Source organism: Desulfomicrobium macestii (assembly GCF_014873765.1).
Classification (GTDB): Bacteria; Desulfobacterota; Desulfovibrionia; order Desulfovibrionales; family Desulfomicrobiaceae; genus Desulfomicrobium; species Desulfomicrobium macestii.
In genome coordinates this window covers 1-105,403 of the sequence record NZ_JADBGG010000013.1, presented here as the reverse complement: position 1 = coordinate 105,403, position 105,403 = coordinate 1, and the positions used below count along the sequence as shown (strand labels likewise).

The window sequence follows — 105,403 nt, the reverse complement described above, 5'->3', positions numbered from 1 at the left end:
AAAAGTCGGTTCTCAGAGCTTGCGAAGCGACAATTGTCCTTCAGTTGAAAATTTTTAGGTCGAAAGTCGCCTGGATTTTCGAAAAATATGGTTGAAATTTCGAGCCAACAACGTTGGCAACACTTATTCACGGATTCAGGTGATACCTTCTATCTGTTTTCATTGCGAATGCTCCCCTGCCATTCTCAACCCTTAACAAAATCCCCATACGTCAACCCAATCCCCTCAGGCAAAGCAACACCCGGTCGCCAACCCATGCCGCTAATCCTCGACACATCGAGCAGCTTCTGCGGCGTCCCATCCGGCTTACTCTCGTCAAACACAATCTCACCCTCAAAACCCACAACCTCCGCCACCATGCCCGCAAGCTCAGCAATGGTCACGTCCTCTCCGCACCCGATATTGACCAAAGGTGGTTCATGATCACTGAATAGGGTTTCGATTTTCTCAGCCTCGCCCATCAGAAACACGCACGCACCTGCGAGATCGTCGCTGTAGAGAAATTCACGACGCGGCGTACCCGTGCCCCAGACCGTGAAACTTCTGTCACCCCTCACCTTGGCTTCATGAGCCTTGCGGATCAGGGCGGGCAGGACGTGGCTGGTTTGCAGGTCGTAGTTGTCGCCCGGGCCGTAGAGATTGGTGGGCATGACGGCCAGATATCTGGTGCCGAACTGGCGGTTGTAGGCCCAGCACATCTCGATGCCTGCGATCTTGGCCACGGCGTAGGGACGGTTCGTGGGCTCCAGAGGGCCGCTCAAAAGATAGGATTCACGGATGGGCTGCGGGCATTCCCGAGGGTAGATGCAACTCGAGCCCAGAAAAAGGAGTCGTTGCACGCCGACTTGATAAGCGCTGTGAATGACGTTGGTCTGGATGACCAAGTTTGCGTAGATGAAATCCGCCGGGTAGGTGTTGTTGGCATGAATGCCGCCGACCTTGGCGGCGGCCAGAAAGACGTGGCTTGGCCGTTCCTTTTCGAAAAATGCACGCACTGCGGCCTGATCCATGAGATCAAGCGACTCCAGACGCACGCGGCCTGAGGCAGTGGGGCCGAAATCCGGTGCCTTGCGATGGATGGTACCAAGGATATTATCGTAGCCTTGGGCCAGCAGGGCACGCACCAAGGCGCTGCCAACCATTCCGGCCGCTCCGGCCACGAGGATTTTGTCTGTTTTGTTCATATGTTTGTCATCGTTACGCGCTGTCCATTTTTCACTATCATACTGGCCTGATTCGATATTTTTGCAAGCGACTCTTGGGCTTCTCGGGAATGGTGAGCTCTATCATTCCAGATTCGAGCAAAGCACGCACCACTTTGTTGAGCTGCCCCGATACTCTCTTCTGCCCAAGCCGAGCTGAAATCGCGGCCTTGCCTGTGGGCCTTTCCGTCAGAATTCGCAGCACACCGTTTTCCAACGACTCTGGCTGTAACTCTGGCTGCGACTCTGGCTGTGACTTGCCTGGGTGGCCGAAGACTCTCGGAATTTAAGGCATGGATTCCCGCCTTCGCGGGAATGACACACTGCCCGTGCGCCACGCCAGGGCCATTTCTGAACCTGCTCATCCGCAGCTTTCTTAATGTTATCCCCGTTATATCATTCGCCACTGAGGCTGTTCAAAAAGGTTCGAGGGCAAGGCGCAAGGTGAAAAGGGGTGCCGAAGTGTAGCTGCCTACATGAGGATTCCATTTTCGCCGCAGCAACGCAGCAAACGGGCCTTTTTCAACAGCCGCTTCACTCCTGCGGCGTATTGACGCAAAACCCCGCCCGCACGCACAGCTCTTCCTTCTTCGCCTCTTCCAGGTCCGCGCGCACCATTTCAGCGACCAGCTCCCGGAAGCTGATCTTCGGCTTCCAGCCGAGCTTCTCCTTCCCCTTGGACGGATCACCAAGCAGGGTCTCCACCTCGGTGGGTCTGAAATAGCGCGAATCCACGGCCACAATGGTCTTGCCATTGGCCGGATTCACGCCCTTCTCGTCCACGCCTTCACCGGAAAATTCGATGGTCATGCCAAGTTCCCTGGCCGCCGCCTGCACGAAGTCGCGCACGGAGTGCTGCTCGCCCGTGGCGATGACGTAATCATCCGGAGTCTCCTGCTGCAACATGAGCCACTGCATCTCCACGTAGTCCTTGGCATGTCCCCAGTCGCGCAGGGCGTTCAGGTTACCAAGATACAGGCAGTCCTGCAGGCCAAGGTAAATCCTGGCCATGGCCCGGGTGATCTTGCGGGTGACGAAGGTCTCGCCGCGCAGGGGCGACTCGTGGTTGAAGAGGATGCCGTTGCAAGCATACATGCCGTACGCCTCGCGGTAATTGACAGTAATCCAGTAGGCATAGAGCTTGGCGCAGGCGTAGGGCGAACGCGGATAAAAGGGCGTCTTCTCGGTCTGGGGGACTTCCTGCACCAGACCGTACAGCTCCGATGTGGAGGCCTGATAAAAACGCGTCTTCTTCTCCAGCCCCAGAATGCGGATGGCCTCCAGCATGCGAAGTGCTCCCAGAGCGTCGACATTGGCCGTGTATTCCGGGGTTTCAAAGGAAACCTGCACATGAGACTGGGCAGCCAGATTGTAAATCTCGTCAGGCTGGACCTGCTGGATTATCCGGATCAGATTCGAGGCATCGGCCAGGTCGCCATAATGCAGAAAAAACCTGCGGCCCTGCTCGTGCGGATCCTGGTAGAGGTGGTCCACGCGATCCGTATTGAAAAGCGAAGCCCGGCGCTTGATGCCATGAACCTCATAGCCCTTGGCCAGCAGAAACTCAGCCAGATAGGCCCCGTCCTGGCCAGTGATTCCCGTTATCAAAGCTTTTTTTATCATAAAACCATCTGAAAATTTATATGGTTGAAAACCGTCTTCATAAAACCGCGACTCTGACCGATCAAAAACAACTGTGCCAAGACGCAAACCGGTCTTGATGGGCGAAATCTAGCCGTTTACACGAGTATTTCAAAATCGAGAAGCAACACTGTCAAGACCGGTTTGTAAGCGGTCTCGAAGCGACCAATCCGCCTCAACCTTGCGCAAAGCCGTTAACCACGGGAAAGCCGTTGCGTCAAACTCTTCTTGGAACGTATGACAAGCCTCGCCACTCCAACGCATTGCCTTAGTATGTAATACGGAAAATTTCATGAAATAACCACGTTCGATTAAGCGGGACATGGAGGCAACGCGGAAGAAAGGGGCAAGTCTTACTTTGCCGATCCTTCCGATTTCATTCGCAATCTTGCCCATTTAGATGCCCTGGATCTGCAACCTCTCGTCATCCTCGTTCGCGAACCTTGCCTGCGAAAAGCGGCCTCACTTTTCCCAGCCCACCGCGCCTGCCCAGCCATCCCTCAACTTCGCGCATATACTCCGCGAAAGCTACCACATGTCGTTCAGCAACATCATGAACAATCTGCCAATTCACGGCGACATAATCATGCGCAAATTTGTTGCGAATTTCCCGAAGCTCTGGCGATGCGTAAAATTTCAGGACGACTCTTGCGATCCGGGTAATCCACTAGCACGTCTATTTTTTGTTCCCCAAGGGCCAGCTTGACCTTGGCCAAAAAACGAATCTGAGCTTCCAAAATTGCAGCTTGCCCTGTCTTGTCGGTCTCCACCAGCAGGTCGATATCACCACCCCGCCGAGAATCATCTATGCGAAATCCGAAAAGAAAAACCGTGGAGTCTGCTCCGAAAGCCTCTCGCGCCGCGTCGCAAAGAACCCGACGCTCTGTTTCTGTAATATGCATACTCCCTCCTCACATCAGAACCACTGCCTGGCCACCCGAAGGGCCACCATAATCATCTAACGTCTTCCATGGAACATACTTATACTCGTCAAATATTCAAAATATTCCTGGGAATACTACACAATTTCTTCTCCATGCAGTCTGATCTCTTCCACAAGCGTGCCCCCAGCGGCAAAATCCTCGGGGCTGAATGGAATTGGCTCAATATTATTATTAATCTTTCTGCGAAGCGGAACAATTTTACGTCGGTCCATGAATCGATCGCCTGTAAAAAATGGCGAAACCAAAGCCACATCCACGTCGCTTTCTTCTCTTGCCGTGCCTCGGGCCCAAGATCCGAAAAGAAACGCCTTATCCACGGAAATTCCGTTTTCACGAAGAACGGCGATATACTTCCTGACATCCTGAATCACGAAAGCTTTTTGAGAATCCATGCTTTCATCTCCCCGAGACAACCGATCCTCACACCACCTTCCAATGCGGCCGTTGCAAAAAAGTCTTCTTCGAATTCTCGAATTCATCCACGCCGATGACCATGACCCTCAGCTTGCGCCGGATTTTTTCTTCCGTGAGGCGCACATACTCGCCCAGCCTGTCCGCCTTGACCTCGCCGACGATCAAAAGGTCGATGAGCCCGGAGTCCTTGCCCAGGGCGTAGTCGTCCAGGATGTAGACCGCGTGCACGTCGCCAAGGTCCCGGCGGACGTCTTCGACCACCCGGTCGATGCCAAGGCTCTTTTTGACGATGGAGTGCAGTTCAGGAAAAATGGGGTGCTTGGTGTTGGCGCGAAAAAAAAGGGAGCGGCCCTGTTTGTTTTTTTCCAGATAGCCGGCTTCGGTCAGGCTATCGAGTTCTTCCTTGACGGCGTTGGGAGAGACTGCGAATTCCGTTGCCAACTCCCTGAGATAGCAGGACACGTCAGGGTTGAGAAAAAGCTTGAGCAGCAATTGAATGCGTGTTTTCGAGGAAAATAGTTCAGAAAGCATGGGCTTTTCGTACAGCCATTTTGAACGATATGCAAGAAAGCAGGTGACAAAAAAGCGACTCCCCGCAACTTGAGGGGAGCCGCTTCAGCGAGGATGAAAACCAGCCGAACTACTCTTTTACCTCCTTCTTTTGGCCTACGGTGACACGATCCTTGATGGTCTCGTACTTGGCCGGACCAATGCCCTTCACTTCCTGAATCTCCTCCACCGTGGCGAACGGATGGGCTTCCCGGTACTCAACGATCTTGGCGGCGGTCACCGGCCCGATCCCGGGCAGGCTCGTGAGCTCCTGCACGGTCGCTGTGTTGATGTTGACCAGGTCCTGCGCAAAGCCCGGGGCGGCAAAAAAGCCCAGCAGCAAAACGCAGATCATCACGTGCAACAATTTCTTCATCAAATAACCTCCTTATGAATTTCGGAGGATCAATGCATAAATTCACGCCAATCCACAATATTGATTTATCAATGTACGAAACAAGTGAGCATCATGGATATAAACACATACATGATTCCACTATGTATACGAAAAACAAAGAACGCTCTTGCCAAATACATAGCATTTATTACGACATGCAACTACGTAAAAGCATAAAAAAAGCAGGCCTGACAAATCAGACCTGCTCCGTATCGGACATGCAAAAATGACTACAGCATTTTCAAATCCCAGTTCCAGAGCCCTTGGCGCTCCTTGATCGAGACCTTCTCAGGCACCGGCTCGTGCAAACGCGCCAAAAGCGTGTATCCGGCCTTTTCCAACTCCGTCCATTTTTCACTCAGATCGATTTCCCAGTTGGGGAAGGTCCAGACCAGTCCGCCGTAGGTTCTTGACCAAAACTGCTCGCCCTTGGGACTCTGGAACGGTTCGCGCTCACGCAGGTTTTCCGAACGGATACGCGAGACGCACAACGGATGGATGCCCTTGACCAGAATGCCGAGCGGCAAGGGCGACAGGGCCGGCAATTCCAAAAATCCCTGGCGATCCAGTTCCGGGCTCACAAAGGCCCCGGCAAAGCCCATGCGGGCAAGCTCCGCCAAGGCCAGCGGGTTGGCCGTGTTGCACATGGGCCCGGCCCAGAAAGTCTGGCGTTCGGGCTTGCCGAAAAGCCCCATCTGCCAGGGCGCGTTCAGTACGAACTGCCGGGCTCCGAGGCGGGTCATGTTGTCCAGGCACTCGGTCCAGGCCTTTTCCTCCCCGGGCCAGATCACGGGCGGCAGCCACCACCAGATGCGACCGAAAATATTGCGGGAGATATTCCGCTCCACGCCAGGGGTGAGCCATACGGCCTGCTCGCTCTGATTGCCGAGCCTGGCCGGAAGGCTGCGCCAGACGTCCATCTCGCGCGGCTTGCCCTTGCGCCGAACGGATCTGGGCAGGGTCGGCGAAAAGGTTGACTCCTTGGTCGGGCGGTCGAAAGCCAGATCTTTTTTCAGGTCCGCGATCAGGACTTGCAACTCCCGCTCCCGGCGGTCCACCAGAAAGACCGGAGCGCCCTGGGGAGCGGGGCGTCCCTGGCCCTTGGCCAGCTCCAGACGGCCGCCCTTGGGGATGTCGCGCCGAATTTTCACGGTCTGATGCCCGGCCTGATCCTCGTAGCCGATGCGCAGCAGATCGCCGCTTTTGAGCGGCTCGCGCGGGGAGACGTAGGCGGCCTTGAACCCGCCCTGAACCTTGCCGACCATGTGCCCGGAAGCCGTTTGCTCCCGGTCGGCGATGGGGTTGCTGGGCCGATGCCCAAGAAAATTGTAGTGCGAGGACGGCCGCCCCAGCGCCATGTCCAAAAGCCCCAGAGCCGCCTTGCGCTGGGCCGGATCATCGCCGGCGTCACGCAGCATGCGATAGGCCGTGACCGTGTAATACACGTAATGCGGCCCCTTCTTGCGCCCCTCGATCTTCCAGGAACAGGCCTTGTCCACCCCGCTCAAAGGGCGCACCAGCACGTCCAGGGACAGGTCGTCGCAGGAAAAGAACGAGGTCTTCTGGCTCTTCTGCTGATACTGACGGCGGCAAGGCTGCACGCAACGGCCGCGAAGACCGCTTTTGCCGCCCAGATAACTCGACCAGTAGCACCTGCCCGAGACGGCATAGCACAGCGCGCCATGCACAAACACCTCAAGGCCCAGCTCGTCGGGGCAACGGGCGGCGACGGCCTTGATCTCGTCAATGGACAGCTCCCGGGGCAGCACCAGCCGGTCCACGCCCAGCGCCAGGATCTGCGGCAGTCCGGCGATGGTTCCGCCGTTGGCCAGAGTGGAGAGATGCAGCTCGCCCTTGAACCCGGCCTGCCGGGCCAGCGCGGGCAGTCCGAGATCCTGCACGATCAGCGCGTCCGGCCCGACTTGGGTTTGCAGCCGGTGAATGAGACGGCCGGCCTGGTCCAGCTCGGGAGTCTTGAGCAGGTTGTTCATGGCCACATGCACGCGAATGCCCTTGGCATGGGCAAGCTCGGTCAGGGCCGCGAGCTCGGTCAGGGAAAAATTCTCCGCCTCCATGCGCGCGGAAAAATTTTTAAGCCCACAATAAATGGCGTCGGCGCCGGCGGCGATGGCGGCCAAAAAGCTGTCAATATCACCGGCCGGGGCGAGAATTTCGATTTTTTTCTTGATTTCCATGGGAAGACCAACGGCCCTGGGCCGAAAGTTGATGTCCGCGGGCGGGAGGCCAGCGGCGCTGCTGCGTATGAAAATTGATCAAAAGGCAGGCGAACTTATTCCGGGTAGCGTAACGGGCAGGGGGGATGTCAAGGACCAATACGCGGCGGGAGCAGCCGAATGCTTGTGAACTACGCACTAAACGCGTAAGACAATTGCCCAGCACCACCTAAGAACACGTAGGAAAACAGGACATCTAAGCACATGGGAATGACGGATCTCGTTTTCGTGGCCACAAGCCAAGACTCCCTTTTCCAGGAAACCAGGGATCACCTTGCCAAGCTCGGATACAGCAACTGCGCGCGATTTTCCTCGGGCAAGGCGGCGGTGGAATTCATCAAGTTCAATCCGGCCCGGATCATCATCGTCGACACGGAAGTCGAGGACCTGACCATCGCCGAGTTCGTCAGCGCCCTGCGCGAAGTCCGGCAGGCGGAATATCTCCACATTCTGGTCATTTCGGCGGAGCGGGCCGAGGAGTTCGTGCTTGGCGTCATCTCGGCCGGATGTTCGGGACTGGTTTTGCGCCCCTACAACCTGTCGGCCCTGGAAAAGCATATGGCCCAGTCCAGAAAGATGGTGCAAACCCAGGACAGCGATCGCGAAACCGTGGAGCAGGCCGAGACGCTCATCGTCCAGGGCCGATACGAGGACGCCATCGGCGACCTGACCCTCGTCGTCAACCAGGAGGACGAACAGGCCAGTCGCCTCTTCTTCCGAGGCTGCCAGTTTCTGGTGGACAAGAAGTGGTCCGACGCCATCCAGGCCTTCAACCAGTCGCTGGCCCGCAACCAGACCTTCATCAAGGCTTACGAAGGACTGGCCCAAGCCTATCTGGGCAAGAACGACACCGACCGCTATCGTCATTACCTGCAAAAAGCGGCCGAAGAATATGCAAAGCTCAACAACTTTGCCAAGGTCAAAAAAATATTCGTCGAAATCGTCAAATACGACATCAACGCGCCCAATCCATACAATACGCTGGGCATCAGACTGCGTCAGGAAAAACAGTACAAGGAAGCCATCCAGGCTTATTTTCAGGCCGTCCAGCTTAGCCCCAAGGATGAGAACATTCACTACAACATGGCCAAAGCCTATTTCTGCGATGCCCAGCCGGCAAACGCGCTGGAATGCATCAAACTCGCCCTGGGTCTGTCTCCGGAACATATCGAAGCGCTCAAGATGTACCGTCTGCTGACCGGCATATCCTGGGAAGACAATTCAAACGCCCCCTTTCAGCCGCCCAAGGGGATGTGATCCATGGCCAAATTCAGCACCTGCGCCATTTGCGGAAAACTGGTCGATATCGATCAGGAGTCGCACACCCTGTTTCATTGCCGCAACTTTCTGCTGCGCTCCTACTATGGTGAAAAGAACGAACACCGCCGCGCACGCCTGCAGGAACGCATCGACGCCCTGAACGCCCGCATGCGCGTCAAGGGCAACAACCTGCTCGATACCTGACCGCGTCTCCAGCAAACACAAAAGCTACATCCTCGAAAAACTTCCCGCGCTCCTTGGCCACGCAAGGGCGTCCAGCGGCCCCAGGGCCTCAAGGGCGCTCCTGGTCGCATCCTCCAGAAACATGACTCCGCTTTTGGGCGGGCAGGCGTAGGCAAAATCCTTTCCGTCCAGGGAAAAACGCAGGGTGTGGGCGTGCAGATACATGCGATCCGGCCACTCCGGGACAATGGGATGATAGAGGACATCGCCCAGGACAGGCGCGCCCAGACTCTTCATGGCCACGCGCAGCTGATGCGTGCGCCCGGTCATGGGTTTCAGGACGAAGAGGCGCAGGCCCGGCCGCACGGACCAGCTCAGAAACCGCGTCCTTGCCGGACGCTCCATGGTCCGGGCCAGCATCCAGCTACCCCGGCGCGAACGGATCATGTCGCCCTGAATGAGCCCCTGCTTTTTGTGCGGGGCCATGTCCGAAAGGGCGACGTAGTATTTGCTCACGGCGCGTTCCCGAAACAGCCCGGCCAGGACCCCGGCCCACTCCCGGCTTTCGGCCAGAAGCAGCAACCCGGAGGTGGCCTTGTCCAGACGATGCACCGGAAAAACTCTCCGGCCCAACCGATCCCGGACCAGAGTGCACAGCCCGGGACGGCCGTCGCAATCATGAAAATCAAGCCCCGGGTCTTTGTGCACGACAAAAAATCCGGGCTCCTGTGCGATCACTTCAAAATCCGGCGAGATGATCACCACCGCTTGTTCTTCTTTTTGCTTGGCGGATACGTGGACCTGTGCTCGTCATAACGGTGATACGGTTTGTCAAGATCGAGCTCCATGCTCACCGGACTGCCCAACCGAACCCGCAGCGCCCGCGGCAGGACCACCGCGCTGCGCCATCCCCGGTCCAGGTAGAAATAGATCTTGCGGTCCAGATCAAAATACACCCCGACATCCGGATAATAAGAGTAGCGGTACGTAGTGCGGTAGCCGTAGGCCGGGGCGTGATCCGGCGGCCCATGCCGCTGCGGCGGCGCGGCGGGCGCGATGACGCAGCCCTGAATGACGAAAACCGTGAGCATGAGCAGCAGCCAGTTTTTCAGTCCCATGGATACCTCCCGGTGTTATTGTTTGCGCCCTTCACACCTTGAACCAAATTCCCGACGCATTCTCCATCCTCGTCCAGGGTGGAGTTATTCGGCGTCTTTGCCCTGATTCTGGATGTATTTCCTGATCACATCAAGCGGAGCTCCGCCCGCGGAGAGGACGCAGTACGCTCGCGACCACAGGACTGGCTTCCAATAGTGTCTCGCCAACTCCACTGCGAATTCCTTGCGCAGCTCTCGGGAGCTGATGGTCTTGAGCGTATTCACGAGCCGCGACGGCTGGACGTTCGGGCTCGCATCCACAAGCAGGTGGACGTGGTCCGCCTCGCCGTCCATTTCGACCAGAATGCACTTGGCGTTGTCGCAGATGCGACCGAATAACTCTTTCAGGCGATCGCGCATGGCGTCGGTCAGTGCCGGCCTCCGGTATTTTGTCACAAAAACTATGTGATAAAATATCCTGAAAGAGCAGTGAGAATATGTGTTTAGTATTGACTTTTCCATAGATAACTGTATATAGTTTTATCATGTCGAAGGCAATAAGAAATTGCACACTGAGGCTGTATCCAACAGCCAAGCAAGCCAGGCAGCTTGAGTCCTGGCTTGAGTTGCATCGACTGCTCTACAACCAGAGCCTCGCCGAGCGCCGGGACGCCTGGTGCGAGGGGAAGCGTTCCGTCTCCTACAACGAGCAGCAGAACGCGCTGCCCGCCATGAAGGAGGAGAAGCCATGGTACTTGCCGCTTGGTTCTCACGCCCTTCAGGAGACCGTCAGGCGCGTGGACCGAGGGTTCAAAGCTTTCTTCCGCCGCCTGAAAAGCGGCCAGAAGCCCGGGTATCCACGCTTCAAGGCAAAGGATCGTTTCGACAGCTTTACCTATCCCTGCGTTGCGGGCTGGAAGCTGACGGAACTCAGCAGCGGCCGCGGCGTTCTTGCCGTGACCAACTTGGGCCACATCAAGCTTAGAGGGACGTGTCGAGTGAATCTCCTAGGGCTGGATCGAAAGCAGATGACCTGCTGCACGATCCGTAGAAACTGGGGTAAATGGTACACGACCATCACCTATCACACGACGCTGTCCGCGCTTGCCAGGCCCGTAGCCGAGGATCCAGAGTCCATGACCGGCCTTGACGCTGGGCTTAAATCGCTTGGTGTCTTGGCCGATGGCACCGAGATCCTGCGCAAACGCCATCTCAATGAGGACGTGGCCATGATCAAGGCCGCCAGCCGTAGCATCTCGCGGAAGATGAAAGGCTCCGCGAATCGCAGAAAAGCTGTGCGCGAACTGTCGCGCATCCACGGGCGCGTCGCGAACCGGCGCAAGGACTATTTAGACAAGACCGCGGCCAAGATCGTGTCCACCACGTCATTCCTGGCCGTGGAAGACCTTGCGGTCAAAAACATGATGGCAAAAGGTGGAATGTGGAAGCGTGGACTAAACAAGTCCATGGCTGACGCTGCCCTCGGACGTTTCCTGATAATACTCGGCTACAAAGCGGAAGAAGCTGGTTGCCAGTTTGTAAGAGTGAACCCCAGGGGCACGACACAGGACTGCAGTCGATGCGGAGAAACGGTTCTAAAGACCCTTTCCGATCGCATTCATAACTGCCCCCATTGTGGACTGGTCATGGATCGTGATCAGAACGCCGCCATCAATATACTTTTCCGGGGCCTCGCCCTGGCCGGGCGGGAACCGTCCGCGGTGTGGAGGGATGTCAGACTCGGCCCTAAAGCCGAGCAATCCCGTCGAAGCACGAAACCCCATCAATGCGTAATGCATAGTTGTGGGTAGTTCATGTTTGCCATTATGTGCTCTACTCAGTAAACACTCGACTTCCCAAACCCGACGATACCATATTGTCCTGTACCATCACAAACACGAGGAGCGCTCCATATGGACTGTTTTAGCGGAAAACTCTGGCATCACCTGCCTTCCAAGGATGTTCTCGAAACTTTTCAGGTTGACCCGGGCAAGGGCCTTGATACCTTGCAGATCAAGTGGCGGACCGACGAATTCGGCCCCAATGCCCTGACCACGCGCCGGGGCAAAACCAAGCTCGAACGCTTTCTGCTCCAGTTCCACCAGCCCCTAGTCTACATCCTCATCGCGGCCGGAATAATAACCGCGGCCCTCGGGGAAGTGGTGGATTCAGGAGTCATCATAGGCGTGGTCCTGGTCAACGCCATCGTCGGCTACATCCAGGAAGCCAAGGCGGCCGGGGCGCTCGAAGCCCTTGCCAATTCCATGATCACCGAGGCGGTGGTCATTCGTTCGGGCGCCACTAGGCGCGTGGCGGCTTCCGAGCTCGTGCCCGGAGACATCGTGATTCTGCGGTCGGGCGACAAGGTTCCGGCCGACCTGCGCCTCGTGGCCATCAAGGATCTGCGCGTGGACGAATCGGCCCTGACCGGCGAATCCGTGCCCGTGGGCAAATCCACGGACCTCCTGCCCCAGGATGCCGTCCTTGGCGACCGCCGCAACATGGCCTACGCCTCCACCCTGATCACCTACGGCCAGGCCACTGGCGTGGTCGTGAGCACCGGCGACTGCACTGAAATCGGCCGCATCTCGACCATGGTCTCCGAGGCCGACGAACTGGCCACGCCCCTGACCCGCAAGATCACAAGCTTCAGCCACATCCTGCTCTGGGCCATCCTGGCCCTGGCCGCCCTGACCTTCGCGGCGGGCGTCCTGCGCGGCGAAAAAGCCGCCGACATGTTCATGGCCGCCGTGGCCCTGGCCGTTGGCGCCATCCCCGAAGGCCTGCCCGCCGCCGTGACCGTCATCCTGGCCATGGGCGTCTCGCGCATGGCCTCGCGCGGGGCCATCATCCGCAAGCTCCCCGCCGTGGAAACCCTTGGCGGAGCCTCGGTCATCTGCTCGGACAAGACCGGCACCCTGACCGAAAACCAGATGACGGTCACCGCCATCTTCGCGGGCCGCGCCAGCCACGAGGTCAGCGGGACAGGCTATCGCCCCGAGGGTTCCATCGAAGGATTCACCGACACGGATCAGGCCCTGCGTACGACCCTGCTGGCCGGACTTCTGTGCAACGACACCCGCATCGAATATCTGGAAGGCGGTGAAAAGGTCATCGGCGATCCCACCGAGGCGGCGCTCATCGTGGCCGCCGGCAAGGGCGGTCTCGACCTTGAAGCTGAATCCAAAGGCCTGCCCCGGCTCGACACCCTGCCCTTCGAATCCGAACACCAATACATGGGCACCCTGCACGACCAGGGCGCGGACACCCCCCGTCTGGCTTTCTTCAAGGGCTCGGTCGAAGCCATGCTCGATCGCGCGACCATGGAACTCCTGCCCGACGGCAGCCTTGCCCCGCTAGATCACACCGCAATCCGCGCCGAGGTCGAACGCCTCGGTCTCGGCGGCATGCGCGTCCTGGCCATGGGCTGCAGGGAACTGCCCAAGGACGCCTCCTCGCTTGATCATGGCGATGTGACCTCCGACCTGATCTTCCTTGGCCTCACGGCCATGATCGACCCGCCGCGTCCCGAGGCCATCAAGGCCGTGCAGGCCTTCCACCGCGCCGGAGTCAACGTGAAGATGATCACCGGAGATCACGCGGTCACGGCAGCGGCCATCGGCCTACAGCTAGGCCTTGGCATAGAGACGTGCCCCGGCCACCCGACCTGCCAGGTCATGAGCGGCTCTGAGATGGCCCTCATGTCCGATGAAGAACTGATCGCCAAGGCCGCGGACACATCCGTCTTCGCCCGTGTCGCCCCGGATCAGAAGCTGCGTCTGGTCATGGCGCTGCAGAATCGCGGCGAAGTCGTGGCCATGACCGGCGACGGCGTCAACGACGCACCGGCCCTGAAACAGGCCGACATCGGCGTGGCCATGGGCAGAGGCGGCACCGAGGCGGCCAAGGAAGCCTCGGACATGATCCTGACCGACGACAACTTCGCCACCATCGAGGCGGCCGTGGAAGAAGGCCGGGGCGTGTATGACAACCTGCTCAAATTCATCGTCTGGACCCTGCCGACCAACGTTGGCGAAGGCCTGGTCATTCTCGCCGCCGTCCTGCTGGGAGTGGCCCTGCCCATCCTGCCGGTGCAGATCCTGTGGATCAACATGACCACGGCAGGATGCCTCGGCCTCATGCTCGCCTTCGAGCCCAAGGAGCCGGGCATCATGGACCGCGACCCGCGCGATCCGCGCATGCCCATCCTGGACTCGGAGCTGTACATCCGCATCATGCTTGTGGGCGGCTTGCTCCTCATTGCCGCCTTCGGCCTCTACGAGTGGGAACTGCAGACCACCGGCGTGCAGGAACAGGCCCGCACCGTGGCCGTCAATGTCTTCGTCATGGTCGAAGCCTTCTACCTCTTCAACAGCCGCTCCTTCACCCGCTCCCCCTTTGCTCTGGGCCTGTGGACAAACCCGTGGGTGGTCGCCGGATTCGGGATCATGATGCTCCTGCAGCTCGCCTTCACCTACGTCCCGTTCATGAACGTCCTGTTCGGCAGCGCGCCCATCGGCCTCCTGCCCTGGCTCAAGATCATCGGAGTCTCGATCCTGGCCTTCATCATCATCGAACTCGAAAAATGGCTCCGCAACCGTCCGGCAAAGGCCGTCAGAGCATAGACCGGGGAGGCCCGCCTCCCCTTTTTTCCCTGATGCCCGATCCGCGAAAAACGGATCGGGCATCATTCATAACGATTGACCACGGCGCGACCATGGGCCACAAGTCCGCCTTTCACCACCATCACGGGAACAAGAGATGAGCACTACCTACGCAATCGTCGGGGCCGGACTGGCCGGATGCGAAGCCGCATGGCAGCTGGCCCAGGCCGGATGCGACGTTGTCCTTTACGAGATGAAGCCCCAGCGCTTCTCCCCCGCCCATCAGAGCGAGGGCCTGGCCGAACTGGTCTGCTCCAACTCCTTTCGCTCGTCGGAGCCTGAAACCGGCATCGGCCTTTTGAAACTTGAAATGGCGGAGCTTGGCAGCCTGGTCATGGATGTGGCCAAAGGGGTTGAAGTGCCCGCCGGAAAGGCGCTGGCCGTGGACAGGGAGCTCTTCTCCCGTGAAATGACCAGACGCATCGAAGCGCACCCGCGCATCACCCTTATGCGCCGCGAAATCACCAGCCTGGCCGAACTTGACGGACAGGGGTACGCCGCCCTGATCGTCACCGCCGGTCCCCTGGCCAGCGACGCCCTGTCCTCGGACCTGGCACGCATCGTCGGACAGGATTCACTGGCCTTTTACGACGCCATCGCGCCCATAGTGCTCACGGAGTCGGTGGACATGAACGTGGCCTTCTGGGCCTCACGCTACGCCCCCGAGGACAAGGATTACCTGAACTGCCCCATGAACGAGGAAGAGTACCTGGCCTTCGTGCGTGCGCTGGTGGCCGGAGAAAAGGTCGCCCCGAGGGAGTTCGAAAAGGAGATTCACTTCGAGGGCTGCTTGCCCATCGAGGTCATGGCCGAACGCGGGGAAATGACCCTGGCTTTTGGCCCCTTAAAACCCGTGGGCCTCATAGATCCGCGCACCGGCGGGCAGCCCCATGCAGTGGTGCAGCTGCGCGCCGAGAACCGGGAAAAGACGGCCATGAACATGGTCGGATTCCAGACCAAGCTCAAATACGGCGAACAAAAACGCATCTTCGCCACGATTCCCGGCCTCGCGCACGCCGAATTCCTGCGCATGGGCAGCATCCACCGCAACACCTACGTGCTGGCCCCGGAAGTCCTGACCCCCACCCTTGAACTGCGGGCCCGGCCGGGCACATATCTGGCCGGTCAGATCAGCGGCGTAGAGGGATATCTGGAGTCGGCCGCAACAGGCCTGTGGCTGGGACTTTTTCTGGCGGGCAAGCGGGATCTCCCCCCGGTGGAGACGGCCATGGGCGCGCTCCTTACCCACCTGCGCACCCCGGCCAAACACTTCCAGCCCTCCAACGTCCACTTCGGCCTCATGCCCGCCCTGAACATGAAGGCGCCCAAAAAGAAACGCAAAGCTCTCTACGCAGAGCGAGCGCGGAAAGTCTGGAAAAGGTGGATGGAAGGGGAATAGGGAAAGATGCCTCCGGCAGACAGGGGACTCGTCCCCTGCACCCCTTATTCAGGCATGATCGACCCCTCCGTCGGGCCTTAGTGGTTAGGCGTGGTCAGGAGATCCGGCACCTCTATTGTTAACCTGTTTTTTCAGTTACAGTTAAGGCCCATCCCATCCCTGGGCCTGCTCGGCCTGCTGTTCGACCTCGGCCTGCTGTTTGGCCTCGGCATCGAGGCGCTGCTGCACCTGGTCACAAGCTCGCTGCACCATGGCCTCGACGGCCGTACCGGCTACGGCGGCCCGGATGTCGACCAGGTCGTGCCCACGGTCCACCCAGGCCTCCACCTGGTCCAACGGGTCGGCCTCGGCAAGCGTGGGGTGCCCGGCAAGAGCGAGACGCGCGAACGCGTCCAGCGCCACGGAGCGCAGATCCACGGCTTGTTGGACCTCGGCCTCGCGCACCGCCACGGATTGCTCCCGCTTCCGGACTGCCGCTATTTCGCCCTGTAGGGCGGCTTCGCGAGCTTGCAAGGACTTTTCCTTGACAAGGACTTCTCTGGCTGCCTCGAAGGCCACTGTGCGGCCGTAGGCGTCCAGCTCATCGGACGTGTACAGCTGCGCTTGCTCGGTACGCATGCCTATGCCGAGGGGACCGCGGCCGGTTACGACCTCGAAGGTCTGGCCCGGGTGCTGGCGCTCGGCCACGGCCTTGGCTTGGGCCAGTGTCTTCGACAGGACCGTGCGCAGCCGGTCCACCTGTGCTTGGGCTCCCTCCAGGCCAAGCTGGGTGCGCTCGTACTCGGCGGCCAGCGCCTCGGCCTGGGCCTGGCTACCCTGCAGCCTGGTCTGGGCTTGTGTCACGGCTGCCTCGGCCTGAGTCTGCGCGGCCCGCGCGGCCTCGACAGAGGCTTGGTCGGCCTGGAGCTGCGTCCGGATCTGCGCCACGGCGGCAGTGGTTGCCACTAGCTCGGCCTGGGCGGCGGCCATTGCTGCTTGGTCGGCCTGGAGCTGCGCTTGGACCTGCTCGACGGAGCCCTCGGCCGCAGCTAGGGCGGCTTTCGCGGCGGCGAGCTGGCGGGGCAGTTCCCGCTGGAGTTGCTTGACGCTCTTATGCTTGGTCGTTGCGGTAGTTTCGCCTCGCGCTTCGCGCTCCTCTTTCCGCGTGCCTCGGTGGAAGCCGAGGTGCGCAAAGGGCGCGGCGGCGATGTCCTGCAGGCGGCTGCAATCGTCGGGCTTGTAGCGGACCTTGGCGCCAGACGTGGCCACGGCCATAAACATGACCTGCACGTGAGGGGTGTATTCGTCGCGGTGGACCACCGCGCTGATCAGCTTCGCACCCATGTCCTGGCGCACGGCCTCGATAGCCTCTTGGAACAAGCGGTCTTGCTCGGCGGGGTCAAGGGCTTCGAAGATGGGCTGAGCCTCGGCACCGAAACCTATGAAGACGCTAATGGCGACGATTTCGTCTCGCTTGTACCTCTGCCGGCAAGCCTGTTTGGCCTTCCACGCCGCCTCGATGGCGGCCTCATCTCCAGAGGCCTTGGCCTTAGCGTAGCGTTTGGCGGTGCGCTTTTTGGCGGCGACCTTCATCTTCTCATTGAGGGCGTGGAGGCCCTCGTGGTCTGGCACCTTCTCGGCGCTGATGAAAACCGTGTGGAGGGTTGATCTCGTGGTGTCCACGTAGTCGGGGACCAGGTGGCGGCGAGGCTCCGACAGGGGCTCCTCGCCAGCCAGATCCTCCCCGATGTCCTCGGCCTCGACGCGCAGGTCGTGAGCCCTTTGGCCCACGTACTGACGCGCTGAGAGGCCTTTGATGCGGGTGATGACGGTCATGCTCATGGCCGTCCTTATATCGGGCTTTCGGGGCCGAGTCCAGGACTTGGTTAAATTACTATCCAAGTTGCTATAAGAGGCCGACTGAGCAAGCTCTGCGAGTTTCAAAACCCTCACGCGTGCGGGAGGGCGGAGTCCATGGCCCTCCTGGAGATTGTGCGGGAGGTCAGCACCAGGTGAGCAACGCAGTCCAGAATGGTTTTTGGACGGCCGCCTAGGAGAGCCCCAGCAGCATGCACAGCTCCACGTGCACGCCCCTGTTCGGCACGGCCATGACCTTGTTCTGGACCTCCCACCAATAAATGGACAGCCCCAGATGGCGTGAGCGGGTGATCAACTCCACCAGCGCGTGGGCCTGACCCGGCAGGGACAGGGCCATCTCGGTGCCACGCTCCTCGATCAGGCGTTCCAGCAGTTTGCGGATACCCGTGTTGACCGCGAACCATGACGCAAGAGAATCCTGCATGCCACGCGGCAACTCCACTCCTTCAAAAAGCCAGTTCCAGACCAGCCCTGGAATCTGCATGGCCAAAAGCTCCTGGGACACGCTTTGCCCATCGGCGAAACCGGACAACAGTGGCGCCATTTCACGGGCGAGCAGGCAGGATTGCCGCAAAAGTTCCCGTTCATGCTCCCTGGCCAGACGAAAGCCCACCTCGGCCTTGTGCCGGGAGTGCGCCGAAAATTCTTCCGGCCCTGACAGCACGGCCGTTTCCTCCTCCAGGGTCCGGGTCCAGAAGCAGCGCAGCCTGTGTCCCTGTCCCAAGGGTTCAAGCTCAAGCCGAACGCCCGGCCAGGCCATCTCGGGCCGGTCGCCTGCCGCCGGAAAACGGCGCGGATACGCGGCAAACTCCTTTAAAGACGGTCTCCTGGGCGTGACCATTTTTTCCCACAGGACCGCTCCGTCCCATTCGTCACGCATGTTCGACTGGGCTTCGGCCAGCACGCGCACAAACCCGGCTTCCACATCCGGGCCGCCCGTGGCCGCGAGCAGGTCCAGGGCGCGTCTGGCGGAGGTCAGGCCATTGAGCGGTTCGATTCGGGCAATGTCATCAAAAAACCAGGCACAGCTGGAAAAAGCGGCCAGGGCCAGCCGCTGCATGAGCAGCAACCGGCAGGCGTCGGTGCGCTGCGCCTGCTCAAGGCCGGGCAGGCATTGCCTTTCAAGAAACGATTCCAAGTCTTCGCTCCCGGCCAGAACCAGCCCGTACTCCCGCAGGGCCAGGCCGCTGTCGCGAAAAAATGCGCCACCCCGTTTGAAAAAATGCTCGTCAGCATAGTATTTCAAATAATTGAGACAACGCCGCAACGGCCTGCGCCAATCCTGCACCCAATCCGGGTGGCTGCCGTCAGAGCACCCGCAGTGCGTTTTCCAGCGCTCCACTCCGTGCACGCAACTCCAGGAGGTGTTTTCATGGATCTGCACCTCGTCCATGGCCGGATGCGCCGCAAGGTAGGCGCCGTAGTTGGTCAGCCCGACTTCGTCGCGCCCCTCTCTGGCCTGCTGAATGACATAGGCCAGCGCCATTTCGCCGAATTTGAAATGATGCCCGTAGGACTCTCCATCCGTGGCGATGTTGCCGAGCCCCACGGAAAAGAAGCCGGACAGCCTGGTCCAGAAATTTTCTCCGCTGCCAAGCAGGCGCTCGAAGGCCACGGCCCTGGAGACGGCCCCGTCATAAAAAAACACGCTTATTGACTTGCCTTGTGGGAGCCTGACCAGATAGGGCCGCGTGGTGTCGAGGCTGTCTTCGGTCACGGGATGAAATGCCCCGTCTGTCCCGAGAATGGCCCGAGCCTGACGAGGAGCCAGGATGGTGAAGCGGATGCCGGCCTTGGCCAGGGCGTCGAGGGTCGGAAGATCCACGGCGGTCTCGGCCAGCCACATGCCCTCGGGCTCCCGACCGAAGCGAGTCCGGAAATCCTGGACGGCCCAGGCTATCTCCAGGTCCTTGTCCAATTCCGTCGCCAAGGGCATGATGGAGTGATGGTACACTTGAGCCAGGGCATTGCCGTGTCCCAGACGCTCAAGGCTCTGCCTGTCCCCCTCCAGAATGCGCGTGTAGGTCTCGGGAGCATGAAGCTCCATCCAGCGCAGCAGGGTGGGGCCGAAATTGAAGCTCATCCATGCATAGCAATTGACAAGCTCGGTGATCATGCCCGTGCCGTCGAGACGCCGCGCCCAGGCCAGGGGAGCATAGCTTTCCTTGGTGATCCGTGCGTTCCAGTCGTGTTCCGGGGCGGCGCCTTCTTCCGGCAGCACGTCTTCAAGCCAGGGGTCGAAACGGGGCGGCTGGTAAAAATGACCGTGTATGCAGATCGCTTTGGACATGGGAACTCCGTAAAATTCGAGTGATGAATATAGACCTTTAAACAAAACCAAGATGCCGTCAAAGCACAAAGACGAAGACGGCGGGGAGGACGCCTTGGGATTCATGTCAGCAAGCGTGGGAATCACGCGCTACCGCATTGTGGAGGATGATATCCCTTCGAGCCTCTGGCACGAAGTGGACGAGCGGCTCAAACGCAACGCCTTCCGCGACATCGACGCCAGTGCCGAGGAGCGCAGCTTCGGCTGGGTCTCCTTCGACAACATGCTCGATCCGGAGTTTGCCCTGTGCCCGCCAGAAAAAGGCCCATACCTGACCTTCACCCTGCGTCTGGACACGCGCCGTGTGCCGCCCGCGGTCATGAAAAAGCATTTCGCCGTGGCCGTGAACGAGGCCATGCGATCCATGCGCGATCAGGGCAAGAAATTTCTGACCAAAGAGCAGAAGACCGAGATCCGCGAGCAGGTCGAGCTGCGCCTGCGCGCCCGGACCCTGCCCATCCCGGCCTGTTTCGACGTGGTCTGGGACACGACCAGGCAACTGGTCTACATCGCCTCAACCCAGTCCAAGCTGACCGAACTCTTCGAGGAACTTTTCACGCACACCTTCGGCCTCAATCTGGAGCCGCTGACCCCTTATTTCCTGGCTCTCAGCACCCTTGGGGCCGAGCGTCAGGCCGAACTCGACGATTTTGAACCGACCGTTTTCGCCCAGGGAGGTGCATGATGGATCTTGAACGCGCGGAAACAGTGAGCCTCCTTCTGGGACAGGAGTTTCTGACCTGGCTGTGGTTTGCCAGTGAAACCAGCAACGGACTTTTCCGGACCAAGGAAGGCGAGGCCTTCTCGGTCACGGTGGAGCAGAAGGTCTCGGTTCAGGGCGGCGAGGGAGAGGCCAGGGAAACGGCAGTGTGCAGCGGGCCCATGGCCGAACTGCGCGAGGCACGCATGGGGCTTCGCAACGGAAAGAAGGTCAACAAGGCCAAGGTCCGCGTCGAGCGGGACGAGGTCAGCTGGCAGGTACTCCTGGACGCGGCCAACTTCACCCTGCAGGGCCTCAAAACTCCCAAGGTCGAGATGAAGCTGGAGGAAGGCGAAGACCCCGACGGACGCATCCTCGAAAAGATCTATCTGCTGGAAAAATGCATGGATTATCTGGATCTGGTCTACGCACGCTTCCTCGACCTGCGCTTCAGCCCGCGCTGGAAAGATGAAACGGAACACCTGCGCAGATGGCTGGAAGTGTAAGCCCTCCGCCCATGCGGTCCAGCTTGTCCATACCGTCCACCCAGTCGCAAAACCGCCCCGGAACACCTGCGTGTCCCGGGGCGCGAAACCTCAACCATGGCCATAAAAATCAGTAGAGGTAGCTCTGCAGGGCCTGATAGCTGTCCAGATCGGTGTCGTCGAAGCTGGCACCGACCTGATAGCAGTCCGAAGTCTGGAAAACCCTCTTGCCCTGACACTGGATGGTGATGGGCCGGTCTTCCCGCGGCAAGGCGAAAACGACATCAAAAGAGTCCAGCTCCTGGTCGGCCAGGTTGCAGCCGTCGCCGTTCTTGGGCACGACGAGGTTGATCCCGCCCAGGGACAGATTGGTTATCTTGCTGGCATGGAAATATTTTTGCGAGCCGATCTGACCGCTGATGATGGCCGGGATGGCCTTGTGCTGACGCGGGAATCTGCGCCGATCCTCCAGCAGGATTTCCTGTCCCGCCTGGGACTGAAGAAAATCCTGCAAGACGGCGTCGATAAAACCCGAAAGCGTGACCTTGTTCTTCTTGGCAAATTTTTTCAGCGATTTGCTGAAATCTTCCGTGGTCCTGAAACTTATCATCGTGTCTTTGGACATGTTTACTCCCTTCTCTGAGGCTATCCTGCGGGGCGAATGTAAGACAGTATGACAGAACCGTGCCGGAGGCATCAATATATCTTGATTTCAACAGGTTAATACAGAATGGGAAAAAACCAAGTCCCGGCACGCCTTTAATTATTGTCTGTTTTTTCCGGACTTTTCGCGTTCTTGTCAATAACTGTCTGACATTTGTCCGGTTTACATGGATGAAAGCATGGCCACCTGCCTGTTGCCAGCTTAGAGGGTATTGGCTATGTGCCATGTGCTTGGAACTCTCCCCACGAATGGGCATCGTGCCCCGGGGCCACCCCTTGCAGCAACACATTACGGAGGACGGATGATGCGAAAATGTTTGCCCTTGTTCCTGCTGGCCTTTTTGGCCCTGGGATCAACCTGCTTCGCCGAAGACATGAAAGTTGGATTTGTCTATGTGTCCCCGGTGGGCGACGCCGGATATTCCTATGCCCATGACCAGGGCCGTCTGGCTGTCGAAGCCATGGACGGAGTGACCACGTCGTTTGTCGAATCCGTCGCCGAAGGCCAGGATTCCGAACGTGTCATCATGAACATGGCCCGCAAGGGGTATGACGTCATCTTCGCCACCAGCTACGGCTACATGGACCCCATGCTCAAGGTGGCCAAGGATTTTCCCAAGGTCAAGTTCCTGCACTGCTCCGGCTACAAGAACGCTGAAAACATGGCCAACTATTTCGGGCGCATCTATCAGGCCCGTTACCTGACCGGCATGGTCGCGGGCGCCATGACCAAGTCCAACGTCCTGGGCTACGTGGCGGCCTTCCCCATCCCCGAAGTCATCCGCGGCATCAACGCCTTCACTCTCGGCGCCCAGGCCGTCAATCCCGACGTGCAGGTCCGCGTGGTCTGGACCAAGACCTGGTACGACCCGGCGACGGAAAAAGAGGCCGGCAAGTCCCTGCTCGACGTCGGCTGCGACGTCATCGCCCAGCATCAGGATTCCCCCGGCCCGCAGGAAGCCGCCCAGGAACGCGGCGTTTACTCCGTGGGTTACAACACCGACATGTCCGCCTTTGCGCCCAAGTCGCACCTGACCGCGGCCATCTGGAACTGGGGCCCGTTCTACACGGAAATGGTCCAGCAGATCAAGGACGGCACCTGGAAGAGCGACTTCTACTGGCACGGACTGGACAAGGGCATCGTCGACATCGCGCCTTTTGGCGAAATGGTTCCGGCCGATGTGCAGAAAACCGTTCTCGACAAGAAGGCGGAGATCGCCTCCGGCGCCTATCAGGTCTTCACCGGCCCCATCAAGGATCAGGCCGGCGTCGAAAAAGTCGCCGCCGGTACGGTCATGGCCGATGGCGACCTGCTTGGATTCAACTGGTTCGTGCAGGGCGTTGTCGGCACCCTGGAATAAGGTCCCTCGATGCTTCAACTCAGCGCCGTACGACGACAGGAGCCCCTTGGGTGGGGCTCCTGTCTTGTTTTTCTGGCAGCCCTCGCCCTGGCTTTTGTCGTCAGCGGTCTGCTCCTGGCCATGCAGGGCAAGCCGCCCGCAATCGCCCTGTGGCTGCTTGTGCACAGCGCCTTCGGCTCCGGCTATGCCCTTGAGGACTGCCTGATCAAGGCCATTCCCATTTTTCTGTGTTCCCTTGGCGTGGGCCTGACTTTCCGCCTGCAGATCTGGAACATCGGAGCGGAAGGCCAGTTTGCCCTGGGAGCCGTGGGCGCGACCTGGGCCGCCCTGACCTTTCCCGGCTGGCCCTGGTACGCCCTGCTGCCGACCATGCTGATCTGCGCCTCGCTGACCGGCAGCCTGTGGGGGATCATTCCCGCCGTGCTGCGTCTCAAGCTTAAGACCAACGAGATCATCGTCACGTTGATGCTCAATTACGTCGGCATCCTGATTCTCGAATATCTCGTCTATGGCGCGTGGAAGGATCCGGGCAGTTTCGGCTTTCCCATGACCAGCGAATTCGTGCCTGCCGCCGTAGTCGCGCGCATCGGCGACACCCGCCTGAACTGGGGCCTGCTGCTCTGCCTGGCTGTCGGAGTGCTGATGACGGTTTTTCTGCGTTCCACCCGACTGGGCTTCGAGCTTCGGGCCTGCGGCGAAAACGTCCGCGCGGCCCGCTACGCCCGCATGCCCTACTCCCTACTGGTGATTCTGGTCATGGGAGTGAGCGGAGCTCTGGCCGGTTGGGCCGGTTTTCTGGAAGCCTCGGCCACCCTCGGACGCCTGCAACCGAGCATCATGTCCGGTTACGGCTACACGGCCATTGTCGTGGCCTGGCTCGCCAACCTCAATCCCCTGATCATCGCCGTATCCTCCTTCCTCCTGGCCGGACTGCGCGTGGGCATGGAAAGCCTGCAGCTCGACCTCCAGATTCCGGCGGCCTTCGGCGCCATCATGGAAGGCTTCATCCTCCTGGCCGTGCTGGCCGGAGGCTTCTTTTCGCGCTACCGTCTGCATCTGCGGAGGATCGGATGACCCCTGAAATTCTGCTCGCCCTGCTGGCGGCCACGGTTCAGGCCGGGACCCCGATCCTGTACGCCACCCTGGGCGAAATCCTCACCGAGAAAGGCGGCATCCTGAACCTCGGCGTGGAAGGCATGATGCTGGTCGGCGCCCTGGTCGGATTCCTCACGGCCCTGCACACGGGCTCGCCCGTGCTGGCCTTCGTGGCCGGAGGATTGGCAGGAGCCTGCATGGCCGCGCTGCACGGCGTCGTCTGCATCTGGTTCATGGGCAACCAGGTCGTCTCCGGACTGGCCCTGACCATTTTCGGCACGGGTCTGGCCGGATTTTTCGGCACGCCCTACATCGGCCGCACCGCCCCCGGCTTCGACAAGTTTTCCCTGCCCGTTCTTGGCGATCTGCCCGGCCTGGGCACGATCTTCTTCCAGCAGGACGCCCTGGTCTATCTCTCCTACATCATTCCGCCGCTGCTGTGGGCCTTCTTCCGCTACACCCGCTGGGGCATGGCCATCCGCGCCGCCGGGGAGAGTCCCGCCGCAACACGGGCCGCCGGCCTGAACGTTCTGGCGTATCGCTGGGCGGCGCTGCTGGGAGGCGGGATGCTGGTCGGTTTCGGCGGAAGCTACCTGAGCCTTGCCTACACCCACCTGTGGACCAACGGCCTGACTTCCGGCCGGGGCTGGATCGCCGTCGCCCTGGTCATCTTCGCCTTCTGGCGCCCGAGCCGCGCCATGATCGGCGCCTACCTCTTCGGCGGAGTCATGGCTTTTCAGCTCCGCCTGCAGGCCATGGGCACGGCGTTGCCCTCGTCCATCCTGCTCATGCTGCCCTATGTGTTGACCATCGCGGCCCTGGCCTTCTCGTCATGGCGCAGCGATCGCACCCAAGCCCCGGCCGCTCTGGGCGTGAACATGGAACCTTCTGAATAGGATACCTTTATGACCGAAAACAGATATCAGCGCACCTACCCCATTTCCTGGGACCAGCTGCACCGTGACGCCAAGGCCCTCTCCTGGCGTCTCCTGGACAAGGATTTCTTCAACGGCATCATCGCCGTGACCCGTGGCGGCCTCGTGCCCGCCGCGATCATCGCCCGCGAACTGGACATCCGCCTGGTGGATACGATCTGCGTGTCCAGCTACGACTGGAAAAACCAGAAGGGCGAGGTCAAGCTTTTGAAAGGCATCGAGGGCAACGGCGAAGGCTGGCTCATCATCGATGACCTGGTCGACACCGGCCGCACGGCCAAGCTCATCCGCGAACTGCTGCCCAAGGCTCACTTCGCCTCCGTCTACGCCAAACCCGCTGGACGCCCGCTGGTGGACACCTTCGTCACCGAGGTCAGCCAGGACACCTGGATCCTCTTTCCGTGGGACACGGAATCGCAGTTCGTGCAGCCCATCGCCGGGATGCGGCAGGGCTGAGGCGTGTCAGCTTCCACGGCCGCGGTCAGTCTGCGCGGTATCACCAAGGTCTTCGGCGCGGTCCGGGCCAACAACGACATCAGCCTGGACATCCACGCGGGTCGGATAAAAGCCCTGCTCGGCGAAAACGGGGCGGGCAAGAGCACGCTCATGTCCATCCTGGCCGGGCATTACCTGCCCGACAGCGGCCGGATCCTGATCGACGGTCACGAAAGCGCGCTGCGATCGACCAAGGACGCCATCAGGGCCGGGATCGGCATGGTTTATCAGCATTTCATGCTGGTGGAGGCCATGACCGTGGCCGAGAACGTCTTCCTGGGCCAGGAGCCGGGCTTCTTTCTCTCTCCCAGGGAAATGCGCGAGCAAGTCCGGACGTTGGCACAAGGTTTTGGCCTGGATATCGACCCGGCCGCACGCGTGGCGGACCTGTCCATGGGCGAGAAGCAACGGGTTGAAATCCTGAAGCTCCTGCAACGCAAAAGCCGCATCCTCATCTTCGACGAACCCACGGCGGTGCTCACGCCCCAGGAGGCGCAGCAGCTCTTCACGGCCCTGCGCAGCATGGCGGCCCAGGGCAAGGCCATCGTCTACATCTCCCACAAGCTGGGCGAAGTCATGGCCCTGGCCGACGAGATCGCCATCCTGCGCCGGGGCGAAGTGGTGGACGAGCTTCCGGCCGGCGACGTGCATTCACCGGCCGACCTGGCCCGGCGCATGGTCGGCCGGGAAGTGCTGCTGGAAGTGCACCGCGAACCCATGGAGCTGCGACAGAACGTGCTGCGCATGCAGGATGTCGGCACGGAAACCTTGTTGGACGTCTCCCTCAGCCTGAGACAGGGCGAAATCCTGGCCGTGGTCGGCGTGGCCGGCAATGGGCAGAAGGATCTGGTCGAAGTCGTGTGCGGCCTGAAAGAGCCCCGCAGTGGCGAGGTCAACGTGCTCGGCAAGAGCTGGCAGGCCTTCTTCTCCGAACCGGCCTGGCAGGGCGGCCTGAGCTACATCCCCGAAGATCGCATGGGCCTAGCCGTATGCCGGGGCATGGATCTGGTCGACAATTTCCTGCTGACCACACGCCAGGGCTACTGCTCTTCCGTCTGGTTGCAGCGCGACAAGGCCAAGGCGGTGGCCGAGGATCTGGTCCGTCAATTCAAGGTCTCCCCACCCGATGTGCACTGCCAGGCCAGGCAACTTTCGGGCGGCAACCTGCAGAAGATGGTCCTGGCGCGGGAATTTCATCGCAGACCACGCCTCATCGTCGCGGAGCAGCCCACCCAGGGCCTTGACGTCTCGGCCATCGAGGAAGTCTGGGCCACGCTGCTCGCGGCCCGCGAAGAGGCCGGGATACTGCTCGTCACCGGGGATCTGTCCGAGGCCCTGGCTCTGGCTGATCGCGTCGCGGTCATGTATGGAGGGGCCATCGTGGACACCTTCCCCGCGGACGACCGGCAGCGCGTTGACCGCATCGGACAGATGATGGCAGGCATGAAGCCCGACGACGATGACTGAAACCTCCGAGCCCAACGGACAGCTCAAGGTGACCGCCGCCGGCAGGACCTGGACCCTGGAGCGCCCGGCGGACCTTGAATCCCTCTGGCAATCCATGGACGAGGACGACCCTAAGGCCGAAGAGCACATCCCCTACTGGGTGGAACTCTGGCCCGCCACCCTGGCCCTCTGCGGCTGGCTGGCCCGGCAGGAGCTGGCCGGACACAGATGCCTGGATCTGGGCTGTGGCCTTGGCTTGTCCGCCCTTGTGGCCGCAAACCTCGGCGCACGCGTCGTCGGGATGGATTACGAGCACGGCGCCCTGCACTTCGCGGCCCGAAACGCCCGCATCAATTCCGTCCCTTCGCCACTTTGGGTGCGCATGGACTGGAACAAACCGGGCCTTGCGCCGGCAAGCTTCGACCGTATCTGGGGCGGCGACATTTTTTACGAGCAGCGGTTTTTCGAACCCTTGGAAAATCTTTTGCTGTGCAGCCTGGCTCCGGGCGGCAAGGTCTGGTTCGGCGATCCCGAACGGACCGTGTCGAGCACGGTGTGGTCCAGGTTTTCCCGCCGGGGCTGGCGGGTCAGGAATCAGAGCCGGGAAGTGGTCCCCTTTGACCAGGCTCGCATGACGGTCAACGTGTGGGAACTCTCCCGCCCTTTAGCGATTTAAGGAGGAAAAATGGGTCAGACTATTCGTTTTGGAGTCTCCCTGGACTCGGATCTTCTGGAAAAATTCGACGCGCTGTGCGAGGAACGCTGCTATCAGACGCGCTCCGAGGCCATACGCGACCTTATCAGAGGCACCCTGGTGCAGAAGGAATGGGAAGACCTGAACAAGGAGATGGTCGGCACCCTGACCCTGGTTTATGACCACCATCACTCCGATCTGGCGCAGAAGATGACCGAAATCCAGCATTCATCGCTGGACGTCATCGTCACGTCCCTGCATATCCATCTCGACCATCACAACTGCATGGAAGTGCTCATTCTGCGGGGCCCGGGGCAGGAGATCAAGGCCACCGCCGAACGGCTCATCTCCACCAAGGGCGTGAAGCACGGCAAACTCAATCTGGCCACCACCGGCCAGGACCTGACCTGATGCGCGACGTACAGAGCGGCCCGGCGGATGTGGCCCTGCGCATCGACCGTGTGGGGGTCAAAAACCTGTCCATCCCCCTGACCGTGCGCGACCGGGCCAAGGGACGCCTGCACACCGTGGCGCGGGTGGATTTGAGCGTGGACCTGCCTGCCGAATTCAAGGGCACGCACATGAGCAGGTTCCTGGAAGCCCTGCGTGACATGGACAAGACCCTGGACGCGGACAGCTGCAAGAATCTGCTCCTCGACCTGCGCGACCGGCTGCACGCCCAAAGCTCGCACCTGTGCTTTCTTTTCACCTACTTCATGGAACAGCGCGCTCCGGTCACGGGCAGCCCCGCGCTCATGGATTATTCATGCTTTCTGCGCGGTGTGCTTCGCGACGGCGAGGTCAGCCTGATGCTGGGCGTGGAGGTGCCGGTCATGACCGTGTGCCCGTGCTCCAAGGCGATCTCCCGCGAAGGCGCCCACAGCCAGCGGGCCATGGTCCGCATCGAGGCGCAGTGCCTGGGCATGCTCTGGCTTGAGGATCTCATCGCCATCGCGCAGGAATCCGGATCTTCCCCTGTCTACGCCCTTTTGAAGCGCGAGGACGAGAAATACGTGACCGAAACGGCCTTCGCCGCCCCGACCTTCGTGGAGGATGTGGTTCGCGGCGCGGCGGCGCGGCTGGCCGCACATCCCAAGGTAAACGGATTCAGGGTCGAGGTGGAATCGTTTGAATCCATCCACAACCACAGCGCCTACGCCTGCATCGACCAGATGGACGCCGACGCAGGCCACGCAGGCCTTGACGGAAGTCCCGCCCGCGTTAGATAAATTGATTGGAGGTGCGTCATGATGGAAAATGTTCAGGCCATGCAGGCCATCAGTTTTTCCCAGCAGGTCGCGGCCGACAACGTGGCCAACATGAACACGAACGGCTTTCGTTCCAGCCGGGTCGAATTCGAGACCGGCCCGAATGGCCAGGGCGTTCAGGTTCAGGATGTCTATGAAAACACCGCCGCCGGGCCACTGGTGCCGGGCGGGGAGTACGTCGAGACCGACGAGGGGCTGCGCTACGAAGAAATGCTGGTCGAAGGATCAAACACCGACCTGGCCACGGAAATGGTGCAGATGATCGAAAACGAACACGCCTTCGCCGCCAACGCGGCCGCCCTGCACACCCAGCTGGACATGACCGGCGTGATCATCAACATGATGGTCTGATTTTTTTTGGCATACAAGACAGCAAGGCCGCTTTCCGTAAAGGAGAGCGGCCTTTTTCATATCCCATTTTCACGTTTCTTGGCCCCACCACCCCAAAGACAGGATTCCCGCCTGCGCGGGAATGACTTCGGTACTGATCAGTTCGACTGCGCCCCAGGCCATGGATCCCCGCCTGCGCGGGGATGACCGGTGAACTTCGCCGGAAAGAGCGGCCGCGCATGGATCCATGCCTTTTCCAGCAGGATAGTCAGGCCCAACCGGGGTGCAAGGGGCGCGCTTCCTGCCCGCCGGAGGCATTTTGCTTCTAATGCCGCTCCTCGGCCAGACGGCGCAGGTCTTCCGAGGTGAATGCGTATGGTTCCCGGCAGAATTCACAGGTGATGACGGTGTCTTCGCCCTGCTCGGCGAGGCTTTTGATTTCTTCCACGCCAAGGGTGATGAGGGCCTGCTCGATGCGATCGCGGGAACAGCCGCAATGGAAGGCCACATCCTGATGCCCGAGAATTTCAAAGGGGATGTCCCCGAAAATTCTGTCCAGCACCTCTTTGGGAGTCGCGCCTTCCAGAAGCATCTTGGCCAGGGGCGGAAGGGCCTTTATCCGCCGCATCAGGGCATCAAGGGCTTCCTCGTTGGCCGGAGGCAGGGACTGAATCAGAAATCCCCCGGCCACGGCGATTCCGCCGCGATCGTCGGGGATTGTGGTCAGGCCCATGGCCGAGGGCGTCTGCTCCGAATCGGTCAGATAGTAGGCGATGTCCTCGGCGATTTCGCTCGACACGAGATTGACGACGCCCTGGTAGGGGGCCTTGAGCCGCAAGTCCTTGGTCACGGTCAAAAGGCCCGCCCGGCCCAGGGCTCCGGGGATGTCGAAGCGCCCGTCCTTGAGCGGCAGATCCACCGCCGGGTTGCCCACGTAGCCATGCACGAGGCACATGGGATCGGCCTCGACCACGATCTTGCCCAGCGGACCATTGCCCTCGAATTTGAGGGCCACGCGCTGCCGCCCCTTCAGAAGCGCGCCCAGGAGCACGGCCCCGGACATGGCGCGGCCCAGGGCCACGGAAGCGGTCGGAAGGGTGGCGTGCCGGGTGCAGGCCTCGCGCACGGTGGCGGTGGTCAGGCAGGCCATGGCGCGCACATTGGCTTCATCGGAGATGACGCGGACAAGCTGATCGTTCATGTGTGATTATCCAGATTGGGTTGAATTTCGGGAAACAAGCGACAAGCGGGCTCCAAGGGCGATTCCTTCGGGGCTTGCGTGCACGACGTGGGGCAGAAACTCCACGCCCTTGCCCACGGCCATCCAAAAAAGCTCGGCAAAGCGAGGATCTATGAAATCCGCCGGCCCGAAGCATCCGCCGTCGGGACGCTGCACCGCCAGAAAGACGCCCACCCGCACGCCGCTCTGGGCCAGGTTCATGAGTTCGAGCAGATGCTTCTGCCCGCGCTCCGTGACCGCGTCCGGAAAGCAGGCCACTCCGTCCTCGACCATGGTCACGTTCTTGGCCTCGATCCAGAATTCTCCCGCGGGCCCTGAAAGCCTGGCATCGAGGCGGGAGTCCCCGTGCACCGCCTCCGGAGTGAACTCCGAATATCCGCGAAGCTCCGGCATGGCGGCCGCCTCCCAGGCCTTTTTGAGCAGGCGGTTGGGAGTTGACGTGTTGACCCCGACCCAATCGCCGCCAGGCCGGACCAGCTCAAGGGTGTAAGGCAGCTTTCGCTTCGGGGATTCGGCAGGGGAGATGAACACCTCCATGCCGGGGCGCAGCAGCCCGAGCATGGATCCGGAATTGTTGGTGTGCACCGTCACCGGCCGACCGTCCAGGAGCACGTGGACCAGAAAACGTTTCTCGCGGGCGACAAAGAAGGCGCTACGGCTTCGGGGTGGAAATTTCAAGAGATGATGCATTTTTGGAGTTGCTTTTCCGTCATAATCTTGACAGTTAGGCAGTATCAGAACAGCGTTGAAGCTCATCAACGTTCCAGGAGAGGCCATGTCATTTGATACGTGTGGAATAATTGGAAAGAGTTCCGCCTTGCAAGAGGTATTTCGGATCCTCGCCAAAGTGGCCCCTTCGGACAGCACGGTCCTGGTCACGGGAGAATCCGGAACCGGCAAGGAACTCCTTGTCCGCGCCCTGCACCGCAACAGCGGCCGGGCGGACAAGCCTTTCGTGCCCATCAACTGCGGGGCCATCCCGCGCGAGTTGCTGGAATCGGAACTCTTCGGGCATGAAAAAGGCGCTTTCACGCATGCCATCCGGACCAAGATCGGCCGCTTCGAAATGGCCCACGGCGGCACGGTGTTCCTGGATGAAATCGGAGAGATGGATCTCTCCCTGCAGGTCAAGATCCTGCGCGTTCTGCAGGAGCGGGAGTTCGAGCGGGTCGGAGGCGGCAAGACCATCAAGACCGACGTGCGCGTGGTCGCGGCGACCAACCGTGACCTGGAAGAGGAAGTCCGCAAGGGCACCTTCCGCGAAGACCTCTTCTACCGCCTGAACGTCATCCCCATCACCCTGCCCCCCCTGCGCGAACGCGGGGGAGACGTGCTGGTCCTGGCGCACCATTTCCTGAAGCACTTCTGCGTGAACCGCCGTAGCTGCGTCCTCGAAATGGCCGAGGACGCACGAGAGATCCTGGCCCGCTATTCCTGGCCCGGCAACGTACGCGAGCTGGAAAATTTCATGGAGCGCATGTCCATCTTGTGTGATGCCGACCACATCGGCATCGTTGACCTGCCCGACAAAATCCTTCGTGAAACCGGTGTCGAGGTGCCAAAGCGCCCCATGCCGACGATGGATGCGAGCTTCCGCTGGCCCGAACTCCAGGACTTGCGGGACCAACACCTGGGCCTGAAGGAATTCCTGGACCAGGTCGAGGAGAGGCTCTTGAGCGAAGCCCTGGGGGAAGTTGACGGAGTCAAGAACAAGGCCGCCGAAGTTTTGGGCATCAAGCGAACCACGCTTATTGAGAAGCTCAAAAAAAAGAACATGTTATAGTAATGTGCCCAATTCTTGCTTACAGCAGCCCGTGCGCACACGCCCCCTTGCCAGCCTGATCTGGCTCCTCGTCCCGGCCATTCTGGGCCTGATACCATTGCACGCCGCCCATGGCGCGGTTCTGACGTGGAACAAGCTGCCAAACGGCGAAGAGCTCGTCTTCAGATTCGATACGGCCCTGCCCGTGGCCGAACCCAGGCAGCGGGGCCTGACGCAGATCCAGATTCCCATCGCCTGGAGCTTCTGGCAAAATGAGCGAAAACCGGCAATCCCCGACCTCTCTTCCTCAAAACTGGTCAAAGAGATCCTGATCAGCCCGGACGGCGTCTTCATTCGAACGCAATCGGGCGACTTCATTTTGTCATCTTCCTCGGATTCCAAACGCAAGGAACTCTCCATTGAGCTGTATCCTCCCGCGCCGCCCGAGTCCAAAAAGCCTGATCCAGTCTCGCCCGCGCCCACAGGCGGGGACAATGCCACCGACGCCAACGCCACTACGGAGACTTCCCCGCCTAAGGGGCAAGCTCAGGCCGAGGAGAACGTTGCCGGGAACGCAGCACCCCAAGCGCAGGCAACAACGAATTCGTCAGCGGAGACAAGCCTGGAAAATGCCACCGACGTCGATCAGAAAGATTTGCTCGCGGAAGATTCGTCGCTTTCAGGGCTTGCCTCCGTGCGCAGCAAAATCGTGCGGCCCGGACAGGATCAGCCGGACCCGATGGCGCAGGAGCCCCCGCAGTCCGTAGTCCGCCGCCCCATCGATCGCGCCGCGACGCCGCCCGACCAAACCCCACAAACGTCTCCCGTTGACGAGGCGAAGACGGACGCAGGTGCTCCGGAACAACTCCCCCCTGCGTCTCTGCCTTCCAACACAACGGCACCCCGGCAAAACGCGACGCAGCTCCTGACGAAGGTCCAGATCACGGAGGCAGTCACGCCGGAGGTCAATCAAACCGGCGAACTCCCGGACACGATCCAGGCCGACATCACGCCGCCGGAACCTGCCCCCCCCACGGCCACTCAAAATCCCGGCAACGAAAACGCCGACCTGGCGCCATCGCCAACGCCGTCCGCCATCATCGCGACCGAAACAATACTGTCCGAGCCGGAGCCCACGGACTCCCAGACAAACCGGACCGCGAACGCATCGGACATCTCCGGCAGCGCCGAGGACAACAGCACGGCCAAGCTTGAGGAATTGTACAAAACCGCTCAAACCGCCTTGATCGTAGGCGACCTGACCACGGCGCGCACGGCGGTGACAAACATGATCGAGCACCCCAAAATTCCCGAAACGCTGCACGAGGAATTGCTCTACACCCTGGCCGACATCACCATGAAGGAGGGGCTTGCGGACCTTGAGGGCAATTTCGCCTCGATCCTGGAAGCCTACGAGACCGCCAAAAACTCGAACCTTGATTCGCGCAATGTGCCCGAGGCCATCTCTCGAATTGGATACCTGCACCTCTTCGTGGGCAACGTACCCGAAGCCAAAGGCTATTTCGACTTCCTGCGCAGGAAATACCCGGACGATCGCCGGGTGGCCATGATCGACTATTATTGGGGCGAACACTACCTGCGGCGCAAGGAATACGGCCGGGCCGCCGAGCACTTCCAATACGCGATCCAGAACTTTCCCATGAGCCTGGCCGTGCAACCGAGCACGGTCGGACTGCTCAGGGCATTCACCGGGCTGGGATATTTCGACAAGGCCCTTGAAATCGTGGACAACATCGAAAAACGTTGGCCAAGCTATTACCTGAGCGACCCGTCCTTTCTGATGTCCGCCGGGTATGCCGCCATGCTCAGCGGCAAACCGGCCCGGGCCAAGGACTATTTCTGGGCCTATGCCAACATCGTCCCGGACGCCCCGGATGTGGACGTGGCCATGGCCCGTATCGGCGACATCCTCCTCAAGGAAAACAATCCCGACGCGGCCCGCGAGATATATCACCGCACTTCCGAGGCCTACCCGGCCAGGGAGGGCGGACTCATCGCCAAGATGCGCCTGGCCGAGGAAGGCGTTCTCGACCAGCCGAGCATCGCGGACATGAATCCCGTATTCAGCCGCCCGGAATCGAACCCCGAGCAGATCTACAACAGCATCCTGGAACACGCGGACAGCCCGCTGGCTCCCGTGGCACGGCTCAAGCTGGCCATGTGGCATCTCTGGAACAAGAAGTATGACGCGAGCCTGGAGGAAATCCGGCGGTTTCAGGACGAGTATCCGGAGCACGAACTGCTGCCCAAGGCTCGGGAAGTGGCGGACACGGCGCTTCGGGACTGGCTCACCAACGATCTTGAGCTTGAGGATTTCAATGCTGCGGTGTTGCACTGGGGCGCTCACGAAAACATGTATCAGGACCGCGACGTGGACCCTCGGATCAGGTTGATCGTGGCCACGGCCCTCATGCAGACCGGCCGCTCCCAGGAAGCCCTGGACATGGCCAGGCCGTTCGTTTTCGGCTCCGCCCCCCGGGGAGAATTTTCCGAGCCCGGCCTGGAGGTGACCCTGGCCATGCAGGTGGAGCTACAAAAGTGGCGGGACATCCTGGAGCTGTCCAAAGAGGTCGAGTCCTGGAATCTGGGAGAGGAACGGCAGCGGCAGGTGGATTACGCGACAGCCCTGGCCCATGAAACGCTGGAGCAGTCCGCCAGTGCCGGACCGCTGTGGACCAAACTGGCCACGGACATGGGCCTGACCGACACGCAGCGGGGTTACGCCCACTATTTCCTGGGACGGGACGCGCTGGGGGCAGGACGGCTTGAACAGGCCACCATCCTTGGACAGGAAGCCCTGACGCTGTTGCAGAAAGAGAAAAGCGACATTCCAAAGCTCAAGGAAACACTTGAGCTCCTCGTCCAGGCCGCCGAGAAAAGCGGCCGCGCCCAGGACGCCCTGGCCTGGACCCTGGAATACGACGGCTATGTTGACGAGAATGACGCGGACTGGCCCGCGCACACCTATCGCAAGGCCCTGCTCTTCAAGAAGAACTCGGAAACGGACAAATGGCGGGAAAACTTGAACCGCCTCAAGGAACTCTTCCCAAACTCCCTGCATGGTCGTATGGCTGCCGCAGAACTCGAAGGGACGCGGATCGAAAGGGAAGTACGAAAATTTCGCTAGGAGGCAGACATGAGTTTTGATCGCGAGCCCGTCGTCGCGGGCCAGTTTTATGCCGGACGTCAGGACCAGTGGCTGGCAACCGTGCAGTCGTGCATGCGCGGGGAAAAAGAGAATGAGAAAACCGCCAAACTGGCCATGGTCCCCCATGCCGGACACGTCTTTTCAGGCGGCGTGGCAGGTCAGACCCTGGCCCGGGCCAAATTGACGGATACAGTGCTCCTGCTCGGCCCCAACCACACTGGCATGGGCGCGCCCATGGCCGTATGGCCGGACGGCAAATGGCTGCTGCCCGGCGCGGCCATGGACGTTGACGCCGAACTGGCCGCCGCAATTCTGGCGGCGGAACCGGCGTTGACCGCCGACCGGGTCGCCCATCTGCAGGAACACTCCCTGGAAGTCATTCTGCCTTTCCTGTGGGCCAAGAACCCTGAAATGCGCATCGTCCCCATCGCAGTGGGCGACCCCAGGCCACACAAGCTCGGAGGCGCGGCGGCCAAGATCGCCGAAGTGCTCGCGAGGCTCGGCCGGGAAGTATCCGTCGTGGTCAGCTCGGACATGAACCACTTCGCATCCGACGAAAAAACCCGCGTCATCGATCGGCACGCGCTGGACCGCATCCTGGCCCTGGACCCCATGGGTTTTTACGGCAAGGTGCGGGAAGAGAACATCTCCATGTGCGGCGTGCTGCCCATGACCCTCGGCATGCACCTGGCCAACATCCAGGGCGCGAAAAAGGCGGAGCTGGTGGCCTATGCCACATCGGCGGACGTGAATGGGGACGTGTCCAGAGTGGTGGGCTACGCAGGAATCATCATCGAGTAGGATCGGCGGCGGGAAAAAGAAAATTCGGGGAAGGGGCCAAAACGGCCCCTTTGCTTTTTTACGGGGCCTTTAGCCCATATGTTCCACGTAGGCTTCGACCGTGTTGACCAGGAGCTGGGCGATGGTCATGGGGCCCACTCCGCCGGGCACCGGAGTCATGGCCGAGGCCACGTCCTGCAATCCTTCGAAATCGCAATCCCCGACCAGACCAAGCTCGGTCCTGTTGATGCCCACGTCGATGACCACGGCTCCAGGCTTGACCATGTCGCGCGTCACGAACTTGGGAATGCCCACGGCGGCCAGGACGATGTCGGCGCTGCACACCTCGGCGGCGATGTTCCGGGTCCGGGAATGGCAGACCGTGACCGTCGCGTTCTTCTGCAGCAGCATAAGCGCCAAAGGCTTGCCGACAATGTTGCTGCGACCGATGACCACAGCCTTCTTTCCGGACACGTCTATGCCGTGGCGCTCCATGAGGGTCATGATTCCCGCCGGGGTGCAGGAACGCAGGCAGGGCAGCCCCAGCGCCAGGCGGCCCATGTTCACGGGATGAAAGCCGTCCACGTCCTTGGAGGGGCTGATCAGGTCAAGGCAGCGCTGGCTGTCCAGCCCCTTGGGCAGGGGCAGCTGCAACAGCAGGCCGTCAATAGCGGGGTCGCTGTTCAGGAACATGATCGTGTCTTCAAGCTGCGCCTGCGGGATGTCCTCCGGCAGGCGAAAGCCCTTGGAGATAATGCCCACATCCTCGCAAGCCCGCTCCTTGTTGCGGACATAGACCTGCGAGGCAGGATCGCCGCCAACCAGGATCACCGCAAGGCCCGGCGCCCGTCCATGCCTTGCCGTCAGCACCGCGACCTGATCCTTGAGTTCCTGACGGATGATGGCGGCCGTCTTTTTTCCGTCGATGATTTGCATGTTGTCCTCGGCTGAAAATAAAAAAGGCGCACCGAAGTGCGCCATACGGGTTATTATTCTTCGTCAAACCAGTTGGCGGCCATGGCCGGTCCAAAATAGACACCCTGCGAATCCAGGTCTTCCTCGATGCGCAGCAGCTGGTTGTACTTGGCCATGCGGTCGGAGCGGCACAGGGAGCCGGTCTTGATCTGCCCGGCGTTCACGGCCACGGACAGGTCGGCGATGAAGCTGTCCTCGGTCTCGCCGGAGCGATGGGAGATGACCGTGGCGAAAGAAGCCTCCTTGGCCATTTCGATGCAGTCCATGGTCTCGGTCAGCGTGCCGATCTGGTTGAGCTTGATGAGGATGGCATTGCCCACGCCGCGCATGATGCCGTCGGCCAATAGGGCCGGATTGGTCACGAAAATGTCGTCGCCGACCAGCTGCAGGCGGTCGCCCAGCACGTCGGAGAGAACTTCCCATCCATCCCAGTCCGCTTCGGCCAGGCCGTCTTCGATGGACACCAGCGGAAACTTTCCGGCCAGATCGGCGTAGTAGTCGGTCAGTTCGCGCGCGGTCAGGATCTTGTTCTCACCGGCGAAATGGTACTTGCCGTCCTTGTAGAATTCCGAGGCGGCGGCGTCGATGGCCAGGGCAATCTGGCTGCCGGGCTCGTATCCGGCTTCCTCGATGGCCTTCATGATGTATGTGAAAGCCTGCTCGTGACTGGCGAAATTGGGTGCAAAGCCGCCCTCGTCGCCGACGGAGGTGGCCAAGCCGTCCTTGTGCAGGATCTTCTTCAGGGTATGAAAGGTCTCGGCGCCCATGCGCAGGGCTTCCTTGAAGCTGGCCGCGCCGAGCGGCAGGATCATGAATTCCTGGATGTCCAGGTTGTTGGCTGCGTGCGCTCCGCCGTTGATGATGTTCATCATGGGCGCGGGCAAGACCTTGGCGTTGATGCCGCCGATGTATTTGTAGAGCGGCAGGCCCAGAAATTCCGCAGCGGCCTTGGCCGTGGCCATGGATACTCCGAGCATGGCGTTGGCGCCCAGGCGGGACTTGTTCTCAGTGCCGTCCAGATCGATGAGGGCCTGATCCACTTCCACCTGACGGACGGCTTCAAGGCCGATGATCTCGGAGGCGATCTCTTCCATGACGTTGCGTACGGCCTGCTCAACACCCTTGCCGCCAAAGCGGTCGGCGTCGCCGTCGCGCAGTTCGAGGGCTTCACGCGTGCCTGTGGATGCGCCTGAAGGCACGGCGGCGCGCCCCGTGGCGCCCGATTCGAGGGTGACTTCCACTTCAACGGTGGGGTTGCCCCTGGAATCCAGAATCTCCCTGGCCCAAATACCTGTGATGGTGCTCATGATTGCTCCCTTGCGTTCCTTGGTGAATGTTTCTGAAAATATGCGGCCAAAAGGCCCTGCATGAGCAGGTCCGGGGCCAGATTGTCGATGCATGAGGTGATGGCCGCCAGATGCGGGGCAAAACCGCCCGTGGCGATGACGCGGGCGTCAGGAGCGGCCAGACGTTTTTTGAGCCGCGCGGTCAGCCCCTCCAGCATGGCCGCGAAGCCGAACAGCACGCCGTGATTGAGACTCTGCCGGGTGCTGGTGCCGATGTCCAGGTCCGCGCCGCCCGGTTCCAGGCTGATCTGGGGCAGCTTGGCGGTCTGGGTGCCCAGCGCCGTGACCGAACTGAGCACTCCCGGACAGATGAGTCCGCCCAGATAGGCCCCATTCTGCACGCAGTCGAACGTCGTGGCCGTGCCGAAGTCGACGACGATGAGCGTCTCGTCGTCAAAAAGGGTCCGCGCCGCGAAACCGCCCAGCAGGCGGTCCGCGCCGACCTCCTGCGGTCTGGCGTAGCGGTTTTCGAGCGGCAGCGCGATGTCGCCGGGCACGAACAGGGCCGGGCAGGAGAAAAAATCCGCGCAGGCGGCCTTCAGCAGGCTGTTCAGTGGCGGCACCACGGAAGACAGCACCCAGGCCCGCACCTCGCCCTCGGCCACGCCCTCGCGGGCGCAGATTCCTGCGATGCAAAGGCCCAGGGAATCGGAGGTCTCCCGGTTGGTGGAGGGCAGCGAATAGGTCCGGCCAAGGCCGTTTTCGTCCGCCAGACAAAGCTTCACGTTGGTGTTGCCCACGTCGAAGAGCAGCACCGGTCCCCCAGAGAATGTTTTATCACCATGCATCATAGGTGCGGTTGTATCGCATTGGTTTGAAAACTCAAGGACCGGGTGGCATCTGTCCGCTTGTAACGCGTTTTCGTTCAGGATAAGCCCCTCTTCAACATCTTACCATTCATCATGTGGAGGAAACATGGCCCTGAACAAGGAACTGCTGCAAATTCTGGCCTGCCCCAAATGCAAGGGCGACCTGGAACTCATCGGTCAGGAAGAAGGTCTCAAATGCGCGGCCTGCGACGTCGTCTACCCTGTGCGCGAGGAAATTCCGGTCATGCTCATCGACGAAGCCATCGCCGTTGAGAAATGGGACCAGGGCGTGCGCGAGAAATAACGATGAGCAAAAAGAAAGAGCGGCAGCTTCCTGAAACCCTGGGGCTCTCCCCGGTGGGAGCGGACAGCCATGCCCATCTTGACGGCCGGGACAATGACGTGGACGCGGTTCTGGCGCGGGCCCTTGCCTGCGGTGTGCGCACCGTGGGCAATGTCTTTCTGGGCCCTGCGGCCTACCGCGAGGGAAGGGCCCTTTTCGAGCGTCACGACGATGTTTTTTTCCTGCTCGGAGTGCACCCGCACGAAGCCGCGAAAATGACGGACGCCGACCTTGCGGACATGCGCCAGGCATTCTCGACCGATCCAAGACTGCGCGCGGTGGGCGAGATCGGCCTTGACTACTTCTACGACTTCTCCCCCCCCGAAACGCAGCAGCACTGGTTCCGGCGCCAGCTGGAGCTGGCCCTGGAACTGGATCAGCGGGTGGTCATCCACTGCCGCGACGCCGAGGACGACTGCCTGGAAATTCTGGATGACATGGGTTTTGGCGGGCGGCCCCTGCTCTGGCACTGCTTCGGCCTTGGACCGGAATGGGCTGAAAAACTGCTCCGGCGCGGCTGGCACCTCTCCGTGCCCGGCACGGTCACATACGCCAAATCCGAAGCCCTGCGGGAAGCTGTCCGGATCATCCCGGCGGACAGGTTGCTCCTTGAAACCGACGCCCCCTACCTCTCCCCTGAGCCCTACCGGGGCAAACGCAACGAACCCGCCCTGCTGGGCTTCACGGCCCTAGAAATCGCCCTGCTTCGCGGCGAGAATCCGCATGAATTGTGGGCGCGCTGCGGCGACAACGCGAGGGACTTTTTCGGCCTAGCCGACTGAGCATCCCGGAGGCTCGATGATTTTCGCGCCCTGGCCCTCAAGCACTTCCCGCAGGGTCCTCTCTGCGCCGGGCGTGAAGCGCAGCTTGATCACGGCCCGGTAGCGATCGACCACGCTCATGATGGCCAGGTTGTCGTAGCCTTCGAGCAGGAAGCGATAGAGGGCGATCCGGTTGCGGGGCACCTCGGCATAAAGAACCCTGCTGGCCAGGCACGCCGGCGCGGGGTTCTTCTCCCTGCGGGGCTTTCGGGGCCGAGACTTGCGCGGTTCCGGTGATGGCTGCTCAGAGCACTTCATGACCGTCCTCGGTGACCACGACCATATGTTCCCAGCGCACTCCGCCCCACTCAGGATAATACAGGCCAGGCTCCACGGTGATGACCATGCCGGGCCGAAGCACCGTCGGGCGCATAGGGCCGACTCCCGGAGCTTCGTGCGTTTCAAGGCCAATGCCGTGCCCAAGGGAATGCGTGAAATGCTCGGCCACCCCGTGCCGCGCAAAAAACTCCCTGGCCGTGGCGTGCAGCTCATCGGTGCCAACCCCCGGAGCGACCTTGGCGATGGCCAGGGCCTGCGCCTCCTGCACCAGGGCAAGGGTGCGCTTGAATTCGTCCGTAGGATTGTCCCCGATCCACCATGTCCGGGTCTGATCCGAACAATACCCGTTCAGTCGTCCGCCCATGTCGATCAGAACCGGAGTCTGTGCCGAAAGGCGGGCATCTGCAGGCGTGGCGTGCGGCAAGGCTCCGTTGGGACCGAATCCGACAATGGGCGCAAAACTGAGGCTCTCGGCTCCCCGTTCCCGGAATTCCTTCTCCAGCATCCAGGCCACTTCCCGCTCTGTAACGCCGGGCACCAGCTTCGGCCGAAGGGCTTCGTAAACCTGGTGGTTCAATGCGCAGGAGGCCCTGAGCCGGGCCAGTTCCTCACAATCCTTGACCGTGCGCAGCTCTTCCACCAGACGCGGGGCTTGGCGCAAGGCCAGCATCCCGGCCAGCTCCAGATACATTCCCGCACACATGGCATGGGTTTCAACCCACAGTTCGCTGACGCCAAGGCTCTTTACGAACTCGGCGATCTTTTCGACGCGCGGCGCCCCGTAAACGTGCACATGTTCGCCTGGCCAGTGCCGCCGGGCCTCCTCCGTGAAGCGGGCATCGGTCAGTAGCCAGTCCGGTCCGTTCAGGCGGATCAGCAAACAGCCCGAGCTTTCGTTGCATTGCCCGTCATGCAGCTCAAAGCCCGACAGATAAAAACGGTTGGCCGGATGGACCACGAGCAGGGCATCGATGTCCTGCTTCTGCATGAGATTTTTCAGGCCCTGAAGACGCTTGGCATGGTTCATGGTCGATACGGCCTGATTTGCTGTGAAGAAGAGATCCGCAAGCTCATTTCCTGTCCGGCACGATGGCGCCCGGACAGCAGGGCTCGGGCTTGGAATAGACCTCGACGGGCTTGAACAGATGCCGGTGGAAGAAGTCGTCCCCCAGCCATGCGACCACGCGCACCAGAAGCGCGATGACGACAAGGGTGAAGATGATCCGCGCCCAGAGCAGCCCGGAGACATGTCCTCCGATGACGACCATGAGCAGGGTGTCCTCGAACACCGAATGGGACAGGCCCATGAGGCTCAAGGACGAAAAGATGTCCTTGGAACCGACCTTGCCCGAATGCGCCTCGTGCATGATCATGCCCCCGCCGTAGGCCAGACCCATGATCATGCCGACGATGGTCAGGGTCCCGGCCTCGGAACCGATGCCGAGCAAGCGCAGGAGCGGAGCCAGCAGCCGCACGCACAGCCCCGTCAGTCCGATGGCCGTGAACACACGCATGATCGCGCTAAGGGCCACGATGATGACAAAGACCATGGCCAGATTCTGCACCTGCCCAAGTCCCCAGACCAGAAGGTCCCTGCTTTCCGGCTGGGGTTGCCAGAGCAGGACGTTGGTCTCCTGCAGCCATCCTCCCCAGGCGTAGATCCGGGACAGAAGCCAGCCCAGCATCAGGGCGCCGCCGATGCGCAGCAATGCCTGAAAGCCCATGCGCGGACCCGACTTGCGCACGATCTGCAACTCCACGGGGAGGCCGTGGGCGACCAGGATCATGACGCCAAGCACCGTGACCTGCGCCACGCTCAAAGGATGCTCTCCTGCCAGGGAAACGAAAACGATCATGCTTCCATAGATGTTGCTGACCAGCGCCGTGGCCCAGACGAGCCCCATCTCCCCGGGCAGCCCGACCATCTGCATGACCGGAGCCAGTGGCCGGGCGAGCCAGACCACAAGTCCCAGTTCTTGCAGGATTTTGACCACAATGATGATGGGGACCATGATCTTGTAGAGTTCGAGGCTGATCCGCCCCGAACGCCACAAGACGCTCTTTGTTTCTTGAAGGATGTTCATGGATTTCCGTACTGTGCATAAAAACGGGTTGACGGCTCTGCCTGTCCCCTCTCCCAAGCCGCAAGGGCGAGGCGCATCATCTTTTGCGGCCCCGTGCTGCAGGGCCGGTCACGAAGAGCGCGACATCAAACAAGAACCTCTAGAAGATCTGCTTGAGCAGGCTCTCCCCGCCGGCATTGGATGAACCCGGATCGGCGTCAAGCTCATCGAGACCCACACTTGGCAACGGCTCCGTGCCGTTCGCGAAAGGCAGCATGTAGGCCTCGGTCGCGCCCGGTCCTGCCAAACGGCCGGTGCGTGCGTCCACCCGGGCCATGACGATACCGGGAGGAGCCTGGAAGTCCTGAACCGGGTAGCCGGGTTCGACCTTGCTGCGATAGTCGATCCAGATGGGCAGGGCGGCCCGTGCGCCGGTCTCGTACTTGCCCATGGGCCTGACCTGATCGTAGCCCACCCAGACCCCGGTCAGCAGATAGGGGGAGAAACCCATGAACCAGGCATCCTGCTCGTCGTTGGTGGTGCCGGTCTTGCCCGCCACGGGGCGTCCCAGAACCTTGGCGCGCGCGCCCGTTCCGTACTGCACGACCTGCTGCAGCAGATGGGAAATGATATAGGCGGTTTCCGGGGAGATGGCCTCGGTCACTTCCTCCTTGGCCGAAAAGAGCTGTTCCCCCCAGGGCGAGACCACACTTTCGATCAGCCGCGGCTTGATGCTTGTACCGCCACGGGGAAACGCCGTGTAGGCCTGGCAAAGATTGAGCGGCGTGAACTGCCCGGACCCCAGGGCCAGGGAAAGATTGGGCTCCATGACTCCGGTCAGCCCCAGGGCCTTGCCGCGCTCGACGATCTTCTGGATGCCGACCTGCTGGGCCACTCGGATGGTGACCAGGTTGCGCGATTTGACCAGGGCCGTGCGCAGCAGCGTGGGGCCGTAGAAGATGCCTTCGAAATTTTCAGGCTTCCACATCTCCCCGCTTCCGTCCTGATAGACGATGGGGGCGTCCAGGACGATGCTGGCCGCGGTGAATCCGTTGTCCAGGGCCGCCGAATAGACGATGGGCTTGAAGGCCGAGCCGGGCTGGCGCAGCGCCTGGGTCGCCCGGTTGAACTGGCTGCGGAAGAAATCGTACCCGCCGCAGAGCGCAAGCACTTCCCCGCTACGGGGATCGATGGACACAAGCGCGCCTTCAACCTTGGGCTCCTGTTCGAGCTTGAGCTTCCAGGGCTTGTCCTGTGCAACCTCCTCCACCGAAACCCAGATCACGTCTCCGGGTTTGAGCACCTTGCGAGCGTCGCCAACCTTGCCCGCCTCTTCCGGAGCCAGCTTGGGATTGGGCACCCGGGCCCAGCTCATGGAAGCCACGGGAACGATGCCCGATTTGGTGCCGAAGCGCACCTTCGCCCCGGCCTTTTCCACGCCGGTGACCAGGACCTGCATCCAGTCCCCGGGCTTGGACTCGATGTCCTTGCGGGCGCCAAGAAATTCCTCGTACTCGCCCTCGTCAATATGCCTGACCGGCCCCTGCCAGCCATGACGCTTGGCGGTTTCGACCAAGCCAGCCTTAAGGGCCTGATCGGCAACGACCTGATGGTCCATGTCCATGGCGGTGCGTACCTGAAGACCACCGCCGTAAACCATGTCCTCGCCATAGCTCTCGACCAGCTGCCGCCGCACTTCCTCGAGATAGTAGGGGCCCACTTTCCAGGACGGATCTTCCTGCGCCCCGTAAACGAGGGGTTCGTTTACGGCGGCTTCGTATTCGCCGCGGTCGATCCAACCCAGATCCCTCAGCCGGGCGAGGACATAGAGCTGACGCTCCCTGGCCCGCTCGGGGTTGCCGTAGGGCGAATAGCGCGACGGAGCCTTGGGCAGGCCGGCCAGCAATGCGGCCTGGGCAAGGCTCAGCTGGGAGGCGTTCACGCCGAAATATTCCCGCGCGGCCGCCTCCACTCCGTAGGCCTTGGCACCAAGGTAGATCTGATTGAGATAGATTGTCAGGATCTCGTCCTTGCTCAGATATTTCTCCAGGCGATAGGCCAGGATGACTTCCTTGAGCTTGCGTTCGTAGCTGCGTTCGGGCGTGAGCAGCATGGACTTGATGACCTGCTGGGTGATGGTGCTGCCACCCTGGACGATGCCCCCGGCAATGAAGTTCTTCACAGCCGCCCGGAAAATTCCCGGCAGATCCACGCCTTCGTGCTGATAGAATCCGGAATCCTCGGCCGCCAGAAAGGCTTTGACCGTGATCGGGCTCATCATCGACAGGGGAATGAGAAATCTCTTTTCGCGGTAGAAATATCCGAGAATCCGGCCATCCCGGGCCCGGACCGTCGTGGCCAGGGCCGGAGAATAGTCGCTGAGCTTCGTGAATCCGGGCAAATCCTCCTGGGCCCAGTAATAGAGGCCAATTCCCGCGCCAGCGGCAAGAAACACGCCCAGCACAATCAGCACCAGGAATATCTTCAGAACTTTCATGACTTCACCTTTGCGTCCGGCTCAAGCCCGAGCTTCGAGCACATTTCGCCAAACAGGGCCCTGACCTCCGTGCTGCTTGTATTCATGGCCTCGATCATGGTCGCAAGGGAGGGGCATTCCTCATTGGCCAGGCATTCGGCGGCGGTGAACCAGGTCAGCTGCCCGTGAAATTGCCACAGCGGAAAAAGCCGGCAGTAGATCGGCCGCACGCTCCGATCCAGAACGCATCCGTCGCGCCCCAGAAAGGTGCATTCGCCTTGCGGGGTGGTGGCCAATCGCCAATGCGAGCCCTGCCTGGGAAATGCGGCCGCGATGTCGCGCTCCGGCATGAGAAAATCGAGCTGTTCGACAAAGCCGGGTGTGTTGGCGACCAGGACGAAGGAATCTTCCCCGCCCTGCCCGGCGCCACGGATGGCGTTCATTTCAGGGATGGAGATGGGAAAACAGAATTCCTCGTCCCCGCTTGCGACCGTGCAGCACGTCCGGCCTCTGGCAGCGCAGCGGCCGCAGACATCTGGATGTATAATGGATGTATCGTTCATATTTGTTTGGAAAAAATGTGTGTGAAAGGACGCGGCCCTCTTTTCAGGAACGCGAAAACTTGACCCGGCCCTGCCCCAGCACGTCATGCATGTGCACCATGCCGGCCAGGGTCTGGTCGGGGGCGACCACGGGCAACACGGTGATGGCCCGGGACTCCATGATATCGAGGACTTCGGCGGCTTTTTGTCCGCAGGTGGCATGCAGGGGCGACGCGGTCATGACCGAATCGATCACGGCGTCCAGAACCAGCCGGTTCGCGCAGACGAGGCGGCGCACATCGCCGTCGGTCAAAAGGCCCAGCAGATGCCCCCCTGCGTCCAGCACGCACACGCAGCCCAGGCGGCCCGCGTTGAGCACCTCAAGGGCCTGTCCCAGGGATGCCCCGCTGGGCACCACGGGCAGCTGGGAGGAACGCATCAGCTCTTCGACCTTTCGGGTCAGGCGCTGACCCAGGGCCCCCCCGGGATGAAAACGGCGAAAGTCGTCCAGGGCAAAGGACTTCCACTCGATGAGGCAGACCGCCAGGGCGTCTCCCACGGCCAGGGTGGCCGTGGTGCTGGCCGTGGGGGCAAGCCCGTGTGGGCAGGCTTCGCAAGGCACCGAGGTGTCGATGACCACGTCGGACAGCCGGGCCATGGTCGATTGCGTTCCCCCGGTCAGGGAGATGACATGCCCGGCCAGGCTCCTCAGGCTGGGCAGGATGTTGTTCAGCTCGTCGGTCTCACCGGAATTGGAGATGGCAACGATGACGTCTTCGTGACGGATCATGCCCAGATCCCCGTGCGCACCTTCCACCGGATGCAGAAAAAAGGACGGAGTGCCGGTGCTGCTCAGGGTCGCGGCGATCTTGCGCCCGACCAGGCCGGACTTGCCAAGCCCCGTGATCACCACCCGGCCCGAGCACCCGGCCATGATCCCGAGGGCGCGCACAAAGGAGTCGTCCAGACGGTCACGAACAGCGGCCAGGCCGCGAGTCTCGATGTCGAGCACCTCCCGGGCCTTGGCCAGCCAGTCTTTCTGCGTGCTTGCACTAGGCATCTAGCAACACTCCAAGGAGAGCTTGCCGATGCCTCCGTCGGGCAGAACCGGATAGGCTCCGTTGAAGCAGGCCAGACAAAAGTTTTCGGGCCCGCGCACCGCCTTGAGCAGTCCGCCGATGGTGATGTAGTGCAGGCTGTCGAGGCCCAGATAGCGCCCGATGTCGGCCACGGAATGATTGGCCGCGATGAGCTCGCCCTTGGAGGAAAAATCGATGCCGTAGTAGCAGGGATAGCGAATCGGCGGGCAGCTGACGCGCATGTGGATTTCCTTGGCGCCCAGTTCGCGGAGCTGCTTGACGCGGGTGCGGATGGTCGTGCCGCGCACGATGGAATCCTCGACAATAACCACGCGCTTGCCCTTGATCATGGACTTCACCGGATTGAGCTTCACTCGAACCGAAAAGTCACGCATGCCCTGGGTCGGCTGGATGAAAGTCCGGCCGACATAATGGTTTCTGATCATGCAGGCCTCGAACGGCAGGCCCGACTCCTGGGCGTAGCCCACGGCCGCATACACGCCCGAATCCGGAAAGGGCATGACGAAATCGCCTTCAACCGGGCATTCCTGAGCCAGAATCTTGCCCATGCTCTTGCGGGCGTTGTAGACTTCCTGGTCGAAAACCAGGGAATCCGGCCGCGCGAAATAGATGAGCTCGAAAATGCAGGAACTCTGCTTCTCGGCGGGCTCCATGTAGCGGTGCGACATCATCCGGCCGTCCTCGATGACCAGCATCTCGCCCGGGTCCAGACAGCGCAGGTACTCGGCCTCAAGCAGGTCAAAGGCGCAGGTCTCGGAGGCCAGTACGTAGGCATCTCCGACGCGGCCCAGGGACAGAGGCCGAAAACCCCACGGATCACGCACGGCGATGAGCTTCTGATCGACCATGAAGAGCAGGCTGTAGGAGCCCTGGATGCGGCTGCAGGCCTTGGCGATGGCCTCCTCGGGAGTGCCGCCGTTCATGTATTTGGCCACCAGATGCATGATCACTTCACTGTCCATGGTGGTCTGGAAGATCGTGCCCTGATTCTCCAGCTCTTCACGCAGCGAGATGGTGTTGACCAGATTTCCGTTGTGGGCCAGGGCCAGATTGATGCCCTTGTAGGTGACCTTGAAGGGCTGTGCGTTACGGATGAGCGAGGCCCCGGTGGTGGAATAGCGGATGTGGCCCATGGCCACGCTCCCTTTGAGCTGGTGCCCGAGGTGACGTTCCTCGAACACGTCGGCGACCAGTCCCATGCCGCGCTGCTCGCGGATGGTCTGCCCGTCCCAGGTGATGATGCCGGCACTTTCCTGACCGCGATGCTGCAAGGCATAAAGACCGAAATAGGTCATGCGCGCCGCTTCCGGATGGCCATAAATTCCAAATAATCCGCAGGCTTCCTTTTTCATATTGCTTCACGTTCCGTGTAGGTGTTCTTGAATGCGCAAAAGCCCAGGGCCACGATTGGCCCTGAGCTTTGCACCAAAATCCCTGATCTCCGGTGTCCGGAGGTTAGAAATCCCGGCCAGATTCCTTGTAATATTCCTGCAGGCATTTCACGTCGAGCCCGGAGGTGCTGCGCTCCTTGATGGCCATGGCCAGCGCCTTGGCCGCGGCCAGATTGGTCGTGTAGGGCAGGCCGTACATGACCGTGGTCCGGCGGAGCTCCGAGGAGTCCTCCTTGGTGCGCTTGCCGGAAGACGTGTTGATGACCAGCTGTATGTCTCCGTTCTTGATGTGATCGATGACGTTGGGCCGCCCCTCGTAGACCTTGTTCACAACCTGGCACTCGACCCCGTGCCCGGCCAGGAAGGCCGCCGTACCGCGAGTGGACATGATGGTGAAGCCGAGCTTCTGGAAAGTCTTGGCCGGTACGATGATCCCGCTCTTGTCATGATCGTTGACGGAAATGAACACGCACCCGGACGCAGGCAGAAACTGCCCGGCCGCGAGCTGGGCCTTCATGAAGGCCAGTCCGAGAGACGGGTCGATGCCCATGACTTCGCCGGTGGAGCGCATTTCCGGTCCGAGCAGGGCGTCCACGCCGGGAAAGCGGTTGAACGGCAGGACCGCCTCCTTGACCGCGTAATAGCCGCCCTTGCGCATGTCCCAGGGTTTCAGATCGGCAAGCTTTTCGCCCATCATGACCCGCGTGGCCAGCTTGGCCAGGGGCACGCCGGTGGCCTTGGAAACAAATGGGGAGGTACGCGAGGCGCGGGGATTCACTTCGAGAATGTAAACCTGTTCGTCCTTGAGGGCGAACTGGATGTTCATGAGTCCGACCACGCCCAGCTCCTTGGCCAGGGCCTTGGTCTGGCGCTCGATCTCCTGAATCCACATCTTGCCGACGGTGTGCGGGGGCAGCACGCAGGCCGAATCGCCGGAATGAATGCCCGCTTCCTCGATGTGTTCCATGATCCCTGCCACGTAGGTGTCCTCACCGTCACTGACGGCGTCGACGTCGATCTCGATGGCGTTCTCCAGGAACTTGTCGATCAGGATGGGATGATCCGGCACGACGGTGACGTGCTTGTCGAAATAGGTACGCAGGTCCTTTTCGTCATAGACGATGTCCATGGCCCGGCCGCCCAGCACATAGGAGGGGCGGACCACCACCGGATAGCCGATGCGGGCGGCCACGATCACGGCCTCCTCGATGCTCATGGCGGTGCCGTTGTTGGGCTGCAGAAGGTCGAGCTTCTTGAGCAAGGCCTGGAAACGCTCGCGGTCCTCGGCGCGGTCGATGGAATCCGGCGAGGTGCCCAGAATCGGCACGCCCTCGCGCAGAAGCGGAACGGCCAGATTGAGCGGAGTCTGCCCGCCGAACTGCACGATGACGCCCTCGGGCTTTTCCTGCTCGATGATGGCCAGCACGTCCTCGCGAGTCAGGGGCTCGAAATAGAGCCGGTCCGAGGTGTCGTAGTCGGTCGAGACGGTCTCGGGGTTGGAGTTGACCATGATGGATTCGATGCCCATTTCGCGCAGAGCGTAGGAAGCATGCACGCAGCAGTAGTCGAACTCGATGCCCTGACCGATGCGATTGGGGCCACCGCCGAGGATGACCACCTTGCGCTTGTCCGAGACGCGAGCCTCGTTTTCGGTTTCGTAGGTCGAATAATAGTAGGGGGTGTAGGCCTCGAATTCGGCGGCGCAGGTATCGACCAGCTTATAGGAGGGGATGATGCCCGCTTCCTTGCGCATGGACCGGATGTCGCGCTCGCCGCGTTTCCAGATCGTGGCCAGCTGCCGGTCCGAAAAACCCATGGCCTTGGCGTCGCGCAGCACCGTCACGAAATCGGGATTGTCCACGGACAGATTTCCCTGCAGGCCGACGTTCTTGAGTACGCCCTCGAAATCCACGATGTCCTTGAACTGGCGAATGAACCAGGGATCGATGGCCGAGGCCGCGAAGATCTCCTCCTCGGAGATGCCGGACAGCAACGCGTCGCGCAGCTGATAGAGGCGGCGGGAGTTGGGCTTGCGCAGCCCGGCCAGGGTGTCCTCGATGTCGGGCAGCTGTCCGTCGAAGGTCTTGCCCAGTCCGGGGTAGCCGGTCTCAAGGGAGCGCAGACCCTTTTGCAGGGCTTCCTTGAAGGTCCGGCCGATGGCCATGGTCTCGCCCACGCTCTTCATGGCCGTGGTCAGATAATCTTCGGCGCCGGGAAATTTCTCGAAGGTGAAACGGGGAATCTTGATGACCACGTAGTCGATGGTCGGCTCGAAGGCGGCCATGGTCTCGCGGGTGATGTCGTTCTGCAGTTCGTCCAGGGTGTAGCCGATGGCCAGCTTGGCCGCGATCTTGGCGATGGGGAACCCCGTGGCCTTTGACGCCAGGGCCGAGGAACGCGACACGCGCGGATTCATCTCGATGATCATCATGTCGCCGTTGGCCGGATTCAGCGCGAACTGCACGTTGGAACCGCCGGTCTCGACGCCGATCTCGCGCATGATGGCCAGGGAGGCGTCGCGCATTTTCTGGTATTCGTCGTCGGTCAGGGTCTGGGCCGGGGCCACGGTCACGGAATCGCCGGTGTGCACGCCCATGGGATCAAGGTTTTCGATGGAGCAGATGATGACGCAGTTGTCCTTCTTGTCGCGCACGACTTCGAGCTCGTACTCCTTCCAGCCCAGAAGCGACTCCTCCAGCATGACCTCGGAGGTCAGGCTGGCCGCCAGGCCCTGCTGGGCGATGCGCTCCAGGTCTTCCTTGTTGTAGGCAACGCCGCCGCCGGTGCCGCCGAGGGTGTACGCCGGGCGGACAATGATGGGAAATTTGAGCTTGTCGCCCCACTCGCGGACGTCGTCCAGGGTGCGGGCGATGCCGCTCTTTGGAACCTTGAGGCCGATATTCTCCATGGCCTTGCGGAAAAGCTGGCGGCTCTCGGCCTTCTTGATGCTCGGCAGGGATGCGCCGATCAGTTCCACTCCGTACTTCTCCAGGACCCCGTTCTCGGCCACGGCCACCGCCGTGTTCAGGCCGGTCTGGCCGCCAAGGGTCGGAAGAAGGGCGCAGGGGCGTTCCTTTTCAATGATGCGGGCCACGGTCTCGGGCTCGATGGGCTCGATGTAGGTCCGGTCGGCCAGGTTCGGATCGGTCATGATCGTCGCCGGGTTGGAGTTGACCAGGATGACCTCGTAGCCCTCTTCTTTGAGGGCCTTCAAGGCCTGGGTCCCGGAATAGTCGAACTCGCAGGCCTGTCCGATGACGATGGGGCCCGAGCCGATGAGCATTATCTTCTTGAGATCTGTTCTCTTGGGCATGGATGATTGGGTGGGTTATATGTTGGAAATCGCTCCAGAAGCGCAGGCGGCCTGACAGCCGTCGTGCCCACACTCATGAGGCCCGGGTACATTAAACACAGTACACTGGAAGGTCAAACACTGGTTATGCACACCCCGCAGACCCATCCATCACCGCCAAATCACGGAAAAATTCACTCCCGGACCAACCCCGCCCCCGGTTCCCGAACGCGCATGTCAAATACGTAATACTCATTTCGCCGCCAAAAATTTGCGATCCGGATCCTGAATTTATTGTTTTTGAGCTTTTATTCTTTTCTTCGATGTTCTTTGCGAATATTATTCGAGATTGATCGCTTACTCACATCCGGCCCGGCAGAGCCTGGAAAGCCCTTTGCAAAGAGACACACGCAATTCTCCAATTATGGCAATCTTCATTGACGAAGATCTTCTCAAGAATTATATTCCCAAACCAAGAGGCGAACAACAATGTTAGACAGCACAGATATCGAGATCCTGAATATCCTTCAAGAGAACGGAAAGATCACCAATGCCGAACTGGCCCGCCAGATCGGCATGGCTCCGTCCGGCGTGCTGGAACGGGTCAAGAAACTCGAACAGAAGGGCGTCATCGATAAATACGAAGTGCGCCTTAACCCCAAGGCCTTAGGGATTTCCCTTTCCACCTTCATCCAGATCAAGACCTCCGATTCGGTCGGCAGCTCGGAGATCGGCAGAAAGCTGGCCGAAATCGACGAGGTGCAGGAAGTGCACTGGACCGCCGGGGAGTACAACTATCTGGTCAAGGCCCGGGTCAGCAGCACGGAAACGCTGGCCCAGCTCATGAAGCAGTTCGGCGAAATACCCGGAGTTCGTGACAGCCGGACCACCCTGGTGCTCGACACCCTAAAAGAGACCCAGGCCCTGTCCCTGCAGTTCATCGCGTGCAAAAACCCCAGGAAAGCCCCAAAATAAACCAGTTCTAAAATCCAGGAGTCAAAAATGGACAGTATGGTGTTGGACAAAAAGATCAGCGACCGTGGCAAGGAATTTTTTGCCAGCATCTCCGGCGAAGCCCCTTCCATTTTCAACAAGGGCTGGTGGACCGGCAAGGTCATGGACTGGTCCATGAAGAACGAGAACTTCAAGGTGCAGCTGTTCCGCTTTGTGGACGTCCTGCCCTACCTGAACACCTCCGACTCCCTGACCCGGCACATCGACGAATATTTCGCCGGTGACGACCAGGACGTGCCCAAAGTCCTGAAATGGGGCGCGGGGGCGATGGGCTCCGGCCTTGGCGGCAAGCTGGCCGCCGGGCTCATGGCCAAGACCATCCGCTCCAACATCGAGGGCATGGCCAAGCAGTTCATCATCGGCGAGAATACCTCCGACGCCATGAAGAACCTCAAGAAAATCCGCAAGGACGGCTTCGCCTTCACGGTGGACATCCTTGGCGAAGCGTCGGTCAGCGAGATCGAATCCGAAGCCTATCTGAACGAATACATCGAACTCCTGGACGCCCTGAAAAAGGAGCACGCCTCCTGGGCGGCCCTCGGCGGCGGAGAGCTGGACTGGGGACATGCGCCCAAGGTCAACATTTCCGTAAAGCCCACGGCTCTCTTCTCCCAGGCGTCGCCCAAGGACTTCGAGGGCTCGGTCCGGGGCATCGAAAATCGCCTGGCCACGATCCTGCGCAAGGTTAAGGAAATGAACGGCTTCATGCGCATCGACATGGAGCAGTACAAATTCAAGGACATCACTCTTGAGGTGTACCGCCGTCTGCGCTCCAGCGAGGAATTCCGCGACTACCCGCATCTGGGCATCGTGTTGCAGGCCTACCTGAAGGACACGGACAAGGATCTGGCCGATCTTCTGGCCTGGTCCAGAGCCCAGGGCCTGCCCATCTCCATCCGCCTGGTCAAGGGCGCCTACTGGGATTCCGAGACCGTCATCGCCAAGCAAAACGGCTGGGACATCCCGGTCTGGACCATCAAGGCCGAGAGCGACGCCGCCTATGAACGCCAGGCAAAGGTCATCCTGGAAAACCACGACATCTGCCATTTCGGTTGCGCCTCGCACAATATCCGCACCATCGCCGCGGTCATGGAGACTGCCAAGGCCCTGAACGTGCCCGATGAGCGCTACGAGTTCCAGGTCCTCTACGGCATGGCCGAGCCCGTGCGCAAAGGGCTAATGAAAGTGGCCAAGCGCGTGCGCCTCTATGCCCCTTATGGCGATCTGTTGCCCGGCATGGCCTATCTGGTGCGCCGCCTGCTTGAAAACACGGCCAACGAATCCTTCCTGCGCCAATCCTTTGCCGAGGAGGCCGAGGTGGAGCGCCTGATGGAAAACCCGGTGGCTACCGTCGAACGGGAAAAAGCCCAGCGCCGCCCCGGGGCCGATCCGGAGATCAAGGGCCTCACCCGCTTCGAGAACGAGCCCTTCGCCGATTTCACCCAGGAGACCGTACGCCGGGCCTTCGTGGATGCGCTCGCCGTGGTGCGCACGCAGCTGGGCAAGGAATATCCGCTGGTCATCGGCGGCCAGGAGGTGCGCACGGCCGACACGTTGCAGTCGGTCAATCCGGCCAACCCGAACGAAGTCATCGGCACCATCTGCCAGGCTTCCACCAAGGAAATCGATCTGGCCATCGAAGCCGCCAAAAAGGCCGCTCCGGCCTGGAAAGCACTGTCTCCCGAGGAACGGGCCGGATATCTGCTCAAGGCTGCCGAAATCGCGCGCACGGAGATCTTCACCCTGTGCGCCTGGCAGACCCTCGAAGTGGGCAAACAGTATGATCAGGCCCAGGCCGATGTGGCCGAAGCCATTGATTTCATGGAATACTACGCCCGCGAGATGATCCGTTTCGGCAAACCCCAGCGCATGGGCCGGGCCCCGGGCGAGATGAGCCAACTCATGTACCAGCCCAAGGGCATCGCGGCCGTCATCGCCCCCTGGAACTTCCCGCTGGCCATCAGCTGCGGCATGAGCTCGGCCGCCATCGTCGCCGGCAATCCCGTACTGTACAAGCCGGCCGGACCGTCCTCCGTGGTCGGCTTCACCCTGTCCGAAATCTTCCGCAAGGCCGGCCTACCGGCCGGGGTGTTCAACTATGTGCCGGGCAGGGGCTCGGTCATGGGCGACTACCTTGTCGAACATCCCGACGTCGCGCTGATCGCCTTCACCGGATCCATGGAAGTAGGCCACCGCATCATCAACAAGGCGTCCGTGGTTCATCCCGGCCAGAAGCAGATCAAGAAGGTCATCGCCGAACTTGGCGGCAAGAACGCCATCATCATCGATGACGACGCCGATCTGGACGAGGCCATCAGGGAAGTCCTGCACTCGGCCTTTGCCTTCCAGGGTCAGAAATGCTCGGCCTGTTCCCGTGTCATCGTCGTCGAACCCATCTATGCCAAGTTCATCGAACGTCTGGTGGAAGGAGCCAAGTCCCTGGCCATCGGACCGGCCGAGGACCCGACCTACTTCATGGGGCCGGTGGTGGACGACAAGGCCCAGCAGAACGTGCTCAAATACATCGGCATCGCCACCAGCGAAGGCAAGCTCCTGTACTCGAGCCCTGTCCCGGACAGCGGGTATTACGCGCCCCTGACCATCGTCGAGGGCATCACCCCCGAGCACCGCATCGCCCAGGAAGAGGTCTTCGGTCCCGTCCTTGCGGTCATGAAGGTCAAGAACTTCGACCAGGCCATCGAGTGGGCCAATTCCACGCGCTACTCCCTGACCGGAGCCGTATTCTCGCGCAGCCCCAAGCACCTCGAAAAGGCCCGCGAACAGTTCAACGTCGGCAACCTCTACCTCAATCGCGGCTCCACCGGCGCGCTGGTGGAACGCCACCCCTTTGGCGGCTTCAACATGTCCGGCATAGGCTCCAAGGCCGGCGGCCCGGACTACCTGCTGCAGTTCATGGACCCGAGACTCGTCTGCGAAAACACCATGCGCCGCGGCTTCGCGCCCATCGAAGAGGACGACGACTGGATCATCTGATCGCCCCTCCCCCGCGCCTGCCTTTGCGGCCCGCCAGGACTCGTTCCTGGCGGGCCTTTTTTGTTTTCCGGCGGACCCGCACGCGAATTCGCCTGATCGATACTCTTTTAAATTGAATCACCTTGCGCATGCCGCGACCGGCAGAGTCAAAGCCATTTAGCCAAACATGCGCAAAAAACCTTGCTCCGCACACACATTTTGAATAAAATTTTAAATGACAGCGCTTAAATCGAATAATCGTCAGGCAGACACTTTTTCATGCGAGCACTTGTCTCTTTTTGGAAAAAAATTGATTTTCCAACGCTTCTCATGTAGTCGAATTTTACATTTTTTACAAATTAATTCCTGCTTTATCGTTTTCCATCCCTTGTTTTTCATGCGTCCCTCAAAGGGGTTATCCGGACTCTCCGGTTTCATATCTTACCTAAAACCGGTTCGCACCCTGCGAACCCAAGGGCTCTGCAACCTTCAAGGAGGACTTCATGAAGAAAAAACTGTGTACACTTGGTTTCCTGACCCTGGCCCTCGTGGCGTTGACCCTGGGCTCCGCCTGGGCCGAAACCATCCGCATCGGCCTCATGTGCCCCCTGACGGGCTCCTGGGCCAGCGAAGGTCAGGACATGAAACAGATCGTTGAACTGCTGGCCGCCGAGACCAACAAGGCGGGCGGAATCAACGGCAACCAGGTCGAGATCGTGGTCGAGGACGACGGCGGTGATCCGCGTCAGGCAGCCCTGGCCGCAACCCGCCTGACCACCAAGGAAATTTCCGCGGTTATCGGCACCTACGGATCGTCCGTCACAGAAGCGTCCCAGAACATCTATGCCGAGTCCGGCATCCTCCAGGTCGCCACCGGTTCCACGGCCATCCGCCTGTCCGAAAAGAGCCTGCCTCTTTTCTTCCGCACCTGCCCCCGCGATGACGAGCAGGGCATGGTTGCCGCCAAGACCCTGGGCGAACTCGGTTTCAGCAAGATCGCCATCCTCCACGACAACACCTCATACGCCAAGGGTCTGGCCGACGAAGCCAAGTCCCTGCTTGAAGCCTCGGGCAAGACCATCGCCTTCTACGACGCGCTGACTCCCGGCGAGCGCGACTACAACGCAATCCTGACCAAGATCAAATCCGCCGCCCCCGAAGTCATCTTCTTCACCGGTTACTATCCCGAGGCCGGCATGCTCCTGCGCCAGAAGATGGAAATGGGCTGGAACGTGCCCATGATCGGCGGCGACGCGACCAACAACCCCGATCTGGTCAAGATCGCCGGCAACCAGGCCGCCGAGGGTTTCATGTTCCTGAGCCCCCCTGTCCCGGCTGATCTGGACACCCCCGAAGCCAAGGATTTCATGACCGCCTACAAGGCCGCCTACGGCAACGCCCCGGGTTCCGTATGGGCAGTGCTGGCCGGCGACGCCTACCGCGTCATCGCCGAAGCCGTCGCCCAGACCAAGGACACCTCCAGCGAAAAGCTGGCCGCCTACATGAAGAATGAAATGAAGGATTTTTCCGGCCTGACCGGCAAGATCTCCTTCAACGAAAAGGGTGACCGCGTTGGCGACCTGTACCGCGTGTACAAGGTCGACGCCGCCGGAGCCTTTGTTCTGCAGCCGTAAAAAGCTAGGGCTCCTCTTCAGGGAGGAGCCCTTTTTTTTCAACATCTTGCCCCGACACACATCATGGAAGAATTTTTTCAACAACTGACCAATGGACTGGCCGTCGGGGGCATCTATGCCCTGATCGCCCTCGGGTACACCATGGTCTACGGGGTCCTGAAGCTGATCAATTTCGCCCACGGCGATCTTTTCACCATCGGCGCCTACCTTGGCCTTACCCTGCTCGTCTCCATGGGCCTTTTCGACAAAATCGGACCGCTGCCCGCCGTGATTCTGCTGGCCATCATGGTCATGATCCTGGTCGCCATCATCGGCGCGATACTGGAGCGCGTGGCCTACCGCCCGCTTCGCCAGTCGCCCCGGCTTTCAGCCGTGGTTTCAGCCCTCGGTGCGTCCATCTTCTTTCAAAATGCGATCATGGCCATCTACAGCCCAAAATTCCTGGTCTATCCGCACAACATCCTGCCCAAGACGGCCGTGAACATCATGGGCCTGGACATCCCGGTCATGCGCATCATCATGTTCGCGACGTCCCTTGTGCTCATGGCGGCGCTGTATTTCTTCATACAGAAGACCAAGATCGGCACGGCCATCCGGGCCGCCGCCATCGACCAGGGCGCGGCCAAGCTGATGGGCATCAACGTCGACCGGGTCATCATGCTGGTCTTCTGCATCGGCCCGGCGCTTGGCGGCGCGGCCGGTCTCATGGTCGGCCTGTATTACGGGCAGATCAATTTCAGCATGGGCTGGATGTTCGGCCTCAAGGCCTTCACCGCGGCCATCCTGGGCGGCATCGGCAACATTCCCGGGGCCATGGTCGGCGGCTTGCTGCTGGGCGTCATCGAGGCCCTTGGCGCGGCGTATATTTCCATCGCCTGGAAAGACGCCATCGCCTTTTGCGTCTTGATCCTGATCCTCATTGTCAGGCCCACGGGCCTTCTAGGAGAAAGGGTGGCTGAAAAAGTATGAAATCACGTAATGTCCTCTACTACTTCATTTTTGCCCTGCTCATGGCCTCATGCCCGCTGTTTCTGAACGCCTATTGGACCGACGTCTTCAACAATGTCGGACTTTACGCAATTCTGGCCCTGAGCCTCAATGTCATCCTCGGCCATGCCGGCCTTTTCCACATGGGGCACGCCGCATTCTACGCCATCGGCGCCTATACCACGGCCATCCTGAACACCACCTTCGGGATTCCCGTGCTGTGGAGCATGCCTATGGCTGGGATAATGGCCGGGATCTTCGCCATGATCGTGGCCAGACCCATCATCCACCTGCGCGGGGATTATCTGCTGATCGTCACCATCGGAATCGTCGAGATCGTGCGCATCGCGCTCATCAACAACGTCTTCGACATCACCGGCGGGGCCAACGGCATCTTCGGAATCAGCCGCCCGACGGTCTTCGGGTACAAGATATCCAAACCGGACCAGTTCTTTTACCTGATCTGGGGTTTCGCGGCCGTGACCATTTTTCTCCTGCTGCGGCTTGAGCATTCCCGTTTCGGACGGGCGCTCATGTACATCAAGGAGGATGAAGTGGCCGCCGGAGGAAGCGGAATAAACGTCGCCCATCACAAGCTGGTGGCTTTCATCATCGGCGCTGTCTGGGCCGGCATGTGCGGAACCATCTACGCATCCAAGATGACCATCATCGCCCCTGAGTCGTTTTCCTTCGCCGAATCCGTGGTCCTTTTCACCATCGTCATCCTGGGAGGGGCGGGAAGCATTCCCGGCGTAATCCTGGGAGCGTTTCTCCTGGTCGGGCTGCCCGAACTGTTTCGAGGTCTGGCCGAATACCGCATGCTGGTCTTCGGCGCGGCCATGGTGCTCATGATGATCTTCCGGAATCAGGGCCTGCTTCCGCCCGGTCCCAAGAAGTATGACGTCGCCAGCCTTCTTCCCGCCGGAGGTCGCAAATGACGCTGCTCTCCATAGAAAACCTGAGCAAGAACTTTGGCGGTCTCATGGCTGTCAACGAGGTTTCCTTTGATGTCGAGGCAGGCAGCATCGTCGGTCTCATCGGCCCCAACGGCGCAGGCAAGACTACCGTTTTCAACCTCATCACCGGCAACTACCAGCCCAACACGGGCACGGTCCTCTTTGACGGCCAGAACCTTGTCGGCCTGCCCACCCACACCATCGTGGAAAGGGGCATAGCCCGCACCTTCCAGACCATTCGCCTGTTTCAGAACATGAGCGTCCTTGAAAATGTGCTCGCGGGCGGCCATTGCCGCATGCACTCGGGCTCACTGGCGGCCATGTTCCGAACACCGACCCAGCGACGCGAGGAACATGAGTCCATGCGCCAGGCAATGGCCGAACTGGAATTCGTGGGCCTGTCCCATGAATGGCAGAACAAGGCCAAAAACCTGTCCTACGGCAATCAAAGACTCCTTGAAATCGCCCGCGCCCTTGCCACCAAGCCCAAACTCATCGTGCTCGACGAACCGGCCGGAGGCATGAACGACCAGGAAACCCATGACCTCATCCGCCTGATCCGCGCCATCCAGGATCGAGGCATCACGGTCCTCTTGATCGAACACGACATGGGTCTGGTCATGCGTGTCTGCTCATCCCTGGTCGTGCTGGAACACGGCGCGAAAATCGCGTCCGGCACGCCCGCCGAGATCCAGGCAAACCCGCGTGTCATCGAAGCCTACCTCGGTGTCGACTCCGACGAATAAAGGACCACACATGCTGCTTAAAATTGAGAATCTGCGCGTGAACTATGGCAATGTCGAAGCCCTGCACGGAATCAACCTCGAAGTTGAAGAAGGCGAAATCGTTACTATCCTCGGCGCCAACGGTGCCGGGAAATCGACAACCCTCAACGCCATCAGCGGGCTGGTAAGCATCACCGGAGGGACGATCTTCTTTCGCGACACGGCCCTGCACAAGCTTCCCGCGCATGAAATCGTCAAGCACAAGATCACCCAGAGTCCTGAAGGTCGCCGTGTCTTCACGACCCTGACCGTTCAGGAGAACCTCATTCTTGGAGCGTTCACGTCCACCAACACAGAGCGCATCCAGAAGAGCCTGAAGTGGATCTACGAGCTTTTTCCACGCCTGCAGGAACGGCGCAAACAGATGGCGGGAACCCTGAGCGGAGGAGAGCAACAGATGCTGGCCATAGGCCGGGCGCTGATGGCCAATCCCAAGATCCTGCTCCTTGACGAGCCAAGCCTTGGCCTGGCCCCGATTCTGGTCAAATCCATCTTCGACACGGTCAAGGAAATCAACAAAACCGGGGTGACCGTCATCCTGGTCGAACAGAATGCCAAGGCCGCCCTCAAGCTGGCCCACAGGGGCTATGTCATGGAAGTCGGCAACATCGTACTGGCTGATACGGCGGCAAATCTGCTCAAAAACGAGCAGGTGCAGCAGGCATATCTGGGTGGGGGGCACTAGTCTCCCACGCCTCATTTCTAAAGACGTCACTGCAAAAAGGCGTCATCCCCTTGAAAACGGGGATGACGCCTTTTTAACTACCTGAAAAGAAAGGATTCCCACCTCGCGGGGACGACGCTCAGGTTCTTTCGCTGCTTTTTGCAGTGTCGTCTTTTAAAGCCAAAGCCATGTCGTGACAACGTCGCAGCTTTTTTGTCTGGACTCGCGCGCTATCTCAGGAAAGCCCCCTTGAGGCACAAAGGCAATCAGGAAAAATAAAGAAGCAGGCTCTACTGGGCGCGCCAGCGTCAATATCGAAACGCCAGTCTCACGGCGAGAGACACGCCCATGGGCCGCAGATCCGGAAAGAAATCACTGCCGCCCGAGGCGGGTGACAATCTCGAACTCTTCTTCCGTCACCGGCATGACCGAAAGCCGCGAGCCCTTCTTCAAAAGCTCCATCCCTTCCAGCCCCTTCACGCCGCGCAATGACCCGAGCGGGACCGGATGCGCAAATTTCTCTACGAACTGCACATCGACCATGAACCACAACGGATTTTCAGGCGTCGAACGCGGATCGAAATGCTGATCCCCAGGGTCCTGGGCGGTATGGTCCGGATAGCTTTCACGTGTCACCCTGGCGATACCAACCACGCCAGGATTCTTCACGCTGTGATAAAAAAGGATGAGATCGCCAACGCTCATCTGGTCGCGCATGAAATTGCGGGCCTGAAAATTACGCACGCCATCCCAACTTGAGGTCTGGTTTGGGGCGCCCTCCAGGTCATCGATGGAAAAGCACCCCGGTTCGGTCTTCATCAACCAGTATTTCATCATCGCCTCCTGCTCTCGTGATTGATCCGGCAACTTCCCAGAATCACGCCCTTCTTGCAATGCTTTCAGCCTGCGCGTCAGGCTGAAAAAAAAGGCTCCCCCCGGAGGAGGAGCCTTTGAGGCAGTGATGCAAGTGCGCTTCTACCAGTTGGAATCGGCGAAGGGGTCCTGCGATCCGCCGGAGAAACCGAAATCGGTTCCGGCAGCAGTTTCGGCAGGAGCGCCAGCGGCTTCGGCAGCGGCGGGAGCAGCAGCGCCGGCGGCAGCGGCAACGCCGGCCACGCCTGCGACAACCACGCCGGTCTTCTTCACTTCTTCGACTTCCTTCAGCAGGGCTTCGAGCTTGCCGGTGAATTCGACGATACGGGCTTCAGTGGTCACGAACAGAGCTTCGGCTTCGCCCTTCTTCTGTCCTTCGAATTCCTTTACCTTGGCGCTCAGGGCGGCGATCTCCGCGTCCTTGGCGGCCAGGGCCTTGGTCAGTTCGTCGACCTTGGCGCTCTTGGCGTTGATCTGGCCCTTGTAGTCGGCCAGCTTGGCGAAGACTTCGTCAACTTCGGCCTTGGCCTTGACAGGCATGGGCGCGACGGAGACGGACTGTCCCAGCTCGACCATCTGTCCCTTGGACATCTTGGTCAATTCGGGATGCTGCTCATAAATCCAGGCCTTGGCCAGAGCCGCGGCAAAAGGAGTGGAATCGCCATCCAGGTCTTTCTGGGTCAGGTAGCCCAGCATCTCGGCAACGGAAGCGTTGCCATCACCCTTCAGGTAGGCCACAAAAGTATCCATGGGAAAAATCTTGCGAGCTTCAGACATGGTGTCCTCCTTTAATTAAATAACAAAGATTTTGTCATCTTCGATGAGTTTTTCGTCAATGGGCAAACGACCAATATACCGTGCATAAATGAGCGCTGTGGTGCGGTACACCAAATGCCCAAGTTTGGACCAAGGCAGATACGCAATCAGCATGAAGATGCTGACCAGATGCAGATAATACGTGAAGAAGGCCAGGGGCGCGACGCCTGCCAGACGGAAGATCTGGGCGCCGATGCCGGTCAGGGTCACAACCCAGATCACACCGAGCAGATACCAGTCGTAGTAGTTGGAAACGGACTTCTTGGTGTCCGAATTCAAGCGCCGACGAGTCAGCAGAGTGAGACCGGTTACCAGCAGCACAGCGCCCACGTTGGCCAGGATCTTGACCGGGTGCCAAAGAGGCATGGGCGTATGGCCGACAGGTGCCAGCAGGGGAATGACCTTGCCGCCCCAGTGAGCCACGGCCACGATTGACGTGACAATGGCGCAGGCCACGAAACCGTAGAACAGAATCTGATGGCCCTTGACCCGTTCTTCATCCGCGGGGCTGTCCACGCAGTTCTTGAAACGGGAATGCTGGAGGACATCGTACTTGATCGTCGCGATGATCGCGTCTTTCAAGGTCGGCTTCTTGTATCCGATGACAAACGTCTCGGTCACGTTGGCCTTGAACCCGTCGATCATGTTCTTGACTCCAAGCCCGAAGCAGATGGCCACGAAGATGGCGACCAGTCCGAACAGGGGGTCAATGGTGAAATCACCGGGGAAGAGGTTGCCGTAAACGATTTTGCCGTCTTCCGTGAGCGGAAAGAAGGTGCCCACGAGAGCGGCACGAATCATCCAGATGAAGGCGAAAATAGCCATCGGAATACCTGCCAGGATGGGCAGGTGCTTGGGAGAACTCATCCACTCGCCAATAATGGCAGGCTTCACCAACTTGCGGTAGGTCATGTTGCGCAGGGCGGCCAGCAGGTCTCCAGGTTTTGCTCCGCGAGGACACAGTTCGGAACAGGTTCCGCAATTGTGACACAACCAGATGTCGATGTCGTTGACCAGCTTGTCTTTGAGACCCCACTGGGCCCAGACCATTTCCTTGCGCGGATAGGGATTGTCCGCAGGAGACATGGGGCATGCGACAGAGCAGGTAGCGCACTGGTAGCACTTCTTGAGATCCGCACCACCCACCTCCTGCAGTTCCTTGACGAACTGCAGATTAGGCTCAATCTTAATTGTTTTGGACATACATGCTCCTCCTAGTATCCCTTGAACGGGTTGGGACCAAGCTTGGTGATCGCATCAACAAACTCGTCAATCATGCCGGGAACCTTGTCGTATTCGTCAATGGCGACCTGCATCTGCTGTACCCGTTCGGTTTCGATGCCAAGCTTGCCCAGGGTCTCACCGATGTTGGCCATGCGCCGACTGCACAGGTCCGAACCCTTGACGAAATGGCACTGGTAATCTTCACCGTACTTGCAACCCAGGAGCAGGCAGCCGTCCGTGCCCTTGGACATGGCGTCGGCAATCCAGATGGTGTTGACCGAACCAAGGCAACGCACCGGAACGATGCGCACATAGGGGCTCCACTTCTTGCCGCGCAGGGCAGCCATGTCGAGGGCAGGATAGGCATCGTTCTCGCAGGCGAGAATGAGCATGCGCGGACCGCCCACTTCCATATCGTCGGGAACCTCGACCTGCTTGATCATGGATCCGATCTGGTCGACGTTGTAGTTGTCGAAGAAGATGACACGTTCAGGGCAGGCGCCCATGCACGTTCCACAACGGCGGCAACGGGAGGTATTGGGCATCGGATTGCCCTTTTCGTCCTCGTCCAGGGCGCCGAAAGGACATTCTTCCGTACAACGCTTGCACTGGGTGCAGCGCACGAGGTTGAACTTCGGAAAGGACAGATCGCCCGAACGCGGGTGAACCGCCATGCCTCTGTTCGCTGATTCAAGACACTGAATCGCCTTCAGGGCGGCGCCGGAGGCATCGACCTCGGCCGTGGCCATGGTCATGGGCTGACGCACCGTGCCAGCGGCATAAATGCCGGTGCGGCGAGTTTCGTACGGGAAGCATATGTAGTTGGAATCGGCGTAACCGCTGAACAGCTCAAGGTCCGGCATGGCCGGGCCCTGCCGATATTGGAGCTTCAGGATCGGATCAAGCGCGGTGGTGGGCACCATGGCCGTGGGCAGCACAAGCATGTCCACTTCGATCTCGACCTTTGCGCCGAGAAGGGTGTCCTCAAGTACCACAACGATGTCGCCATCGCCACCATCCCGAACCTCGCGGATCACGCCCTTGGTCATCATGACGCTCGGGTCGTTCTGCGCGGCCTTGTAATACAGCTCATTCATGCCGGGGACCATCATGTGCTCATAGACCACCATGGCCACGCCGCCGGGAATGAATTCGCGTACATAGTTCGCCTGCTTCAGGGCTGTCAGCGAAGTCAGTTCGGAGCTGTAGGACAAATGCTTGTAGGTGTCCTGCTTGACGAAGTTGGTCTTGGGGGTGTCGTCGGCCTCCTTGACCTCTGCCGCGGCCAGTGCGGCGGCGCGAGCTTCCTCTTCCTTGACCTCGAAGGGGGCGAGCTTGTCGCCGAATCCGAGCAGGAACATGACCTTCGCAGGCTTGGCGCCATCACTCTTGCGCACCACGGAGCCAGCCTTGGCCATCATCTCGAACTCACGGGAAGTGACCACGTTCTTGAGCGTTCCATAGCCGAGCGGCTTCAGGAATGCCGTATCCTGCGGCACCCATCCGGTAGCGATAACCACGGACCCGACCGCCACGACGCGCTCTTCCTTGCCAACCTTCACGGTCACTTCGTAATTGCCGGGAGCGCCGGCGATGCTGGCGATTTCGGATTCGAGAAGTACATCGATCTTTTCGGCGGCCTGCACCTGGGCAATCTTCTTTTCAACGCCCGTGGCATGAGCCGCGTCATAGGGGAATGCAAAAGGAATGGTCTTGTACATGCCGGCGGCAGCGCCACCCAGCATGTCTTTCTTTTCAACCAGCGTCACGTCGTATCCGACAGCTGCGACATCAAGAGCCGCGCTCATGCCGGCCCAACCGCCGCCGATGACCAGCACCCGGTTGACCACATCGATCCCGCCATCTTCCGGAACCGCTGCTTTCTGCAATTTGACCACGCCCATGTTCACATAGTCGTTGGCCATCTTGAAAAGCAATTCGGGAGTGGTGCCTGGAAGGACCTTTTCCTTGCTCGGATCTTCGTAACAAAGCACGCAAAGTTCGCGCAGGTTGACCCGGTCAACCAGGATCTCCCGCCCGAACTTGTAAAAATCCCAATCCACGCGAGGCGAAGAACCGCAAACGCAGACAGCATTGATCAGTCCGGCATCGATGTCCGCCTGGATCATTGCCCGTCCTTCGTCGGTAGCCAGCCTCGGATGTACCTTGACTACGGGGCAGCAATCACTCCATTTTTTCTGCACTCCGTCGCACAGTCTCTGGATGTCGAGAACCCCGCCAAGGCTTGATTCATCAAAATATACACCAATCTTGTCGGCCATGACCTACCTCCCTCTCACCGTCTGGATCGCTTTCATCGCTGCCCCGGTGGCAGACTGGGCCGACTTCATAACGTCCAGAGGTTGTTTGGCACAGCCCGCGGCGAAAATACCTTTTTCCTCCCCTCCAACGATGAACCCTTCGGCATCAACCGGGACATCAATTGGCAGGGAAGCGCCGGCCAGGCTGGGCTGCATTCCTGTGGCCAGAACCACGAGATCGAAACGTTCGACAGACTTGGAGCATGACACCGCATCTTCAACGGTGACCCACACGTCATCGCCTGCGTTGTCCTGTTCAACCGCGGCGACCTTGCCTTTGACGGCAAAGATCTTCTCATCCGCCAAAATCTTCTTGGCGAAGTTGTCGTAGCGGCCAGGAGTCCGCAAATCAATGTAATAGATGGTCACTTCAGCGTCAGGATACTGCTCGCGAACATATTGAGCCTGCTTCAAGGAAGCCATGCAGCATATGTAGGAACAATAATGCAGATGGTTCTCATCACGAGAGCCGGCGCACTGCACAAAAGCGATCTTTTTTGGCACACGGCCATCGGAAGGCCGAAGAATCTTGCCGTTTGTCGGACCATAAGGTGATGCAAGGCGCTCCATCTGCATGTTGGAAATGCAGTTTTTAACCGCGCCCGCGCCCAGGTTGGACAGATTCGTCACATCGTAGGGCTTCCAGCCAGTAGCGATGACGATGGAACCAACGCTCAAAGTGATGGTCTTTTCTTCTTCGGTCAGATCGAGGTAGTCGCATTTCTGGACCTTGCTCTTGTCCGAATCGCTCAGGCTGGCTTTATCCACGACATAACGCTGTGGGAAAGCAAAAGGCGCGTCCATGTAGACAGGCTTGCGCGTAGCCAAACCGAACTCGTATTCATTGACCACTTCCGTGGAAAGATCGTCACACAAATCGGAAAGATCAGGGCTGCTGGGACCAGCGTAGCGTGGTTTGATCTGTACCGTAACTTCATAATTTCCAACGGACCCTTCCACCTTGGTCACTTCGGCCAAGGTAAAAAACTTCACGTTGGGGTTGTTCTTGATCCGCTGATACTGAATTTCCAAACCGCACGAAGGTGGACACAGCTTCGGGAAATATTTGTTCAGCTGCATAACACGTCCACCCAGAAATGGGGTCTTCTCGATGATGAAGACCTCATGACCGATCTCAGCGGCCTCGAGGGCGGCGGTGAGTCCTGCAAAGCCACCACCGATGACAAGTATGCTGTTGCTAGCCATTCGATTCCTCCCAGAGCACTTAAGTTGAAGGCCATAAAAATGAATAGAATGGCCCAAGCATAATCTATAACTACCAGAGGTTACAGATCATGCATAGACCATTCTATTTCCTGATAGAGAAAAAAGGCTGCGGGAAGGACCCGCAGCCTTTTGGCCCGTAAACTAGACAGGGATGATCTGGTAGTAATGTTTCTTGAAGATCTCGGTTTCACCAGTGGCCGGGTTGAACTTGGAGTTAACAAAGCACTTCCACTTGGCATCGTCCAGACCCATGAAGTCTGCGCGATAGTAGAAACCGGGGTAGCGGCTTTCCTGACGGAAACGAATGTGCTGCATGTGCAGGCGAACGGTCCACAGTCTGTGATACTGCTCCCAGCAACGAAGCAGTTCGTGCAGGTCACGAGCCGCCAATTTCTTGGAATCTTCTTCCAGCATGTCGAGGAGGGCAAAGCCCGTGTCGAGCAGTCTGTCAGACGTGGTATACAGGGTAGCGCAACCTCCGCCGTATTCATCGGTGCACTTGATGAGGCGCATCATGAAGTTGTTGGGGGAGATGTAGTTCGGGTTGACTACCGGATCAGTGGAAGCACCCTTGAACTGCTCGTAGGTGTACCAAGGATCGTAGATTTCTTTCTTCAGATCAGCAGCGGAAACAGCCAAGGTGGGCTTGAAATCCTTGTGATCGACAACCCAACGGACCATCTGCTTGCCAACGATGCGGCCTTCAGCATGAGAACCGGAGGAGAACTTGTGGCCGGAAGCGCCAACGCCGTCAGCACATGTCCACAGACCGTTTACGGTGGTCATGCGGTTGTACACCTTGCCGTTGTCAGCCTTGACCTTGTACTCTTCGGGAACCCAAGGCTCGTTCGGACCGGAAACCCAGATACCGCAGCAACCGGAATGCGAACCGAGCAGGTAAGGCTCAGTGGGCATGATTTCGGAACCGCGCTCTTCGGGCTTGATGTTCATGGCGGCCCACAGGTTGGCCTGACCAACGCACATATCCAGGAAGTCTTCCCAAGCTTCGGACTCAAGATGCTTCTGCTCGGACTTTGACAGGTCCTTGAAGGTGGTCTGCAGAGCGGTGGCGGTGTCCATGTAGATGGGACCGCGACCTTCGCGCATTTCGCGAAGCATCATGTGGTTGCGCAGACAGGTCGGGATGATGTGACCCTTGGCGTAACCGCGATCTTCGTAAGGCTTCAACATGGCGCGGTTGGTGACACAATAGTCTTCACCCTTGGCGTTGGTTGCTTTGGCCTTGAAGAGCAGGAACCATGCGCCGACCGGACCGTAACCGTCTTTGAAACGGGCGGGTACGAAGCGGTTTTCCATCATGGTCATTTCAGCGCCAACCTGAGCACACATGGTGTAGGTGGAGCCGGCGTTCCATACGGGATACCATGCACGACCAAGACCTTCACCAGTGGAGCGGGGACGGTAAACGTTGACAGCGCCACCGCAAGCAACGGACATGGCGTTGGCTTTGATGACGTACACTTTGTTTTCACGAACAGAGAAACCGACAGCACCGGCGATACGGTTGGGCGTCTTGGCGTCAAGCAACAGCTTAACGATAAAAATACGCTCCAGGTAACGATCGGAGCCAAGGGCGTTCTTTGCAGCTTCAGCAACGATGACCTTGTAGGACTCACCGTTGATCATGATCTGCCAGCGGCCGGAGCGGACAGGAGCTGCACCGGAGCGCAGGGACATGCCCTCTTTCTTGGCCTGGGCGCCGTCGAGGTTTTTGCCGTCTTTCTTAACCCAGCAAGGCAGGCCCCATTCTTCGAACAGATGAACGGAGTCATCCACGTGGCGGCCAAGGTCGTAGATCAAGTCTTCGCGAACGATGCCCATGAGGTCGGTGCGGACCATGCGGACATAGTCGTCAACATCGTTCTCGCCGATGTAGGTATTGATGGCGGAAAGACCCTGAGCAACCGCGCCGCCGCGATCGACAGCAGCCTTGTCAACCAAGAGAATCTTGATGTCGCCGCCAACCTTGTCGGCCCAGCGCACTGCTTCGAAAGCAGTACCGCAGTTACCCATACCACCGCCGACCATAAGAATGTCGGTATCAATCTCAACGAGTTCGGGCTCTGCGCAGGCCAGACCCTTGATCACGTCTTTAACAGGAATCTGAGGCATATGTTCCTCCTGAAATTTCTTTCGTTTAAAGCGCCGAATTAGGCGACGGCCGACTTGAAGGTGACCTTCAGGTCTGCTTCACCGACTTCAATCTTCTGGCCAAGAGCTTCTTTGGGAGTGGCCAAAGTAGTCTCGGTGAACAGAAGCTCATCTTCCAGGTTCCCTGCCTCAGGCTTGCCTTCGAAGGGCTTGATGGAACCTTCCACAGTGGTGCGGATGGGGAACTTGAAGCGCTTTACTTCGCCATTGCGGAACTGAACGGTCCACATGATGTCTTCTGCGCCGCGCAGCGGGATGCAGGTACCACCCATGGGAGCGAAGTCAGCATACGGACGAGCGGTGATCGCGCCCTGGGGACAAATCTTGATACAGGAGTAACATTCCCAGCAAGCGGCCGGCTCCTGATTGTAAGCCTTCATCTCTACAGGGTCCAGGATCATCAGGTCGTTAGGACAGATGTACATACAGGCAGTCTTTTCACCGCCCTTGCATCCATCACACTTTGCTGGATCAACAAAGGTTGGCATAATTCCTCCGAATAAAGAGTTTAAAACAACTTAGCCACAGGCCCGAAACAAACAAAAATTTTACCCAAGCTTTTCGCTTGTGAATCTTTTATCAAAGCACTTTTGCCGTGTCAAGCCGCATATTGACAATCATAGGCCTTGCTGGACTTCAAGTCGCAAGACCAAATCAACAGGGCGGACAAAAAGCCCGCCCTGTTGGTTGAAATCAAAACTACATGGCTGCGCCGGAAGCGGCACCCTGCATCTTCACTTCGACCTTCTCGGTCAGAGTGGAGTAGTATTCGCGCAGGATGACGAGAACTTCGTCACGGCCGAAGTGGTCAACAACCTCGGCGCCTTCGGACAGAGCCTTGCGCAGCTTGGTGCCGGACAGAACGACGCGGTCGTCCTTGCTGTGCGGGCAGGTGCGCAGGGAAGCCATGCCGTCACACTTGTAGCAGTAGAAGGTCCAGTCGATCTTCATGGGCTGGGTGATCAGATCCTTGCCAGCGCCCAGATTCTTGGGAACGCGATCAAAGATTTCCTGAGCCTCGAACAGGCCGTAGAAGTCACCGACGCCGGCATGGTCGCGGCCGATCAGCATGTCGGAAACGCCGTAGTTCTGGCGGAAAGTGGCGTGCAGCAAGCCTTCACGGGGACCGGCATAACGCATATCCAGGGGATAGCCGCCCTGAACCACGTTGGCCTTCACGAAGTATTTGTCAATGAGGGTGTCGATGCACTTGATGCGGACTTCGGCCGGGATGTCGCCGGGCTTCAAGTTGCCGACCAGGGAGTGAATGAAAACGCCGTCACACACTTCAACAGCGATCTTGGCCAGATATTCGTGAGAGCGGTGCATGGGGTTACGCAGCTGCAGAGCGGCAACCTTGCTCCAGCCTTTCTCTTCGAAGGTGGCGCGGGCTTCGGCCGGAGACATGTAGCAACCGGGGAATCTGTCGCGGTAGTCGCCTTCGGAAAGGACTTTGACAGGACCGGCAATGTTGTATTTCTTCTGAGCCAAAACCATCTGCACGCCAGGGTGATCCTTGGGAGCGATTTCCCAGAACTTGTCATCGGCGGACTCTTCGCCCTGACCCTTGTAGACCTTCTCGCATTCCCACTTCTTGTCGGCGTCGGTCATTTCGTAAACTTCGGAGACCTTCATGGTGGCCATGAAGACGCCCTTCTTGGGATCGAACAAAGCGATCTCTTCGCCGACCTTCACTTCTTCATCCACATCCAGGGTCACGGGCACGGGCCAGAAGGTGCCGTCAGCCAGGGTGAAATTTTCACACACGGACTTCCAGTCGGCCTTGGTCATGAAGCCGCTCAGCGGGCTGAAGCCGCCGATGCCCATCATGATCAGGTCGCCCTTGGCGCGGGGGCTGATGTCGATCTTCTTCAGTCCTTCGGCCTTTTTCTGCTCGGCAGCCAGTTCGGCACCCTGAAGCAGACAGCAAACCAAACCTTTTCCACCATGCGGGGGTACGAGAGCCATAACGTGGATCCTCCTAAATATAGTTTGTTTTTATTTTCACAAATAAAAAAACGGAGACCCCTTTTTGCTTCTCAACGAGCTTCTTGTCAACCGTTTTGTGATTTTTTTATCAACCACGCAAATATCCGCCAAACCTGAGCTGCCTGTATTTTCGGCATTGACGGCGCTCCATCCGGCACCTTGGTGCCTTCTTTCAGTTTTTTCTTTTATTTTAGCATATTATATTTAGATCGAACAATAACCGCTTGCAATCCCCAAAGTCTTATTGTTAATGGACATCTTTGATATCAGCTTTCATCATGCGTTCATGCACCCATGAACATCAACCTCCCTAGCCTGAAAGAATTCGCATGGCCGAAAAACATAATACTCTATCTCTGACGCAGGAACTGGCTCAACTCGACGAAAAGCTTGTTTCCCTTCTCATGTCCCGGACCAACCTTTTGTCCAGGGCGGCATCCACCAGGCGCTCCAAAAACCTCGGCATCACCGATCCCAACCAGGAAAAAGTGCTGTGGCAGGTCTGGCGCGACGCATCCAAGGCGGACAATCTGGAGCCCCAGATTCTCAAAAAAATCTTTCACCTCTCGAACAACCTGTCCTATGCCAGGGTCGAGCGCAATTCCTCCAACGAAAAACCTCTGTGCCTCTTCCCCCGGCGCAAGCCCGTGGAAATAGACCTCGATGCCCCCCGGGACCAGATCCTGCGCAGCATGATGTTTTTTCTTGGAGCCACGAATTCCTCGCCGCTGACCATTGCACCATTCCAGGGGAACGACATTTCCCTTGAACTGATCAACGCCCTCAACCTCTGCGGGTTCAAGCTCACGTTCCAGAACCGGCAATGCGAAACCCAGCCCGTCGATTCCTGGTCCATGGACAACAAGATCATCTATGCCGGACAGAGCAAATTCCACTTCTACCTCCTGCTGTGCCTTGCCCTCGGGCAGGTGACCCGGGCCAAATTCACCGGCTCCACCAAGCTCAAGATTCATGACGTCAGGCCAGTGCAGGACCTTCTGCCGCAGCTTGGCGCCCGGCTGACAGTGGTTGAACCGCACAGCTACGGCTTGCCGGTCAGGGTGGAAAGCAGTGGCCAGCTTCCGGAGACCATCTCCATCCCCAAGGGCGTTTCCAAGAAATTCGTGCTGGCTCTTGTTGTCGCGGCCACCACCTACAAATCCGGGCTTTCGATCCAGCTTCATGAATCGTTTTCAAACAGCAAGCTGCTGCGCAAGGGGATCGGGTTCCTGCAGGAGCACAATCCGGAGCTTCAGTTCGAGGGCCTGAGCATCATCGTACCTCCGGCGTCCACCAGCCTTGACCTCTCCGCGGTGGATATCCCCGTGGATCCGCTGATGAGCCTCCATCTGCTGGTCCTTCCGTTCTTTACGGACGGCAAGGTCGTCCTGCATGGAAAATGGCCTCACTACGCGCCCCACCTCCAAGACATCATGGATATCCTGCACGAATTCGGATTGCGGATCAGCGTGCAGGGCGGCCAGATCACCTCGGTCATGGGCAACAGACCCCAGAAACTATCCATAGACATAACCTCCTGCCAGGAATACCTGCCTTTGATGCTGGCCATGTCCATGGGATTGCGCGGCCAATGCGCCATCACACAGGACACCACGCGCGAGGATGTCGATTACGCCCAGGACCTGCTCGAGAATCTGGGTGCCGGATATGCCATTGAACCCGGGCTGTTGCAGCTGGGACTGCCCAACGCCAAGAAAGTCAGCGAGTCGCCCTGGCAGAGTCCCGGCCCATACTGGACGCTGGCTGGATCGCTCATATCCTTCACGCATCCGGGGGTCTGCATGACCAATGCGGACAATATCTCCTCGGCCTGGCCCTGGTTCTGGAAAATTTTCATGAACCTTCCAAGCCCTCAAAACTTCATAAATTCCTCACGGATCGAAGAACAGGTAGACGAAACTCAAGATGACAAGCCAAAGCGTAAACGAATCCGAATCACAACAGATTGAGACCATCGAAAAGGAAATCGGCAGGTTCAAGGCCGAGCAGGCCGAAGCCCAGGCCAAGGTAAAAGAGTTGCTGCAGCGCGAAGATCCCGCGCGCGGAATAACCTTTCACGAGGAGATTTTCCGGCTGCAGCAGGGCAACCTGCGCCTGGATACTGAAATTCAGATTCTGAAAGTCAAGCTCAGGCGGCTTGCATCCACTTGGTAAGCCCAACGATTCAGGCTCCCAGCTCCGGCTGGGAGCCTTTTTTCAAAGATATTCAACGGCAAAATTGAAGGAGCGCGCATGAACCAGAACCTCACCCAGAAAATCATCGCGGCGCACCTCGTTGAAGGCGATATGCAGCCCGGAAACGAAGTGGCCATCAAGATAGACCAAACTTTGACCCAGGACGCCACCGGGACCATGGCCTACCTGCAGTGGGAAGCCATCGGCCTGCCCCGGGTCAAGACGGAACTGTCCGTCAGCTATGTCGATCACAACACCCTGCAGATGGGCTTTCGCAACCCTGATGACCACCGTTACCTGCGCAGCGTGGCCGCCAAGTACGGCATCGTTTTCTCCCCTCCCGGCACCGGCATCTGTCACCAGCTGCATCTGGAAAATTTCGCGATTCCGGGCAAGACGCTCATCGGGTCCGACTCGCACACGCCCACTGCCGGCGGCATCGGCAGCCTGTCCATGGGCGCCGGAGGCCTCTCCGTGGCCCTGGCCATGGCCGGAGAACCCTACACCATCACCATGCCCAAGGTCTTCAAGATCCGCCTCGAAGGGCAACTGACAGGATTCGCCTCGGCCAAGGACGTCATCCTGCACCTGCTCGGCATCCTGAGCGTCAAGGGCGGCGTGGGCGCGGTCATGGAGTACCACGGTCCGGGCGTCGCCACCTTGAGCGTTCCGGAACGCGCGACCATCACCAACATGGGCGCGGAGCTGGGCGCCACGGCGTCCATCTTTCCGAGCGACGAGCAGACCCGCGCATTTCTTGCGCTCATGGGCAGGGAAAAGGACTTCACGCCTCTGGCCGCCGACGAAGGAGCCGCCTATGACCGTGAAATAGTCATCGACCTGAGCAGCCTTGCGCCCCTGGCCGCCCAGCCGCACATGCCAGACAGGGTCGTCCCCGTGGCCGAACTCGACGGAATGAATGTCGATCAGGTGGCCATCGGCTCCTGCACCAACTCCTCATACTCGGACCTGCAGAGCGTGGCCCAAATACTCAAGCATGAACACATCGCCCCGAACACCGACCTGCTCCTGTCGCCGGGCTCCAAACAGGTGCTCAAAATGCTCATGAGCGAAGGCCTGCTCGATCTCATCCTCGACGCCGGCGGGCGGCTCATGGAATGCTCCTGCGGCCCGTGCATCGGCATGGGCGGCTCTCCGTCCAGCGGCGGCGTCAGCGCCCGGACCTTCAACCGCAATTTCGAGGGTCGCAGCGGAACCCAGGACGGACAGGTTTATCTGGTGAGCCCCATCACCGCCGCTTTTTGCGCCCTGAACGGCAAGTTCACCGACCCGGCAACCTGGACCAAGACCGTTTCCAAACCGTCCCTGCCGGCCACGGCGCCGTCCATCCGCCATCTTTTCGCCTTCCCGCCCGAGGATGGGGGCGAGGTTGAAATCCTGCGCGGGCCCAACATCGTGCCTCTGTCGCCCTTCGACAGGCTGCCGGATGTTCTGGAGTTGCCCGTGGTGATCAAGGTTGGGGACAACATCACCACTGACCACATCATGCCTGCCGGCGCGGCCATCACCGCCCTGCGCTCCAACATTCCGGCCATCAGCAGACACGTCTTCGAGCGCGTGGACAAGGATTTCGTGACCCGGGCCGAAGCCGCCGGCCAAGGGCTCATCCTCGGCGGCGACAACTACGGACAAGGCTCCAGCCGCGAACATGCGGCGCTCGCACCCCGTCATCTCGGCGTCCGGGTAGTTCTGACCAAGTCCTTTGCCCGCATTCACAAGGCGAACCTGATCAATTTCGGCATCCTTCCCCTGATGCTCGCCAACGAGGCCGACTACGACTCGCTGGCCCAGGGCGATGTCCTGCGCATCGAGCTTGGCGCTCTCGCACCCGGGGCGACTCTTTTGGCCTCGACATCGGAAGGCAGACAGCTCACTTTGACCCATGATTTGACGGGTAATGAAATAGCCATTATCAAGGCGGGCGGTTTGCTCAATTACGTCAACGACAGGCAAAAATAAAAGCCTCTCGGGGAAGTTCCCATTATTTTTAACTTCAGACACTTTGTCGGAGATTCCATGCTTGATATCCTGCGCCAGGGCGCCCAAAGTTGGGGAATAAAAATCCTCTTCGGCATCATCATTGCCGTTTTCGTTTTGGCCTTTGGCATGAATCGCGTGCAAAACGACCAGACCACCGTCGTTGCCACGGTCAATGATTCCCCCATTCTCTTCCGGCCTTTCCAGGAACGCGTGCAGCGCAGCCTTGAACTCGCGCGCAGCCAAAACCCGAACCTGACTGCCGAAATTCTGGCCCAGATGGGATTCAAAAGGCAGATCCTTGAACAGATGGTCATCGAAGAGCTGATGATGCAGCAGGCTGCAAAGCTCGGCCTGACCGTTTCCAAGGAAGAGCTGGCCAAGGAGATTCATCTCATTCCAGCCTTCCAGAACGAAAGCAACGTCTTCGACCCGGGCGCCTACCAGAACGTGCTGCGTGCCAACAACCTCACTCCCGGCAAATTCGAGTCCGAATACATGCGCGGGATGACCATGGACAAGCTGCGGACCTACGTCGGCCTGCCCGGACGTCTCGGCGAGGATCAAGCCCGCGACTTCTATATATACGGGCGCAGCACAGCGGTGATATCCTATGTGATGTACCCGTGGGAACGCTACCAGGATCAGGTCAACGCCACGGAAGAGCGCATCAACGAATATTATGAGGCGCGCAAGGCCAACTATGCCGTGCCCGCCCGGGCCAAAATCGCCTACCTGCTGCTCACCCCCGCGACCTTGGCCGACCTTTCGCTCGTCTCCCCCGAGGAAACCGAAAAATACTACGCCGAGAACAAGGAACAGTTCAAGATCGAAGAGCAGGTCAGGGCCCGCCACCTTCTTGTGCGTGTTGACGAAAACGCCGATGACGCGGCTGTGAAAAAGGCCATGCAGACCATCGAGGCCGCCCAGAAGGACCTCGCGGCAGGCAAGTCCTTTGCCGAGGTCGCCGCGAAATACACCGAGGACCCCTCCGGCACCCAGACCGGCGGTGAACTTGGCTGGTTCGGACGTGGCAGGATGGTCAAGCCCTTCGAAGACGCCGCCTTCGCCCTTGAAAAGGGTGCTGTCAGCGAGCCGGTCCGCACCCAGTTCGGCTTTCATCTGATAAGCGTTGAAGACGTCAAGCCTGCGGGATATCAGGACTTTGAATCTGTCGCGACCGACATCGCAAATATCATCGCCGAGGATCGCGCGGCGGAAACGCTGCAGGATCGCCTGGACCAGGCCCTGGAGATGGTGCTCGTTGACGAGCCTCTCGATGCCGTGGCCAAGGCCATTGGCCTGAAGCTCGAAGTCCGCGAATCGGGCTACTTCGCCAAGAATCAAGGACCAAAGGAACTGCCCGGCCTTTCTCCGGAAAACGCCCAGACTCTGTTCGACCTGCCCCTGGACATCACGACACAGTCCCCGCTCCCCATTGCCGACGGATACCTGCTTGCCACCAAGCTTGAGCAGGTGGCCGAAAGCGTGAAGCCGCTGGAAGCGGTCAAGACTGAGATCGTCGCGGCCATCACTCGTGAAGAAGCCCTGAAAATGGCCAAGACCGCCGCGGAAAAGGATCTGGAAACGCTTCTCAAGGGTGAGTCCCTGGCCGACGCCACGCTGAAGGAAACGGAACCCTTCGGGCGGCAAGGATCCATATCCGGTCTGGGCATGAATCAGCTGCTGGCCAGCAAGGCCTTTGAAACTGAAGCCGGTTCATGGCTGCCCGAGGCATACGCCTTCCCCGAAGGCTACGTTCTGGCCAGGGCCGACAAGGTGACTCCTCCGGCTGAAGAAGAATGGGCCGCGGAGAAGGAATTATGGCTGACCTCCCTCAATGAGCGCGCCGAAGAGCAGACCGTGCAGGCCTTTGTCGCGGATCTGCGCGCCAAGGCGGATGTGCGCATCACCAACCCCGCGCTGCTCGAAAACTAGCGCCGCCACTGGCGTTCCCTGAAAAATGCGAAAGCCCGTCTCGACTGAGGCGGGCTTTTTTCATGCGTGTCGGCGAGGTTCCTTCAGATGGTGATCCACTCCACTTCGGGCTCCTGCCCGGACGTGAGATGGAGCCGGGCCATCCCGCCCTCGCCGGACCTTGGCCAAAACAGAGAGCCGGGATTGAGCAGGCGCACGCCTTCGGACGACAGCCGCCAGTCACGTATATGCGTGTGTCCGTAGCAGACAATGTCCACGCCCTGAAATCGGCCCGCGACGACGTCTCCCACCCTGGAACGCGGCCCCCATCCATGTCCCATGCCCAGCCGAAATCCTTCCAGCTCAAGCTCGCGCAGCACGGGCAGGGTACCGTTCAGGGGGGACAGGTCGCAGTTGCCCTGCACGGAATAGAATCTGGGATGGGAATTGAGAAACGACCATGTTTCCTCGCTCACGCAGTCCCCGCAATGCAGAAGCACGTCGGCTTCACGGCAGTGGCGTTCGAAAATCGCGGCCAGCAGGTCATCGGGTTGATCCAGGTGCGTATCGGACATGACCGCTACAATCACGAAGCCTCCTTGCGCGCCAAAGGTTGAATCACGAATTCGCATTCAATCCACAGAGATTCTCCGGGTCCGGCTGAATTGCCATACGTGGATTTGAGCGTGGACAGAAACAAGAGCAGAAAGGCCTGGAACTCCTGGTCGCCGGAAACACGATTGACCACAAACTCGCCGATCCTGCCGTCTTCGAGAATGCTCAGGCTGACCAAAGCGTAGCCGGTGCTGTCAGGAGACATGTTTTCCCACAGGGACCGGATGGCTCGCTGCACAGCCCTGGCGCGTTTCAGATCCGCTTCGCTGCGAGGCTTCGAGACCCGCTTGCGCGTATCGGGACGCGTCTGCACATCCACGGAGATATGCAATGGCGCCGAATCCAGCGGGGAAACGGCCCGGGCTTGCTGCTCGCGAAAAATTCGTTCGCGGTACATGTTGATGGTGTCGAGGTTGAGTTCAAGGACGCTTGGCAGACCGTAAATCGGTCCGAAAACGACAAACCAGGCAGGAATGACGTGCAGGCAAAGAGCCAGAAAAAAGCTGAAAACTGCCCTCCCGTGACGGAACCTGCTTGCTTCTGGCGCTGTCATGATCCGCTAGGGGCGGGGCTTGCCGTTCCCCTTGCGCCACCAGGACTCATCCGGCCGCACAAACCACCAGTCCGACTGGTCCGTGGTCTGTATGGCCCGGGCAAGCTCCAGGGCCGGGTCCGTTTTGAGTCGCAACACCGCATGGTCCAGCCATTTGGACGCATAGGGATTGCCCAAATCCTGTTCTTCCTTCAGGTTGGCGATGAAATCGAGCTGGTCCGCATCTTGCGCCAATCTGGACTCAAGCGTCACGCCGGCCTCCAGCTCGTGCCAAAGTCCGAGCGCCTCCTCCCGCAGGCCGGTGCCCTCCAGGGCGTGCGTGATGGCCAGAACCGGGTTGCTCGTGTTGTAGATGCGATTCACGTAATTGAAATCGCCGATACGGGCCTCGTGCACATCATGGAAGAGGCACAGGAATACGGTCCTGGCCACGTCCGCACCGGCCTTGCGCGCCAGCATGTAGCCGATCATGGCCGTGCGGAAGGAATGCTCGGCCACGTTTTCGGCTCCCGAACCCAGAAACTGGTATCCGGTGCGCGGCGTCTTGCGCAACATGCCAAGCTCGAAAACAAAATCGGCCAGACGCTTCCAGGTTTGGTCCGTCATGGTATTGGCTTCAGGTTCGGTATTCAGCATTGATCTTTATGTACTCCTCGGTGAAATCGGACGCCATGAGCATAAGCTCGGCCTCTCCGGCATGAAGCTCCAGGTCGATATCGACAACGTCCCGGCGCAGGGCCGAGGCCAGAAGGCTGTCCCAGTCCGCCTTGACCGGAGTGCCCTGACGGAAAATGGTCATGCCCGCGATGCGCACGACCACATCTTCGGGCGTGAACGCGGCTCCGCTGCGGCCCAGGGCGGCCACAATCCGGCCCCAGTTGGGATCGCGGCCATACAGAGCGGTCTTGACCAGCGGAGAATTGCCCACCGCCCGCGCGGCAAGCTGCGCGTCGGCCATGCTGGCCGCGCCGCTAACATTGATACGCATGACCTTGGTTCCACCCTCGGCGTCCTGCACGATCATGTAGGCCAGATCCTGACAGATTTCGAGCAGCGCCTCCTCCAGAAGATCCAGATCCGCTCCCCGCGCCTCGGCTGCAGTGCCGTTGGCCAAGGCCAGAACACAATCATTGGTGCTGGTATCGCCGTCAACGGTGATGGCGTTGAAGCTCCTGTCCACGCAGCGGGCCAGGGCGGCCTGCCACCACTCCTGTTCGACACCGGCGTCGCACAGGATGAAGCCGAGCATCGTGGCCATGTTCGGGCAGATCATGCCCGCACCCTTGCAGAACCCGGCCAGACGGACCGTGCCGGAGGAAAGCCGGGCCTCGCGCACGGCGAGTTTGGGAAAAGTGTCCGTGGTCATGATCGCCCGGGCCATGTCCACCAGCCCCATCCGGCCAAGATTGTCGCGCAGGGCGGGGATTCCCTTTTCCCAGAGCTCCATCTTGAGCTGGTCGCCGATAACTCCCGTGGATGCCGGCAGAATCGCCGTAGCTTCAAGGCCGAGGGCGGACAGCATTTCAAGGGTGGCCCGACAATTCGCAATGCCTTCCTGCCCTGTACAGGCGTTGGCCTGTCCGGAATTGACCACGATGGCGCGGATGCCCGAAGGCCCTTTTTCAAGGATCTCCCGGGCCACGAGCACGGGAGCGGCCTGAAAACGGTTGGTGGTGAAGACGCCGGCCGCAACCGCCGGGACCGTGCTGACCACCAGCCCCAGATCGGAGCGCCCAGGTCGCTTGAAACCGCACTGCGCGGTTGAAAATTGAAATCCCGAAGGAATGCTCATTGTGCCTCCAGCTGCAGAAAGTTCCGACCCAAAAATGCGGAACCACGAATTCTGACAGGGGGAAAAATCTTTGTCAAACAGGGAGCTAGCTGTCGCGCTCGAAATAGTCGTCGGACAGCTGGCAACAATTGGGCGCGCCCTTGGCCAGCTCGGCCAGGCTGATGGTGTCCAGCTCGCGCAGCATGGCATCCGTGGCCCGCTGCCAGGCCGCTCGGGTAGGACAGACGTCCGTCTTTTCGCACAGCTCCGGCGCGCTCAAGCAGGCCGAAAGCTCCACCGAGCCTTCCATGATGCGCACGATGTCTCCCAGGGAGATATTCTCCGGCGAACGGCTCAGCTGGTGCCCGCCTGATGCGCCGCGCTTGCTGGTGACCATCCCGGCGTGCTTCAGGGGCTTGATGATTTGTTCGATGAACGGCACTGTGATGCCCGTGCGTTCTGAAATGTCGTTCACGCGATGGGGCACGCCCTCGTTGTGCAGGGCCAGGTCAAGGAGAATCCGGGACGCATATCTGGATTTCGCGGAAAGCTTCATAATGATCTCGAATGATTGGAATTTTATTTTGAATCGACGATAACTCAAGAATGCGTCAAACCCATGCCGGTTCCTGCTTTCGCAAACACCGCGCATTCCAATTTGACCGGCATGGTTTAGTGTTCCCTACATGGTCAACGGCCGCACCGCAATATTGCACACTTCAGGCAGCGGGAGTACTTAGGCATAGCATGAAGCACCTCCAAAACGCCCCCCTCAAGAACTATTGCACCTTCCGTATCGGAGGCGTGGCAAAAGATATCTTTTTCCCGGAAAACGCGCAGGAATTGGCGGAAATCGTGCTCCGTCATCGCGCCGAAAACACTGCTTTCTGGATTCACGGCGGCGGGGCCAACACCCTTTTCCCGGACGACGAAATCCTCCTGCCCGTCATCTCCACCAGCGAAATGACGGCCTGCGTCCGCGATGGCGGCACCGTGCGCGCGGAAGCCGGAAAGACCATGGACGCCTGGGTTCTGGAATGCCTGCGCGAGGGTCTGGGAGGAATCGAATGTCTCTCGGGCATTCCAGGAACTCTCGGCGGGGCGCTGTACATGAACGCCGGCGCCTACGGCCACGAAATCTCGGACCACCTCGTCTGCGTCACGATCCTGACCAAAGGCGGACGCGTGATCGACATTCCCAAAGAGGAATGCGGGTTCGGCTACCGCCAGGCCCTGGCCCTGCGCGAAGCGGTCGTGCTGGCCGGAACCTGGAATCTACCGCAATCCGACCCTAGCCCCCTGCTGATCAAGCGCAAGGAAATACTGGCCCGGCGCAAGGAAAAGCAACCGCTTGAATTTCCATCCGCCGGCAGCGTCTTCAAACGTCCCACAGGAGCCTACGCTTCCCAGCTCATCGATCAGGCGGGCCTCAAGGGCCTGCGCGTGGGCGGAGCGCAGGTTTCGGAAAAACACGCAGGATTCATCGTCAACGTCGACAACGCCACATGCCGGGATGTGCTCGACCTGGTCGAGATTTGCCGCAAAACCGTGCGGGAGCGTTTCGGCTACGAACTCGAACTCGAACAGTGCCTCTGCCCCTTCTGCCCCGATCACAAATAAGCCAGGAGAGCCCCATGCCCAAGGCCGTGCAGTCCGACATCGACATCGCCCAAAAAGCCAAGATGCATCACATCCGCGACATCGCGGCAAAACTCGGCCTCGGGGACGACCAGCTCGAACCCTATGGCAAATACAAGGCCAAGCTCCCGCTAGCCCTGGCCGAAAAGGACCAGTGCAAATACGGCAAGCTCATCCTCGTTTCGGCCATCACCCCGACCCCGGCCGGTGAGGGCAAGACCACCGTGTCCATAGGGTTGAACGACGGGCTGAACCGCATCGGCAAGAAGTCCATGGTCGTGCTGCGCGAACCGTCGCTCGGCCCGGTGTTCGGCATCAAGGGCGGCGCCACCGGCGGCGGCTATTCGCAGCTTTTGCCCATGGAGGACATCAACCTCCACTTCACCGGGGACTTCGCCGCCATCGAAAAAGCCAACAACCTGCTGGCCGCCCTCATCGACAACAATCTGCAGAGCAAAAACCGCTCGCTCAATCTCGACGGCCGGACCGTGGCCTGGAAGCGGGTCATGGACATGAACGACCGCTCGCTTCGGCGTCTGGTCTGCGGTCTGGGAGGCCTGGCACACGGCGTGCCCCGCGAGACCGGCTTCGACATCACGGCGGCCTCGGAGATCATGGCCATCCTCTGCCTGGCCGACGATCTGCCGGACCTCAAACGCCGCCTGGGAGACATCTTTCTCGGGTTCACCTTTGCCCGCGAACCCATCCATGCCCGGGACCTGAACGCCCAGGGTGCCATGGCCGCCCTGCTCAAGGAAGCCGTCAAGCCCAACCTCATCCAATCTCTGGAAGGCAACCCGGCCATCATGCACGGCGGTCCATTCGCCAATATCGCCCAGGGCACCAACACGGTCATCGCCACCCGCACGGGCCTTTGCCTGGCCGACTACGTGGTCACGGAGGCGGGTTTCGGCTTTGACCTTGGCGGTGAAAAATTCCTGGACATCAAGTGCCAGTCCGCCGGATTCGATCCCTGCGCAGTGGTCCTGGTGGCCACGGTGCGGGCGCTCAAATACCACGGAGGGGTCGAGCTTGCGCACCTGTCCGTACCAAACGCCAAGGCTCTCAGCCGGGGACTTGAGAATCTCACCAAGCAGATCGAGAACGTGCGCCTCTTTCATCTCACGCCCATCGTGGCCATCAACCGCTTCGCCACGGACACGGATGAAGAGCATCAGGTCATCCTCGACCACTGTCAGTTCATGGGGGTGCAGGCCGCCGTCATGGAAGCCTGGGAGAAGGGCGGGGAAGGGGCCGAAGAACTGGCGGAACTTGTCGCGGCCACGGCCGACCAGTGCACCGCGCACTACAAGCCGCTGTACGACTGGAACCAGAGCGTGCGCGAAAAGATCGAGATCATCGCCACCCGCGTCTACGGCGCGGCCTCGGTGGAATATGCGCCCGGCGCGCTGAAGGATCTGGAAAAAGTCAAGCAACTGGGCCTTGAGGGATTGCCCGTGTGCATCGCCAAGACCCAAAGCTCCCTCTCGGACCAGCCGGGGCTGCGCGGCCGCCCACGGGATTTCGTAGCCACCGTGCGCGAAGTCGAGATCGCCTCTGGAGCGGGGTTTCTGGTCCCCATCACCGGCAACATGATGCGCATGCCCGGCCTGCCGGAAGTGCCCTCGGCGGAAAAAATCGACATCGACGAAAAGGGTGTGATCAGCGGACTTTTTTAGGAAGCCAGCAATAAAACGGGCCCGCACCAAATGATGGCGCGGGCCCGTCGGATAAGTCTGGAAGATGGATTCCCGCCTTCGCGGGAATGACGCGGGGCGCAAGGCGGCTGGTCGGGGTTCCGGCCAGCGCCCTGGCCACTCGCTTCACCATTATTTCATCCCCGCGAAGGCGGGGATTCTGCTTTTCAAATCAAGAATCCGGGGCTGCGGCCCTGATCAGGATACCTTGCCACCGTTGGCCACTTCCGAACTCGGCCCAAGCAAAGCAAGGCCCCCTTCCTTCTTCACCGCCAGCACCATGCCCTGGGAAACCAGACCACGCAGCTTGCGCGGTTTCAGATTGGCGACCACGACCACTTGCCGGCCCACCAGTTCCTCAGGCTTGAAGAACTCGGCGATACCGGCCACGACCTGACGCGGCGTTTCGTCGGCGGTATCGATCTTGAGCACCAGCAGGCGGTCCGCTTCGGGATGAGGATTCGCCTCAAGCACCGTGCCTACACGCAGATCGACCTTGGCAAAATCCTCGAACTCGATGCATTCCGGGCAGGCCATCGCAATCTTGGGTTCGGGCTTTGGCTCCTTGGCGGGCTTGGCCTTCTTGGGCTCGACGGCCTTCTCCTCCCGCTGCTCCAGATCCTGGCGGGGGAAAAGGTTGGAACGCTCCGCGACGGGCGTGCCGGGAGCCAGGCCAAACCAGGAGGAAGTCTCGGACTCGAGGTCCGTGCTCTCGACGCTGAACTTCACCCCGAGCTGGGCCAGCATGGTCTCGCTCGTGCTCGGCATGACGGGCCACAGATGCACGGCCACCTTGCGCATGCCTTCGAGGATGACGTAGAGTACCGTCCCCAGGCGATTCATGTCCTTGTTCTTGTAGAGGGTCCAGGGAGCCGAAGAATCGATGTATTTGTTCAGATGGCGGACCAGCTCCCACAGGGATTTGAGCGCTCTTGAAAACTGGAAGTGTTCGAACTGGGTCTGATAATTGGCCATGGCATTGTGCCCGAGTTCAAGCACCTCCCGATCGAGATCGAGCAGCTCCCCGCATTCAGGCACCACCCCTCCGAAATACTTGTGGGTCATGGACAGGCTGCGCGAAAAGAGATTGCCCAGATCGTTGGCCAGGTCGGCGTTGAAGCGTCCAACCAGGGCGTCCTCGCTGAAAGAGGAGTCCTGGCCGAAGCTCATCTCCGACAGCAGAAAGTAGCGAAAAGCGCTGAGGCCGTATTTCTGGGCCATGTCCAGCGGGGCGACGACGTTGCCTATGCTCTTGGACATCTTGGTCTCGTTCACGGTCCAGTACCCATGCACGCGCAGCCCCTTGTAGAGCGGAATCCCCGCCGACATGAGCATGGTCGGCCAGAATACGGCGTGCGGCTTCAGGATGTCCTTGGCCACCAGATGATGCGCCCCGGACCAGTATTTGCGGAAATCCTCGCCGTCGGGATAGCCAAGAGCCGAAATGTAGTTGATGAGCGCGTCGAACCACACATAGGTGACAAAATCGGCATCGAAGGGCAGCTCGATGCCCCAGGTCAGCCGCGTTTTCGGCCGGGAAATGCACAGATCGCCCAGGTCCTCCTTGAGCATGGACAGGACCTCGTTACGATAGCGCTCGGGCTGGATGAAGTCCGGATTGGCCTCGATATGCTCGCGCAGCGGCTCCAGATACTTGCTCATGCGGAAAAAGTAGTTCTTTTCCTTGATGAACGTGGGCACGGTCTGATGGTCCGGGCACTTGCCGTCCACCAGCTCCTTGTCCGTGTAGAAACGCTCGCACCCGAAGCAGTAGTGCCCGCCGTACTCGTCGAAGTAGATGTCTCCCTTGTCGTACACGGTCTGCAAGACGTGACGCACGCACGCCTTATGCTTCAGGTCCGTGGTCCGGATGAACTGATCGTTGGTCACTTCCAGCACGGGCCAGAGGTCCTTGAAAAGCTGGCTGATGGTGTCGGAATAGGCCTTGGGATCCTGCCCGGCCGCCTCGGCGGCCTGCACGATCTTGTCGCCATGCTCGTCGGTGCCGGTCAGAAAAAATGTCGCGTCGCCCTTGAGGCGATGAAAACGGCTCACGCTGTCGGCGACAATGGTCGTATATCCGTGCCCCAGATGGGGCCGGGCGTTCACGTAGTATATGGGTGTGGATATGAAAAACGGTTTCAAGCGATTCTCCTTGTCTGCCGGAATTTATTGCTGCCCGGAGGGCTTGGGTGAATGATCCTTGCGCCCGGGACCTGACCTTCGCCGCTTGTCCCTGGGCCGGTATTCCTTGCGTTCTCGCTGCTGATCGGAACCCTCCGGCCGGCTCTCGGGGCGGTCTGCGGGCGGCGTCGGCGCATCGTCGCTTTTGGGACGGGAAGGACCACGCTCGGGCCGATCAGGACGGTCTGGCCGATCGGAACGGGCGGGGCGATCGGAACGATCTGGACGATCTGGACGATCTGAACGTTCGGAACGATCAGTCCGTTCGGAACGCTCCGGGCGATCCGTTTTGGGGCCGGAGGGGCGCTCACCGCCGGAGCGGGGACGCTGATCCCTGCGAGGGGGTTTGGGCCTGCGCTCCGGGCGCGCGGTCTTGTTTCTGAGCTCCGGGTCCATGAGCGCGGCCAGCTCGGCAGGGACGTCCTCGGGGGCATCGTCACGGGCGGTCATGCGCGGCTGATCCGGCAGGACCATGGCCGCCCAGTCGGCCAGGGAAAAATCCAGCTCATCCCCGACCTCGTTCAGAACGCTGACGGAATCTCGAAACATGTTGGCCCGCAGGGTTTTCATGGGGCCCTGCGTGGTCATGTAGCGGCGGCCCAGCTTGGGGGCACGGCGCTGAAAATCCGCATAATTTTCTTTCTCGTAGGCCAGGCAGCACAGCAGGCGGCCACAAACCCCGGAAATCTTCGCCGGATTCAAAAAGAGGTTCTGGTCCTTGGCCATCTTGATGGTCACCGGCTCGAAGCGCCGCAGGTAGCGGCGGCAGCAGCACATCTGTCCGCAATTGCCGAGCGCCCCGATCATCTGCGTTTCATGACGCACGCCGATCTGGCGCAACTCGATGCGGGTGCGGTAATTTCGCACCAGATCCTTGACCAGTTCCCGAAAATCGACCCGGCCCGGAGCCGTGAAGTAGAAGATCATCTTGCTTTTGTCGAAGTAGATCTCAACGTCCACAAGTTTCATGTCCAGATTCATCCGCGCCATGGATTTCTGGCAGTACTTGCGGGCGTCTTTGGCCAGCTCGTCATTTTCGCGGCCAATCTCCACATCTTCGGCCGTGGCCGGGCGATAGATCGGTTTGATCGACTCCAGGTCCAGGCCTTCGGGCAGACTGTCGCGCAAGGCCACTATCTCCCCGAATCCGATCCCTTCCTCGGTTTTGACCAGGACCATGTCATGCAGGGAAAGCACGAACGGCGTGGCCAAAAAATAATATATCTGTCCCTGGCGTCTGAAAGAAACACCAACGTATTGAGCCATAACATATCCTAAAATTTGCCTGTCGACGGCAACGGAAAAACGGTAACGGATTCACGGTGCGCAAAGGCGCAAGCAACCGGTTCCGAGCGAATACCCGGAACCGGTTGTGTATCGGGAGAATACGAAAGTGACAAGCTGGAGAAGTCCCGGCCTTCGCGCGATTTCCGGGGCCGTGGCACCCACGCCCCATGGCAAAGGGCTTATGCGCCTTTGCCCGAAGACGCGTTGATGACGTCCTCAAAGACGGCGATATCTGCCCCAGGTAGCGTACGCTCCCGGACTCCGCATGCTTCAAGCCGCACAGCTTGCCATGCAAGTTGCCGGGAAGGCGGCATTTTTCTCGTGCTTGTCAAAATCCCCCGGCAATCGTAAGCAGTACTAAAATCCCGTGCAGGAAGGACTTCCCCATGACCGTCGATCCCCTAAATTCATATTCCAGTCAGAGCCTTGGCTCCGACGCGAAGTGGAATGGCGGGCAGTCGCGGGAAATGCTCATGGCGAAGGTATCCACCCGCACCGTTGCCGTGCAGCTCGGCAAGCTCGGCGTAAGCCTGAGCACCCAAAACATCTCCCTGGACGAACCCGCGCCAAAAATCCTCAAGGATTTCGCGCAGGAACTGGAACTACAGTATCTGACCCAGCACGTTTCCCCGTACAGACCCGCCGGAGACTATTCCCAAAACGCGAACCTGCAGCGCCTCCGCGCAGGAGCCTACAGCCAACAAGCCTTTCAGACCCGCACCGTCAATTCCATGATCAGCGTGACGGTGTAGTCCTTCGGACCGCACCCGGCAATGCATTCTAAAAACTGACAAATCCCGCCACGCGGGGCGCTTCGATGCGTCCGCGAGGCAAATTCGCGCCCCCGGGCTTGCCTAAAAAAAAGAGCCGCCATGTTCGGCGGCTCCTTGCTTTTACTTGGCGAGGAAGGCTTCCAGCTTCGCCAGCGCCCGGTCTATGCCCTCTGGCTCCGAGCCTCCGGCCTGAGCCAGGTCGGGCCGGCCGCCGCCGCCGCCCTTGATCTCCCCCGAGACTTCCTTGATGAGCGCCGGGGCCGTGTAGCGCCCGTGCAGATCCTTGCTGACCGCGAGCACGAGCATGGCCTTGCCGTCGATCTCGGCGGCCAGGGCGATGATGCCGCTTGAGAGCTTGGAGCGCAGATCGTCCATGAGATTCCTGAGTGCGTTCATGTCCGGTGCGTCGATCTTTCTGGCCAGCACCTTCATTCCGGCGATGTCCTTGGCCTCCGAGGCCAGATCCTTGCCGCTCTCGGACATGACTTTGGCCTGCAGGGTTTGCAGCTCGCGGGCCAGCGCCTTGGACTGATCCTGCAGGGCGATGATCTTCTTGCCCAGCTCATGAGGCGCGGCCTTGAGCGCGGCTGCCGCCGAGCGCACTTCCTCGCGCTGCGCCTGCCAGTGACGCAGGGCGTCCCAGCCGGTCAGGGCCTCGATGCGGCGCACGCCCGCGGCGATGCCCGCCTCGGAAAGAATGACGAACGTTCCGGCCTGCCCCGTGGAGGACAAATGGGTTCCGCCGCAGAGTTCAACGGATTCGCCCGCCATCTCGACCACGCGCACGTCGGCCTCGTATTTTTCCCCGAAAAGGGCCATGGCCTGCTTCTGCTGCACGGCCGCATCATAGGACATGACCTGGGTGACGATGGGCGCATCGGCCAGGATGGCCCGGTTGACCTCGTCCTCGACCTTTTGCAGTTCTTCCGCAGAAAGGCCGCTTATGTGCGTAAAGTCGAAGCGAAGCCGTGAAGGCCCGACCAGGGACCCGGCCTGCTTGACATGTTCGCCCAGCACCCGGCGCAGGGCCGCGTGCAGCAGGTGAGTGGCGGAGTGGTTGCGCGCCGTGGCGATACGCTCGCCCTCCTCGACAAAAAGTTCCACTTCCTGGTCGGCCAGAATCTCTCCGCCTCCGACTTCGATCTTGTGCACGATGAGTCCGGCAGCGGGCTTCAGGGTGTCCAGGACCCTGGCACTGCCCGTGGGCGCCTGCACGCGGCCGGTGTCTCCCATCTGTCCGCCCGACTCGCCGTAGAAAGGAGTCTTCAAGGTGACCATGAAGCCCGTGCCTGAATTCAAACGCTCGACCGGCTGCCCCTCGGCGTCAAGCAATGCGACAATGCGGCTGGTCGCGGCCAGGCAGTCGTAGCCGATGAATTCCGACTCCAGCCCCGCTCCCGTGAGGGATGCGAACTGTCCGGCCAATCCCTTGTCGCCGGAACCCGCCCAAGCCTGCTTGGATTTCTTTTTCTGCACGGCCATGTGCTCGCGAAAACCGGCTTCATCCACGCTGAAACCCTGCTTTTCAGCGATATCGTTGACGATATCGAGCGGGAAACCGTAGGTGTCATAGAGCTTGAAAGCCGTCTCGCCGCTGATGGTCGAAAGGCCGTCAGCCTTGAGGCCGGCCATCTCGTCCTCCAGAATGCGCAGGCCCTTGTCCAGGGTTTCGCCGAAACGCTCTTCTTCCTGGCGCACGACGCGGACCATGAACTCCCTGCTGGCGACGAGCTCCGGAAAAGTGCCGCCCATCTCGCTCACGACCTGATCAGCGGTGTCGCACAGAAAGGGCTCGTCAAAACCAAGCAGCTTGCCAAAACGATAGGCGCGACGGATCAGACGGCGCAGCACGTAGCCGCGCCCTTCATTGGATGGCAGCATGCCGTCGGCCAGCAGAAAGGCGATGGAACGGCTGTGGTCGGCGATGACGCGCAGCGCCGTGTCCGAGTCCTCGCCCTGATGGTAGGCCACGCCTGCCTTTTTGGCCATGGTCTGGATGAGGCCCTGGAAAAGGTCGGTGTCGAAGTTGGAGCGCTTGCCCTGACAAACGGCCGTGATGCGCTCAAGACCCATGCCCGTGTCGATGCTGGGCTTGGGAAGGGGGGTCAGAGTTCCGTCCTCGGAACGATTGAACTGCATGAAGACCAGGTTCCAGATTTCAAGGTACCTGTCGCAGTCGCACTTGCCGATGCCGCAGTCCGGGCCGCAGGCCATGTCCGCACCCTGGTCCACATAGATTTCGGAACACGGGCCGCAGGGGCCGGTGTCGCCCATGGCCCAGAAATTGTCCTTCTCGCCCAGGCGGAAGATGCGCTCCGCAGGCACGCCGGCCACCTTGCGCCACAGCTCTCCTGCTTCGTCGTCATCGCGGAAGATGGACACAAAGAGCTTTTCCTTATCGAGGCCCAGCTCCACGGTCACGAAATTCCAGGCCAGACGGATGGCGTCTTCCTTGAAATAATCGCCAAAGGAAAAATTGCCGAGCATCTCGAAAAAGGTGTGGTGGCGCGCAGTGCGTCCCACGTTTTCAAGATCGTTGTGCTTGCCGCCGACACGCAGACATTTCTGGGATGTGGCCGCCCTTGTGTAGTCGCGCTTTTCCTGGCCCAGGAAGATTTTCTTGAATTGGACCATGCCCGCGTTGGTGAACAGAAGGGTCGGGTCGTCCTGGGGCACCAGGGATGAGCTGGGCTGCACGCTGTGTCCGTGCTCCCGGAAATATTCCAAAAACCGTTTGCGAATTTCGCCGGCACTGATCACTTTATCCACCTCGTTTCACCCTGCCTGTTCCTTGCAGGGCCTAGATATTTATAAAAAAAGGCACAGACTCAAGCCTTGACGGAAATGACGCATCCCTGACGCGGCAGTTTGTCGTCATCCCCGCGAAGGCGGAAATCCATGCTTTTCACTTTACGTTCAACGAAAAATTCAGCCGAAAAGAGCTATTCGACGGGCGCAAGCTCAACCGGCGCTTCCTGCTCCGGAACGGGCATGCCCAGGTGTTCGAGCAGGGCGCGTTCGATCTGCATGCGCAAATCGTCGTTGTCCTGCAAAAAGGCGCGGACATTCTCCTTGCCCTGGCCCAGCCGTTCCGAACCAAAGGCGTACCAGGCGCCGCTCTTGTCGACGATGCCCTGCTCGACGCCAAGGTCGAGCAGTTCTCCGACACGCGAGATGCCGGTGCCGAAAAGCACGTCGTACTCGGCTTCGCGGAAGGGCGGAGCCATCTTGTTCTTGACGACCTTGACCCGCACCCGGTTGCCGTAGGACTCTTCCTTGTCCTTGAGGGTCTGGATGCGGCGCAGGTCCAGACGCACGGAAGCGTAGAACTTCAGCGCGTTGCCGCCTGTGGTGGTCTCGGGGCTGCCGTAACCGGTCATGCCGATCTTCATGCGCAGCTGATTGATGAAGATGATGGATGTGCGCGACTTGTGGATCGTGCCGGTCAGCTTGCGCATGGCATGAGACATGAGCCGGGCCTGCCCGCCGACCTGGGTCTCGCCCATGCTCCCTTCCAGTTCGGCCTGGGGGATGAGGGCGGCCACGGAGTCGACCACGACCACGTCCACGGCGCTGGAGCGGACCAGCATGTCCGCGATCTCCAGGGCCTGCTCGCCGTAGTCGGGCTGTGAAATGAGCAGATCCTCGGTCTTGACCCCGAGCCTGCGGGCGTAATTGATATCCAGGGCGTGCTCGGCGTCGATGAAGGCCGCCACGCCGCCGCGCTTCTGGGCTTCGGCGATGATGTGCAGGGCCTGGGTGGTTTTACCGGAGGATTCAGGCCCGAAAATTTCGGTAACCCTGCCGCGCGGAATGCCGCCCACGCCCAGCGCCAGATCAAGACCGATGGAGCCCGTGGGAATGACCGGGACCACCTGATGGGATGTATCGGAAAGACGCATGACCGAGCCCAGGCCGTAGCGGCGCTCGATTGTTGCCAGCGCGGTTTCCAGCGCTTCGCGGCGGGCATCTTCGGGAGAAACGTTTTTTGGTCGGGCCATGAGCAGCTCCATGAAAGTTGGGGTTTCCGAAAAACGGACAAGCAGTGATTCGTAGCAAATATGGTTTTGGAAGACAATTATTCAGGTCGCCGGGAAATTCGTACAATTCCCGCGCAGTGCGTGAAAATGGGGGGCACGTATGTATTTTCATCCTTGCGCCGCCCCCGGGCTTTGGCTAGCAGCACGGGTCATGAACACCTTTGACGCGCTCTCCCTTTTCTCCGGCGGCCTGGACAGCATCCTGGCCAGCAAGCTGATGCAAAGCCTCGGACACAAGGTTCTGGGGCTGCATTTCGTCAGCCCTTTTTTCGGCAAGCCGGAGCAGGTGCCCGAATGGGAACGGGAATACGGCATCCCCATCACGACCATCGACGTGGGTCAGGAGTTCGTGGACCTCATGGCCGCGTTCCCCCCCCACGGCTTCGGCAAGGTCCTGAACCCCTGTGTGGACTGCAAGATCCTGATGCTACGCCGGGCCAAAAAGCTGCTGCCGGTCTACGAGGCATCATACATAATCTCCGGCGAGGTTCTCGGACAGCGCCCCATGTCGCAACGCGCCGACACCCTGAACATCATCCGCAACGACGCCGATGTCCGCGAAGTGCTGCTGCGCCCCTTGAGCGCCGGCCTGCTTCCCGTCACGCCTATGGAGGAATCAGGGCTGATCGATCGCGCCAAGCTGCGCTCTCTGGTCGGCCGCGGGCGCAAAGGACAATACGCCCTGGCCAAGGAACTGGGCGTGACCAAGATTCCGACCCAGGCAGGTGGATGCCGCCTCGGAGAGCGGGAATCGGCCCGGCGCTACTGGCCCATCCTGCGCACATTCCCAAAACCCCTCGCCCCGTATTTCGATCTGGCCAACGTCGGACGCCAACTCTGGCGCAGGGAAGCCGACACGGTCACCGGCCACTGGATGGTCATGGGCCGGGACTACAGGGATAACCAGAAACTCCTGAAGCTGGTCAGCCCCGAGCAGTACGTCTTCGAACTCAAAAGCTTCCCCGGGCCCAGCGCCGTCGGCGTCCCGATTCCCGGACTGAACTGGACCGATGAGATCCTGGCCGAAGCGGCGGCCTGCCTGGCATCCTTTTCCCCCAAGGCCAGAATGCACGGTGATGCCGTGGAAGTTTCCATCGAGCGCCACGGCGCGGAACGCATCATTTCAGTCCGCCCCGACAGGCCCCACGGCTTCGAGGACAATCTGACCTGGCCCCAGACCCGGGCGCAACAGAAGATTTGGGAGCGAACGCTGGCCGAAATCTGACCGTTTCGACATTTTCCGCCTCGAATCTCCCATTCTTTGCCTCCAGCCCTCATTTTTCGTATCCTTGCGCCATAAAATCCCGTATCAAGGCTCGAAAAGCGCAGGGCTTTTCGTATCATTTCGGCCGGTACCCTTGACTCGTATCAATAAATTCGCCAATAGTAATGCCTATCAAAACCATCAACATTGTGACTGAGTCCTAGTCACAACATATGGAGAGTAATCATGAAAATGCTGATAATTTATTATTCGGCCTACGGTCATATCCGCACCATGGCAGAAGCAGCCGCTGCTGCGGCCCTTGAAATTCCGGGAGTAGAGGTGACCCTGCGCCGCGTGAGCGAAACGTTGAGCGATGACATCCTGGCCAAAATGGGGGCGCTGGAAGCGGCCAAGGCACAGGCCGATGTGCCGGTGGTCACGGTCGAGGAATTGGCGGAAGCCGATGCAGTGCTGTTCGGCACCCCGACACGCTTTGGCAACATGACCGCCCAGATGAGGCAATTTTTGGACTCGACCGGGGGGCTGTGGATGAAGGGTGCCCTGGTCGGCAAGCCCGGCGGAGTGTTCGCGTCCAGCGCGACCCAGCACGGCGGGCAGGAATCGACGATCCTGTCCTTTCACACCTATCTGCTGCATCAGGGCATGGTGGTGGTCGGTCTGCCCTATGCATTCCAGGGTCAGATGCGCATTGACGAGATCACCGGCGGCTCACCCTACGGAGCCAGCACCATCGCCGGTGGCGACGGCTCCCGTCAGCCCTCGGAGAACGAGCTTGAGGGAGTACGCTTCCAGGCCAGGCACCTGGCCGAAATCGGCTTGAAGCTCAAGGGCTGAAAACCGCTGCAGGCATGAACCGACCCCGCGCATCTTTTGATCGCGGGGTCTTTTTTTTCCCCTGAGCCTGCCGAGTTGAAGCAGTTTCGGTGCAAAGAAGAGCAGTTTGAAGAACTATCCTTGATACGGCCACCCGCCAGCCAATGATCACCTGGAAGCAGCGTACCCACTGCCTATGGCGGAAAAAGGCAGGTCCAGGCCCAGTTCCGGGACTTGTCTGCCGATCCAGGCCACGAAGGTGTTGCTGTTGGGGCCGGGGAAGGCCTTGTATTCCGTAGGCCACGGATAATTTCTGGCGGCGCGGTCCACGGCCTCGATCATCTCGTCCACACCTGGCCCCCTGTGTTCCACGAGCAGACGGGGCGGGGCTCCGTACCAGTGGCGGTCGGGAGCGTCCTTGGCAATGCCCACGACCGGGTTGCCCCTGTGCGCCCTCCAGCCGACTACGTCGTAGACCGTGTAGGAATCTTCCCCGGTGCGTTTGGCCGCGACCCAGGTATGGATGGCGAACCAGCCCCGCCAGCCCCAGGCGTCGGCTCCGTAGACATGCAGCACGGCCTCGGGGGTTTGGGCCGGGTCGGGGGCGATCCCGGCAGGTTCGCGGCTGGCCGTGCGCCAATCCTGGTTGGAGGAACAGGAAAAGAGCAACACCATCATGCACAGCAGAGCCAGACGAATCCTCATTCTTCCCCCTTCGTGTTTTCAGCGTCCTTGCCGGGTTCGAATCCGCCAAGCAATACGCGCACGACCTCACTGGCCACGTAGAGCCCGAACATGCCCGTCAGGTACGAAATGGACCCGATGGGCGCACGCGGACGGCCGCTGACGCCCTGTTCAAGCCCCTCGTCGATAATCGGAGCGTTCTTGTTCAGCGCAGCCTCGGTGGAGAACACGCAGCGCACGCCCGTGGTCACGCCCCGACGGCGCAGGCGCTTGCGGATTATCTGGGCCAGGGGGCACATGAAGGATTTTGAAATATCCGCAGCCAGGATCTTGGAGGGATCCAGCTTGGCCGCCGCGCCCATGCTGACCACAACGGGCAGGCCCGCCTCGCGCGCCGCCACGATGAGGTTGACCTTGGAGTTGACGCCGTCGATGGCGTCCACCACCACGTCGAAGCGCGGCTCCATGAGCCCGGCCACGTTGTCGCCGTCCACGAACTGGACCCTAGCCTCGACACGACAGTCCGGGTTGATGTCCAGCACCCGCTCCCGAGCCACATCCGCCTTGTGTCTGCCCACGGTCGAGTGCAGGGCGAAGAGTTGCCGATTGATGTTGGAGAGCCCTACGGTATCGTGGTCAAAGAGAACGAGGCTCCCCACCCCGGCCCGAGCCAGAGCCTCCACCACATAGGACCCCACGGCCCCCAGCCCGAACACGGCCACCGTCCCCCCCTGCAGGCGGGCCAGGCCATCCTCGCCAATGAGCTGCATGGTCCGGGCGAATCGCATCATTGTTCATCCTCCATAACGGATTGCATCGTCTCTCTTCGTGTTCAAAAATATCAGTTTAAGATGGATCGCCGCCCTGCGCGGTACCCGGATATTGGGCGGCATGGGGCGAAGAAGGGCAGGCACGCAGGCCTGCCCCAACATTTCATTACTTCACCGCGCCATCACTTTCGCAGCACCGAAAAAACTCCCGCGCATTGGCAGCCGTCCGTGCCGCCACCTCCTCCGGTCTCTCCCCCCGTAACTCCGCCAGAACCTCAATCACCATGGGCAGGTAAGCCGGTTCGTTGCGCTCAAAATCAACTCCGACCGGAGCGATGGCCGGGCTGTCGGACTCCACCAGTAAGCGCTCTGGTGAAACCCTTACACAGGCGGTACGCGCCTTGCGATTGGCCGTCCTCGTTATGGAAGCGCAAATGGAGATGTGAAAACCCAGTTTTTCAAAAACCGGAACCATCTCATGCGACCCGGCATAAGCGTGCAGCATCATGAATGGCGGGCGCCTCCGCATCTCTCCGACCAGATCCGCCAACCGGCCAAAAGCCTTGCGGCAATGCACCGTCACGGGCCTTCCGTACCGCGCCGCCAGTTCCATCTGGGCCAGAAACACTTCTTCCTGTTCGGCGTCATTGCGTTCCTCCAGGGCGTTGTCCAGCCCGATTTCGCCGACGCCGACAGGGTTGTCCGCTACCAGACCTTCAAGCCGCGCAAGCCAGCCCGATCCGCGCTCGGCCACGTACCAGGGGTGAAGGCCCAAAGATACGCAGATATCCGCATGGCTGCGGCCAAGCCCCAGCACATAATCCCAATCCCCCTCGTGGGTGCCGTTGCAGCACATCATGCGCACCCCGGCTGCTCGGGCCCGGATCAGGGCCGGTTCCAGGGCGTGACGCAAAAAGCCGTCCTGCAGGTGGCAGTGGGCATCGACCAGCCCGGGCGCATCCGAAACATGAAATGAATTTGCCTTGCTCATGCCGAGAATTGTGTCACATGAGTTGACGCCGCCCCCAGGCGTGCGCATGAAAGAGGTTCGAAGTGCAACCTCAAGGAGGATGACATGGAAAGCATATTGTACCTGCTGCTCTTGGTGGGCATATGGGTGGTCTTGGTCAAGGTCGTATTCCCCAAAATCGGCATTCACGGCTGAGGACCGGCATCAAAGAGCTGCAGTTGGCAGCCCAAGGACAAAGACAAGTCATGAACCGGACTCGCGCAAGAAGGCCATGATCAGGCCCGTAAACCCGTCCCCCGCGCCGCGATATTCCCAGCCGAGATGGACGGCGCACCGACGGCACATGGCATAACGCCACGCATAACCCGGGAACCAGCTGAAATCATGCGTGAACTCACCTTCAAAGCGGCATCCCGGCGCAACGGCGAAGCAGCCGACTTCGAAGAGGATGCCGGCAGGATTGAACAAGGCATGCACATGCTTGCCACCCACTGAAATCCGGTCCCGAATCCGGGTCACGGGCTGGCCGCAGGTGCGGCAAAGCAGGGCCCCGCGACCGGACTCGTCCAGCTCGGGGCTATCCAAGTCCGCCAAAACCGGGGATTGGGCGGGGAAATCGCTTTCCCGAAAATACGCGGGAACATCCATTGCAGGCATGCCCCGCCCAGTACCTCAAGACTCTACTGAAAGCAAAGAGGCCCCATGAGCATGATCGCCACCCGCACGGCCCAGGCCGGGCTTGCCGCCCGAATCTTCACGTCCCTGAAAGCGCATCTCGACCCCTCGCTGGCCGAAAAAATTCTGGCCGAAGCCATCCAGACCGACGCCATGGCCGCAGGACAGGCATTTGCCCGTCAGGCTCCCGAAGGGCCAAACCTTGAACACTTCGCAACCGTTCTCGAACGATGGCAGGAGGACAACGCTCTTGTCATTGAAGATGTGAAACTCAGCGACGACACTCTCGCTTTTGTCGTCACGGGCTGCGCCTACGCCCGCGTCTATGAGCAAATGCGCCTTGAGCCTGAACTGGGTTTCATGCTGTCCTGCGCCCGGGACGAGCCTTTCGCCCAGGGCTATAGCCCTTGCCTGAGCATGCAGCGCTCCGAAACCATAATGCAAGGCCGACCCTGCTGCAGATTCACCTTCACGTGGCGGAAATGACGTGAATGTTCGTAAAATATGCTCATTATTTTAGATTGTTACCTATAATACGAACAAACTGACTACCCGTCCCGCTCATCACCCCTCTCAAAGCAGACCGTTGCCATCCAACTGCCACCTTTTCTGGATTGTATATATTTAATACCATTATTTCAGGATATTAGATATATTACAAACATTGCAAACAACAACCCCAACGCGAATCCTCACCCGGACTCTCATTGTGCTGCAAGCTGTTCCCTTGCTGTTCGTAACTTTGAAACTTCTAGTGACACCGGTAGTGGGCTTCTTTTATGAACACCTGCGCAGATCCGACGGACGGAAAAACCGCGCCCTTACCTTAACTTTCTGTTTAATTTCATAATGTTAATTCAATTACAAACAAACCTACAAGCTGCTTTCGGCCAGCCTTTTTCCTGTCACCAAGCCTGTTCGTATCGTGTTCAAAAATTGTCCCTGATTGCGCGGGCATGTTCTGAACATGTTCTTTTACGCTCAGGCGTGATTATGAACAGCAAACGTCACACGCTGGAATAAAAACGTAAAAAAGGGCCGCTCTTCGCAGGAAGAACGGCCCTTGATTTTGGATTGTCTGGAACTCAAGCCTTGGATTTGACCTCGATGGTCCCGTCACCGGGACGCATGTGCACATCCATCTGCGGGAAGGGAATCTCCACTCCGTGTTCACGAAACTTGGCTTCGATGGTCTCGCGAATCTCCGAGCACGAGGAAAGAGCAAAATCAACGTGCCGCACCCAGAAGCGCAGGATGAAATCCAGGGAACTGGCTCCGAAGTCGTTGAAAATGACCCACGGCTCGGGGCTTGAAAGGACAGCCGGGTGTTCTCGGGCAATCTCCAGCAGGATCTTCTTGACCTGCTGCACATCGGATCCGTAGGCCACGCCCACAAGCACGTCCCGCCTGATGCTCACGTCGTTGCGATGCGTCCAGTTGGTGACCTGGTTGGCGATGAGGGTGGAATTGGGCAGAAAGATCTTGGCATTGTCGAAGGTCTGGACCTCGGTGTTGCGGATGTTGACGCTCATGACCTTGGCCCAGATCCCGTTGACCTCGATGATGTCGCCGGGCTGAATGGCGCGGTCAAAGAGGAGAATGAGACCGCTTATGAAGTTGCTGATGATGGTCTGCATGCCGAAACCGATGCCCACCGAAAGACCACCGGCGATGACCGCGAAGTTGGTCAGGCTGATGCCGAGCAGGTTGACGCTGACCAGACCGAAGAGCAACCACAGACAATAGATGCCTATACGCTGGAGCGACGCAGCCGCGCCGTGATCGATGTTTTTCCAGCGCAGATTCTCGCTGTCCAGGACCGTTTTCCAGGCCAGGGCCAGAGAGCGAACCACCTGAAAAAGCAGGAGGACAACGCCAAGGCGCAGGAAATTGAAGGAGAAATCCCCCCAGTTCAATTCCAGTGTCGACAGTTTTTCATAAACAACGTTGGTGCCAAGATTGATCGAGACCCAGGCCATGATACCGAGCACCACGACCAGCCAGACCAGCAGCGTCAGGAAGGTCACGGCCAAATCCGCCACCAGGGCCCTGAAGCCGCCCTTGTCGAGTTTTTCGAACACCACCCGCACCACGCTCGACGCTCCGATCCCCAGTTGCACGGCCAAGGCCAGAACGCCCCACAACGTGCTGGCCAACACGGCCAGATTGCCCCAACCGAGCACGGCCATGGCCACCAGAATCGCCATTGCGTAGGGATGCACCCTGCGGATGAGACGCTCGTAGCGTAGCGAGGGCTGAATCATGCCAAAGAAAAGACTGCTCAAAACCACAAGACCGACCCAGGCGAGGTGCTCCATCCATTGCGGCAGGCGCAACAGATCCAGCACCGCCACGCTGATGGACAGAAAGACCAGCGGCAGCAACGGCTGCAAGCTCTTCTTTTCCAACCTTCCGCGCACGTTGCGAAAAACCCAGGCCAGGGCCTGCACACCCATCAGCATGAGCACATGCGTGGCGGCCAGAAGCAGGGATGTCTGCTTGACCTGCCCGGCCAGGAACGCTGCAAGCAGCGAAAGCGCCAGAGACAGGCAGAGAATGCCGAAAGCCGAAGTCAAACGTCCGCCGGCGTAGGCATTCTGAAACACCCGTTCCAGAAATCTGTAGGCGGCAAAACCGACAAAGACGAAGGGCAGCCAGAACAGCACAAGCATTCCGATCCAATCCCCACGCTCCTGCGCCACGGTGGAATATTGGCTGATGAACAAGATCTTGAGGTTCGAAAACCAGTCCACGAGATCCTTGCGGACGTCCACTCCTGTTGCCGGCAACAGACGGAATTCCTTGGCATCCAGAAATTCAGCCCTCCAGATGAGAGGAAGCTGGGTCTGAAAGTTACTTACCCATTCAGCGGCTCGGGTCTGAATTTCAGCCATCTGGGTCTGCAATTTCTCCACCCGGTCCTGCAAGTCCGTCACTTTTCGATCCACGGCAGTGACATTCCGGCGCATGGCCTGCACATCATCGCGCACGGCCTTGTCGAGGCCGGTCGCCCATTTGCGATCCAGATCCTCCTGCAGGGTGTCGACAGTGATCGCCTTGGTCCGAACCTCCCTGACCAAAGCCTCAAGCGGCTGCGATTCCTTGGCCAGGGTCAATTGCAGATACGTGGCCTCGGCCAGGGCCACGCGCATGTCGTAAGGATTCGTCTTGACCATGCGCGCCATAACTTCAATGGTCTGCAAACGCGTCCGGGCTGTTTCGAGGGCGGTCTTGAATCCTGCCTCCTGCCTGTCCAGCTCCTGCTGCAACAGGTCCACTTCCCGTTGCAGGCCATCTATTTCCTTGGCCTTGGTTTGAAAAAAGGAAGAGAGCACCGTTACGCTTTCGGAAACCGGCGGCTCCTCTTCGGCCCGGCCGGAGGTGCCAGAACATAAAAGGCTCGCAAGCAGAAGCGTCAAAACCAATATCTTCAATTTCATAGATTCCTCAAACAAAGAGGCCACCCGTTCCCAAGTGGCCTCCTGTGCAGTCTGCCGTCAGGTTTACAGGTATCCCCAGGTCTTGAGCCTGGAATAGGCATGCTGGGCCATTTCGCCCTGGGTCACGACCTTGAGGTAGCGGTGGTATTCCCGGGCCGCATCTTGTTTGTTCTTCATGCCCTCATAGGAAAAACCCTTCATGAAGACCGTCGTCGGATTGCCGGGCAAAACCCGCTCATAGGATGAAAAATCCGCCAGGGCGCTTGCGTAATCCTTGTTCAGGATGGAGGCCACGCCGTGCATGTGATGGGCCTGGGCTTCGGTGGGATAGACCCGTCTCGCCCTGGCAGCGTAATCCGCCGCCGCTTTTGCCTTTTTCTGGGCAATCAGGCACTTGGACATCATGACCAGCCCTGCATAGTCATCTGGAGAAAACTTGAGACCTTCGGCGTACAGCCCTTGGGCGACCGCGTATTCCCTGGCGCCCATGGCCTTGTCCCCTTCCTGAAAACGCTTGAACATGGGCGCGAGCTTGCGCAACCGGGCCGTGGAATCCATGTAGCGTTCCCTGTAAACCGGAAGATTCTGGCTGCCCCCGAAACGGGTGTGCGAACGGGCCACGGCGGTGTCGTAGCGCTCGGTGCTCATGGGATGAGAGGAGAACATGGCTTCGATGGCACTGGGCTGGCTCCTGCCCATGGAACGCAGCACATCCATAAGCCCGACCATGCCTTGGGGGGAATATCCGGCCCCGACCATGTACTCCATGCCCAGATCATCGGCCTGACGCTCATCCTCGCGGCTGTACTTGGCCAGGAAAAGACTTGCGCCGAGCCCGCCCACGGTCCCGGCCAGGTTGCCAAGACTCTGGCTGGCCGAACCCGCGATGAGCGAAGCGCCGCCGACCAGCGCGCCAAGAATCTTGCTCTTGGACATGCGCGCCGCCGTGTGTCTGGCGTTGACGTGCCCGAGCTCATGGCCGATCAGGCCGGCCAGCTCCGCCTCGCTGTCCAGCTCGGCCAGGATGCCGCGCGTAATGGCGATGCTCCCTCCGGGAAAGGCGTAGGCGTTGACATAGGTCGCGTTCACTACATTGAACTTGTAAGGCATGTGCGCGCGATGCGTGACCCTGGCCAGACGGGCGCCCACGCCGCTGACGTAGCCGACCAGGGCCGCGTCCTGACTTATGCCGTAATCGGCTGAAAACTGATGAGGCGCGTTGACCCTGTCGATCTGGACTTCCTCGCCTTCCCCCATGAGCATGAGCTGGCTTTGGCCGGTCACGGGATTGGCCGCGCAGCCCGCCACGGCCGTGGACATGGTGGCCAGGGCGGCAAGTTTGATGAAATCCCGGCGGGTCAGGGTGCCGCGATAGGCACGATCGTCAAATACAGAGCTCATGTTCGACTCCTTCAATAAAATTCATGTGCAAAGCCTACACCAATGGCCCGCACGCTGACAACCCGCCCGGCCAGGACAAGGCCTCACTCCCGGCTCTGGCGATCAAGGCCCCTGTAATTGATGGCTTCGGCCAGATGTATGATCGAAAGATCCCGGTCTCCGGCCAGATCGGCAATGGTGCGGGAAATGCGCAGCACGCGCACAAAGGCCCGCGCCGACATGCCAAGACGCTGCACCGCGCCTTCCAGAAAGTCATGTTCGTTTTCGGTCAGAGGGCAAAACCGCTCCAGCCATTTGCCCGTGAGTTCCGAATTCGAGGAGAAATGCAGACCCGCGTAGCGCTCCTGCTGCACCTGCCGGGCGGCGTTGATGCGCTCCTGCATGACGGCGGAGCTGATGCTGCCCTGTTCCTGCTTCAGGTCACGGTATGGAACGGCCGGGACCTCGACGTGCAGATCGATGCGATCCAAAAGCGGACCAGAGAGGCGGGAACGGTAGCGCTGGATCTGTATGGGCGTGCAGGAACAGTGGTGCTTCTCATCGCCCAGATAGCCGCACGGGCAAGGGTTCATGGCCGCCACGAGCATGACGTCGCCGGGGTATTCAAGCGACACGGCGGCGCGTGAGATGGTCACGCGGCCCTCTTCCAGGGGCTGGCGCAGCACTTCGAGGACGTGCTTCTTGAACTCCGGGAGTTCGTCCAGAAACAGCACGCCCCGATGGGCCAGGGACAGCTCTCCGGGACGAGGATATTGTCCGCCGCCGATAAGCCCCGCGTCGGAAATGGTGTGATGCGGCGACCTGAAAGGGCGGGTCACCACCAACGGCTGATCCGGTGGCAGCTTCCCGGCCACGGAATAGACCTTGGTGACTTCCAGGGCCTCGTCGAAACCGAGCGGCGGCAGGACGGTCGGGATGCGGCTTGAGAGCATGGTCTTGCCGCTGCCCGGAGGGCCTATGAAAAGCATGTTGTGTCTTGAATACCCCAACTTTTTCTGACAAGATGACAGCCTACTTACTGTCTGTTTTTTTGAAGGAGAAAGATCACAAGATGATGAACCAAACCACGGGAACACCCAAGGCCAGGGCTTACAGCTACGTCCGCTTTTCAACTCCGGACCAGATGAAGGGCGACAGCTTCCGGAGGCAGGCAGAGGCCAGCCGCCGATATGCTGATGAGAACGGGCTTGAACTTGATGAGTCACTTACTTTCCATGATCTTGGGGTATCTGCCTTCCGTGGACGCAACATAGAGGACGGGGCTTTGGGCTCATTCCTTGACGCCGTAGACCAAGACAGAGTGAAGCCGGGTTCATACCTGCTGGTTGAGAGCTTGGACCGCCTGTCCAGGCAATCCGCTTACCGCGCCTTCAGGCAGTTCTCAGCTATTCTTGATAAGGGTGTCAACATAATCACCCTCCACGATGCGCATTCCGGACAAACTGACCAGTGATTCCACTGCAAACTGCCCACCTGTTCCGGCTGAAACTGACCAGGAAATCGGAGCGAAGCGACGCTGGTTTTGGGACGCTATGGGAACTGGTCAGTTGGGGTCAATGATGGATTTCATCTTCCGCATGGATTCTCCTTTGAGGTTGAGCTGGTAGGCGTTGTGTACAAGGCGGTCGAGGATAGCGTCAGCCACGGTCGCATCAGCGAGGTACTCGTGCCAGGCTGCCACTGGCAGTTGGCTGGTGACGATGGTCGAGTGCCTGCCGTGGCGGTCTTCGAACAGTTCAAGCAGCTCCCTGCATGTGGCCGGGGTCATCGGGGTCAAGCCCCAGTCGTCGAGCACGAGCAAAGGCGTTTTGGCAAAGGACCGCATGAGCTTTCCGTACCGACCGTCGGCTTTGGCGATCAGTAGATCCTCCATGAGTCGAGGCAAGCGCATGTACAAGGCGTCGAAGCCTTCCAGACAGGCCTTGTGAGCCAGGGCGCAGGCCAGGAAGCTCTTCCCTACGCCCGTCGCCCCGGTGATGAGCACGTTGTGTCCTTTGCCGACCCAGGAGCAGGAGCCCAGACTCATGACCAAGGTCTTGTCGAGCCCCCTTGGCGAGTGAAGGTCGATATCCTCGAAGCAGGCTGCGTGCCTGAGTTTTGCTTTCTTTAACCGGGTCGTAAGACGGCGGTTCATGCGGTGCAGTTTTTCGCGGTCGATGAGAAGCGCCAGGCGCTCTTCAAAGCACAGTTCTTCGATGCTCTGCATGGCCCGCTGTTCCTCCAGAGCCTTGGCCATGCCGCCAAGGCCCAAGGCATTGAGAGTCTGCGAGGTTGGATGGCTCAGCATGAGGCCTCCTTGCGGTAGTATTCCGGACCACGCACGTTGTCGTGGGGTATGGGAGTCTGGTCGGCGTTGTGGACCGGCAACGGCAGACGGTCCAGGCCGGTCTTGAGGATGGACTTGAGACTTTTCTGGGAAAGGGCTCCCAGATGCAGTGCCCGCTCACAGGCCGCGTCCAGGCGTGCGGAACCGTGCTCCTTGGCCAGCCCGATGACGCCCAGGCAGGATCTGTAGCCCTGTACTGGGTGTTTGCGTGAGCCCATGATGGCTTCCGTCAACGCAGAGACATTAGGGCCGAGCGTTAGCGCCCATTGTGCGAGGCGCTCCGGGGTCCAGCCCGCGTACTCTTGGTGACTTTTGGGCATGTGCTCCATGACGGTCGTATGCCGTCCCTTCTGCATGGACCGGGGATGAGCAGCCACACGTTGGCCCTTGTGGAAACATTCAACGGTGGTGGCTGTGATCCGGACGTCGATACGTTTTTTGATGAGGCTGCACGGCACGGAGTAATAATGCCCGTCTACTTCGACATGGTAGTCGATGTTGACGGTGGCCTGCTTCCACTCGGCAAAGACGTAAGGGGCGCACGGCAGCGGCAGGAGTGCCGGCTTGTCCAGCGTTTCGAAAGCCTCTCTCCTGTTGCCGGGCAACTTTTTGAACGGTCGGGTGTTGAGGTCAGTCACCAAGGCGGCGATGGCACGGTTGGCCTCGTTCAAGGATAGGAAGACTCGATTGCGCAACCTCGCCAGAATCCAGCGCTCCACGATTTGCACGGCGACCTCGACCTTGGCCTTGTCTTTAGGTTTG

The 105,403-nt window shown here is 59.9% G+C and carries 93 protein-coding genes and 1 pseudogene; 39 read left to right on the top strand and 55 right to left on the bottom strand.

Annotated features, from left to right (window positions below):
- Nucleotides 1-185 precede the first annotated feature (185 nt).
- From H4684_RS10120 to H4684_RS10085, 10 genes are all read right to left on the bottom strand, one after another.
- A complete protein-coding gene (locus H4684_RS10120) occupies nt 186-1,184 on the bottom strand; it encodes a GDP-L-fucose synthase family protein (RefSeq protein WP_192623632.1) in 999 nt (332 codons plus the stop codon).
- 37 nt (nt 1,185-1,221) lie between these two features.
- Entirely contained in the window at nt 1,222-1,407 is a 186-nt protein-coding gene (locus H4684_RS21250) for a Fic family protein (RefSeq protein WP_407644767.1), read from the bottom strand.
- 329 nt (nt 1,408-1,736) lie between these two features.
- Nucleotides 1,737-2,825: a GDP-mannose 4,6-dehydratase gene (gene gmd / locus H4684_RS10115; protein ID WP_192623631.1), complete on the bottom strand. Its 1,089-nt coding sequence runs from the start codon at nt 2,823-2,825 to the stop codon at nt 1,737-1,739.
- Between the two features lie 129 nt (nt 2,826-2,954).
- Nucleotides 2,955-3,239, bottom strand: a complete 285-nt coding sequence (locus tag H4684_RS10110; RefSeq protein WP_192623630.1) for a hypothetical protein — start codon at nt 3,237-3,239, stop codon at nt 2,955-2,957.
- Nucleotides 3,240-3,267: 28 nt separating this feature from the next.
- Nucleotides 3,268-3,417, bottom strand: coding sequence for a hypothetical protein (locus H4684_RS21245; RefSeq protein ID WP_407644766.1), 150 nt, complete (start codon nt 3,415-3,417; stop codon nt 3,268-3,270).
- Nucleotides 3,418-3,427: 10 nt separating this feature from the next.
- Entirely contained in the window at nt 3,428-3,745 is a 318-nt protein-coding gene (locus tag H4684_RS10105) for a nucleotidyltransferase domain-containing protein (RefSeq protein WP_192623629.1), read from the bottom strand.
- Nucleotides 3,746-3,861: 116 nt separating this feature from the next.
- Nucleotides 3,862-4,179, bottom strand: a complete 318-nt coding sequence (locus H4684_RS10100) for a nucleotidyltransferase domain-containing protein (RefSeq protein WP_161949044.1) — start codon at nt 4,177-4,179, stop codon at nt 3,862-3,864.
- Nucleotides 4,180-4,207: 28 nt separating this feature from the next.
- Entirely contained in the window at nt 4,208-4,732 is a 525-nt protein-coding gene (locus H4684_RS10095; protein WP_192623628.1) for a winged helix-turn-helix domain-containing protein, read from the bottom strand.
- Between the two features lie 109 nt (nt 4,733-4,841).
- Nucleotides 4,842-5,126 (bottom strand): ComEA family DNA-binding protein, encoded by a 285-nt coding sequence (locus tag H4684_RS10090; protein WP_192623627.1) that lies wholly within the window; start codon nt 5,124-5,126, stop codon nt 4,842-4,844.
- A 251-nt stretch (nt 5,127-5,377) separates the two neighbouring features.
- The gene (locus tag H4684_RS10085) at nt 5,378-7,342 is read right to left on the bottom strand and encodes a peptidase U32 family protein (protein ID WP_192623626.1); all 1,965 of its coding nucleotides are present in this window, start codon (nt 7,340-7,342) and stop codon (nt 5,378-5,380) included.
- 249 nt (nt 7,343-7,591) lie between these two features.
- Here H4684_RS10085 and H4684_RS10080 point away from each other — a divergent pair, with 249 nt between their 5' ends.
- Together H4684_RS10080 and H4684_RS10075 are read left to right on the top strand one after the other, a co-directional pair.
- A complete protein-coding gene (locus H4684_RS10080) occupies nt 7,592-8,638 on the top strand; it encodes a tetratricopeptide repeat protein (RefSeq protein ID WP_192623625.1) in 1,047 nt (348 codons plus the stop codon).
- Nucleotides 8,639-8,641: 3 nt separating this feature from the next.
- Nucleotides 8,642-8,845, top strand: a complete 204-nt coding sequence (locus tag H4684_RS10075; protein WP_192623624.1) for a hypothetical protein — start codon at nt 8,642-8,644, stop codon at nt 8,843-8,845.
- A 24-nt stretch (nt 8,846-8,869) separates the two neighbouring features.
- On the opposite strand, the gene H4684_RS10070 is transcribed toward H4684_RS10075, so the two are convergent.
- From H4684_RS10070 to tnpA, 3 genes are all read right to left on the bottom strand, one after another.
- Nucleotides 8,870-9,589: a pseudouridine synthase gene (locus H4684_RS10070; protein WP_318779631.1), complete on the bottom strand. Its 720-nt coding sequence runs from the start codon at nt 9,587-9,589 to the stop codon at nt 8,870-8,872.
- Nucleotides 9,583-9,942, bottom strand: coding sequence for a hypothetical protein (locus H4684_RS10065; RefSeq protein WP_192623623.1), 360 nt, complete (start codon nt 9,940-9,942; stop codon nt 9,583-9,585). Before H4684_RS10065 ends, H4684_RS10070 begins: the two co-directional genes overlap by 7 nt.
- Nucleotides 9,943-10,026: 84 nt before the next feature.
- Nucleotides 10,027-10,443: an IS200/IS605 family transposase gene (gene tnpA / locus H4684_RS10060; protein WP_192623622.1), complete on the bottom strand. Its 417-nt coding sequence runs from the start codon at nt 10,441-10,443 to the stop codon at nt 10,027-10,029.
- Between the two features lie 23 nt (nt 10,444-10,466).
- Between tnpA and H4684_RS10055 the strand changes: the two genes are divergently transcribed.
- From H4684_RS10055 to trmFO, 3 genes are all read left to right on the top strand, one after another.
- Nucleotides 10,467-11,732 (top strand): RNA-guided endonuclease InsQ/TnpB family protein, encoded by a 1,266-nt coding sequence (locus H4684_RS10055; protein ID WP_192623621.1) that lies wholly within the window; start codon nt 10,467-10,469, stop codon nt 11,730-11,732.
- Nucleotides 11,733-11,834: 102 nt separating this feature from the next.
- Nucleotides 11,835-14,546: a cation-transporting P-type ATPase gene (locus tag H4684_RS10050; RefSeq protein WP_192623620.1), complete on the top strand. Its 2,712-nt coding sequence runs from the start codon at nt 11,835-11,837 to the stop codon at nt 14,544-14,546.
- Nucleotides 14,547-14,682: 136 nt separating this feature from the next.
- Complete coding sequence (gene trmFO / locus H4684_RS10045) at nt 14,683-15,984, top strand: methylenetetrahydrofolate--tRNA-(uracil(54)-C(5))-methyltransferase (FADH(2)-oxidizing) TrmFO (protein WP_192623619.1); 1,302 nt, start codon at nt 14,683-14,685, stop codon at nt 15,982-15,984.
- A 141-nt stretch (nt 15,985-16,125) separates the two neighbouring features.
- On the opposite strand, the gene H4684_RS10040 is transcribed toward trmFO, so the two are convergent.
- Both H4684_RS10040 and H4684_RS10035 read right to left on the bottom strand, forming a co-directional pair.
- Nucleotides 16,126-17,865: a plasmid recombination protein gene (locus tag H4684_RS10040; protein WP_192623618.1), complete on the bottom strand. Its 1,740-nt coding sequence runs from the start codon at nt 17,863-17,865 to the stop codon at nt 16,126-16,128.
- A 148-nt stretch (nt 17,866-18,013) separates the two neighbouring features.
- On the bottom strand, nt 18,014-20,131 hold the full coding sequence (locus tag H4684_RS10035) for a DUF3536 domain-containing protein (protein WP_192623617.1): 2,118 nt from the start codon (nt 20,129-20,131) through the stop codon (nt 18,014-18,016).
- Nucleotides 20,132-20,225: 94 nt separating this feature from the next.
- Between H4684_RS10035 and rdgC the strand changes: the two genes are divergently transcribed.
- Both rdgC and H4684_RS10025 read left to right on the top strand, forming a co-directional pair.
- On the top strand, nt 20,226-20,855 hold the full coding sequence (gene rdgC, locus H4684_RS10030) for a recombination-associated protein RdgC (protein WP_192623616.1): 630 nt from the start codon (nt 20,226-20,228) through the stop codon (nt 20,853-20,855).
- A complete protein-coding gene (locus tag H4684_RS10025) occupies nt 20,852-21,376 on the top strand; it encodes a hypothetical protein (protein WP_318779630.1) in 525 nt (174 codons plus the stop codon). Before rdgC ends, H4684_RS10025 begins: the two co-directional genes overlap by 4 nt.
- A gap of 109 nt (nt 21,377-21,485) precedes the next feature.
- Here the strand turns inward: H4684_RS10025 and H4684_RS10020 are convergent, their stop codons facing one another.
- The gene (locus tag H4684_RS10020; RefSeq protein ID WP_161949042.1) at nt 21,486-21,980 is read right to left on the bottom strand and encodes a PilZ domain-containing protein; all 495 of its coding nucleotides are present in this window, start codon (nt 21,978-21,980) and stop codon (nt 21,486-21,488) included.
- A gap of 343 nt (nt 21,981-22,323) precedes the next feature.
- On the opposite strand from H4684_RS10020, the gene H4684_RS10015 reads away from it, so the two are divergent.
- The 9 genes from H4684_RS10015 to H4684_RS09975 are packed head-to-tail and all read left to right on the top strand — an operon-like array spanning nt 22,324 to nt 29,663.
- A complete protein-coding gene (locus H4684_RS10015) occupies nt 22,324-23,379 on the top strand; it encodes a BMP family ABC transporter substrate-binding protein (RefSeq protein WP_192623634.1) in 1,056 nt (351 codons plus the stop codon).
- A 9-nt stretch (nt 23,380-23,388) separates the two neighbouring features.
- Nucleotides 23,389-24,453 carry an ABC transporter permease gene (locus H4684_RS10010; RefSeq protein WP_192623615.1) on the top strand — a complete coding sequence of 355 codons (1,065 nt, stop codon included), beginning with the start codon at nt 23,389-23,391 and terminating at the stop codon, nt 24,451-24,453.
- Nucleotides 24,450-25,370 (top strand): ABC transporter permease, encoded by a 921-nt coding sequence (locus tag H4684_RS10005; RefSeq protein ID WP_192623614.1) that lies wholly within the window; start codon nt 24,450-24,452, stop codon nt 25,368-25,370. Before H4684_RS10010 ends, H4684_RS10005 begins: the two co-directional genes overlap by 4 nt.
- A gap of 9 nt (nt 25,371-25,379) precedes the next feature.
- Nucleotides 25,380-25,865 carry a xanthine phosphoribosyltransferase gene (gene gpt / locus H4684_RS10000; RefSeq protein ID WP_015775398.1) on the top strand — a complete coding sequence of 162 codons (486 nt, stop codon included), beginning with the start codon at nt 25,380-25,382 and terminating at the stop codon, nt 25,863-25,865.
- A gap of 3 nt (nt 25,866-25,868) precedes the next feature.
- Nucleotides 25,869-27,371, top strand: a complete 1,503-nt coding sequence (locus tag H4684_RS09995) for an ABC transporter ATP-binding protein (protein ID WP_192623613.1) — start codon at nt 25,869-25,871, stop codon at nt 27,369-27,371.
- Entirely contained in the window at nt 27,364-28,026 is a 663-nt protein-coding gene (locus H4684_RS09990) for a class I SAM-dependent methyltransferase (RefSeq protein WP_192623612.1), read from the top strand. The genes H4684_RS09995 and H4684_RS09990 overlap by 8 nt, the downstream gene beginning before the upstream one ends.
- Nucleotides 28,027-28,035: 9 nt before the next feature.
- The gene (gene nikR, locus H4684_RS09985; RefSeq protein ID WP_092190050.1) at nt 28,036-28,455 is read left to right on the top strand and encodes a nickel-responsive transcriptional regulator NikR; all 420 of its coding nucleotides are present in this window, start codon (nt 28,036-28,038) and stop codon (nt 28,453-28,455) included.
- Nucleotides 28,455-29,273, top strand: a complete 819-nt coding sequence (gene folE2 / locus H4684_RS09980) for a GTP cyclohydrolase FolE2 (RefSeq protein WP_192623611.1) — start codon at nt 28,455-28,457, stop codon at nt 29,271-29,273. The genes nikR and folE2 overlap by 1 nt, the downstream gene beginning before the upstream one ends.
- Before the next feature lie 18 nt (nt 29,274-29,291).
- The gene (locus H4684_RS09975; protein WP_092190046.1) at nt 29,292-29,663 is read left to right on the top strand and encodes a flagellar basal body rod C-terminal domain-containing protein; all 372 of its coding nucleotides are present in this window, start codon (nt 29,292-29,294) and stop codon (nt 29,661-29,663) included.
- Nucleotides 29,664-29,967: 304 nt separating this feature from the next.
- On the opposite strand, the gene hslO is transcribed toward H4684_RS09975, so the two are convergent.
- Nucleotides 29,968-30,843 (bottom strand): Hsp33 family molecular chaperone HslO, encoded by an 876-nt coding sequence (gene hslO, locus H4684_RS09970; RefSeq protein ID WP_192623610.1) that lies wholly within the window; start codon nt 30,841-30,843, stop codon nt 29,968-29,970.
- Nucleotides 30,844-30,849: 6 nt separating this feature from the next.
- Entirely contained in the window at nt 30,850-31,572 is a 723-nt protein-coding gene (gene sfsA / locus H4684_RS09965; protein ID WP_192623609.1) for a DNA/RNA nuclease SfsA, read from the bottom strand.
- An 85-nt stretch (nt 31,573-31,657) separates the two neighbouring features.
- Between sfsA and H4684_RS09960 the strand changes: the two genes are divergently transcribed.
- Genes H4684_RS09960 through amrB form a run of 3 tightly spaced genes read left to right on the top strand, consistent with a single transcriptional unit; the run spans nt 31,658 to nt 36,614 of the window.
- Complete coding sequence (locus H4684_RS09960; protein WP_092190040.1) at nt 31,658-32,665, top strand: sigma-54 interaction domain-containing protein; 1,008 nt, start codon at nt 31,658-31,660, stop codon at nt 32,663-32,665.
- Nucleotides 32,666-32,696: 31 nt separating this feature from the next.
- Entirely contained in the window at nt 32,697-35,792 is a 3,096-nt protein-coding gene (locus tag H4684_RS09955; protein WP_192623608.1) for a tetratricopeptide repeat protein, read from the top strand.
- A 9-nt stretch (nt 35,793-35,801) separates the two neighbouring features.
- On the top strand, nt 35,802-36,614 hold the full coding sequence (gene amrB, locus H4684_RS09950; protein ID WP_192623607.1) for an AmmeMemoRadiSam system protein B: 813 nt from the start codon (nt 35,802-35,804) through the stop codon (nt 36,612-36,614).
- Nucleotides 36,615-36,683: 69 nt separating this feature from the next.
- On the opposite strand, the gene folD is transcribed toward amrB, so the two are convergent.
- The 3 genes from folD to H4684_RS09935 are packed head-to-tail and all read right to left on the bottom strand — an operon-like array spanning nt 36,684 to nt 39,669.
- Nucleotides 36,684-37,529 (bottom strand): bifunctional methylenetetrahydrofolate dehydrogenase/methenyltetrahydrofolate cyclohydrolase FolD, encoded by an 846-nt coding sequence (gene folD / locus H4684_RS09945; protein WP_092190234.1) that lies wholly within the window; start codon nt 37,527-37,529, stop codon nt 36,684-36,686.
- A 53-nt stretch (nt 37,530-37,582) separates the two neighbouring features.
- The gene (eno, locus tag H4684_RS09940; protein ID WP_192623606.1) at nt 37,583-38,875 is read right to left on the bottom strand and encodes a phosphopyruvate hydratase; all 1,293 of its coding nucleotides are present in this window, start codon (nt 38,873-38,875) and stop codon (nt 37,583-37,585) included.
- Entirely contained in the window at nt 38,872-39,669 is a 798-nt protein-coding gene (locus H4684_RS09935; RefSeq protein WP_318779629.1) for a type III pantothenate kinase, read from the bottom strand. The genes eno and H4684_RS09935 overlap by 4 nt, the downstream gene beginning before the upstream one ends.
- A 160-nt stretch (nt 39,670-39,829) precedes the next feature.
- On the opposite strand from H4684_RS09935, the gene H4684_RS09930 reads away from it, so the two are divergent.
- Both H4684_RS09930 and H4684_RS09925 read left to right on the top strand, forming a co-directional pair.
- Nucleotides 39,830-40,027 carry a Trm112 family protein gene (locus H4684_RS09930; RefSeq protein WP_092190032.1) on the top strand — a complete coding sequence of 66 codons (198 nt, stop codon included), beginning with the start codon at nt 39,830-39,832 and terminating at the stop codon, nt 40,025-40,027.
- A gap of 2 nt (nt 40,028-40,029) precedes the next feature.
- Nucleotides 40,030-40,848, top strand: a complete 819-nt coding sequence (locus H4684_RS09925) for a TatD family hydrolase (protein WP_192623605.1) — start codon at nt 40,030-40,032, stop codon at nt 40,846-40,848.
- Here H4684_RS09925 and H4684_RS09920 read toward each other — a convergent pair.
- The 8 genes from H4684_RS09920 to carB all read right to left on the bottom strand — a co-directional run bounded on the left by H4684_RS09920 (nt 40,837) and on the right by carB (nt 52,051).
- Entirely contained in the window at nt 40,837-41,145 is a 309-nt protein-coding gene (locus H4684_RS09920) for a DUF4911 domain-containing protein (RefSeq protein WP_192623604.1), read from the bottom strand. The two genes, H4684_RS09925 and H4684_RS09920, sit on opposite strands and share 12 nt — an antisense overlap.
- Nucleotides 41,132-42,193: a M24 family metallopeptidase gene (locus tag H4684_RS09915; RefSeq protein WP_192623603.1), complete on the bottom strand. Its 1,062-nt coding sequence runs from the start codon at nt 42,191-42,193 to the stop codon at nt 41,132-41,134. The genes H4684_RS09920 and H4684_RS09915 overlap by 14 nt, the downstream gene beginning before the upstream one ends.
- Nucleotides 42,194-42,236: 43 nt before the next feature.
- Complete coding sequence (locus H4684_RS09910; protein WP_092190024.1) at nt 42,237-43,250, bottom strand: nucleoside recognition domain-containing protein; 1,014 nt, start codon at nt 43,248-43,250, stop codon at nt 42,237-42,239.
- 139 nt (nt 43,251-43,389) lie between these two features.
- On the bottom strand, nt 43,390-45,726 hold the full coding sequence (locus H4684_RS09905; protein ID WP_192623602.1) for a penicillin-binding protein 1A: 2,337 nt from the start codon (nt 45,724-45,726) through the stop codon (nt 43,390-43,392).
- Complete coding sequence (locus H4684_RS09900) at nt 45,723-46,268, bottom strand: zinc/iron-chelating domain-containing protein (RefSeq protein WP_192623601.1); 546 nt, start codon at nt 46,266-46,268, stop codon at nt 45,723-45,725. The genes H4684_RS09905 and H4684_RS09900 overlap by 4 nt, the downstream gene beginning before the upstream one ends.
- A 43-nt stretch (nt 46,269-46,311) precedes the next feature.
- Nucleotides 46,312-47,307: a KpsF/GutQ family sugar-phosphate isomerase gene (locus H4684_RS09895; protein ID WP_092190017.1), complete on the bottom strand. Its 996-nt coding sequence runs from the start codon at nt 47,305-47,307 to the stop codon at nt 46,312-46,314.
- Nucleotides 47,308-48,699, bottom strand: coding sequence for an amidophosphoribosyltransferase (gene purF, locus H4684_RS09890; protein WP_092190015.1), 1,392 nt, complete (start codon nt 48,697-48,699; stop codon nt 47,308-47,310).
- A gap of 103 nt (nt 48,700-48,802) precedes the next feature.
- A complete protein-coding gene (gene carB, locus H4684_RS09885; RefSeq protein ID WP_092190013.1) occupies nt 48,803-52,051 on the bottom strand; it encodes a carbamoyl-phosphate synthase large subunit in 3,249 nt (1,082 codons plus the stop codon).
- A 468-nt stretch (nt 52,052-52,519) separates the two neighbouring features.
- On the opposite strand from carB, the gene H4684_RS09880 reads away from it, so the two are divergent.
- From H4684_RS09880 to H4684_RS09850, 7 genes are all read left to right on the top strand, one after another.
- Complete coding sequence (locus H4684_RS09880; RefSeq protein WP_092190011.1) at nt 52,520-53,005, top strand: Lrp/AsnC family transcriptional regulator; 486 nt, start codon at nt 52,520-52,522, stop codon at nt 53,003-53,005.
- Nucleotides 53,006-53,032: 27 nt separating this feature from the next.
- On the top strand, nt 53,033-56,038 hold the full coding sequence (pruA, locus tag H4684_RS09875; RefSeq protein ID WP_192623600.1) for an L-glutamate gamma-semialdehyde dehydrogenase: 3,006 nt from the start codon (nt 53,033-53,035) through the stop codon (nt 56,036-56,038).
- 482 nt (nt 56,039-56,520) lie between these two features.
- Nucleotides 56,521-57,651, top strand: coding sequence for a branched-chain amino acid ABC transporter substrate-binding protein (locus H4684_RS09870; protein WP_092190007.1), 1,131 nt, complete (start codon nt 56,521-56,523; stop codon nt 57,649-57,651).
- A gap of 63 nt (nt 57,652-57,714) precedes the next feature.
- Complete coding sequence (locus H4684_RS09865) at nt 57,715-58,620, top strand: branched-chain amino acid ABC transporter permease (RefSeq protein ID WP_092190005.1); 906 nt, start codon at nt 57,715-57,717, stop codon at nt 58,618-58,620.
- Complete coding sequence (locus H4684_RS09860) at nt 58,617-59,576, top strand: branched-chain amino acid ABC transporter permease (protein ID WP_092190003.1); 960 nt, start codon at nt 58,617-58,619, stop codon at nt 59,574-59,576. Before H4684_RS09865 ends, H4684_RS09860 begins: the two co-directional genes overlap by 4 nt.
- Nucleotides 59,573-60,340, top strand: coding sequence for an ABC transporter ATP-binding protein (locus H4684_RS09855; RefSeq protein WP_092190002.1), 768 nt, complete (start codon nt 59,573-59,575; stop codon nt 60,338-60,340). Before H4684_RS09860 ends, H4684_RS09855 begins: the two co-directional genes overlap by 4 nt.
- Nucleotides 60,341-60,350: 10 nt before the next feature.
- Nucleotides 60,351-61,064: an ABC transporter ATP-binding protein gene (locus H4684_RS09850; RefSeq protein ID WP_092190000.1), complete on the top strand. Its 714-nt coding sequence runs from the start codon at nt 60,351-60,353 to the stop codon at nt 61,062-61,064.
- 351 nt (nt 61,065-61,415) lie between these two features.
- Here H4684_RS09850 and H4684_RS09845 read toward each other — a convergent pair whose 3' ends face one another.
- The 8 genes from H4684_RS09845 to sat form a co-directional block, all read right to left on the bottom strand.
- Entirely contained in the window at nt 61,416-61,877 is a 462-nt protein-coding gene (locus tag H4684_RS09845) for an EVE domain-containing protein (RefSeq protein WP_092189998.1), read from the bottom strand.
- Between the two features lie 141 nt (nt 61,878-62,018).
- Nucleotides 62,019-62,693, bottom strand: a complete 675-nt coding sequence (locus H4684_RS09840; protein WP_092189996.1) for a hypothetical protein — start codon at nt 62,691-62,693, stop codon at nt 62,019-62,021.
- 15 nt (nt 62,694-62,708) lie between these two features.
- Entirely contained in the window at nt 62,709-63,935 is a 1,227-nt protein-coding gene (gene qmoC, locus H4684_RS09835; protein ID WP_092189994.1) for a quinone-interacting membrane-bound oxidoreductase complex subunit QmoC, read from the bottom strand.
- Nucleotides 63,936-63,946: 11 nt separating this feature from the next.
- Nucleotides 63,947-66,238 carry an FAD-dependent oxidoreductase gene (locus H4684_RS09830; RefSeq protein ID WP_192623599.1) on the bottom strand — a complete coding sequence of 764 codons (2,292 nt, stop codon included), beginning with the start codon at nt 66,236-66,238 and terminating at the stop codon, nt 63,947-63,949.
- A 3-nt stretch (nt 66,239-66,241) separates the two neighbouring features.
- On the bottom strand, nt 66,242-67,483 hold the full coding sequence (locus tag H4684_RS09825; protein ID WP_192623598.1) for a CoB--CoM heterodisulfide reductase iron-sulfur subunit A family protein: 1,242 nt from the start codon (nt 67,481-67,483) through the stop codon (nt 66,242-66,244).
- Between the two features lie 162 nt (nt 67,484-67,645).
- Nucleotides 67,646-69,637, bottom strand: coding sequence for an adenylyl-sulfate reductase subunit alpha (gene aprA / locus H4684_RS09820; RefSeq protein ID WP_192623597.1), 1,992 nt, complete (start codon nt 69,635-69,637; stop codon nt 67,646-67,648).
- Nucleotides 69,638-69,675: 38 nt separating this feature from the next.
- Nucleotides 69,676-70,164, bottom strand: a complete 489-nt coding sequence (aprB, locus tag H4684_RS09815; protein ID WP_192623596.1) for an adenylyl-sulfate reductase subunit beta — start codon at nt 70,162-70,164, stop codon at nt 69,676-69,678.
- A 211-nt stretch (nt 70,165-70,375) separates the two neighbouring features.
- Nucleotides 70,376-71,644, bottom strand: a complete 1,269-nt coding sequence (gene sat / locus H4684_RS09810; protein WP_192623595.1) for a sulfate adenylyltransferase — start codon at nt 71,642-71,644, stop codon at nt 70,376-70,378.
- A gap of 350 nt (nt 71,645-71,994) precedes the next feature.
- On the opposite strand from sat, the gene H4684_RS09805 reads away from it, so the two are divergent.
- The 4 genes from H4684_RS09805 to H4684_RS09790 all read left to right on the top strand — a co-directional run bounded on the left by H4684_RS09805 (nt 71,995) and on the right by H4684_RS09790 (nt 77,797).
- The gene (locus H4684_RS09805; protein ID WP_192623594.1) at nt 71,995-73,635 is read left to right on the top strand and encodes a chorismate mutase; all 1,641 of its coding nucleotides are present in this window, start codon (nt 71,995-71,997) and stop codon (nt 73,633-73,635) included.
- Nucleotides 73,592-73,840, top strand: a complete 249-nt coding sequence (locus H4684_RS09800; RefSeq protein WP_192623593.1) for a hypothetical protein — start codon at nt 73,592-73,594, stop codon at nt 73,838-73,840. The genes H4684_RS09805 and H4684_RS09800 overlap by 44 nt, the downstream gene beginning before the upstream one ends.
- A 78-nt stretch (nt 73,841-73,918) precedes the next feature.
- Nucleotides 73,919-75,841: an aconitate hydratase gene (locus H4684_RS09795; protein ID WP_192623592.1), complete on the top strand. Its 1,923-nt coding sequence runs from the start codon at nt 73,919-73,921 to the stop codon at nt 75,839-75,841.
- 57 nt (nt 75,842-75,898) lie between these two features.
- Nucleotides 75,899-77,797: a peptidylprolyl isomerase gene (locus H4684_RS09790; RefSeq protein WP_192623591.1), complete on the top strand. Its 1,899-nt coding sequence runs from the start codon at nt 75,899-75,901 to the stop codon at nt 77,795-77,797.
- 83 nt (nt 77,798-77,880) lie between these two features.
- Here H4684_RS09790 and H4684_RS09785 read toward each other — a convergent pair whose 3' ends face one another.
- The 5 genes from H4684_RS09785 to H4684_RS09765 form a co-directional block, all read right to left on the bottom strand.
- Nucleotides 77,881-78,366: a metallophosphoesterase family protein gene (locus H4684_RS09785; protein WP_192623590.1), complete on the bottom strand. Its 486-nt coding sequence runs from the start codon at nt 78,364-78,366 to the stop codon at nt 77,881-77,883.
- Entirely contained in the window at nt 78,363-78,944 is a 582-nt protein-coding gene (locus H4684_RS09780) for a hypothetical protein (RefSeq protein ID WP_192623589.1), read from the bottom strand. The genes H4684_RS09785 and H4684_RS09780 overlap by 4 nt, the downstream gene beginning before the upstream one ends.
- A gap of 6 nt (nt 78,945-78,950) precedes the next feature.
- Nucleotides 78,951-79,580 carry an HD domain-containing protein gene (locus H4684_RS09775; RefSeq protein WP_092189972.1) on the bottom strand — a complete coding sequence of 210 codons (630 nt, stop codon included), beginning with the start codon at nt 79,578-79,580 and terminating at the stop codon, nt 78,951-78,953.
- A complete protein-coding gene (argJ, locus tag H4684_RS09770; protein ID WP_192623588.1) occupies nt 79,561-80,736 on the bottom strand; it encodes a bifunctional glutamate N-acetyltransferase/amino-acid acetyltransferase ArgJ in 1,176 nt (391 codons plus the stop codon). Before argJ ends, H4684_RS09775 begins: the two co-directional genes overlap by 20 nt.
- An 85-nt stretch (nt 80,737-80,821) precedes the next feature.
- Nucleotides 80,822-81,271 carry an RrF2 family transcriptional regulator gene (locus H4684_RS09765; protein WP_192623587.1) on the bottom strand — a complete coding sequence of 150 codons (450 nt, stop codon included), beginning with the start codon at nt 81,269-81,271 and terminating at the stop codon, nt 80,822-80,824.
- Nucleotides 81,272-81,462: 191 nt separating this feature from the next.
- Here H4684_RS09765 and murB point away from each other — a divergent pair, with 191 nt between their 5' ends.
- Nucleotides 81,463-82,335 carry a UDP-N-acetylmuramate dehydrogenase gene (gene murB, locus H4684_RS09760; protein ID WP_192623586.1) on the top strand — a complete coding sequence of 291 codons (873 nt, stop codon included), beginning with the start codon at nt 81,463-81,465 and terminating at the stop codon, nt 82,333-82,335.
- A gap of 14 nt (nt 82,336-82,349) precedes the next feature.
- A complete protein-coding gene (locus H4684_RS09755) occupies nt 82,350-84,032 on the top strand; it encodes a formate--tetrahydrofolate ligase (RefSeq protein ID WP_192623585.1) in 1,683 nt (560 codons plus the stop codon).
- 216 nt (nt 84,033-84,248) lie between these two features.
- Here the strand turns inward: H4684_RS09755 and metG are convergent, their stop codons facing one another.
- Together metG and ricT are read right to left on the bottom strand one after the other, a co-directional pair.
- A complete protein-coding gene (gene metG, locus H4684_RS09750; RefSeq protein ID WP_192623584.1) occupies nt 84,249-86,195 on the bottom strand; it encodes a methionine--tRNA ligase in 1,947 nt (648 codons plus the stop codon).
- Nucleotides 86,196-86,219: 24 nt separating this feature from the next.
- Nucleotides 86,220-87,500, bottom strand: a complete 1,281-nt coding sequence (gene ricT, locus H4684_RS09745) for a PSP1 domain-containing protein (protein ID WP_192623583.1) — start codon at nt 87,498-87,500, stop codon at nt 86,220-86,222.
- Nucleotides 87,501-87,907: 407 nt separating this feature from the next.
- Between ricT and H4684_RS09740 the strand changes: the two genes are divergently transcribed.
- The gene (locus H4684_RS09740) at nt 87,908-88,273 is read left to right on the top strand and encodes a hypothetical protein (protein WP_092189960.1); all 366 of its coding nucleotides are present in this window, start codon (nt 87,908-87,910) and stop codon (nt 88,271-88,273) included.
- A gap of 141 nt (nt 88,274-88,414) precedes the next feature.
- Here H4684_RS09740 and alaS read toward each other — a convergent pair whose 3' ends face one another.
- The gene (alaS, locus tag H4684_RS09735; RefSeq protein WP_192623582.1) at nt 88,415-91,054 is read right to left on the bottom strand and encodes an alanine--tRNA ligase; all 2,640 of its coding nucleotides are present in this window, start codon (nt 91,052-91,054) and stop codon (nt 88,415-88,417) included.
- A 182-nt stretch (nt 91,055-91,236) separates the two neighbouring features.
- On the bottom strand, nt 91,237-92,295 hold the full coding sequence (gene recA / locus H4684_RS09730; RefSeq protein WP_092189956.1) for a recombinase RecA: 1,059 nt from the start codon (nt 92,293-92,295) through the stop codon (nt 91,237-91,239).
- A gap of 190 nt (nt 92,296-92,485) precedes the next feature.
- On the opposite strand from recA, the gene H4684_RS09725 reads away from it, so the two are divergent.
- Both H4684_RS09725 and wrbA read left to right on the top strand, forming a co-directional pair.
- Nucleotides 92,486-93,559 carry an adenine nucleotide alpha hydrolase family protein gene (locus tag H4684_RS09725; RefSeq protein ID WP_192623581.1) on the top strand — a complete coding sequence of 358 codons (1,074 nt, stop codon included), beginning with the start codon at nt 92,486-92,488 and terminating at the stop codon, nt 93,557-93,559.
- Between the two features lie 225 nt (nt 93,560-93,784).
- A complete protein-coding gene (gene wrbA / locus H4684_RS09720; protein WP_192623580.1) occupies nt 93,785-94,396 on the top strand; it encodes an NAD(P)H:quinone oxidoreductase in 612 nt (203 codons plus the stop codon).
- Nucleotides 94,397-94,543: 147 nt separating this feature from the next.
- Here the strand turns inward: wrbA and H4684_RS09715 are convergent, their stop codons facing one another.
- The 4 genes from H4684_RS09715 to H4684_RS09700 form a co-directional block, all read right to left on the bottom strand.
- Complete coding sequence (locus tag H4684_RS09715; RefSeq protein WP_192623579.1) at nt 94,544-95,080, bottom strand: DUF3750 domain-containing protein; 537 nt, start codon at nt 95,078-95,080, stop codon at nt 94,544-94,546.
- The gene (locus H4684_RS09710; protein WP_192623578.1) at nt 95,077-95,850 is read right to left on the bottom strand and encodes a tRNA threonylcarbamoyladenosine dehydratase; all 774 of its coding nucleotides are present in this window, start codon (nt 95,848-95,850) and stop codon (nt 95,077-95,079) included. The genes H4684_RS09715 and H4684_RS09710 overlap by 4 nt, the downstream gene beginning before the upstream one ends.
- Before the next feature lie 145 nt (nt 95,851-95,995).
- The gene (locus H4684_RS09705; RefSeq protein ID WP_192623577.1) at nt 95,996-96,820 is read right to left on the bottom strand and encodes a TatD family hydrolase; all 825 of its coding nucleotides are present in this window, start codon (nt 96,818-96,820) and stop codon (nt 95,996-95,998) included.
- A gap of 222 nt (nt 96,821-97,042) precedes the next feature.
- Complete coding sequence (locus tag H4684_RS09700) at nt 97,043-97,456, bottom strand: cereblon family protein (protein WP_192623576.1); 414 nt, start codon at nt 97,454-97,456, stop codon at nt 97,043-97,045.
- 45 nt (nt 97,457-97,501) lie between these two features.
- On the opposite strand from H4684_RS09700, the gene H4684_RS09695 reads away from it, so the two are divergent.
- Nucleotides 97,502-97,960 carry an L-2-amino-thiazoline-4-carboxylic acid hydrolase gene (locus H4684_RS09695; protein ID WP_192623575.1) on the top strand — a complete coding sequence of 153 codons (459 nt, stop codon included), beginning with the start codon at nt 97,502-97,504 and terminating at the stop codon, nt 97,958-97,960.
- Nucleotides 97,961-98,559: 599 nt separating this feature from the next.
- On the opposite strand, the gene H4684_RS09690 is transcribed toward H4684_RS09695, so the two are convergent.
- The 3 genes and pseudogenes from H4684_RS09690 to H4684_RS09680 all read right to left on the bottom strand — a co-directional run.
- Nucleotides 98,560-100,914, bottom strand: a complete 2,355-nt coding sequence (locus H4684_RS09690) for a mechanosensitive ion channel family protein (RefSeq protein ID WP_192623574.1) — start codon at nt 100,912-100,914, stop codon at nt 98,560-98,562.
- Nucleotides 100,915-100,977: 63 nt separating this feature from the next.
- A complete protein-coding gene (locus H4684_RS09685; protein WP_092189938.1) occupies nt 100,978-102,315 on the bottom strand; it encodes a M48 family metalloprotease in 1,338 nt (445 codons plus the stop codon).
- Between the two features lie 83 nt (nt 102,316-102,398).
- Nucleotides 102,399-103,289 (bottom strand): annotated as a pseudogene (locus H4684_RS09680) (YifB family Mg chelatase-like AAA ATPase); the annotation flags it as partial.
- A 2-nt stretch (nt 103,290-103,291) separates the two neighbouring features.
- On the opposite strand from H4684_RS09680, the gene H4684_RS09675 reads away from it, so the two are divergent.
- On the top strand, nt 103,292-103,768 hold the full coding sequence (locus tag H4684_RS09675) for a recombinase family protein (RefSeq protein WP_225940353.1): 477 nt from the start codon (nt 103,292-103,294) through the stop codon (nt 103,766-103,768).
- 90 nt (nt 103,769-103,858) lie between these two features.
- Here H4684_RS09675 and istB read toward each other — a convergent pair whose 3' ends face one another.
- Both istB and H4684_RS09665 read right to left on the bottom strand, forming a co-directional pair.
- Nucleotides 103,859-104,602: an IS21-like element helper ATPase IstB gene (gene istB, locus H4684_RS09670; RefSeq protein ID WP_192623573.1), complete on the bottom strand. Its 744-nt coding sequence runs from the start codon at nt 104,600-104,602 to the stop codon at nt 103,859-103,861.
- Nucleotides 104,596-105,403, bottom strand: an 808-nt coding sequence (locus H4684_RS09665) for a transposase (RefSeq protein WP_192623572.1), incomplete at its 5' end; no start/stop codon positions are given. The genes istB and H4684_RS09665, both read right to left, overlap by 7 nt.

Excerpts from the sequence above, each read along its gene's own strand:
- H4684_RS10120 (WP_192623632.1), bottom strand. The coding sequence starts at position 1,184 with ATGAACAAAACAGACAAAATCCTCGTGGCCGGAGCGGCCGGAATGGTT.
- gmd (WP_192623631.1), bottom strand. The coding sequence starts at position 2,825 with ATGATAAAAAAAGCTTTGATAACGGGAATCACTGGCCAGGACGGGGCC.
- H4684_RS10110 (WP_192623630.1), bottom strand. The coding sequence starts at position 3,239 with ATGGGCAAGATTGCGAATGAAATCGGAAGGATCGGCAAAGTAAGACTT.
- H4684_RS10105 (WP_192623629.1), bottom strand. The coding sequence starts at position 3,745 with ATGCATATTACAGAAACAGAGCGTCGGGTTCTTTGCGACGCGGCGCGA.
- H4684_RS10100 (WP_161949044.1), bottom strand. The coding sequence starts at position 4,179 with ATGGATTCTCAAAAAGCTTTCGTGATTCAGGATGTCAGGAAGTATATC.
- H4684_RS10095 (WP_192623628.1), bottom strand. The coding sequence starts at position 4,732 with ATGCTTTCTGAACTATTTTCCTCGAAAACACGCATTCAATTGCTGCTC.
- H4684_RS10090 (WP_192623627.1), bottom strand. The coding sequence starts at position 5,126 with ATGAAGAAATTGTTGCACGTGATGATCTGCGTTTTGCTGCTGGGCTTT.
- H4684_RS10085 (WP_192623626.1), bottom strand. The coding sequence starts at position 7,342 with ATGGAAATCAAGAAAAAAATCGAAATTCTCGCCCCGGCCGGTGATATT.
- H4684_RS10080 (WP_192623625.1), top strand. The coding sequence starts at position 7,592 with ATGACGGATCTCGTTTTCGTGGCCACAAGCCAAGACTCCCTTTTCCAG.
- H4684_RS10075 (WP_192623624.1), top strand. The coding sequence starts at position 8,642 with ATGGCCAAATTCAGCACCTGCGCCATTTGCGGAAAACTGGTCGATATC.
- H4684_RS10065 (WP_192623623.1), bottom strand. The coding sequence starts at position 9,942 with ATGGGACTGAAAAACTGGCTGCTGCTCATGCTCACGGTTTTCGTCATT.
- tnpA (WP_192623622.1), bottom strand. The coding sequence starts at position 10,443 with ATGGAAAAGTCAATACTAAACACATATTCTCACTGCTCTTTCAGGATA.
- H4684_RS10055 (WP_192623621.1), top strand. The coding sequence starts at position 10,467 with ATGTCGAAGGCAATAAGAAATTGCACACTGAGGCTGTATCCAACAGCC.
- H4684_RS10050 (WP_192623620.1), top strand. The coding sequence starts at position 11,835 with ATGGACTGTTTTAGCGGAAAACTCTGGCATCACCTGCCTTCCAAGGAT.
- trmFO (WP_192623619.1), top strand. The coding sequence starts at position 14,683 with ATGAGCACTACCTACGCAATCGTCGGGGCCGGACTGGCCGGATGCGAA.
- H4684_RS10035 (WP_192623617.1), bottom strand. The coding sequence starts at position 20,131 with ATGTCCAAAGCGATCTGCATACACGGTCATTTTTACCAGCCGCCCCGT.
- H4684_RS10025 (WP_318779630.1), top strand. The coding sequence starts at position 20,852 with ATGATGGATCTTGAACGCGCGGAAACAGTGAGCCTCCTTCTGGGACAG.
- H4684_RS10020 (WP_161949042.1), bottom strand. The coding sequence starts at position 21,980 with ATGTCCAAAGACACGATGATAAGTTTCAGGACCACGGAAGATTTCAGC.
- H4684_RS10015 (WP_192623634.1), top strand. The coding sequence starts at position 22,324 with ATGCGAAAATGTTTGCCCTTGTTCCTGCTGGCCTTTTTGGCCCTGGGA.
- H4684_RS10010 (WP_192623615.1), top strand. The coding sequence starts at position 23,389 with ATGCTTCAACTCAGCGCCGTACGACGACAGGAGCCCCTTGGGTGGGGC.
- H4684_RS10005 (WP_192623614.1), top strand. The coding sequence starts at position 24,450 with ATGACCCCTGAAATTCTGCTCGCCCTGCTGGCGGCCACGGTTCAGGCC.
- gpt (WP_015775398.1), top strand. The coding sequence starts at position 25,380 with ATGACCGAAAACAGATATCAGCGCACCTACCCCATTTCCTGGGACCAG.
- H4684_RS09990 (WP_192623612.1), top strand. The coding sequence starts at position 27,364 with ATGACTGAAACCTCCGAGCCCAACGGACAGCTCAAGGTGACCGCCGCC.
- nikR (WP_092190050.1), top strand. The coding sequence starts at position 28,036 with ATGGGTCAGACTATTCGTTTTGGAGTCTCCCTGGACTCGGATCTTCTG.
- folE2 (WP_192623611.1), top strand. The coding sequence starts at position 28,455 with ATGCGCGACGTACAGAGCGGCCCGGCGGATGTGGCCCTGCGCATCGAC.
- H4684_RS09975 (WP_092190046.1), top strand. The coding sequence starts at position 29,292 with ATGATGGAAAATGTTCAGGCCATGCAGGCCATCAGTTTTTCCCAGCAG.
- hslO (WP_192623610.1), bottom strand. The coding sequence starts at position 30,843 with ATGAACGATCAGCTTGTCCGCGTCATCTCCGATGAAGCCAATGTGCGC.
- sfsA (WP_192623609.1), bottom strand. The coding sequence starts at position 31,572 with ATGCATCATCTCTTGAAATTTCCACCCCGAAGCCGTAGCGCCTTCTTT.
- H4684_RS09960 (WP_092190040.1), top strand. The coding sequence starts at position 31,658 with ATGTCATTTGATACGTGTGGAATAATTGGAAAGAGTTCCGCCTTGCAA.
- amrB (WP_192623607.1), top strand. The coding sequence starts at position 35,802 with ATGAGTTTTGATCGCGAGCCCGTCGTCGCGGGCCAGTTTTATGCCGGA.
- folD (WP_092190234.1), bottom strand. The coding sequence starts at position 37,529 with ATGCAAATCATCGACGGAAAAAAGACGGCCGCCATCATCCGTCAGGAA.
- eno (WP_192623606.1), bottom strand. The coding sequence starts at position 38,875 with ATGAGCACCATCACAGGTATTTGGGCCAGGGAGATTCTGGATTCCAGG.
- H4684_RS09930 (WP_092190032.1), top strand. The coding sequence starts at position 39,830 with ATGGCCCTGAACAAGGAACTGCTGCAAATTCTGGCCTGCCCCAAATGC.
- H4684_RS09925 (WP_192623605.1), top strand. The coding sequence starts at position 40,030 with ATGAGCAAAAAGAAAGAGCGGCAGCTTCCTGAAACCCTGGGGCTCTCC.
- H4684_RS09920 (WP_192623604.1), bottom strand. The coding sequence starts at position 41,145 with ATGAAGTGCTCTGAGCAGCCATCACCGGAACCGCGCAAGTCTCGGCCC.
- H4684_RS09915 (WP_192623603.1), bottom strand. The coding sequence starts at position 42,193 with ATGAACCATGCCAAGCGTCTTCAGGGCCTGAAAAATCTCATGCAGAAG.
- H4684_RS09910 (WP_092190024.1), bottom strand. The coding sequence starts at position 43,250 with ATGAACATCCTTCAAGAAACAAAGAGCGTCTTGTGGCGTTCGGGGCGG.
- H4684_RS09905 (WP_192623602.1), bottom strand. The coding sequence starts at position 45,726 with ATGAAAGTTCTGAAGATATTCCTGGTGCTGATTGTGCTGGGCGTGTTT.
- H4684_RS09900 (WP_192623601.1), bottom strand. The coding sequence starts at position 46,268 with ATGAACGATACATCCATTATACATCCAGATGTCTGCGGCCGCTGCGCT.
- H4684_RS09895 (WP_092190017.1), bottom strand. The coding sequence starts at position 47,307 with ATGCCTAGTGCAAGCACGCAGAAAGACTGGCTGGCCAAGGCCCGGGAG.
- purF (WP_092190015.1), bottom strand. The coding sequence starts at position 48,699 with ATGAAAAAGGAAGCCTGCGGATTATTTGGAATTTATGGCCATCCGGAA.
- carB (WP_092190013.1), bottom strand. The coding sequence starts at position 52,051 with ATGCCCAAGAGAACAGATCTCAAGAAGATAATGCTCATCGGCTCGGGC.
- H4684_RS09880 (WP_092190011.1), top strand. The coding sequence starts at position 52,520 with ATGTTAGACAGCACAGATATCGAGATCCTGAATATCCTTCAAGAGAAC.
- pruA (WP_192623600.1), top strand. The coding sequence starts at position 53,033 with ATGGACAGTATGGTGTTGGACAAAAAGATCAGCGACCGTGGCAAGGAA.
- H4684_RS09870 (WP_092190007.1), top strand. The coding sequence starts at position 56,521 with ATGAAGAAAAAACTGTGTACACTTGGTTTCCTGACCCTGGCCCTCGTG.
- H4684_RS09865 (WP_092190005.1), top strand. The coding sequence starts at position 57,715 with ATGGAAGAATTTTTTCAACAACTGACCAATGGACTGGCCGTCGGGGGC.
- H4684_RS09860 (WP_092190003.1), top strand. The coding sequence starts at position 58,617 with ATGAAATCACGTAATGTCCTCTACTACTTCATTTTTGCCCTGCTCATG.
- H4684_RS09855 (WP_092190002.1), top strand. The coding sequence starts at position 59,573 with ATGACGCTGCTCTCCATAGAAAACCTGAGCAAGAACTTTGGCGGTCTC.
- H4684_RS09850 (WP_092190000.1), top strand. The coding sequence starts at position 60,351 with ATGCTGCTTAAAATTGAGAATCTGCGCGTGAACTATGGCAATGTCGAA.
- H4684_RS09845 (WP_092189998.1), bottom strand. The coding sequence starts at position 61,877 with ATGAAATACTGGTTGATGAAGACCGAACCGGGGTGCTTTTCCATCGAT.
- H4684_RS09840 (WP_092189996.1), bottom strand. The coding sequence starts at position 62,693 with ATGTCTGAAGCTCGCAAGATTTTTCCCATGGATACTTTTGTGGCCTAC.
- qmoC (WP_092189994.1), bottom strand. The coding sequence starts at position 63,935 with ATGTCCAAAACAATTAAGATTGAGCCTAATCTGCAGTTCGTCAAGGAA.
- H4684_RS09830 (WP_192623599.1), bottom strand. The coding sequence starts at position 66,238 with ATGGCCGACAAGATTGGTGTATATTTTGATGAATCAAGCCTTGGCGGG.
- H4684_RS09825 (WP_192623598.1), bottom strand. The coding sequence starts at position 67,483 with ATGGCTAGCAACAGCATACTTGTCATCGGTGGTGGCTTTGCAGGACTC.
- aprA (WP_192623597.1), bottom strand. The coding sequence starts at position 69,637 with ATGCCTCAGATTCCTGTTAAAGACGTGATCAAGGGTCTGGCCTGCGCA.
- aprB (WP_192623596.1), bottom strand. The coding sequence starts at position 70,164 with ATGCCAACCTTTGTTGATCCAGCAAAGTGTGATGGATGCAAGGGCGGT.
- sat (WP_192623595.1), bottom strand. The coding sequence starts at position 71,644 with ATGGCTCTCGTACCCCCGCATGGTGGAAAAGGTTTGGTTTGCTGTCTG.
- H4684_RS09805 (WP_192623594.1), top strand. The coding sequence starts at position 71,995 with ATGGCCGAAAAACATAATACTCTATCTCTGACGCAGGAACTGGCTCAA.
- H4684_RS09800 (WP_192623593.1), top strand. The coding sequence starts at position 73,592 with ATGACAAGCCAAAGCGTAAACGAATCCGAATCACAACAGATTGAGACC.
- H4684_RS09795 (WP_192623592.1), top strand. The coding sequence starts at position 73,919 with ATGAACCAGAACCTCACCCAGAAAATCATCGCGGCGCACCTCGTTGAA.
- H4684_RS09790 (WP_192623591.1), top strand. The coding sequence starts at position 75,899 with ATGCTTGATATCCTGCGCCAGGGCGCCCAAAGTTGGGGAATAAAAATC.
- H4684_RS09780 (WP_192623589.1), bottom strand. The coding sequence starts at position 78,944 with ATGACAGCGCCAGAAGCAAGCAGGTTCCGTCACGGGAGGGCAGTTTTC.
- H4684_RS09775 (WP_092189972.1), bottom strand. The coding sequence starts at position 79,580 with ATGCTGAATACCGAACCTGAAGCCAATACCATGACGGACCAAACCTGG.
- argJ (WP_192623588.1), bottom strand. The coding sequence starts at position 80,736 with ATGAGCATTCCTTCGGGATTTCAATTTTCAACCGCGCAGTGCGGTTTC.
- H4684_RS09765 (WP_192623587.1), bottom strand. The coding sequence starts at position 81,271 with ATGAAGCTTTCCGCGAAATCCAGATATGCGTCCCGGATTCTCCTTGAC.
- murB (WP_192623586.1), top strand. The coding sequence starts at position 81,463 with ATGAAGCACCTCCAAAACGCCCCCCTCAAGAACTATTGCACCTTCCGT.
- H4684_RS09755 (WP_192623585.1), top strand. The coding sequence starts at position 82,350 with ATGCCCAAGGCCGTGCAGTCCGACATCGACATCGCCCAAAAAGCCAAG.
- ricT (WP_192623583.1), bottom strand. The coding sequence starts at position 87,500 with ATGGCTCAATACGTTGGTGTTTCTTTCAGACGCCAGGGACAGATATAT.
- H4684_RS09740 (WP_092189960.1), top strand. The coding sequence starts at position 87,908 with ATGACCGTCGATCCCCTAAATTCATATTCCAGTCAGAGCCTTGGCTCC.
- recA (WP_092189956.1), bottom strand. The coding sequence starts at position 92,295 with ATGGCCCGACCAAAAAACGTTTCTCCCGAAGATGCCCGCCGCGAAGCG.
- H4684_RS09725 (WP_192623581.1), top strand. The coding sequence starts at position 92,486 with ATGAACACCTTTGACGCGCTCTCCCTTTTCTCCGGCGGCCTGGACAGC.
- wrbA (WP_192623580.1), top strand. The coding sequence starts at position 93,785 with ATGAAAATGCTGATAATTTATTATTCGGCCTACGGTCATATCCGCACC.
- H4684_RS09715 (WP_192623579.1), bottom strand. The coding sequence starts at position 95,080 with ATGAGGATTCGTCTGGCTCTGCTGTGCATGATGGTGTTGCTCTTTTCC.
- H4684_RS09710 (WP_192623578.1), bottom strand. The coding sequence starts at position 95,850 with ATGATGCGATTCGCCCGGACCATGCAGCTCATTGGCGAGGATGGCCTG.
- H4684_RS09705 (WP_192623577.1), bottom strand. The coding sequence starts at position 96,820 with ATGAGCAAGGCAAATTCATTTCATGTTTCGGATGCGCCCGGGCTGGTC.
- H4684_RS09700 (WP_192623576.1), bottom strand. The coding sequence starts at position 97,456 with ATGCCTGCAATGGATGTTCCCGCGTATTTTCGGGAAAGCGATTTCCCC.
- H4684_RS09695 (WP_192623575.1), top strand. The coding sequence starts at position 97,502 with ATGAGCATGATCGCCACCCGCACGGCCCAGGCCGGGCTTGCCGCCCGA.
- H4684_RS09690 (WP_192623574.1), bottom strand. The coding sequence starts at position 100,914 with ATGAAATTGAAGATATTGGTTTTGACGCTTCTGCTTGCGAGCCTTTTA.
- H4684_RS09685 (WP_092189938.1), bottom strand. The coding sequence starts at position 102,315 with ATGAGCTCTGTATTTGACGATCGTGCCTATCGCGGCACCCTGACCCGC.
- istB (WP_192623573.1), bottom strand. The coding sequence starts at position 104,602 with ATGCTGAGCCATCCAACCTCGCAGACTCTCAATGCCTTGGGCCTTGGC.